Below are 113,556 nucleotides of genomic sequence, written 5' to 3' on the forward strand. Positions count from 1 at the left end.
GCGTGCAACAAGCGAAATTCCCCGAATCATGTGGCGTCTCCCCAACCTTTTGAGACATTTTGATCTTCTACGGCTTTTTCCCCGCCCACCAGATGGACGAACACTTCATGCAGGCTGGGCTCGATCATCGAGAAATGCGCAATTTCGATGCGATGTTCCATACAGCGCCCCACCAGTTCTTCTGTGCTCACCCTGCCTTGGGTGACGATTTCCCACTCCATCACTCCATTTTCTTCGGAAATCGGGGTTACATCGCGCACCGCTTCCAGCTCGTGCAAGGCCATAATGTCATCTTTGGTGCGCAGCAAAATGCGCGGGGTCAACAAGCGCTTTGCCTCCCCTACGGTGCCATTGAACACATCGCGACCATGGGCAATCAGCCCGATTCGGTCGCATAAGCGTTCCGCATGTTGCATCACATGGGTAGAGAATATGATCGTTTTCCCAGCCTGCTTCATATCCATCAACAGGTCTTCCAACACCTGCTGGTTGACCGGATCAAGGCCCGAAAATGGCTCATCCAACACCACAAGATCGGGATCATGAACCATGGTGGACAAAACCTGCACCTTTTGCGCCATACCTTTGGACAATTGCTTGACGCGCTTTTTTGCCGCATCCGCCAGCCCATAACGCTCTAGAAGCTCTCCGGCGCGCCGCTTTGCACTGGCACCATCCATGCCCTTCAATTGCCCCAGATAGGCAATCACATTTTGCGCCGACATATTCTTGTAAAGGCCACGCTCTTCCGGCAAATATCCAACGCGGTGCGATACAGAGAGCGCAGATTGCGCACCCAAGATTTGTCTGGTGCCGCGATCAGGGTCGATAATGCCCAGCATGATTCGAATGCTGGTGGTTTTTCCGGCCCCATTGGGCCCGAGAAAACCATAGACCTGTCCCGGTTCCACCTGCATCGAGACATCTTCAACTGCAATATGATCGCCAAAACGCTTGTGGATATTGGATAATTCAACAATGGGGGCCATAGTGTCTCCGGAAAATAGAACGCACAAGATCGTGAGCGTCTGACGTTACAATAAGATGGGGCTGATGCAATCCTTGATGTTTATGTCTGTAAAGCATGAGACGGACCGATGATGCGGGTGTTGTATCATAGCTGGCTTGAAGCCGGATCGCTTTTAACGCGAATTGTTTTGGCAGAAAAAATGCTGGAAACCCATTTAAGGCTGGAAAAGCCATGGGAGCGGCGGGCCGAATTTCTGCGTCTCAATCCAGCGGGCACGGTTCCGGTTCTGGTGGAAGACAAAACTGTCTTTTGCGATGCCATGGCCATTTGCGAATATCTTGATGAATCCAATCCCAGCCCCCCCCTGATCGGTGAAGATCCCAAGGCGCGGGCCGAAGTGCGCCGACTGACAAGCTGGTTCATGGGCAAATATCAGGTGGAGGTGACAGCCCATCTGATAACGGAAAAGCTGATGAAGCGCTTTTTACGTATGGGAGAGCCGGACAGTGGGGCCATCCGTTCGGCGCATCATAATTTGAAAATCCATATGGATTATCTGGACTTCCTGACCGAACGCCGCAATTATCTGGCCGGGCCGCAGTTCAGCCTTGCCGATGCCGCCTGCGCCGCCCAGATTTCCATTGCCGATTATTTTGCCGATGTGCCATGGGACCGCCATCAAAGCGCGCGAGAATGGTATATGCGAGTGAAATCAAGGCGCTCTGTGCGGCTGTTGCTGAAAGATCGTATTCCCGGCCTTATCCCGCCCAAACACTATGAAAGGCCCGACTTTTGAGCGCCTCTCCCCCCCCTCTACCTTTGGAGGATAACCTGCGCGAATACGCCCTTGGGCTTGGCTTTGATGCGGTGGGCATCGCTGATCCCGACGCTGTGGCAGGGGCAGGGCTGCGGCTGGATCGCTATCTGGAATTGGGCCGCCATGGAGAGATGGGCTGGATGGCCGACAAGGCCGACCGCCGCCGTCATCCCAAGGCTTTATGGCCCGATGTGCGGTCGGTGATGATGCTGGGCCTGAATTACGGACCCGCCCAAAATCCGTTGCAACAACTCGACTGGCGCCAAAAAGGCACGTTATCGGTTTATGCCCGCAACAAGGATTATCACGATCTGATCAAGGGTCGCCTGCGCCAATTGGCACGGTGGGTGGTGGACAAACACAAAGCACAAGTAAAGCTGTTTGTGGATACCGCCCCGGTAATGGAAAAACCCTTGGCCGAAGCGGCAGGCCTTGGCTGGCAAGGCAAGCACACCAATCTGGTTTCGCCCGATTATGGTAGCTGGTTGTTTTTGGGAGCGCTGTTCACCTCACTCGATCTAAGCCCCGATCACAGCCCCGGCGATCATTGCGGGTCGTGCCGCCGTTGCCTTGATATTTGCCCCACCAAGGCATTCCCCGCGCCCTATCAACTGGATGCGCGGCGGTGCATTTCCTATCTCACCATTGAATATAAAGGCCATATTGCCCGCGAATTTCGCAAAGCCATGGGCAACCGCATCTATGGCTGTGACGATTGTCTCGCCGTTTGTCCGTGGAATAAATTTGCACAGAAAACCAAGGATGTGGCGTTTTTCCCGCGTACCGAATTGGCGGCCCCCGATCTGGCCGATCTGGCTGATCTGGATGATGCGGACTTTCGCGCGGTGTTTGCCGGATCGCCCATCAAACGCACCGGACGCGACCGCTTTGTACGCAATGTGATGATTGCCTTGGGCAACAGTGCCGATCCCACGCTCTTGCCCGTGATAGAGGCCCGGCTTCACGACGAATCCCCACTGGTGCGGGCCATGGCTGTCTGGGCGGTGCATCAACTGGCCACACCCGACCGGTTGGCCTCCCTACGCGCACAGCATCTTCCCACCGAAACCGATCCGGCGGTAATCGCCGAATGGGCCGGAGAGGCCGACAAGGCAGGCCAGAATCAAATCCTGGCCAAAGCCCTAGAGACTCGGTCTTAAAGCCATTCCCCCAACACCCGATCAGGCGGCGCATGACCATCGGCAAAGGTTTTGATATTAATCAGCACCTTTTCGCCCATATCAACCCGCGCTTCATGCGTTGCCGATCCCATATGCGGTAAGGCCACCACGGTATTAAGCGCCAACAATTTTGGATTGACCGCCGGTTCGTGTTCATAGACATCCAAACCTGCTCCGGCCAATTCGCCCGCTTCCAGCATCCGCAACAGGGCATTTTCATCCACCACTTCGCCGCGCGCCGTATTCACCACATAGGCATGGGGCCGAAGCTGCTTCAATCGCCGCGCCGACAATAGATGAAATGTCGCCGGTGTGTGGGGGCAATGGATGGAAATCACATCGGCGCGGGCCAACATCTGATCAAGGCTTTCCCACCATGTGGCTTCCAGATCCTGTTCCACCTGCTGTGGCAGGCGGCGGCGATTGTGATAATGGATCTGCATGCCAAAAGCCCGGGCGCGGCGTGCCACCGCCTGACCGATCCGGCCCATGCCGATAATCCCCAGCCGCTTGCCCCACAGCCTGCGGCCCAGCAACCCGGTGGGCGACCAGCCCTCCCATTCACCACTTTCCAGCAAGCGCACGCCTTCCACCAGACGACGCGGCACCGCCAGGATCAGCGCCATGGTCATATCGGCGGTATCTTCCGTTAGCACCCCCGGTGTATTGGTGACGGTGATGCCGCGCTGACGGGCGCTGGCCAGATCGATATGATCCACCCCATTGCCAAAATTGGCGATAAGCTTCAGCTGCGGGCCTGCATGGGCAAGAATAGCTGCATCGATTTTATCTGTCACCGTGGGAACAAGCACATCCGCCTCGCCCACCGCTTCGATCAATTGCGCCGCGCTCATGGGCTGATCATCGGTATTGAGCCGTACATCGAACAACTCGGCCATGCGCGTTTCAATGGGTTCAGGCAAGCGCCTGCTCACAATAACGCGGGGTTTGGATGTCTTTTGAGCCTCGCTCATCAGCGGTCGATCCTTCAGTTGCCATGCCGGGTGCGGATAGAAGAAGTACAGAGATCAAAAAAGACGTGCGGAAAGCTCTCCAAATTTCCTCTGTGGTTTTCCCTAGCAGATCGCGCGCCTGCTTTCAAAGTATCAACAAGACTATCATGCTATGAACAGGCTCTTGACCCTCCAAGCCGGACGGTTAAATTCGCCCCGTCCATTTATGTTGCCAAAAGGGAACCAAACGGTGATCCGCAGATTTTTCTTCTCCTGCTTTTTGATATTGGCAACCACCGTCCCCATAAGCCAGGGGCGGGCACAAATGATCGATGCCGGGGAAAGACTGCCCGGTGCCTCTGGCTTGCCTTTGCCGCGCTTTGTCTCATTGGCTTCAGGCGAAGCGAATATGCGCACCGGACCGGGCGAGCAATATCCCATTCTATGGACCTATGTCCGCCGCACCTTACCGCTTGAAATTACCGCGGAATATGGCAATTGGCGGCGGGTGCGCGATAAAGACGGCACCCAAGGCTGGATGCATTCGGCTCTGCTATCTGGCGCCCGCACCGCTTTGGTAACCGGCGGCACCCGCAGTCTTTATGGAAAACCCCGGCCCGCCAGCACAGAAATCATGCGAGCAGAGTCGGGGGTGATTGTATCATTGGATCGCTGTCTGCCCCAATGGTGCCGGGTATCTTTGGCTGGCCGCACGGCATGGATAAACCGCACGGCCATTTGGGGTACTTACCGCGATGAAGTGATTGAATAGCTGCCCAAACCGCGATTCCGGCCTATTCGTCGATATACATCACCACATGCACCCCGGCCATACGCGCCCCTTTCGGGGGTTGCGGCAGGTGCGATACCACCACATCTTCTTTGGGCACATCATAAAGCGCACCCGTGGCACAATTATAGAAATGATGATGCGAATCGGTGTTGGTATCGAAATAAATGCGTGACGAATCGATCACCAATTCATTCAAAAGCCCCGCTTCGGTAAACTGATGCAGGGTATTGTAAACTGTTGCCAAAGAGACTTTGACACCATCGGCCAAAGCTTCTTCATGGAGTTTTTCCGCCGTCACATGGCGTGCCTCACCGGAGTTGAACAGCAGTTTGGCCAAAGACAGCCTTTGGCGCGTTGGCCGTAGTCCGGCATCACGCAACAAGTTCAAGCTCGCAGCATAGGGTCTGACAGCCTGACTTTGTGTCAGTCCTTCTGGAAATATCATCTCTACGTCTCCCTTGCCTGCAGGGGGTATAGAAACAGAATGACCTGTTAACCATCTATTTACAAGATGATACTGTGTAATTCTTTAAAATACAATTTTGCTCCCGATCAGTCCCCCGTCAGAATCCGGTCCACAAGCTGTTTCACCGTTGGCACAAAGCCATTTGAATAAAAGGGATCTTCGGCAAAGCGATAGGCATTATGTCCGGCAAAGACCAGATTGTCCTCAAGGCTTTTCCCATGGGCAACATCTTGCAAGGTTTTCTGGATACAGAAACTTCTGGGGTCGGTTTTCCGGCCCGTCGAGTTTTTCTCGTTATCGGCCCAGTTGGAAAATTGGCATTGCGACAGACACCCCATGCAATCCGCCTGATCCTTACGGATCTCATCGCGGCACTCGGTGGTCACAAACACCAAGGTATTGTCCGGGGTTTTCATCGCTTCGGTAAACCCCTGGGCAATCCATGCCTTTGCCCGTTGCTCATCAGACTTTGTCACGTAAAATTTGCGCCGTGAGCCATCGGTCAATAGCGTGTCATGTTCGCCCACATTCTGCGTGGAATACGCAATCTGGCGGTCGCTGCGCCCCACAAGCGCATTCAAGAAGCGATTTTTAATGGCCGAAGAATAAAAGCCGGTGGGCGAAAATTTGTGAAGCAGCACATCGCCGTCTTTCAGCGTCATCAGCATCCGCTTCCATTTTTCGGGAATCGGGCTTTCACGCGTCACCAAAGGTCGGGTGCCAAACTGGAAGGCGATAGGGCCAAGTTCGGGATTGTCCACCCAATCTTGCCATTCGCGCAAGAACCACACGCCGCCCGCCATGATGATCGGCACTTCTGGGCAGCCCGCATCACGCATTGTCTGGCGCAATTGAACCACACGCGGATAGGGATCTTCCGGGATGTTCGGATCTTCGGAATTGGACAGGCCATTATGACCGCCCGCCCGCCACGGATCTTCATAAACCACTGCGCCCAGATAGCTGGAAAACTTGTTATAGGCGCGCTTCCATAAGGCGCGAAATGCCCGCCCCGAAGAAACGATGGGATAATAATGCACCCCATAGCCCGCACAAATTTCCGCCAGCTTATAAGGCATCCCGGCGCCGCATGTCACACCGTGCACAAGCTCGCGCGTTTTTTCCAAAACGCCTTGCAACACCCTTTGTGCGCCGCCCATTTCCCATAGGACATTGATATTGATCGCCCCAAGGCCCCGCGATGTTTCATAGGCACGGCGCACCTGTTCAACGCCGCCATCAATGGCATAGCGCACCAGCTCTTCATGGCGTTCGCGGCGGGTACGGCCATAATATATCTGCGGGATAATTTGCCCGTTTTCATCATAGGAATCCGCATTGACAGCCGACACCGTACCAACGCCACCCGCAGCCGCCCACGGGCCGGACGAGGCTCCGCTGGTGACAGCAATGCCTTTCCCTCCTTCGATCAAGGGAAGAAGCTCTTTGCCGCCAAGGCGGATTGCATTCAGTGCCTTCACAATACATCTCCAAGCAGACAAACACGCAGATTTGACTAAAACAAAATCTGATGGAAAATACAAACGCCGAGATGGTCAATAACCATCCCGGCGCCTTTTTTGTCGCTATCGGGAAAGATGGTCAGTCCCGATTTTTGCCGCCCTTTGCGGGCCGTGTGTCTTCCAGCTCTTCGCCGGTTTCTTGATTAACAAGGCGCATGGACAACCGCACTTTACCACGATCATCAATATCAAGCACCTTCACCTTCACCTGATCGCCTTCTTTGACGATGTCGGTGACTTTATCAACCCGATGATCGGCCAGTTCTGAAATATGCACCAGACCATCACGGGTTCCGATGAAGTTCACGAACGCGCCGAAATCCATGATGCGGACAACCTTGCCATCGTAAATACGGCCCAGTTCCGGCTCGGCCACAATGCCTTCGATCCAGGCAAGGGCTTTCTTGATCGCTTCGGGGTCCGAGCTGGACACCTTGATCGAACCATCGTCTTCGATATCCACCTTCGCGCCGGTGGTTTCGACGATTTCACGAATCACCTTACCGCCCGTGCCGATCACTTCGCGGATTTTTTCCTTGTTGATCTGCATGGTTTCAATGCGCGGCGCATTGGAGGAAAGCTCGGTGCGGGCACCGGTCAATGCCTTGTTCATTTCACCCAGAATATGGGCGCGGCCACCGCTGGCCTGAGCAAGCGCTTTTTCCATGATCTCTTCGGTGATCCCGGCGATCTTGATGTCCATCTGCAAAGAGGTAATCCCCTTTTCGGTTCCGGCCACCTTGAAATCCATATCGCCCAAATGATCTTCATCACCCAGAATGTCCGAGAGAACGGCGAACTTATCGCCTTCCTTGATCAGACCCATGGCAATGCCGGACACGGGACGCACCAACGGCACGCCGGCATCCATCATCGACAGGGACGAACCGCACACCGTCGCCATGGAAGACGAGCCGTTCGATTCGGTCACTTCCGAAACGATGCGGATGGTGTAGGGGAAAGACTCTTTCGACGGCAGAACCGCCTTCAAGGCCCGCCATGCCAGCTTGCCATGACCCACTTCCCGACGACCGGTGAAGCCCACACGGCCGGTTTCGCCAACGCTATAGGGCGGGAAGTTGTAATGCAGCATGAAATGCTCACGATAAGAGCCTTCCAGCGCATCGATCAGCTGCTCATCATCGCCCGTTCCAAGGGTGGTCACCGCCAAAGCCTGCGTTTCACCGCGGGTGAACAGGGCAGAGCCATGGGCACGGGGCAGAACGCCCACTTCGGAAACGATGGGGCGCACCTGATCAAGGGCACGGCCATCAATGCGGGGCTTTCCTGCAATGATATTGCCGCGCACGATGGTTTTTTCCATCGATTTGAGGATATCCCCCACCTTATCAAGGGCTTCGGCATCATCGGCCAAAGCCTCTTTCACAGCCGCCTTCACCGCATCGATCTTGGCGCGGCGTTCTTGCTTTTCGGTGATGGCATAAGCCGCTTCCAGACCGGCGCGGGCCAGTTCGCCCACTTTGGCTTCCAAAGCCGAATTGTCGGGCTTTTCGGGCAGATCCCACGGCTCTTTCGCCGCTTCTTCCGCCAAGGCAATGATGGCATCAATCACCGGCTGCATCTGCTGATGGCCGAACATCACGGCCCCCAACATCACCGCTTCGTCCAGTTCCTTGGCTTCCGATTCCACCATCAAAACCGCATCCTGCGTTCCGGCAACAACCAGATCGAGGCTGCTGTCTGCCAGATCATCGGGAACCGGATTAAGCAGATAAGCACCATCCTTATAGCCGACGCGTGCGCCGCCAATGGGGCCAAAGAACGGAATACCCGACAGGGTCAGCGCCGCAGACGCCCCAACCATGGCAACCACATCGGGGTCGTTTTCCATGTCGTGGCTCAAAACGGTGCAGATCACCTGTGTGTCATTGCGGAATTCCGCAGGGAACAACGGGCGGATGGGGCGGTCGATCAAGCGCGAGGTCAGCGTCTCTTTTTCAGAAGGACGGCCTTCGCGCTTGAAGAAGCCGCCGGGGATCTTGCCGGCAGCATATGTTTTTTCCTGATAATTCACGGTCAGCGGAAAGAAATCCCGCCCCGGATCGGCTTGCTTCGCTGCCACAACGGTACATAATACCGTCGTTTCGCCATAGGTGGCGACAACTGCGCCATCGGCCTGACGGGCAATGCGGCCCGTCTCAAGGGTAAGGGGACGTCCGCCCCAATCGATGGTCTTGCGATAGATTTCGAACATTCTTGCTTCCATACGGTCCTGGGGCCGATGGCCTTCCATCACGCCCCGGCGGGCACCCGGCCCACCCATTCCATTGTGTTTTACGCGCACACCCGCCGACGGATTTCGGCAAGCCCCGCGCCGACGGACAAGGTCCATCGGATCTTAAAAAAAGAGCCGGGCAATCGTAAACCCGGCTCCAAAACGTTCTTATTTGCGCAGTCCCAAACGTTTGATCAGGGCCGTATACCGGTTCTGATCCTTACGTTTGAGATAATCGAGCAAACGACGACGCTGATTGACCATTTTCAGCAAACCACGGCGGGAATGATTGTCCTTGGCGTGGGTTTTGAAATGGCCGGTCAGGTTAGAAATGCGTTCGGTCAGAATAGCGACCTGAACTTCAGGTGACCCTGTGTCGCTTTCGGCCTGTGCGTAGTCTTTGATCAGCTCTTGCTTGCGCTCGGCAGTGATCGACATCGATATACTCCATCATTAGAGATTAAAAACCCGCAAGGATTTCAACACACCGTTCGTACAGTCAGCGATTGCCACAGGGCGCTCGCCGCACATAAGAACCTGTATGCCTTCCTTAGCGGAGGGATGCCGGAGACTTTGACCCTGTTTAATACGGTCGGCCTCCTGATCCGTGACGGCCAGCGCCGGGATGTCGTCCAGCGCGGTCGTTACGGGAAGCACATTCGCTTCGACGGGCGTACTCTGCCCGACTTTTGCGAGATTTTCCAGCGAAATTGCAGCCTCTTCATTGAATGGCCCCACCCGGGTCCGCCGCAAGGCCGTCACATGGCCTACTGTCCCCAAATTATGGGCCAAATCCCGCGCCAAAGAGCGTACATAGGTACCCTTGCCGCAGGTCATGACAAAGCGGCCTTTTTGGCCATCTTCTTCCGCCCCCAAATAGCGCAGGGCATGAATGGTCACCGATCGGGCCGCCAAAGTCACATCCGCACCGGATCGGGCCAGATCATAAGCCCGCTTCCCTGCAATCTTGATGGCGGAATAGGCGGGCGGCACCTGATCGATGCTGCCGATAAAAGCGGGAAGAGCGGCTTCAATGGCGTCCGCTGTGGGGATCACATCGCTGCGGGACACCACCTCTCCTTCACAATCATCGGTGCTGCGGGCCTCGCCCCAGCCGATGGTGAAGGCATAATCCTTTGTGGAATCGACGATATAAGGCATGGCCTTGGTGGCCTCGCCCAATCCGATGGGTAAAATACCGCTGGCCAACGGGTCCAGCGTGCCCGCATGGCCCGCTTTTTTGGCATCCAGCAGCCAGCGTATTTTTCCCACCGCCTGTGACGAGGTCATTTGCAGAGGTTTATCGAGAATGATCCAGCCATGAATATCACGCCCCCGCCGTTTCCGGCCTGTTCGGGCGGTCATGCAGGTGCGTCCTCGTCATTCCCGTCCTCAAGGGTATCCGCCTGATCAATGTCCCGACGGACCTTATCGGAGCGCAGAATCGTTTCGATGCGGTCCCCTTCGCCAAAGCTTTCATCCAGTTTGAAATGAAGCTGTGGCAAATATTTCAGGGTCAGTTGTCGTGCCAAAAGCCCGCGAAAATGCGGAGCCGCACGGCTTAGGCCTTTCAGAACCGTTTCCGCATCGGCGCCCATCAACGGCACCACGAACACATCCGCATGACGCAGATCGGGGCTACATTCCACCGCCGATACGGTGACCAAATGACCCGCCACATCGGGATCAGCAATATCACCCCGGATCAGGGTTGCCGAAAGCGCATGGCGGATGGTTTCCGCCACACGCAAGAGACGCACATTGCGCCCGCCTTCACGCGCACCCATGCTTGCTCTCCTGGTCAGAGCTTGCGCTCAACTTCACGGGTTTCAAAGGCTTCGACCTGATCGCCGGGCCGCATGTCTTGATAATTCTCGAACGCCATACCGCATTCCACGCCGGACTGCACCTCGTCCACATCGTCTTTGAAACGACGCAGAGAAGACAAGCGCCCGGTGTAAATCACCACATTGTCCCGCAGCAAACGCGCCTTGGCATTGCGGCGGATCACCCCTTCGGTGACCAAGCAACCTGCAGCCTTGCCAGACTTGCCGGCAGAGAACACATCGCGCACTTCCGCCATACCCAAGGCCGTTTCTTCGATCGCGGGACCAAGCTGACCGGCCATGGCCGCTTTCACTTCATCCACCAGATCATAGATCACGGAATAATATTTGATCGGCACGCCATCGCGTTCGGCAGCCTCGCGAGCCTGCTTGTTGGCCCGCACATTAAAGCCGATGATCAAGGCATTGGACGCATTGGCCAAAGTGACATCGGTTTCGGTGATGCCACCGGCCGCTGCATGCAAAATCCGCGCTTTGATATCGTCGCCGCCGATTTTCGCCAAAGACTGCACAATCGCTTCCACCGTGCCTTGCACATCGCCGCGAATCACCACCGGAAATTCTTCGGCCTTTTTCTCTTTCAACTGGGAGAACATGCCTTCGATGCTGGTGGGAGTCGTGAACTGACGCCGTTTGCGCTGCTGTTGCTGGCGATATTGCGACACATCCCGAGCCCGGCCTTCGCTATCCACCACCGAGAAATCATCACCGGCAGAGGGCGCCCCGTTCAGACCAAGGATTTCCACAGGGCGAGCCGGCGCGGCTTCGTCCAACTGGCGGCCACGTTCGTCCACCATGGCCCGCACTTTCCCCCATTCGGCCCCGGCAACCACAATGTCGCCAACCCGCAGGGTTCCGCGCGCCACAAGAAGGGTCGCCACCGGACCACGGCCTTTTTCCAGCTTGGCTTCCACCACCACACCTTCTGCGGCGCGGTTGGGATTGGCCTTCAGCTCCAGCACTTCCGATTGCAACAGGATGGCTTCTTCCAGCTTGTCGAGATTCTGCCGCTTCAGCGCCGAAACCTCCACATCCAGAACGTCGCCGCCCATGGCTTCGACCTGCACATCATGCTGCAACAATTCCTGACGCACACGATCGGCACTGGCCCCCGGCGCATCCATTTTGTTGATGGCAATGATCATCGGCACATTGGCCGCCTTGGCATGATTGATGGCCTCGATGGTCTGCGGCATGATGCCGTCATCCGCCGCCACCACGATCACCACCAGATCCGTTACACGCGCCCCACGGGCCCGCATTTGGGTAAAGGCTTCATGGCCCGGCGTATCAAGGAAGGTGATTCGCGCCCCCGAAGACAGGGTCACCTGATAAGCGCCGATATGCTGGGTAATACCCCCGGCTTCGCCCGACGCCACATCGGTTTCGCGCAAGGCATCCAGCAAGGATGTTTTCCCATGGTCCACATGGCCCATGATCGTCACAACCGGCGGACGAACCTGCATATCTTCCAAATTATCTTCCTCGCCTACAAGGCCGATTTCCACATCCGCTTCCGACACACGCTTCGGCAGATGGCCCAATTCTCTCACCACCAGTTCGGCGGTATCCTGATCGAGATTTTCATTGATGGTGACCATCATTCCCATTTTCATCAGCACACGAATGGCATCGGTGGCTTTTTCGGCCATACGATTTGCCAATTCCTGAACTGTGATAACCTCCGGGATCACCACTTCACGGACCTTCTTATCCTGATCCTTGATGGATTGACCACCGCGGCGCTTGGCCTGTGCCCGACGGAAAGCCGCCATCGACCGGCGGCGCTCTTGCTCGCCATCGCTATCAAAGGCGCGATTGACGGTCAGCTTGCCAGAACGGCGACTGTCGCCACCGCCACGGGTGCGCCGACCCCGGCTGCGCTTGCTGTCTTCCTCTTCCGGCTTGGTTTCGCGGCGCTTGCTGGCAGGCTTTTTCGCATCTGCCTTCTTGGTGGATTCCTCGCGGGCCTGTGCTTCTTCTTCCGCTTTTTTGCGGGCTTCCGCTTCGGCTTTTTTACGAATTTTGTCTTCAGCGGCGCGTTTGGCGGCCTGTTCAGCCAACCGTTTGGCTTGTTCTTCCGCCTTGGTCAGCTCGCCCGCAGGAGCAGCAGCCGCACTATCGGCAGCGGCAACACCGGCTTTTTCGGCTTCGGCGCGGCGAGCAGCTTCAGCCGCTTCGCGCAAGGCTTCTTCTTCCGCTTTACGGCGCCGTTCTTCTTCCGCGCGCTTCTTTGCTTCTTCTTCCACCCGCAGCCGTTCAGCTTCGGCGCGTTTGCGCTCTTCATCAAGGCTGGCCAGCGCGCGCTTGCGTACTTCCAATTCCTGATTGGTCAAAGCCCCGGAATCCTGCCCGGAAGACCGTTTGGGCTTGGATGCCGTGGAGCGCGTTTGACGTTGTTGCTGCTTTTGCGGCGGCGACGCCGGTTTTTGAGCGGGCTTTTCCGTCGTAGGCTGCGCCGTCGTCGATGCGGCTTCGGTACCGCCCGCTTTCTTCAGCACACGCTTGCGGCGCCGCTCTACGACAACGGGCTTGGAACGGCCATGGGAAAAGTTTTGCCGCACTTGACCTGAATCAGGTCCCTTGCCGACACCGAGCGTGCCACGTCCAGAAAGGCTCAATTTGTTGTCGTCGCTCATATTCTCTCTTCGATCTATACACGAGGACTGCCCCCGTGATCCGTCATTCCGGCGCTCGAACACCCTCGGCCCGCATATCGGGCAAGGCTCCGAACAATGACTGACCACGCCACAAAGCCAGTCTGTTCATCTCACACAAGAGGCGATCCGCCCCTCCGCCAGCCATAATGGCAGCGTGTACCACATTCTCGCCCCCTAGCGCCAAACCCAATTGGTCCCGGCTTAAAAGAGCAACAATCGCAATAGCTTCACCGGCTGCTGCACGCAATTTGCGTCGACCATCCGGCGCTCCGTCAGTCGCCTCGATCAAAATGCGCGCCCGACCCGATGTCACTTTGGCACGCACCTTTTCAAAGCCCGTCACCAACCGTCCGGCACGTTTTTCAAGGCCAAGCCGACCCGTAACACGATTCACCAGCAAGCGATCGATCCGGTCCGGCAGATCGGCATCCACCATATCCGGCGTTACCGATTGCTTCAAAGACCGCGCCACTCCGCCGATAAACCGCCGCTTCAAAAGCCCTTCTTCAAAAGCGGCACGATCAGCTTTGATCCAGACCCCACGACCGGGCAGCGACTCCGCCAGATCCGGAACCAAATGACCATCGGGGGCCATAACAAAACGGATCATTGTTTCTTTGGACCCGGTGTCACCGCTTAAAACACAGCGACGCTCCGGCTCCGATCGCCGTTTGCCCGACCTCTCCGACTTGTCCAAAGTCACGCCTGTTCCGCGCTCCCTTCAGCCTCGCCACTCGCTTCACCGTCTGCTTCAATCTCGGCGTCCGTTTCCGGCTCATCCTCGATCCAGCCCGCAAGACGGCGTGCGCGCATGATCAAGCCTTGGGCCTCTAACGGGTCCAGACCAGATGTTTTCAAAGGCGCATCCCGATCCGAAACCAGCTCTTCCGGAGTGAAACCTGCAAAATCCTCAAGGGATTTCACATCCGCCTCACCCAAGGCAACCAGCATCAAGGATGTCAGACCATCAAGGGCCGCCAGCTCATCCGACACACCCAGAGCTTTGCGCTTTTCATCGGCTTCCGCCAATTTTGCATCCAAAGCATCTTGTGCGCGTTTTTGCAGCTCGCCCACCAAATCTTCATCGAACCCTTCAATGGCCGCCAATTCATCCGGCTCCACATAGGCCACTTCGTCAAGATCGCTAAACCCTTCCGCCACCAACAATTGGGCAAGGGTTTCATCAACATCAAGGGCTTCAACAAAAAAGCGGGTCTGTTGCGCAAACTCTTCCTGGCGCCGCTCGCTTTCTTCCTGCTCGGTCATGATATCGATGGTCCAGCCGGTCAATTGTGACGCCAGACGCACATTCTGGCCACGGCGACCAATGGCAAGGCTCAGTTGATCGTCCGGAACCACCACTTCGATGCGGCGGCTATCTTCATCCATCACCACCTTCGCCACTTCAGCAGGGGCCAAGGCATTGACGATAAAGCTGGCCTGATCATCCTGCCACGGAATGATATCGATCTTTTCGCCTTGCAGTTCATTCACTACCGCCTGAACGCGGCTGCCGCGCATCCCCACACAGGCGCCCACCGGATCGATGGAATTGTCGTTCGACAAAACAGCGATTTTCGCACGACTTCCCGGATCGCGGGCAACCGCTTTGATCTCGATGATATTGTCGTAGATTTCCGGCACTTCCTGCGCAAACAGCGATGCCATGAATTCCGGCTTGGTGCGCGACATGAAAATTTGCGGCCCGCGGGTTTCCCGGCGCACATCATAGATAATGCCGCGAATACGCTCGTTTTGCCGCAAATGTTCGCGGGGGATCACCTGATCGCGGCGCATTATGGCTTCCGCACGACCCAGATCCACAATGGCATTGCCATATTCGACGCGCTTGATCACACCGGTCACAACCTCACCAATGCGATCCTTATATTCTTCATATTGGCGATCACGTTCGGCATCGCGCACTTTTTGCACGATCACCTGTTTGGCGGTTTGCGCCCCGATGCGGCTATAATCGATGGGCGGCAAGCTATCGGCCAGAAAGTCGCCAATGGCGGCGTCTTCCTTATCATGCCGGGCATCCACGAGAGAAACCTGGGTGGCCGGGTTTTCCACCTCTTCCACCACCTCCATCACGCGAAAGAGCCGGATCTCGCCGCTTTTGCGGTCAATCTGGGCTCTGATCTCGTTTTCCGCGCCATAGCGCGAGCGGGCGGCTTTCTGGATCGCCTCTTCCATCGCCTCAAGGACGATTTCCCGATCGATCATTTTTTCCCGTGCAGCCGCATCCGCGATCTGCAACAGTTCAAGCCGATTGGCACTGACGGCCGCTGCCATGCTCTTCTCGCTCCTCACAAAGGGCCGCTAAGCCCACTTTCCTCAGTCGAACGACGCTTGCTGGCGCGCCGCCTCCAATAAATCGTCCGTCAAGACGAGTTTCGCCTTTTGGACCTGATCCACCGGCAAGAGACAATCTTTGCCATCGACCCGGACCTTAATCTTATCCGCTTCAAGCCCCAATAGCCGCCCGCGAAAACGGCGCTGACCATCAACGGCTTCTCCCAGTTCGATCTTTGCCTCGAATCCAGCCCACCGTTCAAAATCCTTACGGCGGGTCAGGGGCCGATCGACACCTGGCGAGCTCACCTCAAGCACATATTCACCGGAAATCGGATCTTCAACATCAAGAAGCGCAGAAATCTCATGGCTAAGATCCGCACAATCATCAACCGACATGGTGCCATCAGGCCGTTCTGCCATCACCTGCAATTTCGGTCGTTGATCGCCGCCAAAGCTGACGCGCACCAATTCGAAGCCCATTGCTTCGGCGGTGGGCTCAATGATTGCCCTGACTTTCTCTGCCGCATCCATCATCCGGCTCGCTGTCTTTCTGGTGAAAACCCGTTACATAAACAAAAAAAGTGGGCCGCGGCCCACTCCTCAACATCGATCCCGTATGTCTGGGAGAGCAGGACTATATATACACAGTGCATAGCAACACACAAGCCCGGAAGCTATGTCTATCGCCGCCCCCCTTTTACCACAAATCACGCCCGATTCAGAGCCTGCGATAACGAAAATAACAATCCCAGCGGCCTTCGCGGTCCGCCTTCAAGGCATAGCGGGTAAAAAGCCAATCACCCGGTGCCGTTCGCCAATCCTTCGGGCTTTCGGCCAGCCAGTCGAAATCGGACCGCTGGCTCATGCGCATGGCCGTCCATTGGCGATATACCGGATCATCGGTAACTATGCGCAATTCTCCGCCTTGCCGAAGAATACGGGCCAAAGCATCCAGATTGTGGGGATTGACGAATCGGCGCTTTGCATGACGGCGCTTATGCCAAGGATCGGGATGTAACAAATACACCATGTCCAAAGATCCATCGGGCAAGGCGTCGATCAAATCGCGGGCATCATCATCATAGACCCGCACATTGCTCAAATCTTCCCGCACCACCGTATCAAGAAAGCCCACCAGCCCGTTGATATAAGGCTCGCACCCCAAAAAACCGGTATCGGGCTGACGGATCGCCTGATGCGCCAGATGCTCCCCCTTGCCAAAGCCAATCTCGAGAGCGAAGCGAGAGAATTGGGGGCCAAACAGCGCTTTCGGGTCCAGTGCTCCGGGGCGCTTTTCCGGCTTTGAAAGGCCAATCTTTGGATAAAGATCGTCGATCAACCCCTGCTGCCGGGGGCTAAGGCCGGGGCCTTTGCGCCGCCCGAAGAACTGCCGTTCATTCAGGCGCGCGCGCTTTTCATCGGAAATCATGGATCGCAAGCCGCACCCTTATTGCCTTTTACGCGCCAAAGGCACCCTTGAGCGCATCTACCAGATCGGTCTTTTCCCAGGAAAAACCACCATCTTCGGTGGGGGCGCGACCAAAATGACCATAAGCAGCGGTACGCTTGTAAATTGGGCGGCTCAGCTGCAAATGCTCACGGATGCCGCGCGGCGACAGGCTCACCAATTCCCGCAGAATTTTTGAGACCTGATCTTCCGCCACTTCGCCAGTGCCATGAAAATCTGTATAAACAGCAAGTGGATAAGACACCCCAATGGCATAAGCCAATTGAATGGTACATTTTTCTGCCAGCCCTGCGGCCACCACATTTTTGGCCAGATAACGGGCCGCATAAGCCGCCGAGCGATCCACCTTCGAAGGGTCTTTGCCCGAAAAGGCCCCGCCACCATGGGGGGCCGCGCCGCCATAGGTATCGACAATGATCTTGCGGCCAGTCAGACCCGCATCGCCATCGGGGCCGCCAATCACAAATTTTCCGGTCGGATTTACATAGAACGCATCATCGGGGCACATCCAGCCTTCGGGCAGAACACGCTCCACATAACCGCGCACCAATTCACGCAAATCATCCTGGCTGATATTTTCTTTGTGCTGGGTCGATACCACGATGGATTTTGTCGCTACCGGCCGGCCGTTTTCATAAGCCAATGTGACCTGACTTTTGGAATCCGGCTCTAGGGCCACCGCTTCACCGGAATGACGCGCCTGCGCCAATTCCTTCAGGATCTGGTGGGCATATTGAATAGGGGCCGGCATCAAGGCTTCGGTTTCGCGGCAGGCATATCCGAACATAATGCCCTGATCGCCCGCGCCTTCATCCTTGTTGGACCCCGAAGCCGCATCCACGCCCATGGCAATATCGACGGACTGTGGATGAATATAGCAATCAAACAAAGCGTTTTCCCAATGGAAACCCTCTTGCTCATAACCGATCTCACGCACGGCATCCCGCGCCACAGCTTCCAGCATATCGGTGGTAATGTGGCTTGGACCGCGCACTTCGCCCGCCAAAACGATGCGGTTGGTGGTGACCAGCGTTTCTGCCGCAACACGCGAATGGGGGTCAGCGGAAAGATAAAGATCCAGAACCGCATCGGAAATTCGGTCAGAAACTTTATCCGGGTGCCCTTCGGACACGGATTCGCTGGTAAACAGATAATTGCGAAGCGCCACGCTATCCTCCAATCCTCAACCCGACCCAAGAGCTGGATCCACAGGCTCTATACCGAAGGTGTCGCATTTCGACAAGCATAAAGAAATCTTTATGTGCTTATACGAGGTGACAAATCCGTGTGCAAAAAGATCATGAAACGCAAAGCCCCGACGCCCAAAGCGCCGGGGCAAATGTTCCCGTCAATCTCGCCTTATGAAGAGAGCCGATGACGCTCAATCTTCATTTTGTGCAATGGATTTCACAAGCTCAAACATGCGCTTACGCACCTTTGGCTGCTCAATGCGGTAATAGGCCCGAACCAGTTCCAGCGTTTCCCGTTTGGACAACTGATCCGCTTCAAAAGGTTCCGCAGGCGAATCCGACATGCCCCGATTGGCAAACTCAACGCTTTCCGGCATGTCGTCAAAAAAGAAGGACACGGGGACGTCAAGAATCTGTGAAAGTTTGAACAATCGGCTGGACCCAATACGATTGGCCCCCCGTTCATATTTCTGGATTTGCTGAAATGTCAGCCCCAGTGCATCACCCAACTTTTCCTGGCTCATACCAAGCAAGGTTCGGCGCAAACGCACGCGCGAGCCAACATGTACATCAATCGGATCAGGATTTGCTGCCACCAAATTAGTCCTTATTCGTATTATAAGCGTGAGCGTTAGAAGCAAATTGCGTCATAAAAACGATCATAATGGTAGAATACAACCACTATATCGTAAAGCCACATCGAACACACAACGCCCGCTTATCTTTAACGTGCCGACCAAACTGTGGTCAAGGCGCAATAAACAGGCATTTTCAACCCGCATCACCCGCATTACGTGTTTTTCGCCGCCTAATGATAAGGGCCGCTCCAATTCCGACAAAGACCACCAGCAAACCATCGCCGATCCGGGCATAAAGGGGAGGATTGGGAAGCGCCACCGGCACCCCGCTATCGACAACACCCCGCCTGCCCAACGCAATTTGCGTTACAACCCGCCCCACCGGATCGACAACAGCACTGATCCCTGTCCCCGCAGAACGGATCAGGGGGACCCCTTCTTCAACGGCCCGCATCCGGCTTTGCGCAAAATGTTGATAGGGGCCAATGCTCAACCCGAACCAGGCATCATTGGTCAGATTGACCAACATCTCGGGCCGTTCCATAGGCGCGACAACGGCACCGGGAAAGATGGCCTCGTAGCACACCAGCGGGCTGAAGCTCGGCAATCCCGCAAGCGTCAACGTGAAGGGGCCGCTTCCCGACCCCAGATCATATAATCCGCCGGCAAGTTTCTCGAGTCCAAGCGCTGAAAGCACCGAGCGGGCTGGCAAATATTCCCCGAAAGGCACCAAATGATGTTTGTCATATTGGCCAAGAGTTTGCCCAAAGGAATCAAAGGCCATCACGCTGTTCATGGCTTTTGGGCGCCCATCGGCCCCCGTTTCCGCACGCAAAAGACCGGTAATCAGAACTCCGTCGGGAGGCAACATCCGGGAAATAATCGCCCGACCGCCGGGCTTTTGATCGAAAAACGGGTCGGTGATTGCCGTTTCCGGCCATAAAACAATGAGCCGGCCATCAGGATCTGGCAGGCTGTCGCTCAAATATAGATGATCGGAGAAATGATCGCGGCGAAGCGATCTGTCCCATTTCAATTTCTGCGGAATATTCGCCTGCACCAGCCGAACGGTCACATCAGGCACCCGCTCAAAGGGGGTCTGATTCATCCGCATCAGGCCATAACTTCCCCAAATCACAAGCCCTAAAACCGCAAAGCCCGGCCATATCCATCCCCGCGCGCCACCGCCCCCATAGGCGGGATGAAGCGCCAAAGGACTGATGGCGATCAACAAAGTGAAAAAGCCAAGGCCGTAAGTTCCCACCAGTGACAAAGGCTGCATCATGGGCGTCCAGACAGCCCAAATCGCCGCCACCGGGTTCCATGGAAAGCCAGTGAACAAATGCCCCCGCAGCCATTCCGCCACTGCCCATGCCAAAGCAAACACCATCATAGCCGTAAGGGACGGCACGCTCACACGGCGCGTAAAAGCCGCCACCAAGGCCGGATAAAGCCCCATAGCCAAAGCCAATAACAACACCGCTGGCGGCCCCATGGCATCCGGCACAGAGGGTTGATTGGCAAAACTTTGAACGATCCAGCGCAGCCCCAATGAAAAAAAGCCGAAGCCAAAAGCCCAGCCATCCCAAAAGGCCGCCCCGGGACCGGCGGTGCGCATGAACATCCACACAAAAACCGGCATGGTGATCAATAGAACCGGCAAATAGAATGTGGGCGCAAAAGCAAAGCTGGAAATCGCCCCCAAAGAAAACAGCAGCGCCCAGCGCAGGGGACGGCGCTGCAGCCAAGCCAGCCCGCGCCATTGTCGGCCGGGTTGCAATTCTACGAGATTTTCAGGCATTGCGGAGAGCAGCCGGCTTGGGAGTGAAAATTCTCAACCGCAAAATGCGTCTTGGCTCTGCGTCCACCACCTCAAAGCGCACACCGGATTCGTGCTTGATGCGCTCGCCGATCTGCGGCACCCGCCCGGCAAGGGAAAACACAAGCCCGCCCACCGTATCCACATCCTCCCAGCGCTCATCGGTCAAATCGATATCGATGGTTTCTTCCAGATCTTCCAAAGAAAGGCGGGCATCAGCATCGAATTTCCCTTCCCCCAAAGACCGGATCAGAACGGGCTCTTCGGTATCATGTTCATCTTCGATATCGCCAACGATTTGCTCTACCAGGTCTTCAATGGTGACAAGCCCGTCGGTGCCGCCATACTCATCGACGATAATGGCCATATGAATACGGTTCGCCCGCATTTTGGTCAAAAGATCCATGGCCCGCATGGACGGCGCCACAAATAAAACCGGCCGCTGAATATCCGCGACCCGCGATTGGCCCGGCCCTTCATCCGAACCATTGCCGTGCAGCAAGGTCAGCGCATCTTTCACATGCACCATACCCACCACCTCATCCAAAGAGCCGCGAAAAAGCGGCAGCCGCGAATGGGCCGCCTGGGCAAAAACTTTCAGGATTGCATCAAAGGATTCTTCGACATCCACCGCGACCACATCCACACGGGGCACCATGATGTCACAGATGCGCAAATCGCCGTTCTTCAAGATATTGAACAGCATCTTGATTTCATCGGGGCCAAGCGACAAGGTCCCCAATTCATCCCGATGTCTTTCGATGATCCCTTCAAAGGCTTCCCGCAGGCCCGTTTCATTCCCCCGCGACAAGCCCAATTTACGGGCGATGGTGCGCCAAGCGCTCATGGGGTTCGTCCCTTTATTGCCGCACTATTTTTCTGATCCCTATGGTCTTGATAGGGATCGCTGATGCCAAATCCGCCAAGAATACGCCGCTCCAGCGCTTCCATTTCTTCGGCTTCGTCCTCGTTTATATGATCATAGCCAAGGCAATGCAGCACCCCGTGTACCACAAGATGGCTCACATGATCGGCAAGTGTTTTCCCCTGCGCTTGCGCTTCGCGCCCGACCACGCCACATGCCAAAATCAGATCGCCCAACCCCACGGGCATCTCTGCCGGAAGCGTTTGCAAGGTCGGCTCCAGATCATCCCCTTCAAAAGCAGGGAAAGACAAAACATTGGTAGAGCCGGCCTTGCCGCGAAACGCCATATTCAACGCCGCCACCCGCGCATCATCGGCCAGTTCCACCGACAATTCGGTCGGGCGCGCCAATAAACCGGCCATGCCAATATCGCTGTGCAGCAGGGCCGCCTTGGCCATCGTTGCAATAAGGGTATCGCTTTGGGGGATCAAAGACAGCCATGTGCTGTCCGATATATGGATCTGGATATCGAAAGGGTCATCATCTGTGGCAACGGCCGAACCGTCACCGAAGGGACTTATAGGGTCTTCTGGCATCTCGAATTTCACAGTTCGGCTTCAGGAGAAGAAACGCCCATTTTATCATAGGCCGCAACGATACGAGCCACCAAAGGATGGCGCACCACATCTTTATCGGTAAATCGGATCACCTCGATCCCTGACACACCGGACAAGGTTCCAAGAGCATCCACAAGGCCGCTTTTGCTGGTCGGGGGCAAATCCACCTGGCTGGGATCACCGCAAACGGTCATCCACGAATTTTCCCCAAATCGTGTCAGAAACATCTTCATCTGCATGGGCGTGGTGTTTTGCGCTTCATCCAAAATCACATAGGCGTTTGAAAGTGTCCGCCCGCGCATATAAGCAAGGGGAGCCACTTCAATCTGGCCGGACAACAGCCGTTTTTCAACCTGATCGGCGGGCATCATGTCATAAAGCGCATCATAAAGGGGCCGCAGATAGGGATCGACCTTTTCCTTCAGATCACCGGGCAAGAAACCCAGATTTTCTCCGGCTTCCACCGCAGGGCGCGATAAAATGATACGGTCCACCTCGCCAGCCAGCATCCGGGCCACCGCCATGGCCACCGCCAGATAGGTTTTCCCCGTTCCCGCAGGGCCAATACCGAAGGTCAGCAACGACGATTGCATGGCCGAAATATAGCGGGTTTGCATGGGAGAACGCGGCTGGATAACCCGATTGCGCGTTACAATCCGCACAGAGGCATGATCGCCAGCCTTCACGGCCGCACCAGAAGAGCCCGCTGGTTTAGCGGCTTCCTTTTTAGGCAATCCGGGAGGGGTGCCCATCATACGCAAGGTTCCATCCACATCTCCCTGATCAAGGCTTTCGCCCTGTTCCAAACGCGCATAAAGCGACATCAGCACCCGGCGCGCCACGTCGCACGCATCCATCGGCCCATCAATTGAAAGCTGGTTCCCGCGATTGACGATGGTCACACCCAGCGTCTGTTCGATTCTGGCCAGATTGCGATCATGTGCCCCGTAAAGAGATGCAAGCAGCCGGTTATTCTCGAAATCGAGAAGGGGTTTGGATGTCGCGTTTTGCTGTGGCTGTGCCAGATCGTTCAAGCGCTGTTTGATCCCGTAATCGCTGCCAAGGGCGGCAAATCTAAAAAGATGTGCCGGTTAATACAGACCGACCGCGCAGGCTGTTCGGCCCTGCAGAAACAATTTCAACGTCCAGTAACCGGCCCATATGACGAGTGTATGGCTGCGCCTCCGATTCGTCCAGAGTCTCTGCACCGGAAAGCGACGCAAAATCCACATGAACCGCCTGATTATAGGGGCTGCGACCCAATAATTGCGCCGAAGACTTCCCTTCCCGTTCCATCAGAACCCGCATGGTGCGGCCCACGACGCTTTGATTGAAGGCATATTGCTGTTCATTCAACAAAGCCTGCAACGCAGCCAGACGCTCAGTTTTCACCGCTTCATCCACCTGTTCTTCGATCACACTGGCCGGTGTGCCGGGGCGCGGGCTATATTTGAAACTATAAGCCTGCGCATATTTAACGGACCGTACCAGCTCCAGCGTCTGTTCAAAATCCGCATCCGTTTCGCCGGGGAAGCCCACGATAAAATCCCCCGACAAGGCAATATCGGGCCTTTTGGTGCGCAAACGATCAATGATGCGGCGATAATCCTCGGCCGTATGGCGACGGTTCATGGCCTTCAGAATACGATCCGACCCGGATTGCACCGGCAAATGCAGATAGGGCATCAAGGTATCCAGCGCCCCATGGGCTTCGAACAGATCATCGCTCATATCGCGTGGATGGCTGGTGGTATAACGCAAGCGTTCCAGCCCTTCGATCTCGCTCAGGCGATAAAGCAGCCCTGCCAGGGATTGCGTGCCACCGGCCTGTGCCGCGCCGTGATAGGCGTTCACATTCTGGCCCAGCAAAGTGATTTCCCGCACGCCGCCATCCACAAGCCGCTGCGCTTCTTGCACAATATCGGCCTCAGGGCGCGACACTTCCGACCCACGGGTATAAGGCACCACACAAAATGTGCAGAATTTGTCGCAGCCTTCCTGAACGGTCAAAAAGGCTGTGGCTCCCTTATGTCCGGTCTTGCCCGGCAAATGGTCGAACTTATCTTCGGCGGGAAAATCCGTATCCAGCACCCGCACCGTTTGGCCCCGCGCCTGTTGCGCATCCGCCCGGTCGATCATATCGGGCAGCCGGTGATAGGTCTGCGGCCCGAAGACCATATCCACCGCAGGGGCGCGGCGCACGATTTCCGCACCTTCGGCCTGGGCCACACAGCCTGCCACGGCGATATACATGCTTTTGCCGTCTTTGGCGCGGCTGTCTTTCAGCTGACGCAAACGGCCCACTTCCGAGAACACCTTCTCGGCGGCCTTTTCACGAATATGGCAGGTATTGAGAATCACCAGATCTGCAGTATCCGGGCTATCCACCGGCGTGAAATCCCGACCCGCCAAGGCATCGGCCATACGCTGGCTGTCATAGACATTCATCTGGCAGCCATAGGTTTTGACGAAAACCGTCCGCTTGGCAGTGCTGGAGACAGCGGGGCTGTCCGCGCTGTCGGCTCTTTTATCAATGTGCTTGCTCATATGCGCGCCTATGGCCGAAAATCACCCTAAAATGCAAGCAAAACCGCGTTTAACCGCAAATAACATCCCAAGCAGGCCAACGCCGTCACTCTGCAATCCGCCCCATATTTGCCGCCGCCAGACCTTCGGAAACACGCGCATGGCATTGCGCCGCAAGCGTTTTACGGTCGATTCCCTGTGTCACCTCGATGGGGTCATGATACTGGATCACCGCCTTGATCCGGCCCAGCCGCAACATTTGCCAAATATGGCTGGTCAGTTCCATATCCCCATACCAGCCAATCAGCGGTCTTTGCGCCCGCGCTATCGGAATCCCGTTGATATGGGTATAGGCAATGGTGAAGGGCTGGATTTTCAGGCCGTCCATTCCCTGCGCCACGGAAAAAAGCGACGATTTAAAAGGCTTCACCATGGTCCCGTCGGTCGATGTTCCTTCAGCAAACAAGATCAGGCTGTCCCCCTCGGCCAGACGGGCACTGATCTCGTTGCGTTGATGGATGCTGGAACGGGGCCGACCGCGATCCACGAACACCGAACGATAAAGACGCGCCATCAGGCTAATGCCACCCCAGCCCGCCACTTCTTTCTTGGCAATGAAGGCCGCCTTCACATGACCGCCGATAATGGGAATATCCAGCCAGGAGATATGGTTGGAAACAAACAGCACCGGACCATCGGCCTGTTGCCCGCGTATCTCGGTTTCCACACCCACCAGCCGGGTGATGAAACGCGACAAGCCCATGGGAAAGCCCAACCAGTGCCGGGGCATGAAACGCAGCACGAAAAGCTGGAACGGCACCACAAACGCACAGCTTAAGACGATCAGGCCCAAAGCGCTGGCCGCCCCTAAATGGAATCCCAATGTGCCGCGCAATTCACGCAGGCTTCTGACCTCCGAAGGTGGCGCATCCGATGCCTCCAGACTTGACGGAGCGCGGTGGGGCGAGGCGGAGGACAGCGGACTTACTCTGGCTTGTTTTTACGGGACAAGGGAACGCCGTACAGTTCCATCCGGTGGTCCACCAGCCGGAACCCCAGCTTACGGGCCACATCCTTTTGCAAACGTTCTATTTCTTCATTGTGGAATTCAACCACCGTGCCGGTATCCAGATCGATCAGATGATCGTGATGTTCATCACTTACCGGCTCATAGCGCGACCGGCCATCACGAAAATCATGACGCTCCAGAATGCCTGCCTCTTCAAACAAGCGCACCGTCCGATAAACCGTGGCGATGGAAATGCGATCATCCACATGGGTGGCGCGCCGATACACCTCTTCCACATCCGGGTGATCGGTAGCATCGCTTAAAACACGGGCAATCACACGCCGTTGGTCGGTCATGCGCATCCCTTTATCGATGCACATCTGCTCGATATCGAGCGGCTGATCGTCCATTGTTCTCTCCGCAGTTTTATGAACAGCGCACACTATACCGCATTCGCAGCATTGCTCCAGCCAATCAAAAAAGGCCAGAGCAACTTTCCTTATTCAGGCATATTCACCGCATCAAAAGGCGGTATCGCGCCTAGCTTTTGCGGCGGCGGGTTCCCAAGCCAATTTTCTTGGCCAGCTCTTGGCGTTGCTTGGCATAATTCGGGGCAACCATTGGATAATCCGCTGGCAGACCCCAGCGCTCGCGATAATCTTCGGGAGTCATGTCATAGCGGGTCTTGAGATACCGTTTGAGCATTTTCAGCTTTTTGCCGTCTTCAAGACAGATCACGAAATCCGGGGTTACCGATTTCTTGATAGGAACGGCAGGTTCTGGCCGTTCTGCCTCAACAACAGCATCTTCCGACCCGATTGCCCGCAAGGCACCATAGACATCTGCGATCAATTTAGGCAGTTCGGATACGGGCACAGAATTGTTGGAAAGATGAGAAACGACAATATCTGTCGTCAAAGCAAGCAATTCATCATTTTGCAAAATGCTATCTCCTGAAGCTGCCCTTCAAGTCCACTCCTGTTTCAGGGGGACAAAAAGTCAAAATTGATAGTAATCCATGCCTGATATACAGTAACTCATGTATACTTCAAGAGATCAATTCAACAATGATGTTTATTTTTATTTTTAAATTAATCAGGGGCACAGGCCATGGTCACCGCATCTCTAAATCCACCATCGGCCAATTGATAATAACGGGGCCGCCGCCCGATCTGCTTAAAGCCATGATCTTTATAAAAAGCGCGGGCGGCTTCATTATCTTCACGGACCTCTAAAAACAGTTGTCGGGCGGCCCGGTTTTTACACAAACCCAAAAGATACGCCAACAAAGACCGTGCCACGCCGGTTCGGCGGGCCTGCACCAAAACACCCAAAGACAACAGCTCACATTCATCAGCGGCAAAGCGCACCATGGCATAGCCCAATGGTTCATCCAGCCGGCAGGCCACCAAACCCAATACACCGGGCATCCGCAGCACCTCGGACAGCTCGCTCCCTCCCCAGCGTTCACCCGTATCGGGGGGGAAACTGCCATGATGCAAAGCGGTCAGCACGTCTGCCCCCTCGATCCCGATTTGATGCAAAGACAAAGGCGCAGCGGTCATGACGGGTCCAGCCGTGTCAAGCCGGGGCGGGTGGACTGCTTGGCATCGGGGGGGCGCAGATAAAAAGGAGAGGGCAATGCATCATGTTCCCGGCGCCCGTACTTTACGGTCACTGTTTGTGCGGCCAGATGCACCAAAGCCGCCGCCAATCCTTCGGGGGCCACCATCATCCGGGCATGGGGCATCCGCATGGCCAATTTTTCTGCCCCGCTGCCAATGATCCCGCCGCGCCAATCGGCATAAAGCGCCGCTATATCCTCAAGCTCCGATAAAGCCGGAGCGCTGATCGATTGTCCTTTTTTATCAAAACTTTGACAATAAAGCTGATCCCCGCGCGCCGCCAAAGCCACCAGAACCAGCTGATCTGTTGTCTCTTGCTCCACCAAAGTCCGGGCCGCAAAAGCCAGGGCTTCAAAGGTGGTGAACCCGATGGCGGGAACAGACAAAGCCAAAGCCAATCCCCGGGCCGCGGCGATGCCCACCCGCACACCGGCAAAGCTGCCCGGCCCTGTGGTAACGGCAATATGGCTAATATGGGCCATCTCAAGCCCTTGCTGCCGCACCAGATCATCGATCATCGGCAACAAAGCCTCTGCCTGCCCACGCCGCATGGCTTTGGTCAATATGTGCGGCACGCCGCCCTCTTTCAAAAGGGCGACGGAGCAACTTTGCGCACCTGTATCAAAGGCCAGATACACGGGGGTCATCATTCAGAGCACTTGGCAAGCATCATCAAAGGCCAATCTGGGGCTGCGCGGGAAGAGCTCATCGGTCGAGCCATAGCCAATGGCGCACAGGAAATTGGATTTGATCTGGCTATCGGGGAAAAATTCCGCATCCACAGCTTTATTGTCAAAGCCGCTCATCGGGCCGCAATCAAGGCCAAGCGCCCGGGCCGCCAGCATCAGATAGGCGCCTTGCAAAGTGGAATTGCGAAAGGCTGTTTGATGGGCCACATCCGCATCATGGGCAAACCAGTCCCGTGCCTCGGGATTATGGGGGAACAATTGCGGGATTTTATCGTAAAACTCCGCATCCCATGCCACAATGGCAACCACCGGCGCTGTCATGACCTTGATCGCATTGCTGCCCATCACAAGGGGTTTCAACCGTGCTTTCGCTGCTTCGCTTTGCAGGAAAACAAACCGCGCCGGAGAACAATTGGCGCTGGTCGGTCCCCACTTGAGCAAATCATATAAGGCCTGTAGCGTTTCACCACTGACCAGCTTGTCCTGCCAACGATTATAGGACCGGGCCTTTCGAAACAGGGTATCAAGAGCGGTAGGATTCAACGGGCTGCTCATAAAGACCTCTTTTGATCATGAGGATGGGTTGAGGAATGGACCAGCAATGACGCCAGAACAGACCAGACAAACAAGGTTCCCCGCTTTTAACCGATCCTGCGCTTTGGTCAAATGGGCGCGGCCTTTTGCCCTTGCTCTTTTGGGACTGGTCCCCATGCTTCTTGGTGCGCCGGCCACTCAGGCACAAGCACAGCCCGGCCCGGCCATGCCGGAAAGTCTGGCGCAAAGCGATCAGCATGATGCGGTCATCCTGATCTATCACCGCTTTGGCGAGAACACCATTCCATCAACCAATATTCGCATTGAGCAATTCAAAGAGCAGCTTGAAAGCCTGAAAAACGGTGGCCATCACGTTTTGCCCTTGTCCGAAATCATTGCCGCCTTCAAAAGCGGCAAGGCCTTACCGGAAAAAGCCGTCGCCATCACCATTGATGATGCTTATGCCTCGTTCAAAACACAGGGATGGCCCTTATTGAAAGACTATGGCTTTCCCGCCACCTTGTTTGTTGCCACCGACCCTGTGGATCAAAAACTGCCCGGATATCTAAGCTGGAACGATCTGCGCACCCTTCAGGCGGAAGGGGTCACCATTGGCCATCATGGGGCCGCCCATCTGCATATGGTCGATGAAGGGGTGAAGGCCGCCCGTGCCGATATAGACCGTGCCAGCGCCCGCTTTCGTGCCGAGCTGGGGGCCATTCCCTCTCTGTTTGCATGGCCTTATGGGGAATATAGCCCTGCCCTTATCCGCATGGCCCAAGAGAGGGGATTCGAGGCCGCCTTGGCGCAATATTCCGGTGTTGCCGCCATGTGGGACGACCCTTTCGCGCTGCCGCGTTTCCCTTTTAATGAACGTTATGCAACGCCAGAGCGTTTCCATCTGATTTCCAATGCGCGGGCCTTGCCGGTGATCGATATGATCCCCAAAGGCCCTCTCTTGATAGAGGGCGACACCAACCCGCCCGCTTATGGGTTCAGCCTGCCATATCCGGTCCCCGGTCTTTCGGCGCTGGCCTGCTATCCCAGCCACGCAAAGCAGGCCCAGATCCAGCAGCTTGGCAGCCGCCGGGTTGAAGTGCGCATCGACCGGCCCTTTCCCGCAGGCCGCAACCGGATCAATTGTACTTTACCCGGCCCGGATCGCCGCTGGTATTGGCTGGGGAAATTCATCTATGTGCCCGGCAATCCGGTGGATTAGGTGCTCCAGCAGATCAGGCGATGGGGCGCACTTCGGTAATTTCCGGGATATAATAGCGCAACAGATTCTCGATTCCCTGCTTCAAGGTCATGGTGGAGCTGGGACAACCCGCACAAGCGCCTTGCATATGCAGATACACAACGCCTTCCTGAAATCCGTGGAAGGTGATGTCACCCCCATCCCGGGCCACGGCGGGGCGTACTTTTTCATCCAGAAGCACTTTGATTTGATTGACAATCTCCGCGTCTGCCGGGTCGCCTTCCATTTCCGAAGGCCCTGCCGGCATCACCTGCGCCCCTTCCAACAAGGTTGGCGCACCAGAGGTGAAATGCTGCATCACTGCACCCAGAATGTCCGGCTTGAGCTGCTCCCAGCCTTGGGAGTCGGATTTGGTCACGGTGATGAAGTCGCCCCCCATGAACACCGCCTCGACGCCAGAGACACGGAAAATCGCATCCGCCAATGGTGAGACTTTGGCCTGCTCGGCATCGGTAAAATCAGCGGTTCCGCTGTCCAGGACCGTGCGGCCGGGCAAAAATTTCAGGGTCGCCGGATTGGGCGTTTGTTCTGTCTGGATAAACATGGGGCACCTCTTCAAATTGCTCCGCTTATGTGGAGACAAGCAAGGCATAGGTCAAGGAAAGCAGATGAATTTCATCCGATTTTCTTCAGCCTCAACAGAAAGGATCTCATGCATTTACAAACGGGGGCTTCGGCCACCGCCATCATTATGCGGTTAAACCAGCCGATCGATGGTTTCTGGCTCCAGCGTACCGGGTACGATCACAACGGGACAGGGCAAATTGGCCGCCATGGGGCCAGAGAAATAATCCACCAACGGCCCCGGTTCACCGCCCGCACTGGCCGCCAAAACAAGGGCGAACAGATCCTGACGTTCTTTGATAAATTTATGCAGCTCTTCTTTGGGCGGGCCTTCACGCACAACGATTTCCGGTTTCACCCCGGAATAGGCATAAATGCGCGCCGCCACATCTTCCAGCATGGCTTGTGCCTGCGACAGCCCCTCGTCCCGCATCCGGTCTGCCACCGCTTTCCAGTGCTGAAAGTCACCGGGGGCCACCGCATGGAACAAGATGATGCCGCCCCCAACAATATGGCCCGCACGCCCCGAAGCAAAGCGAATGGCCAGTTGCGCTTCTTCGCTTTCATCCACCACAACCACGAAATTGCGGGGATGATCCGAGATCGGGCCTAAAGAGCGATGGTCAGCAATATCCGTTGTCATGGTGCGATGGTGGCAAGCCGCACGGGCTTGCGCAAGTCAAGAAACGCCGCAACAGGAAAAAATTATCATCCGGCCATCACGCTCAATAACCGGTTGAAGAAGATTTCGAGCCTTTGGGCAATTTCAGCTCAACCGTCTGGGTTTGGCCGCTTTGGCCGGGGAAACCGGTAAACATGGCCTGCACCAGAAAGGGCATCACCGACGGCACATCATTATTGCTGATGGTGGTATCCGCGCGGCCTTCAAAGACCACTTCATCATTTGAACGAACCATGGCAACGGTCATGCGCACCGAATGTACGGTAACGGAATAGACCTGATTGCCACCATAGCCGTACCCGCCATAGCCACCATAATATCCGCCATAATAGGATGAACGGAACCCATAGGGATGGAAGAAGCCATGTCCGTAATAAGGATAACCGCCATAATAATTGGGGCGCGAAAAGACCTTTTCACGGCCCTCTGACACCAGCCAGTCAAATTCGACGGTGATATCCGCATCCCCTTCTGTGGGGCGGTAGCCGGCATCGATCAATTGCGCCCGCACCAAACCGGCATATTGCTCGAATTCAAGGCTGCCTTGCTTATCAGGGTCAATAGCAACGATTTTCACCGTTTGCTGTTGCGGGGCAGAAAGCCGGTGAAACCGGGCCACATCGGCTTCAAAAGTGCGCGCACAGCCCGCAAGCACAAAAGCGGATAACAGCAAAATCGCCGTAATTAATCGATATGGCATGGCAGTTCCGTCCTTTTTATGATCCTGTTTGCGCGACCAAGATGCATCCCACACTTGCGCAGATAACAATCATTTTAATCTGCACAGGCTAACATACAAGGCTGAACCGACGATGAATTCCGGCAAGGCCATCCTTAAAACGCTCTGTTCATAAGCCTCTATAGAACATATGGCCGCAATTTTGCGCAGCGCAAGCCAACGGCCTCATCAAATTTTAGCGCGCCCGACGCCCTAAAAAGCCAACGGTTTCGCGCACCTCTTCCATTACCGGCAAAGCCAAAGCCGCCGCCCGATCCGCCCCTTCACTCAAAATAGCATCGATCTCGGCGGGATCGTTCATCAAACGGCTCATTTCCTGCGTGATCGGCGACAGCTTTGCCACAGCCAGATCCACCAATGCCTTTTTAAACGGCGCAAAATCTGTCCCACCGAACTCCGCCAGCGTTTTCTCAAGGCTTTGGTCGGACAAAGCCGCATAAATGCCCAGCAGATTATTGGCTTCTGGCCGCTCCGCCAAATCCGCAACACTGTCGGGTAATGGATGGGGATCGGTTTTGGCCTTGCGAATTTTACGGGCAATGCTATCGGCATCATCGGTAAGATTAAGCCGCGACGCATCCGACGGATCGGATTTGCTCATTTTCTTGGAGCCGTCCCGCAGACTCATGATCCGCGCCCCTTCTTTCTGGATTACCGGCTCCACCAGCGGGAACACCTCACGGCCATAATCATTATTGAATTTCATGGCGATATCGCGGGTCAGCTCCAGATGCTGTTTTTGATCTTCGCCCACCGGCACATGGCTGGCTTTATAGGCCAGAATATCCGCCGCCATCAGATTGGGATAAACAAACAGCCCGGCGCTGGCTTTCTCGCGGTTTTTGCCCGCCTTGTCCTTGAATTGTGTCATGCGGTTCAGCCAGCCGATGCGGGCCACGCAATTAAACACCCAAGCCAATTCGCCATGGGCGGCCACCTGGCTTTGATTGAACAAAACCGAACGCTTGGGATCGACCCCCGACGCAATATAAGCCGCCGCCGCCTCACGGGTTTGACGGATCAGCTCTTGCGGATCTTGCCAAACGGTGATGGCGTGCAAATCCACCACGCAATAAATACATTCATAATCGTCTTGCAGCTTGGCCCAATTACGAAACGCCCCCAGATAATTTCCCAAATGCATGGAGCCGGATGGCTGGGCACCAGAAAAAATGCGGTTTTTGGGCAAGGATACCGGACGATCTTCGGTCATAGGGGCGCTCACTGCAAAAGGATGTGATAGCAAAACACAGGCTCAAACGAGACATAGGCTCAAAAGTGCCGAACCTTATGGCAATGGCCGCCCCCAAGGTCAACTGTCCGGCTATCGCCAATTTTTTATTTCGGACAGGCGAAAGGCTCCCAATATCAGGCTCGCCACACCATAAACACCAAGGCCGCTGACCACCAAGAGCGCCGCCTGCCCCACCTGCATCGCCTTGGATGCCCCACGCCCGGCCCCAAAGAAATGATCCAGACCAAACAACACCGCCGCCATAAAGCCACAGCTCGCAATCACCCGAAGCAAGCGGCTTTTAAGGCGGGCATCAAGGGCAAACTGGCCACGACGATGCAAATTGAGATAAAGCAGCGCCGCATTCAGCCAAGCGGCAATGCTGGTGGCCAATGCCAGCCCCACATGGCGCAACGGCCCCATCAGCAAAAGATTGAGCACCAGATTGGTGACAAGCGCCAATAGGGCAATTTTCACCGGCGTTTTCATATCTTCACGGGCATAAAAGCCCGGCACCAGAACCTTGATCAGAACAAAAGCGGGCAAGCCAGCGGCAAAAGCGGCCAAAGCCCATGCGGTGGCCTGACTATCATCTGCGGTAAACGCCCCATGCTGGAACAGCGCCGAAATCAAGGGCTGGGGAACAATTGCCAAGGCAAAGGCCGCGGGCAGGGTGAGAAACAGAGCAAATTCAATGGCCCGATTATGATGATGGATAGCCTCCACAGCCGAGCCCCCCGCCAAAGTGCGTGAAAGATGCGGCAACAGCACCGTGCCTACGGCAATGCCGATCACTCCCAAGGGCAATTGATTAAGCCGGTCTGCATAAAACAAGAATGACAAAGACCCTTCGGGCAGCATCGATGCCAAAATCACATCAATCATCAGGTTGATCTGTGTCATGCCCGCCCCTAATGCCACCGGCAGCATCACGGTAAGCAGTCTCTTGACCGCCGGTGTCAGTTTTGGGCGCGGCAAAGAGAGGGAAAACCCCATCCGGTGGGCGCCATAAAGCAGCAACAGCAATTGCACAACACCGGCAAGGCTGACCGCAATGGCCAACGCTTTGGCGGTCATGATGGCAGTGTCATGGAACAAAAGCAGCGAGGAAATCAGCACCAAATTAAGCAAGATAGGTGCCGCCGCCGCTTCAGAAAACCGCCCCAAGCCATTCAAAATACCGGAAAAAAGCGATACCAGGGAAATCAACAGCAAATAGGGAAACGTAAGCCGTGTCAGATCTACCGCCAGCGCAAATTTCTCTGGCTGGTCGGCAAATCCGGGGGCCAGAACAAGCATTGCCCATGGCATGACCGCTTGCATCAATCCCGTGAAAACCAACAGGATTGGCAGCAAAACAGCCAAGGCCTCCTGGGCAAAAATCCGGGCATTATGGCGGCTCGTCGGGGTGGGGTCGCGCCCCAGAATTCTGGAAAACAAGGGCACAAAGGCCGAAGAAAACGCCCCTTCCGCAAACAGACGGCGGAAGAAATTGGGTAATTTGAACGCCACGAAAAAGCAATCTGCCGCCAGCCCTGCACCCAGAAACTGCGCCATCAAAACATCGCGCATAAAGCCCAGAATACGGCTCATCAGCGTAAAAGAGCCTACGGTGGAGAATGCCCGCATCATGCTCATAAGGCAGAAAACCCGGCCACAGCCTGCCAAAACACCATCTTAGCCCCCATGGGCTTTGGCACCCATCCGGCGGCGATGCTCGTGACTGAAAGGCAGGTCGCCCAAAGACGCCGCCAGCAATTTCTTTTCAATATTGGCAATGCGTTGCGCCCCGGTAATTTTCTGCCCTTCCAGATCCTGCACATAAAACACATCCACCGCCCGCTCGCCATAGGTTGCCACATGCGCAGAAAAAATCGACAAACGCATCCGCGAAAGGGCGCGGGTCAGATCATAAAGCAGTCCGATACGATCGCGGGCATTCACCTCGATCACCGTAGCCCGGTTGGACGCCCGGTTATCGATCAGGATCAGCGGCTCCACCGTGAATACCGCCATGCGTTTTTTAAGCGCATTGGTTTTGCGTTTCAGATTTTCATCTGCAGGCAATTTGTTCACCACAGCACGGCGCACCGAGCGTTCCATCTGCGCCAGCTTGTGCGGATCGGAAAAAGCCGAGCCATCCATGGACTGGATGCGGAAATTATCCAGAGCCTTTCCATCATTTGTGGTGTGGATCTTGGCATCCACCACCGATGCTCCAGCCACGGCAAATGCCCCTGAAAGCCGTGCAAACAAGCCGGGCCGGTCACGGGTAAACACCCCCACTTCGGTCATATCCTGAAAGGCATTCACCGACAGCATCACCCCCACTTCCTCACCTGTACTTTCGGTTTCGCGAATAAGACGGGCATTATGTTCGTGGGTGTTGCTGTCTTCGGCAATCCAATAGCTGTCATGCAGGCGGCTCATATGGATTTCGCGGCTGCGTTTGGGCCAATCGCCCAGCCGAGACGCCAATTCCGCTTTTTTGCTATCTACCCGTTCCTTGCGGCCGGTTGTGGCATGGCCGGCGATCAACACCTCTTCCGCCTGATCATAAAGATCGCGCAAAAGCTGGCCTTTCCAGCCATTCCACACACCGGGACCAACGGCCCGGATATCCACCACCGTCAAGATGATCAGCAGTTTTAGCCGCTCCGGGCTTTTCACCGCCTTGCAAAAATCAAGGATGGTCTTGCGATCCGCCAAATCGCGTTTGAAGGCCGTGTGGCTCATCAGCAAATGCCACCGCACCAGCCACGCCACCAGATCCGTTTCCGCCGCCGTCAAACCCAAGCGCGGACACAAGGTACGGGCGATACGCTCTCCGGTTTTGGAATGATCCTCCTGCCTGCCCTTGGCGATATCATGCAAAAGCACCGCCACATAAAGCACCCGGCGCGACACCAGTTTATGGATCAATGCCGTGGACATGGGGTGTTCGTCAGCCAACTCCCCCCGTTCGATCTTTGCCAGCAAACCGATGGCATGGATGGTATGCTCGTCCACCGTATAATGGTGATACATATCATATTGCATTTGCGCCACCACCCGCCCGAAATCCGGCACGAAACGGCCAAACACACCGGCTTCATTCATGCGGCGCAAATTCAGTTCGGGATGGTCCTTCGAGGTCAGCACCTCCATAAATGCCTTATTGGCCGCCGGGTCTTCCCGCACGGTTTTATCGATCAATGCCAAATGGCGCCCGATATGGCGTAACGCATTGGGGTGGATATCAAAGCCCGATTGATGCGCCGCCGCAAAAATTTCGATCATCTTGCGCGGATCTTTTACAAACAGCGCATCCCCCGACACATTGAGCCGGTTACCATCCACCCGAAAGCCGCGGATACGGCGCTTGGGGCGTAAGGCTTTCAAAGAAAACATCGATGTTTTCTCTTGCCGGTCTTCCAGAACCGCGCAAACCACACGGGTCAGATCCCCCACCTGCTTGGCCACCAGAAAATAATGCTTCATGAAGCGTTCAACGCCAGACAAGCCGGGGCGATCGCGGTAATTGAGCCGCCGCGCCAATTCCGGCTGGACATCGAAGGTCAACCGCTCTTGCGCGCGCCCCACCAGAAAGTGCAGTGACACCCGCACCGTCCATAAAAATGATTCCGCCTTGCGGAACGACTGCAGTTCTTCAGGCGCCAAAATGCCTTCCAACACCAGATCGCGGGGCCGGTGCACATCATAAAGAAATTTGGTCATCCAGAACAAAGTGTGCAAATCCCGCAGGCCGCCCTTACCATCCTTCAGATTGGGTTCCACCACATAGCGGCTATCCCCCATACGGCTATGGCGGGCATCCCGTTCCGCCAGTTTTTGCTCCACAAACAGCCGCCCCTGCCCTTCTAGCACCTCTTTTCGGTAGCGGCTGTCCAGCGCGTCAAACAGCGCACGATCCCCCACCAGCATCCGCCGTTCCAGCAGCGCCGTTTTCACCGAAAGATCTTTTTGCGCCATCCGCACGCAATCACCGGGCGAGCGCACCGCCTGCCCCACCTTCAGCCCCATATCCCACAGGGTATACAGCATGAACTCCACCACCTGTTCATGCCAGACCGTTGATTTATAAGGATAAAGAAACAACAGATCGAGATCCGAGAACGGGGCCAGCTCGCTGCGGCCATAGCCGCCCGTCGCCACCACCGCCAAACGCTCGCTATCGGTGGGATTGTGGCACGGATAAAGATGGTGCACTGCCACATCATACAAGCCTTCCACCAGCTTGTCCGCCAGATAGCTGAAAGACGCGGCCAAGGTGCGGCCATTGGTGCCATCTTGTTCATGGCGTTGCTTTAATTCTGCAAAGCCGTCCTTCCACGCCGTTTTGGCAACATCCAGAATCCGGGCGCGGCGGTCACGGGATTCAGGCTGGGTTGCCGCTTTGGCCAGCGCCTCCACAAAGGCTCCATAATCAATGATCTGACGCTTCTTCAAGATCTTGACCATGGCCGCCCTTCCTGTTGAATGCCCAAAATCCGGGGCCGGTATATCCCTTTATCCGTGCCTATTGTCACCCATCCGACAAAGTCTTCAAGTGATAGATCAGATCATGGGCCTGTTTGGGGCTAAGTTCATCGGGATTGATGTCTAAAAGCGCCTCTCTTACGGGATCGGCCGGAACCGCAGATCCGGCCTCGTCAGACAGCCTGTCGGCCATTTGGAACAATGGCAGATCGCCCAGGACACCGCGCACCGGAGCACCATGGCCCTGCGCTTCCAATTCCGCCAGAACCTGCCGCGCCCGCGCCACCACAGAGGCCGGCAGGCCCGCCAGCTTTGCCACCTGAATACCGTAAGACCGGTCCGCCGCGCCATGGGCCACTTCATGCAAGAACACCACATCTCCCTGCCATTCCTTCACCCGCATAGAGCGTAAGGCCATTTTCGGAAGCCGCTCCTTGAGCGTCGAAAGTTCGTGATAATGGGTTGCAAACAAAGCGCGGGCGCGGTTTTTTTCATAAAGATGCTCCACCGCAGCCCAGGCAATGGACAAACCATCAAATGTCGCGGTGCCACGGCCAATCTCGTCCAGGATCACCAAGGACCGTTCGGTGGCCTGATTCAGAATTGCTGCGGTTTCCACCATTTCCACCATGAAGGTAGAGCGCCCCTGCGCAAGATCGTCAGAGGCACCGACCCGGCTGAACAAGCGGTCCACAATGCCGATACGCGCCGCTTGGGCCGGCACATAGCTGCCACTTTGGGCCAAGATGGCAATCAACGCATTCTGGCGCAAAAATGTGGATTTCCCCGCCATATTGGGACCGGTAATCAACCATAGCCGGGTTTCGGGGCCAAGGTCGCAATCATTGGCCACGAAGGGGCCCTCATCGGCCTTGCGCAGCGCCGCTTCCACCACCGGATGCCGCCCGCCCACAATATCGAATGCACAATCGGCGGTGATCTCGGGCCGTGTCCAGCGTTCGGTGACGGCCACCTCTGCCAAGGCGGCCGATACATCAAAAACCGCCAAGGCCTGGGCCGTTTGCGACAAAGCCGCCCACGCATCCGATATATAGGCCAATAAGCGATCGAACAAATCCTGTTCCATCGCCAGCGCCCGATCGCCCGCCTGGGTGATCTTGCTTGCAAGCTCCGCCAGTTCCGGGGTGGAAAAACGCACCGAATTGGCAAGGGTCTGGCGATGGATGAAGCGCTCGGCCAAGGGCGGTTTCATCAACGCATCGGCCGCCTTCGCCGATAGATCGATATGATAGCCCAGAACATTATTATGCTTGATTTTCAGGCCCGAAATACCGGTTTCCTGCCGATAGCGCGTCTCCAAAGCGGCAATCAACCGGCGGCTTTCATCACGCAAGGTGCGACATTCATCCAAAGCCGCATCATAACCCTTGGCGATAAAGCCTCCATCGCGCAACAAAGCGGGCGGTTCGGCCACCAAAGCCCGCGACAATTCCTCGATCAGCGCTTGATGTCCGCCCAGTGCAGCATGATCCAAGGCCAGCGCATCGGGAAGACCGGAAAAGCCGTCTTTTTGGGCTAAAAGATCGCGCACATCAGCCGCCACATTCAAAGCATCCCGCACCATGGCCAGATCACGGGGCGTTCCCCGCCCGATGGTCAAACGCGACAAGGCCCGTTCCAGATCCGGAGCGTGGCGCAAGGCTTGGCGCAGATCGGCCCGCACCGCACCATCTTCAACAAAATAATCGATCGCCGACAAACGCCCATTGATCGCCGCTTCATCCGTCAAAGGGGCGCTCAAGCGCGCCGCCAAGGCCCGGGCACCGGGGCCTGTGACCGTGCGGTCAATGGTGGCGATCAAACTGCCTTTTGCCTCACCCGCCATGGTCCGGGTCAATTCCAGACTGCGTCTGGTGGCCCCGTCGATCAACATGCTTGCCCCGCGCGGCAGTTGCGAAGGGGCCAACAAGCGCGGCAAACGGCCTTTTTGCGTCTCTTCCAAATAGCCGATCAGGGCATCATAGGCGGCCAGTTCGGCACGGCTGAAATCCCCGAAAGCATCCAACACCGCCACATCGAACAAGCTGCATAAGCGCCGTTCGCCGCGCGCACTATCGGATTGGTTTTTTTCCAGCGGTGTCAACACATCGGAAAAAGCGGCCAAAGCCACATCCAGCACCGGATCGTCCATCAAGCCGGACGCCACCAGCAATTCCCCCGGGGCAATCTGCGCCAGATCCGCTGACACAAGATCCTCTGTAGTGGGCATCGAGGTCAGCGCTCCTGTGGACATATCGGCCCAGGCCAAGGCCAATGTCCCGCCCGCTTTGACCAGCACCGTCAGATAATTATGGCGACGGGCATCCAGCAAAGTGTCTTCCGTCAGGGTGCCCGGTGTCACCAGCCGGACCACTTCGCGCTTCACCACCGATTTTGCCCCGCGCTTTTTCGCCTCCGCCGGGTCTTCGGTCTGTTCACACACAGCAACGCGGAAACCGGCGCGGATCAAGCGGGCCAGATAGCTATCCGCCGCATGGACAGGCACTCCGGCCATGGGGATATCATCCCCTTCATGCTTGCCGCGTTTGGTAAGGGTGATGTCCAGCGCCCCGGATGCTTGAACCGCATCATCGAAGAACAATTCATAGAAATCGCCCATGCGGTAAAACAACAGGCAATCGGGATATTCTGCCTTGATAGACAAATATTGCGCCATCATCGGTGTAGGAGCCACCGAAGCCTTGGATGCGGCTTTGGACGGTCCTGCAGCTTTGGCTTTGGGCTGGGCGGTTTTGACAGTGATGGCAGATTTTTTCATAAAAGAAGTGTCTCGGGGCCTTGCTATGCTGTTGGAAACACGGTCATCTAGGGCGCTGAATTGGATATTTGAAGGTTTTAGCATGCGTTGCGCCTCCATCGCCAGTTTACCATCGCGTTCAAGCTTTTGTTCGCCGTCCTGATCTTAGCCTGATTTTGCCTCCGGGAGCGCACCATGTCCGACAATGATTCGAAATTTTCCGACCGGGAAGCCCTGCGGTTTCATTCCTTCCCGAAGCCCGGAAAGATCGAAATCACGGCCACCAAGCCCATGGCCACCCAGCGCGATTTGTCTTTGGCTTATTCACCCGGCGTAGCGGTGCCGGTGAAGGCCATTGCCGAAAATCCCGATTGTATTTTTGATTATACGGCGCGCGGCAATCTTGTGGCGGTGATTTCCAACGGAACGGCAATTCTCGGGCTGGGCAATCTGGGGGCTGCCGCCTCGAAACCGGTGATGGAAGGCAAGGCGGTGCTGTTCAAGCGCTTTGCCGATATCGACGCCATCGATATCGAGCTCAATTCCGAAGATGTGGATGCCATCGTCAATGCCGTGTCCTTGATGGAGCCGAGCTTTGGCGGCATCAATTTAGAAGATATTGGTGCACCGGCATGTTTCATCATTGAACAACGCCTGCGTGAGCTTATGGATATTCCGGTTTTCCATGACGATCAGCACGGCACCGCCATCATCACCGCCGCAGGCTTTTTGAATGCTATTTATCTCACCGGCCGCGACACCAAAAAGGTGCGGGTGGTGATGAATGGCGCGGGGGCGGCGGCCATCGCCTGTGCGGAATTGCTGAAAGCGCTGGGCGTGCTCCATGAGAATCTCATCATGTGCGACAGCAAGGGTGTCATCCACACGGCCCGCGAAGACACACTGAACCAGTGGAAATCCGCCCATGCCATCGATACGGAACACAGAACGCTGGCCGATGCCATCGCCGGTGCCGATGTGTTCATCGGCCTGTCGGTAAAAGGGGCCGTTAACCGCGAAATGGTGAAAAGCATGGCCGCAAAGCCGATCATTTTCGCCATGGCCAATCCCGACCCCGAAATTTCCCCCGAAGATGTGGCCGAAGTGCGCGACGATGCCATCATGGCCACGGGCCGGTCCGATTATCCCAATCAGGTCAATAATGTTCTGGGCTTTCCTTATATTTTTCGCGGCGCTCTGGATGTGCGGGCGCGCACCATCAATGAAGAAATGAAAGTCGCCGCCGCCCATGCCTTGGCCGAACTGGCCCGTTCCGATGTACCCGATGAGGTGGCCGCCGCTTATTCCGGACGCAAATATAAATTCGGCCCGCACTATATCATCCCGGCCCCCTTCGATCCGCGGCTGATGGAATTTGTGCCGCCCCGCGTGGCACAAGCGGCCATGGACAGTGGCGTGGCCCGCAAACCCATCGAGGATATGGCCGCCTATCGTCGTCAGGTTTCAAATCGGCTCAACCCCACGGTGGGCCTTTTGGGCGAGATGTATGACATGCTCACCAGCCACGACAAGCGGGTGATTTTCGCAGAAGCCGAAGAGGACCGCATGTTGCGCGCCGCAGTGGGCTTCAAATCCGGCGGTTATGGCACCCCCATCCTGATCGGCTATGAAGATGTGGTGGCAAAAAAGCTGCGTGATCTGGGGGCCGATCCCGATGAATTTGAAATCCATTCCGCCCGCACATCAACCAAGAACGAAGCCTATACCGACTGGCTGTATAAGCGCCTGCAACGCATCGGCTATTTAAAGCGCGATGCGCAAAGGCTGGTGAACCGCGACCGCAATGTGTTTTCCGCCTGCATGCTGGCCAATGGCGATGCCGACGCCATGGTGACGGGGCTGACACGCAATTATTATCAGGCTGTCGAAAATATCCAGCTTGTGATCGACCCCAAAGCGCATATGCAGCCCTTTGGCCTGACCATCGTCATGTCACGCGAACGCACCGTCTTCATTGCCGATACGGTGATGAACGAGCGGCCCACCGGGGAGGAACTTGCCGATATTGCCCAAAATGCCGCCGCCGCCGTGCGCCATTTGGGGCATAAGCCGAGCGTTGCCCTGCTGTCTTTCTCGAACTTTGGCCAGCCAATGCGCGAAAAAGCCGATCATGTGCGCGAAGCCGTGGGTATATTGGAACAGCGCGATGTGGATTTTGAATTCGAAGGCGATATGGCCCCCGATACGGCGCTGAACCCCGACCTGTTGAAACTTTATCCCTTTGCGCGGCTATCGGGCCCGGCCAATGTTTTGGTGATGCCCGCCCTTCATTCCGCCAATATTTCCACCAAACTGGTGGGGGCTTTGGGCGGCGCAAAGGTTATCGGGCCAATCCTGTGGGGCTTTGAACGGTCCGTCCAGATCGTGCGCATGGGGTCCCATACCAGCGATGTGCTCAATATGGCGGCTTTGGCAGCCGTTGGCTCTATCGACAGGACATAAAGGGGGAAAGGATATCTGGCCTTATTCCCCAATGGCGGCGACATCTGAATCGCCGTCACCATCATTCACCGCACCCGGTGTGCCAAAGCGCACGGAATACCGCTTGGTCACCCGCTCTACCGGCAACAGGATAAACACATCGGTGGTGCCGAACTGATAGTCCACCACCGCGCCATCGCCGATAAAACAACCCAGCCGCAAATACCCCTTGATCAAGGGCGGCAAGGCACGGCGCGCCATGCGGATATCCATGCCATCGCGGGATTGCATGTTCATATCCACGAAACGATCCGGCACCGCACGCACCATGAAATCCGCGGGGCACAGATGCTCATGATAAAGATAAGACAAGGGAAGTCTCAGGCTTTCCGGATCGGTACCGTGCAAAGAGGCGCAACCGAACATATAAGCGATATTATGCTCTGCCAGATAGCCCGCAATGCCCTTCCACAAGAGGGTGATGGTGGTGTTTGTGCGGTAATCGCGGTGCACGCAAGAGCGCCCAAGCTCCAAAAGCTGGCCACCCTTGCCCATATGGGTCTGGAAGCGCTCGCCCATCAGGGGGCCAAGGTCATATTCCTGCGCTGAATAAAAGCCATCATGCTGTTCCGCCACACGCTGGCGCAACAACCGGTAGGTGCCCACCACCTGTTCGCCGCGCAGCTTGGAATGGTCGATCACCAGCAAATGATCACAGAGCGGATCATAGGCATCCATATCGCGACGCTGTCTTTGCATGTCCAATGTCGGTTGCGCCGACATTTCCTCATAGAAAATATGGTAGCGCAGCCTTTGTGCTTCCAGAATTTCCTCTTCACTGCGCGAGCACCGCACCTCCAAAGGGCCGGAGCGAGCGTAATAATCGGCATTCGCCAATGTTTGAGCGGCGACGACGGTCTCTTTTCCGGAATAATCCATAACGCGCTTTTAAGCCCTTATAGAGACAGTTTCATTACGAAGTGCCATGAAGACGTGGACCCACATTCTGCGATTCCCCAAAGTTCCCAGAACCGCGCTATTGGCCAGCAGTGTGGCCTTTTCAAGACAGTATCTCAACCCAAACCTATGTTGCGCCGCGAAGATTTGTCCGCTTAAGGCTTGATCCACGTGACAAAATCCACAGCAACAACAGCCCCGGCACGCCCACTATTCCGGACAGAATGAAAAAATAAAACCAGCCAATGCCGTCAGCCACAAAGCCCGCAGGGGCCGCCAAAAAGGTCCGCGCCACCAAAGCCACTGCCGATAACAAAGCATATTGGGTGGCGGTATAAGCATCGCTGACCAGTCTGGAAAGGAAAACAATGAAAAGGGCATTGCCCATGCCAGAGGCAAAATTCTCGAAACCGATCACCAAAGCCAGCCAGCCCCATTGCGCATCGATGATCCTGGCCGAAGATTCAGCCGCCAATGCAGGTCCCACGGTCTTCATCATCACCCAATGCTGACCGGTGCTCAAAAGCTCGCTCATACAGTAAAGCCATGAAAATCCGAAATTGGAGACGATTTGCAAGGCGGCGGCAATCCACAAAGCACGCACAAGGCCCAAGCCGCTCATCATCAGGCCACCAACGAACATGCCGATAAAAACGGCCCCCAACCCAAAGCCCTTATACACAAAGGCGATGGTGGTTTTTTCATAGCCCAGATCCCGCACAAACGGTCCCGACAAGGCCCCTGCAAAGGCATCTTGGAATTTAAACAACACCACAAAGGCCAGCACCGGCAGCAAGGTCCAGGAATAACGGCGCACCAGATCAATGAACGGACCGGCCACCAGCACATAAAGCCGCGCCAAAGCCTGTTCCAACGGCCCGCTTAGATGCGCTTTTTTCTCTAAAAACCGGTCGATTTCCGCCTGACGTTCGGCCAGCGCCTCATCGGCCTTGCGCTCTGGCTCGCCATTCATCAAAACCGCCAACAAGCCAAGCAACAATGTCAGGCTGGCCACCAGATAGGCCATCTCCCAGCCTGCCCAGTCGGCCATCCACAAAACCAGCACCCCCGCCGCCAGTCGCGCCCCCAGATACCAAGCGGTGGCATGAACAGCGGACCCACCGGCCAATTGCCGGTCGCTGAGATATTCAATGCGGTAGGCATCCACCACAATATCGAAATTGGCCGAGGCAAAAGCGACACCAACCGCCAACAAGAGACTGACCATCAAAGCATCGCCGGGGTCCACCAATGACAAAGGCACCATCAATGCCAGCAAAACAACAAGGCTGGCCGCCATCCAGCCACGCCTTTGCCCAAGGCGGCGGGTCAGCGGGCCAAGGGGGATCTGATCCACAAATGGTGCCCATAAAAACTTGATGGCATAGGCGGTGCCGATCAGGCTGGTAAGGCCAATGGTGCCGAAATCCACCCCGGCATCGGTCAGGCGAATACGAAAGGTTTCCCCCACAAGGCCAAGGGGCAGGCCGCTGGCAAAGCCGAAAAACAAAAAGGCCAGAACCCGGCGTTCCAGATACACCGACCCTGCGCCAAAGGCTTCTGCGATCCGGGCGGGCAGCACATAGCGTGCCTTCATTGGGGCCGTGTTTTGTGACATATGCGGGTCCGGTGCGATCATGAGCCTGCACAGTAGAAGGCCGCACCAAAGTTGAGAAGGTTAAAAATAACCTCCGCCCTACTGATCGTCTCTAAGCGGCATCCTGTGCATGCCACTTCCGGCCCTTGCTGCATCACATCAGGTGCGTCATAGTGCTTGAAACATGGGCCTTTGGGGGAATGAATTCATGGACAATCCAGTCGCCTTCACACTGCCTTTATCCGCAGAGCTCTATTGGCTTTTGCTGACCTGCCTTTTAACAGCTTTCCTGTGGCTGCCTTATATTTTACAGCTCTTGATGGAACAAGGCACGGCCAAAGCCTTGATGGATGGTCAGCATGCCACACCGGCAACCGCTCCATGGGCGCAACGGGCCAAACGCGCTCACCTCAATGCAGTAGAAAATCTGGCAATATTCGCGCCGCTGGTTTTTCTCGTCGCTCTGACAGGCAATAGCAGTGGTGTCACCATCCTTGCCGCACAGATCTATTTTTTCGCGCGACTGGGGCATTATCTGGTTTATCTGATAGGCTTACCGATCGTCCGCACCATATTTTTCGCCATAGGATTTGTTTGCCAGCTCGTATTGGCTTTCGCTCTCCTCTAGACGGCATTGAAGGCCGGGGCGATACGGCGGAAACTAAGGGCTTCGGCAATATGGGCATGGCGAATATCCGCCGCGCCGTCCATATCCGCCAAGGTGCGCGCCACCCGCAAAATCCGGTGATATCCCCGCGCCGACAAGCGCATCTGACCGATGGCTTTTTCCAAAAGCGCCCGACCCGCCTCATCGGGGCGAGCAATCCGGGCCAGAATATCGCCATCCGCTTGCGCATTGGTCAACAGATCCGGCTCTCCCATGGCTATAAAGCGGTCCCGTTGAAGGGTGCGGGCCGCCGCCACACGCTTTGCCACATCCGCCGACCCTTCCGCAGGGGGCGGTAATGTTAAATCCAAAGCCGATACGGCAGGCACATCGATATGCAGATCAATGCGATCGAACAATGGACCGGAGATTTTCGCCTGATAATCGGCGGCACAGCGCGGCGCACGGGCACAGGCCAGCGCCGCATCGTCCAGATGCCCGCACCGGCAAGGATTCATCGCCGCCACAAGCTGGAACCGCGCCGGATAGGTCACATGGGCCATGGCCCGCGACACCACCGCCTTGCCGGTTTCAATGGGTTGGCGCAGGCTTTCCAAGGTAGCGCGGGGAAATTCCGGCAACTCATCCAAAAACAGCACCCCCATATGCGCCAAACTGACTTCGCCGGGTTTGGCCCGTGCGCCGCCGCCCACCAAAGCAGGCATGGATGCCGAATGATGCGGGCTGCGGAAGGGACGTCGGCGGCTGATGGCCCCACCATCCAGCATCCCGGCAACGGAGGCCACCATCGACACCTCCAGTGCCTCTTTGGCCGACAAGGGCGGCAAGATTGAAGGAAGCCTTGCTGCCAGCATGGATTTCCCCGATCCGGGTGGCCCCATCATCAGCAAATTATGGCCGCCCGCTGCCGCAATTTCCAAGGCGCGTTTGGCCAGCTCCTGACCCTTGATATCGCGCAAATCGGGCAAACTGCCGTCCATATCCGCCAAGGCCGCTTCTGGGCGCGATAAAATCTGGCTGCCTTTCAAATGGTTGACCAAGCTCAGCAAATCAGGGGCCGCTAAAATATCCAGATCCCCCGCCCACGCCGCTTCGCCCCCTTGGGCTGCCGGACAGACCAAGGCCAAATCAAGGCCGGATGCGGCAATGGCGGCGGGCAGCACGCCGGGCACGGCACTAATCTTGCCATCCAAAGACAATTCCCCCAGTGCCAAAAGCCCCGCCATATCTTCGCGGTCCAGCACCTCCATGGCCGCCATCAGGCCAAGGGCGATGGGCAAATCATAATGGCTGCCTTCCTTTGGCAAATCGGCGGGCGACAGATTGACGGTGATGCGCTTGGGCGGCAAGGCCAAGCCCACAGCCGCCAAGGCAGACCGCACCCGTTCGCGCGATTCGCCCACCGCTTTATCGGGCAACCCCACAATGGTAAATCCGGCCATGCCATTGCTGACTTGCACCTGAACATCCACCGGCTTTGCCTCGATCCCGGCAAAGGCCACCGTATTTATATGTGCGACCACGCACCGCCCCCCTTTTGTCGTCTGGCTTTTGCGATACTCTGTAAGGATTGGCCTTCAAAGGTCAATCATCGCCGGTTTTTTCTTGCTGCCATAGCCCATTGGGGGGATGGTTTACGCCAAGACTAGAAGGAGGGTTTCATGGCCTATGACGACACCAATATCTTTGCCCGCATCCTGCGCGGCGAGATCCCGGCAAACACCATCTATGAAGATGACTATGCCCTTGCCTTTCACGACATCAACCCACAAGCGCCGGTACATGTTCTGGTGATTCCAAAAGGGCCATATCAATCCATGGAGGATTTCACCCAAAGCGCACCCGCCGATCTGATTGCCGGATTTTTCCGGGCCGTGGGCCATGTGGCCCGATCCCTTGATCTGGCCGAGAGCGGTTACCGTATTCTGGCCAATCACGGGCCCAACAGCCATCAGGAAGTGCCGCATTTGCACATTCATATTTTCGGTGGCCGCCCCCTCGGCCCGATGCTGGTGCAAACAGAGACGAAGGCATGACCCTTGCCGCATGGTGTTTGCTGGCGGCTTTCCTTTTGATCTACGCACCGCGCGGGCCGCTGCTGAAAAGTACGCTGACGCAAGAAGGGCGTTATGACATTTTAGAACCGCGCGCCCAGCAAGCGCGGCTAAAGGGCAAAGCGATGCGGGCTTATGGCGCGCATCTCAATATGGTCGAAGCCTTTGGGCCCTTTGCCGCTGCCGTGATCATGGCACATATCCTTGAGGCCGACCCCCTGTGGCGCGACGGGCTGGCGGTGACGTTCATCGCCGCCCGTCTGCTTTATATCCCCGCCTATCTACGCGATTGGGGCTATGGCCGCACGGCTGTATGGGCCGTGGGGCTTTTGGCTGTGATCGGGCTGTTTATACTGCCCGCTTTTCACTGATTATCCGTCTAAGACGCCATCACATCGGCCACAACGGCCTTGAGATCGGTTTCCGGCCGCGCCCCATAATGGGAAATAATCTCCGATGCGCAATGCGATGCCACCCGCCCCATCTGATGGACATCGCCGCCGCGCGCCCATGCATAAAGAAAACCGGCGGAATAAAGATCGCCCGCACCGGTGGCATCCACCACTTTGGCCACCGGAACCGGATCGATCACATGCACCTCCTGGCCTTTCACCACCACCGAGCCTTTTTCCGAACGGGTAAGGGCCGCCAGGTCCACCTTATTGCCCAGGGTTTGCAAGGCCTGATCGAAATCTTTTGTTTGATAAAGCGATTTGATTTCATCTTCATTGGCGAACAAAATATCCACATGATTGTCCACCAGATCGAGAAATTCGCTGCGATACCGATCAACGCAAAAGGAATCCGACAAACTCAGCGCCACCTTGGTTCCGGCTTCATGGGCAACGCGCATGGCTTTCAAAAAAGCCTTTTTGGCTTCGACCGGGTCCCATAAATAACCCTCCAGATAGACCACTTCGGCGCTGGCGATATAAGCGGGGTCGATATCCGCTTCCCTAAGTCCTTGTGTCGCTCCAAGATAGGTGTTCATGCTGCGCTGGCCATCGGGCGTGACCATGATCAGGCACCGCGCCGTGGGATCGCCGTCTTTCGCCATGGATGTTTTGAACTCGACCCCTGTGGCGCGGATATCATGGGCAAAAACCTGCCCCAATTGATCATCCTTTACCTTGCCGATAAAGCCCGACCGACCGCCCAAAGCGGCAAATCCCGCCGTTGAATTGGCAACCGAGCCGCCCGAAACCTCGATACCGGGGCCCATGGCATCATAAAGCAGGCCAGCGCGATCGGCATCTATCAGCGTCATTCCGCCCTTTTGAATGGCATGTGTCTCTAGAAAGCCATCATCGGCACGGGCCAACACATCCACAATGGCATTGCCGATCCCGATCATATCAAGCTGTTTGTCCGTCACCTGTTCGCTCCCAATGGGGGCCATAACATCGTCCGCATGATCATGGCCTCAAGACTGAAATTTGACGGCGGAGTATAACGATCCGGCGCTTGAAGCCAAGCGGCTGACATTTTCGTGTAATCCGCTATGCTGGGCTATCGACAGCGTGAACAAAAAACGAGCATGAAAATGATGATGATAAGGGCCATGGGCCTTGCCTTGAATCAATTGGGCGACCCGGCATTCCGGCGGGTGATTATACTGGGATTGGGGCTTTCCGCTTTGGTGTTCGCCGCCATATTGGCCGGCATGATTGCGTTGCTGCCATTGATCCCTGAAAGCGGCATTGGCTGGCTGGATAGCGCGGTGGATTGGCTGGCCGGCCTTGGGCTGCCGATTTTGTTTTTATTGGTTTTGTGGCTGCTTTTCCCCGCCGTCATGACCACCATTACCAGCTTTTTCCTTGATGATGTAGTGGATGCGGTAGAAGCAAAGCATTATCCGCAGGCTGCCGGCTGGCGGCGATCGCCGCTGATAGAGGCCATCTGGCTGGCGGTGCGTTTGTCTGTGCTGATCATTGTGGTGAATATAGTGGCCCTGCCTTTTTATCTGGCCTTGCTGTTCACCGGCTTTGGCACGCTGATCTTATATTTGGCGTTGAACAGCTATCTTCTGGGCCGCGAATATTTTGAAATGGTGGCGGTGCGCCATGCCAGCTTGCGCGATGCGGGCCGCCTGCGCAAATCACGGCGCGACCGGGCCCTGATGGGCGGGCTTGGCATTTCTTTGTTGTTCATGATCCCACTGGTCAATCTGATCGCACCGGTCTTGGGCATAGCCATGATGGTGCATCTGTTCCATGCCTCCCGTGCACAACAGGAGCCGGCTTTATGAAACGGTCTCTTGCTTTTTTGCGCCCCAAACGCCCCGCCACCTTGCGGCTTTGTCTTTTGGCCGGTTTGTCGGTGGCCTTGTCGGGCTGCGCTGCCCTTGGGCTGGAAAAAGACACCCCGCCTCTTGCGAAAACCGAAACCGACTCACCGCCAAAGATCATGGCGGCTTTGCCTCCCGCAGATGCACCGTCCATGGCGGCCCTCCCCAGCCTTCCCGATGCGGGCCGCCTTTTGGGGCTGAGTGCCTTCGAAATTCAGGAATTGATGGGCGAACCGACCCTTGTACGCCGCGAAGACCGCACGCAAATAATGCAATATCTCGATGAAGACGCGGATTGTGTTCTGGATGTGTTTTTATATGAACCGCAGCCCGGCACGCATTTTCGCACCCAATATATCGAAGCGCGCAATCGTGCGGGCGAGACATTGAACCCGCAAGGCTGCATGGCCCAATTGATCCCGCAGGCACAGTGGTAACGAACGAAAGGGATCAGCCGGTTTTATCGGGATACCGACACAGATCCCGCACCAGACAACGGGCACAGTCGGGCTTGCGGGCCTTGCAAATATAGCGGCCATGCAAGATCAGCCAATGATGAGCGTGGCGCATATAGCGGGCGGGGATACGCTTTAACAGCCCATCTTCCACCGCCCGCGGCGTTTTCCCCGGTGCCAGCCCCAACCGGTTGGCCAATCGGAATATATGGGTGTCCACGGCCATTGTCGGCTCGCCAAAAGCCACATTCAGCACCACATTGGCGGTTTTGCGCCCAACACCGGGCAGGGCTTCCAGGGCGGCGCGATCTTTTGGCACAGTGCCGCCATAATCATTTGCCAGTATTTTCGACAGGGCAAAGACGTTTTTCGCCTTGGTGTTGAACAAGCCGATGGTTTTGATGTGCTCCCGAATCCCCTCTTCACCCAGCGCACACATGGCCTGTGGCGTAGGGGCGGCGGCAAACAATCCTTTGGTGGCCTTGTTCACCCCGGCATCGGTGGCTTGGGCTGATAAAACCACCGCCACCAAAAGGGTAAAAGGGCTGGTATAGTTCAGCTCGGTTTGAGGGTGCGGATTGGCGGCTTCGAAACGCGCAAACAGCGCTTCGATATCGGCCTTGGGCATCAAACGGCTGGGCATGGCTTTGCTGGCTTCCTTGATGGGAGAATGACAAACAGCCCGACCCTAAGCGCCTTGAGAAGGATTTGTCTATGAACAGTCATAATCCCACGGCAAGCAAACTGGTCCAGGCCCTTCCCCTAAGCCGTAAAGAACGGCGCATGGCAGGGCTGGAAACAAACACCCCCTTGTGGTTCGACGCGGTGATCCGCCCGCACCGGTCTTTGGCCCCGCATAATTACCGGCTGATCCTTATTCTGGTGGCCGTCTTTTCTGCTTTGGCTGTGCTGCGGTTTCTAACCCTGAACGCCTGGCCGGTGGCGATCTTCTTTGTGCTGGATGCGGGAATGCTATGGGGGGCGCTGAAGCTGTCTTATGTTACAGCACGGGCGTTTGAAACCATCCAATTGACAGACAATATGCTGGTGGTCACCCGCGTCAGCTGGCGCGGCCATGTGCAAAACTGGGCCTTTCAGCCCGCATGGGTCGCTGTCGCTTTATTGGAAGATGAAAAGCCCGCCAAATCCGTGCGCGTAAAGCTGAGCGAACGGGACCGCCGGGTTTTTGTGGGAGAGGCGTTAAGCCCCATGGAGCGGCGGAGCTTGGCACAGGCCCTTATGGCCGCCCTTGAGCGCAAAAAAGCAGGCCGCCCGCCACTTATGTGACCTGGCAATAAACCTGCATCACCGCCCGGTTTTTTCGCAAGCGATTGCCGGTGGCGACGAAATCGCGTTCGGTCAGGCCTTTTGTGCTGGCGGGCTGCCCCTGATTGCCCCAGCGTTTCCCGGCATAATCCAGCATATCCAGCAAGGATGCGATGGGGGTTGTATAAATGCGCCCGCGCCGCACGGTAGACGCCACCGTTGAGCCCACCACCTGCCCCTGTGCATTGAACACCGGACCGCCACTGATTCCACCCAATGTGGCAAGGCTATCGGGGATGCGGGCACGCTCCGCCCAAATATCGACGGGCTCCAGACGTTGAACATAGCCCCGCGTCCGCATCTGCCCCCCGCTCATTTTACGGGACATCACATCACCGGGTTTGCCGCCGGGAAATCCCATATGAAAGCCCAGATCCCCCCGCGCCGGAAGAGTATCAGCCCCTTGCAAAGAGATCTTGCCGAAAGGCCGGGTCTGCAGAACCGCAAGATCATAGTGCGGATGCACCCAAAAATTTTGGACCCCGATGCCCTTATCGGGGCCGGTGAGCAGCGCCATGCGCTCACAATCGCGGGCCACATGGGCCGCTGTCAGCCACAGGCCCTGCCGCGAAATGGCATAGGCCGTGCCAACACTATTACCGGTTTTACGCGCCGCATTGATGGTTATGATGGTGCCGCGCAGCGAAGAGGGCGGCGGGGTAGGAGCTTCATAGCCCGGTGCCGGGCGTGGCCGCCGCTCCTGCGGTTCCCGATCTTCTATTTGCCAGACCACGATCAGGATCACGACCAAGGCATAACCGAGCAGTTCAAACCGGCGCAGCATATCCGTCAAACACTGATTGCGGCGGCATTGACCATGGCCGTGGCAAGTTTTGCACTGACAAGAAGAATGGCGGCGGCCATTTCGCCCCGTTCAATGCGCGCAGACAGATCCTTCAAAACCAGATCCATCACCCGAAATGCCAAAAGCTGGAGAACCAATGTCACCACGCCCCAAACCGCCATATCAACAACACTGACCGATCCGGCAAGCGTAAAGGCCAAGGGCAGGGAAAGGCCAAGAATTGCGCCACCAAGGCTGAGGCTGGCCGCAATATTTCCATCCCGAATCAGGGCCATTTCCTTATGGGGTGTCATCCACATATAAATGACCAGCCCAAGAACCAGAACGGCAAAACAGGTGGCGGACTGGGCAAGAAAATCCGGCAGCCCCGCAATAAGGCTATCGATAACCATCGGCATGAAATCCCCCCGTTTTCGCTGTCAGGCTGTCAGGCCTTCAGCCCCAACACATCCATCATGTCATACTGTCCGGCCTTTTTGCCAACCAGCCATAACGCCGCTTTTACCGCTCCGCGTGCAAAGATCATACGGTCAAAGGCCTGATGCGAAAGCGTGATGCGCTCCCCCGTGCCTGCAAAGAGAACCGCATGCTCACCCGCCACATCCCCGCCGCGCAGGGTGGCAAAGCCGATATGGCCTTCGGTACGCGGGCCGGTGATCCCGTCACGCACCCGATCCGAATGGCTGGCAAGATCAATGCCCCGGCCTGATGCTGCCGCTTCCCCCAAAGCCAAAGCCGTGCCAGAGGGCGCATCCGCCTTATGACGGTGGTGCATTTCCAGAATTTCAATATCGAATTCCGGCCCAAGCGCCTGCGCCGCCTGCCGCACCAGAGCGTGCAAAAGATTGACACCCAAAGAGAAATTGGCCGCCTGCAACAGCGCGATATGCGCCGTTTCCTGATCCATCGCCGCTTGTTGGTCGGGATTAAAGCCAGTGCTACCCACAACAAGCGGTGTTTTATGCGTGGCCGCCAAACGGGCATGGGTCAGGCTGGCCTTGGGGGTGGTGAAATCAATCACCACATCGGATTGCGCGAATAAAGCAGAGGCATCATCGCTGATGCGAAAATCAAGAGGCGTGCCATCAAGGGCCATCAACGCCCGCCCCACATCAGGAGAGCCGGGCCGCGCAACACCGCCGGACAGCACCGCTTCGGGACATTCCAGAACCGCTTTCAAAAGCGCCTGGCCCATGCGCCCACCGATCCCCAAAAGTCCAATTCTGATCACCGGCGCCCCCTTCTTGTCACGCTTTGGCTCTCTGTCGGTCAATCGGTCAGATCATCCCACAGACCCTTGACCTTACTGAAAAAGCCAGTGGATTGCGGCATATGTTTGTCGCCCAGCTCATCGGCCAAACCGCGCAGGGTATCTTTTTGCGCCTTGGTAAGATTCACCGGCGTTTCCACCGTGATCTCTATGATCATATCGCCATAGATCGGCGTGTTGATCTGCGGCATGCCTTTATTGCGCAAACGGAACTGACGCCCGGTTTGGGTGCCTTCGGGAATACGCACTTTGGCGCGGCCGCCGCCAAGAGTCGGCACTTCGATTTCACCGCCCAAGGTGGCTGTCAGCATGGAAATGGGAACGCCGCAATAAACCGTGGTGCCTTCACGCTCGAACACTTTGTGCGGGCGGATGGACAGGAAAATATAAAGATCGCCTGCAGGGCCGCCACGGAATCCGGCTTCCCCTTCGCCCGCAAGGCGGATACGGGTGCCTTCTTCCACACCGGCGGGAATTTTTACCGACAATTGCCGCGTTTTTTCCACCCGACCCATGCCGTGGCAGCTTTTGCACGGGCTGGAAATCACCCGCCCCGCGCCCTTACAGCCCGGACAGGTACGCTCTACCGTGAAAAAGCCCTGCGCCGTGCGTATTTTCCCTGCACCCTGACAGGCGGGGCACATTTCCGGGCTGGAGCCTTCTTCGGCTCCGGTGCCGGAACAATCGTCGCAAGAAACGCTGGTGGGCACTTCGATATTTTCGGTCACACCGTGAAAGGCGCTTTCAAGAGAAATTTCCAGATTGAAGCGCAGATCGGCACCGCGCCGTGCCGAGGATTGCCCCCGTCCGCGGCCACCGCCGCCGCCCATCATGTCGCCAAAGAATTGATCGAAAATATCTGAAAAGCTGTCCGTATCGAAGCCGCGCGCCTGTGCGCCACCGCCATGCCCATTTGCAAAGGCCGCATGGCCATAACGATCATAGGCCGCGCGCTTCTGATCATCCTTCAAGACGTCATAAGCCTCGCTGATTTCCTTGAAACGCTGCTCTGCGGCTTCATCATTGGGATTCCGATCGGGATGATATTGCATGGCAAGTTTGCGGTAGGCCCGCTTGATCGTCGCCCCATCCGAGCCACGCTCAACACCCAGTGTTTCGTAAAAACATTCAGTCATGCAACGATCCGTTCTGTTCTTTTCCAAAAGCCTGAAACAACGCCGCCGGCATACCGTCTGGGACGGACACCGACGGCGCCTTTAAAGCTTTGGCTGTGCTTTGCTAACAAAGCGCACGCTTATTTCTTGTCGTCGTCAACTTCTTCGAAGTCGGCGTCTACCACCTCTTCATCAGACGCCTTGGCGGCTGCATCGGCTTGCTGGGCATCACTGGCCGGCGCACCCTCGGCTTCGCCTTGCTGCGCCTTGTAAATGGCTTCACCCAACTTCAAAGAGGCCTGTGTCAGGCTTTCGGTCTTTTGCTTGATGGCATCGGCATCATTGCCTTCAAGCGCCGATTTCAGCTCTGTGACCGCCGTTTCAATGGCACCCTTTTCATCGGAAGACAGCTTGTCGCCATGTTCGGACAGGTTTTTCTCTGTCTGGTGAACAAGGGCTTCCGCCTGATTCTTGGCTTCCACCATTTCCCGGCGCTGCTTGTCTTCCGCCGCATGGGCTTCGGCGTCCTTGACCATCTGCTCGATATCCGCATCCGACAAACCACCCGAGGCTTGAATACGGATCTGCTGTTCCTTGCCTGTGCCTTTGTCTTTTGCCGACACATTGACAATGCCATTGGCATCGATATCGAAGGTCACTTCAATCTGCGGCACACCGCGCGGTGCAGGGGGCAAGCCCACCAGATCAAACTGGCCAAGCAGTTTATTATCGGCAGCCATTTCACGCTCGCCCTGGAACACCCGGATGGTCACCGCACCCTGATTGTCTTCCGCCGTGGAGAACACCTGGGATTTCTTGGTGGGAATGGTGGTGTTGCGTTCGATCAAGCGTGTGAACACACCGCCCAGCGTTTCGATGCCCAAAGACAAAGGCGTCACATCGAGAAGCAGAACATCCTTCACATCGCCTTGCAAGACACCGGCCTGAATGGCAGCGCCAAGAGCCACCACTTCATCGGGATTCACACCCTTATGAGGATCGCGGCCAAAGAAGGATTTCACCGTTTCATGTACTTTGGGCATACGGGTCATGCCGCCCACAAGCACCACATCATCGATTTCACCAGCGGCAACACCGGCATCCTTCAATGCTTTTTTGCAAGGGTCCAACGTGCGCTTGACCAGGTCTTCCACCAGCGATTCCAGCTTGGCGCGGCTCAGCTTCATGGTCAAATGCTTCGGGCCGGACTGATCGGCTGTGATAAACGGCAGGTTCACTTCCGTTTGCGTGGCCGAGCTCAGTTCGATCTTGGCTTTTTCCGCCGCTTCTTTCAGCCGCTGCAAAGCCAGTTTGTCGCCGCGCAGATCGATGCCGTTTTCTTTTTTGAATTCGTCGGCAAGATAATCAACGATACGCAGATCGAAATCTTCACCGCCAAGGAAGGTATCCCCATTGGTCGCTTTCACCTCGAACACGCCGTCGCCGATTTCCAGAATAGACACATCGAAGGTACCACCGCCAAGGTCATAAACGGCAATGGTTTTGCCTTCAGCCTTTTCAAGGCCATAGGAAAGAGCCGCAGCCGTCGGTTCGTTGATGATACGCAGAACTTCAAGACCGGCGATTTTCCCGGCATCCTTGGTGGCCTGACGCTGGGCATCATTGAAATAAGCGGGGACGGTAATCACCGCCTGATCCACCGTTTCACCCAAATAGCTTTCGGCGGTTTCTTTCATTTTTTGCAAAATGAAGGCGGAAATCTGTGACGGCGAATATTTCTCGCCGCGCGCTTCCACCCAGGCATCGCCATTGCCGGAATTGATGATGGAATAAGGCACCATCTCTTTGTCTTTGGTGGTGGTCGGGTCCGCAAAGGTGCGGCCAATCAAACGTTTGATGGCAAACAGCGTATCCTTGGGATTGGTCACGGCCTGACGCTTGGCGGACTGGCCCACCAGCCGCTCGCCATCTTCCGTGAAGGCCACCATGGAAGGCGTGGTGCGCACACCTTCGGCATTTTCAATGACTTTGGGGTTCTTCCCCTCCATGACAGCCACGCAGCTATTGGTGGTGCCAAGATCGATTCCGATTACTTTACCCATAAGTTTAACCTTTTCCTTCAGCCGGTCCGGTGGGCCACATCAATGCACCCGCACAGACCCCCAATCAGGTTGATTTTGTTCATAAGACCGGACTGCGTCCTTTAACGCCCCGAGGTTAAAACACCCAAGAGTTAAAGAAGCAACATCCCGGCCCGCGCCCCTGCATATAGGGGCACTGTTTAAGCCCCGCAAGTCAGTCTTGTTCCGCTTTTCGCAAACTTATTCGCTCAAGCGGTGGTATCCACACCTTGCGCCGCCTTCGGCGTACCGGCTTTTGCCACAGTCACCATGGCGGGGCGCAACAGACGATCCCGGATCACATAACCGGCCTGATACACATCCACCACCGTCCCCGGCGCCTGGGCGTCGGTTTCCACTTCGGCCATGGCCTGATGGAAATTGTGATCGAATTTTTCGCCCTTGGGGTCGATGCGCTTGATGCCGTGCCGCTCAAAAGACGAAAGCAATTCCCGCTCGGTCAACTCCACGCCATCCACAAACACCTTCAAGGTGCCGTCCTCACGCGCCGACGCGGGCAAGGCATCAAGGGTGCGGCGCAAATTGTCGGAAACCGCCAACAAATCACGGGCAAAGCCGGAAATGGCATAGGCGCTGGCATCCTGCTTTTCCTTTGCAGTGCGCCGCAAGACATTTTCCACCTCGGCGCGGGCCCGCATGGTGGAATCGCGCAATGTCTCTATTTCGGCCTCAAGGGCTTCGATACGGGCTTTTTCGTCCGTCCCGCCCTGTTGCGGGTGGTCCTGCGCCGCATCCGCTTTCCCATCCGTTTCATGGGCGTCAGCTTTTCCGGTCGGCGCCGGGTTTGGCGCGTCCGTCATATTTTCAAAAGCAGTGTCCTGCCTGTTTTTCTCGTCCGATCCGCTCATAGCGTTCGACCGCCTCCAATTTTTTACACCAATGGCTACGTTAAAATCACAGCCGGGCCTTGGGTTTCATCTTATAAAAGCCGCCCGATAACCTTGGCTGTGTAATCCACCATCGGAATGATCCGTGCATAATTGATCCGGGTTGGACCAATCACACCGATCACGCCAACGATCTTGTTGTCGCCCTTCATATAGGGAGAGACAACGAGGGAGGAACCCGAAAGTGAAAAAAGGTTGTTTTCAGAGCCAATAAAAATCTTCACACCTTCGGCATCGCGGGCCGATTCCAGCAGCCGCGTCAGTTCCTGCTTGGTTTCCAGTTCATCAAACAGCTTGCGAATACGCTCCAGATCCTCCAGCGCCCGCACATTTTCCAAAAGATTGCCGCGCCCCCGCACGATCAACGAAGAATTGCCATCCCCCGTCCATGTGGCCAGCCCCTCTTCCACCACCTTGCTGGTCAGCGCATCCAGTTCCGCCTGTTGCTGCGCCAATTCCCGTTCAATCACCAAACGCGCCTCTTCAAAGGTGCGGCCTTTGAAGCGGTTGCTCAGATAATTTCCCGCCTGCACCAAAGCAATGGGCGGCAAGCCCTTGGGGAGGGTGATGACCCTGTTTTCCACCGCGCCATCTTCCGACACCACCACCACCAAGGCCCGATCCGGCGGAAGCGGCACAAATTCCACATGCCGCACTGGTGATTCGGTTTTGGGGGCCATCACAAGGCTGGCACAATGGCTCAGTCCCGACAAAAGATTGCTGGCATCTGCCAACACATCTTCACGCCGCCGCCCTTGCCCTGCACATTGCACATCGATATTGGCGCGCTCTTCATCCGTGAGATTGCCGATTTCCAGCAAGCCATCCACAAACAGGCGCAGACCCAGTTCCGTGGGCACGCGACCCGCCGAAGTGTGGGGAGAATAAATCAGACCGGTTTCTTCCAGATCGGCCATCACATTGCGGATAGAGGCCGCCGAAAGATCGATACCGGGCTGGCGCGAAATGGTGCGAGACCCCACAGGATCTCCGGTATCGAGATAGGATTCGACAATGGTACGAAAGATCGCGCGCGAACGATCGTTCAGTCTTCCGATCTGCATGATGTCGGTCCCGTCCTTTCTCCCTCGTCTAAATCATGTAAGGGCCCCGACGCGCCTCGTCAATCAAGGGGGTGGACGCCGCATGGCCGCACCGGCTAGACAACGGCTGGAAATCTTGGAAAACCACCGAGCATCCGCCGAACTGTCACCTCTGTCCCCTTGTCCCTTTTGCCGACAGTCCGGCCAATATTTTGGAGATGTCTTATGCGCCCGTCCGGCCGTGCCCCCGATGAAATGCGTTCCTTGAGCCTTGAGCGCGGTTTTTCCAAACATGCCGAAGGGTCTTGCCTTGTGAAATTCGGCGACACCCATGTGTTATGCACCGCCAGTCTGGAAACCCGCGCCCCCCATTGGTTGCGCGATACGGGCAAGGGCTGGGTAACGGCTGAATATGGCATGTTGCCACGCTCCACCCACAGCCGCATGGACCGCGAAGCCGCACGCGGCAAACAATCGGGCCGCACCCAGGAAATCCAGCGCCTTATTGGCCGGTCCTTGCGCGCCATCATGGAACTTGAAGGCTTGGGCGAGCGCCAGATCCGCATCGATTGCGATGTCTTGCAAGCCGATGGTGGCACCCGCACCGCCGCCATCAGCGGCGGTTTTGTGGCTTTGGTGGATTGCCTGCGCTATATGCGTGATGCCGGTTTGATCGAAACCCTGCCGATCCGCGAGCCGGTGGCCGCCGTCTCTTGCGGGCTTTATAAGGGCAATCCGGTGCTTGATCTGGATTATGATGAAGACAGCGCCGCAGAAACCGACGCCAATTTCGTGCTCACCGCTTCGGGCGGCATTGTGGAAATTCAAGGCACCGCTGAAGAAGCTCCTTTTTCCGAAGAACAGTTTTTGCGGTTGATGCGGTTGGCCCGCATTGGATGCGACCGCATCATTGCCGAACAAAAGCGCGTTTTGGGCCTGAAATAAGGGAATAGAACAAATGCCCCGCGCCTTCACCGAACATCGCATCATCGTGGCCAGCCACAATCCCGGAAAGGTACGGGAAATCCGCAATTTGCTCAGCCCCTTGGGCATCAAGGTGCAAGCAGCAGATGAACTGGGGCTCATAGAACCTGAAGAAACGGGGAAAACCTTCCTTGAAAATGCCGCCTTGAAGGCGCGTGCGGCGGCAACCGCTTCCGGGATTGCGGCTTTGGCCGATGATTCCGGGCTTTGTGTTGATGCGCTTCAAGGGGCGCCGGGGATCTATTCCGCCCGCTGGGCCGGGCCGGACAAGGATTTCGCCTTGGCCATGGCAGAAATAGAGCGCAAACTTGACGGCGCACCAAGCGCCGCCCATTTCACCTGTGCGCTCAGCCTTGCATGGCCGGACGGGCATGTGGAAAACGTGGAAGGGATCATTGAAGGCCGGTTGCGTTTTCCGCCCAAGGGCACGCGCGGTTTCGGCTATGATCCCATCTTTGTCCCCCATGGCTATGATATCAGCTTTGGCGAGATGAACCCGGAGAACAAACTTGCCATCAACCACCGCGCCATCGCCTTTAAAAAAATGCTCAAAGCCTGCTTTGACCACGCAAACTAAGGCAACCAACGCCCCCCCTCTTGCGCTTTATGTGCATTGGCCCTTTTGCGAGCGCAAATGCCCCTATTGTGATTTCAACAGCCATGTGCGCGAGCAGGTGGATCATGATCGCTGGAGGCGGGCGCTTTTGGCGGATATGCGCCATTTCGCCCGACAAACGCCGAACCACATCCTGCACAGCATTTTCTTCGGGGGCGGCACACCATCCTTGATGCATCCCCGAACCGTTGCGGCGCTTATCGAGGAAGCCGCAAAGCTCTGGCCAACCGTAAATGGTCTGGAAATCACGCTAGAAGCCAATCCGTCCAGCGTAGAAGCGGCACGGCTTGCCGCCTATCGCTCCGCCGGTGTGAACCGCGTGTCTTTGGGGGTGCAGGCCCTTGATGATGCGTCTTTGCGGTTTTTGGGGCGGTTACATACTGCGGATGAAGCCTTACGCGCCCTTGAAATTGCCCGTACCACCTTTGACCGGCTGTCTTTCGACCTGATTTATGCCCGCCCTGAACAAAGCCTTGCCCAATGGCGAGAAGAATTGACCCGCGCCTTATCATTCCATGCGGGGCATCTTTCGGCCTATCAACTGACCATCGAGCAAGACACAGCCTTTTTCCGCCGCCATGCGCGAGGGGAATTTCACCTGCCCGATGAAGATCTGGCCGCCGACTTGTTCGCCCTGACGGAAGATTTGGCAGGAGCGCAGGGCCTATTGCCCTATGAAATTTCCAACTATGCCAAGCCGGGGGCCGAATCGCGGCACAATCTGGCCTATTGGCAAGCCGGCCATTATGTGGGCATTGGCCCCGGCGCCCATGGACGGTTGCCTTTGCCCGAAGGCGCAGCCCTTGCCACCCAACAATCAAAGCGCCCGGAAACCTGGCTTGATCAGGTGGAAAACAAGGGCCATGGATCAGAAAACACCGAAACCGTTACCGCCGACCAGCGCTGCGAAGAAGCGGTGATGATGGGCCTGCGCCTGACCAATGGCATCGACAAGGCGCTGTTCGCCGCCCGTTTGGGCCGCCCCTTGGAGCAAGCCATAAATCCACAAGCCATGGCCGATCTGATCGACCTTGGCATGCTTTGCGACAGCCCGACACATTTGGCAACGACCCCCGACGGGCGCTTGTTACTCAACAGCCTTACGAGTCGTCTTTTAAGTTGAAGTCCACACGGCCCAGCCTTTGGCGCTGAAAGCCTGAAGGCGCAGGATCAATGACCTGAAAGCCGGTGCGGCGAATTTCCAGCACCGCCAACCGCCTTTGCGCCACGCCGTTGCCACCAAACCGAAACGCCCCGTCAAGGCCGGTGAACCCCGCCGGATTTTCCAGAACAACCGCAGAAAAGCGCTCTTCTTTCAAAGGATTGCGTGCCAAAGTGGCGATCAGCGCCATGCCGTCATAAGCCAAAGTGGCAATGCGCGGGCCGGATTTGCCATAAGCCGCTTCATAACGCTTCAAAAAATCACGGGGGGCTTTGGGATCGGGGGCCGGAAACCATGCGCCGCGCAAAGGCGGTTCGCGGGTCAGCGCGGGTTCATCCCATAAGCCGGTGCCCAAAAACTGCACGCTTTGTGGATCAATTTCATAATAAGGCAGAAGCGGCCCCAAAGAGCGCAACAAGGGATCGCCCTCCGCCAGCAACAGTGCATCAAATCCCGGTTCGCCCAATGTTTCCTGATTTTCCAAGCGCTTTAGAATCTCGTTCGACAGATCATCGCCCAAGGCTTCCAGCGCCCGTATTTCCGCCAGATATGCGGCACGGCGGCTATCATAGCGGGCCAATTGCTTCACTGGTTCTGCCATCAGATCGGGATCAGGATCATAACGAACCAAAGACACCAAATCACCGCCCATATCCAACACGGCAGGCCCAAAGCTTTCCAACACCCGGTCACCATAAGCCGAATGCGGCACCAACCCTGCCATGCGCTGATGGCCTTGGCTTCGCGCATAAGCAATGATGCGTCTTACATCCTGATCGGGCATGAACCCCATCAGATACACACCATCGCCCGCCACTTGGCTGTCATTGGAAAAGCCGATCAAAGGAATGTCTTGCGTGCGTAAAACACTGGCCGCCGCATCCACCGACTGCGCCAAAAGCGGCCCCAAAACAATGCTAACGCCGGCATCCAGCGCCTGTTGCGCGGCCCGTTGTGCGCCTTGTGCCGTTCCCAATGTATCGAAGGGCAACAATTCCAGCCGGGGATCATAGGCATCAAAAAGCGCCAAAGCCGCCGCATCGCGCATGGCCGTCCCCACATCGGCAGCCGGGCCGGAAAATGGCAAAAGCAAGCCAATGCGGATCGGCTCGAACGCGGGCGCATCGATCGGGGTTTGCCCTTGCTTTACATCCGGCCCATCATAGAGCGCTTTCGGCGCATCCGTTGGCGGCACAGAAGACGGCGGGCTTTGCGGGCCGCTGGCACAGGCAGACAGTAAAAGACTGGCACAAAAGGCGGCGGTTCCAATCAGATAGCGCATCCGGTTCTTTTCCAAAAATCCAAAAAAATCACCCTTGCAGGCTTTATCAGGCATAAGCTAGCTCTGATACAAAATAGGCGCAAACAACAAGGCAAAAGCGTGGCACGTTTCATCGAAGACAGCACAGATGCACCAGCGTCCCCCGGCCTTTATATCGTGGCCACACCCATCGGCAATCTGGGGGATATCAGCCACCGCGCCCTTGAAATTTTATCCAGCGTGGATCTGATCGCTTGCGAAGATACGCGGGTCAGTTTGAAGCTTCTCACCCATTATGGCATCAAAAAGCCGTTGCTATCCTATCACGATCATAATGCCCGGTCTGCAGGTCCGAAAATTTTAAGCGCATTGGCGAAAGGACAAGCGGTCGCGCTGATATCGGATGCGGGAACACCGCTGATTTCCGACCCCGGCTATCGTTTGGTGGCCGATGCCCGCGCCGAAGGCCATCGGGTGATCCCCATTCCCGGAGCCTGTGCCTTTGTGGCGGCCGTATCGGCCAGCGGCCTGCCCACAGACAAAGTGATGTTTTTGGGATTTTCCCCAGCCAAAAGCGTGGCGCGCAAACAGTTTGTCACGCCCTATCAACGGCTGGAGGCCACTTTGGTTTTATATGAAAGCCCCAATCGGCTGGTGGCGGCGCTCACCGATTTCGCAGATATTTTAGGCGACCGGCAAGCGGCCATCTGCCGTGAACTGACCAAACGCTATGAAGATATTCGCCGGGGCCGTCTTTTGGAATTGGCACAGGATTATGCAGGCCAGGAAGGCCGCATCAAAGGCGAGATTGCCATCATTATCGCACCCGCCGAAACAACAAAGATCGAAACGGGCGATCTGGACCCCTTATTGCGAAAGGCTTTAAAAGACCTGTCGGTACGGGAAGCCGCAGCAGCGGTTTCATGGATGACCGGAGAAAAGCGCCGCACGGTTTATCAAAAAGCACTGGCGATCAAAGCGGAAATGGAGGACGGAACATCATAACCGGCAAACGCTCTTCAAGGCTTTCGCGCAAACAGTCGGAAAAGCGCGGGCGCGCCGCCGAATCCTGGGCGGCACTTTATTTACAAATAAAAGGCTACCGCATCCTTGCCCGGCGCTATCGCACTCCTGTGGGGGAGCTTGATCTGGTTGCAAGGCGCGGCGATAGCCTTGTTTTTATCGAAGTAAAAGCACGGCAGGATCTGGCCTTGGGCATGGGGGCCATTTCGCATAACCAGCGCCAGCGCCTTCATAGGGCCGCTTTGGCCTTTATTACGCGGCATCCACAATTTCACGCCTTTGCCCTGCGCTTTGATGCCATCATCATTCGGCCTTTTTCTCTGCCACACCATATTGTTGATGCGTGGCACAGCGCTTCTGTCGGGGATCTCTAAGCGCTGAAGGGAAAAGCACCGCCGTTTCCCTTTCCCAAGGCTGAAAGCACGCTTATATAGATGTGTTTGCAACATTTTCCGGAGCATCATCCCATGGGGTTAAACGTCGCCATTCAAATGGACCCGATCGAAACGGTCGACATCAATGGAGACAGCAGTTTTGCGCTGGGGCTTGAGGCTCAAAGGCGCGGCCATGCGCTTTATCATTATCTGCCCGATGATCTCAGCTGGCGGCAAAAGCGCGTTACCGCCAAAGGACGCGCCATCCATTTGCGGCGCGAACCGGGCAATCATGTGAGCAAGGGAGCCGATGAAACCCTTGATCTGGCTGCCCTCGACGTGATTTTGATGCGGCAGGATCCTCCTTTTGATCTGGGCTATATCACCGCCACCCATATTCTGGAGCATATCCATCCTGAAACGCTGGTGGTGAATGATCCGGCGTCTGTGCGCGATGCCCCTGAAAAGCTGTTTGTCACCCATTTCGACGATCTGATGCCCCCCACCTTGATCACCCGCAGCAAAGACGAGGTGGTGGCCTTCCGCGAGGAATATAAAGACATCATCGTCAAGCCGCTTTACGGCAATGGCGGCGCTGGCGTGTTCCGGCTGCAGCCCGGCGATCAAAATCTGGCTTCATTGCTGGAATTGTTCGCCGATATCTACCGCGAACCCGTAATGGTGCAGCGCTATATTCCGCAAGTACGCCAAGGCGACAAGCGTATCATCTTGGTAGACGGAGAAGTGGCCGGGGCCATCAACCGCGTCCCCGCCGAAGGGGAAGCGCGATCCAATATGCATGTGGGCGGTCGGGCGGAAATTTCGACCCTGACCAAGCGCGATCAGGAAATCTGCGACCGTTTGGGGCCAGAACTGAAAAAACGCAGCCTGATCTTTGTCGGCATCGATGTGATCGGTGATTATCTCACCGAAATCAATGTGACATCCCCCACGGGTATTCAGGAAATCGACCGCTTCGACGGAGCCAATCTGGCAGGCCTCGTCTGGGATGCCATTGAAGGGCGGCTATAAAACGCCTCAAGAAGAGCGACGGGCCTTTTCCTCAAGGCCCGAAAGCCCTTCCCGGCGGGCAAGCTCGGCCAGAATATCCGAAGGGTGAAGCCCCGCATCGGCCCATAAAACCAGCAGGTGAAACAGCAGATCGGCGGATTCCTCAATCATATCCTGACGATCATCCAACACCGCAGCCAGCGCTGTTTCCACCGCTTCTTCCCCCAGCTTTTGGGCGATTTTCGTGCGGCCCTTGGCGTAAAGATGCGCCACATAGCTTTCATCGGCAGCCGCCGTTTTTCGGCTTTCGATGGTTTTGAAAAGCTGGTCCAAAGGCGTCCAATCGGTCTGTTTTGTTCCGGGCATTTATTCCTCCCGCACTGCAATGCCAGCCCGCGCCATATGCGCCTTGGCTTCAGCCACGCTATGCGTACCAAAATGAAAGATCGAGGCCGCCAGCACCGCCGACGCATGGCCCTTTATAACCCCGTCCACCAGATGATCGAGACCGCCCACGCCGCCTGAAGCGATAATCGGAACAGGAACCGCATCGGCAATACTGCGGGTAAGCGACAGATCGAAACCGGCGCGGGTGCCATCGCGGTCCATAGACGTGACCAGCAATTCCCCGGCCCCCAAACTTGCCGCCTGTTTGGCGAACTGGATGGCATCAATGCCGGTGGGCGTGCGCCCGCCATGGATGAAAATTTCCCAACGATCCGGCCCCACGGCCTTGGCATCCACCGCCACAGTGATACATTGGGAGCCAAATTTTTCCGCCAATTCGGCAATCAATTCCGGATTGGTGACCGCCGCCGTGTTGATGGCGATTTTATCCGCACCGGCCAAAAGCAGTTTCCGCACATCCGCAGCCGAGCGCACCCCGCCGCCCACCGTCAACGGCATGAAACACATTTCGGCGGTGCGAGCCACCACATCAAACAGCGTATCACGCTTTTCATGGCTGGCGGTGATATCGAGAAAACACAGTTCATCCGCGCCCGACGCATCATAAAACCGCGCCTGTTCAACCGGGTCGCCCGCATCCACAAGATCGACGAAATTGACGCCCTTGACGACCCGTCCGTCTTTCACATCTAAACAGGGAATGATGCGTGTTTTCAACATGGTACAGATAAAACCTCAAGCGCCGCTCGCAAATCGATGGCCCCATCATAAAGGGCGCGGCCAATAACCATACCATCAATGCGCCCCGTGGTTTTGTGGGCCATCAGGCGCAGGCTTTCCACATCCGCCATATCACGCACGCCACCAGATGCAATCACCGGAATTGTCACCGCATCGGCCAGATCCGCCACCGCCTGCCAATTCACCCCCATCAACATGCCATCGCGGTCGATATCGGTGAAAATGATCGCCTCGACACCCGCATCTTCAAACCGTTTTGCCAGATCGGCAGCATCCATTTGCGACGTTTGCGCCCAACCTTCTGTAGCCACCTTGCCGCCCCGCGCATCGATACCAACAACGATACGGCCCGGATGCGCCTTACACGCCGCCTTCACAAGATCGGGGTTTTTTACCGCCACAGTGCCCAAAATCACCCGGCGCACCCCCAATTCCAGCCAATGATCTATATTTTCCATGCTGCGCAATCCGCCGCCAAGCTGCACCGGCACATCCACCGATGCCAAAATCGACTGCACAGCTTGCGAATTTTCAGACCGTCCGGCAAAGGCCCCATCCAGATCCACCAGATGCAACCATTGGCAACCCGCGGCCACAAAGTCTCGCGCCTGCGCCGCCGGATCGTCATTGAAAACGGTGGCTTTGGCCATCTCGCCTTTCAACAGGCGCACGGCCTTGCCATCTTTCAAATCAATCGCCGGATAGATGTTCATGGTTGCCATTCCAAAAAATTATGCAGCAATTTGAGACCGGTTTTTTGGCTTTTTTCAGGATGAAATTGCACCCCGACAAGCGTATCGCGCCCGATGGCTGCCGTTAATGCCGCCCCATGATGTACCTGTGCCAAAAGATCACGGTCCGATGCCAAGGCCATATGATAGCTGTGCACAAAATAAGCATGATCTCCCGCCTTGATGCCGGCAAATAGCGGATGACCCTGCCCTTGGCCGGTCAGTTCCAAAGCGTTCCAGCCCATATGCGGCACTTTCAAAGCCGGGTCCCTGGGCTTGATGGGCTCCACCTGGCCTTCAAACCAGCCAAAGCCCGTATGGCGGCCATGCTCCAGGCCAATCTCGGCCATCAATTGCATGCCCACGCAAATGCCCAAAAAGGGCCGCGCTTTGTTTATGGCCACCTCTGTGATGGCTTCAACCATGCCGTCAATGGCGGATAAGCCGGCATAACAATCACCAAAAGCCCCAACGCCGGGCAGCACCACATGATCGGCGGCCAAAACGTCTTTGGTCTGGCCCGAAACCACAATGCGGCCCCCAAGGTCCGCTTCCGCGGCCACCCGCTCCAAAGATTTGGCCACCGAGCGCAAATTGCCGGAGCCATAATCAATCACACAAACCGTTTGAGCCATATCAACCGCCAATGGTTCCCTTGGTGGAGGCAACCTGATCGCCCCGACGGGGATCAAGCTCCACCGCCATCCGCAAGGCCATGGCCAGTCCCTTGAAGCAGGATTCGATTTTATGGTGATTGTTCAGCCCATAGAGATTTTCCACATGCAGCGTTATGCCTGCGGCAAAAGCAAAGGCGCGGGCGAATTCTTCGAACAATTCCGTATCCATTTCCCCCAAGCGGTCCTGCGTGAAGGCCAGTTTCCACACCAGAAAGGGCCGCCCGGAAATATCCACCGCCACCCGGCTCAGGGTTTCATCCATGGGCACATAAGCATGGCCATAGCGGCGGATACCGCGCCGCTCGCCCAACGCTTTCTTGAGCGCCAGACCAAGGGTAATGCCCACATCTTCCACCGTATGATGGGCGTCGATATGCAGATCACCTTCGGCCTTGATGGTGATATCCATCAGGGAATGGCGGGCAAGCTGTTCCAACATATGATCGTAAAAGCCGATACCGGTGGCAATCTCCGCCCGGCCTTCGCCATCAAGGCAAAGGGTAACGGCGATATCTGTTTCCTTGGTTTTACGCTCGACACTGGCACGGCGCATGGGCCAAATCCTTCCAACGGCATCTTTGGGACTGTGCTGGCTATAGCAGCCACAAAGGCCAAGGCCAAGCGGCACGACCATGCACCTGTGGAACCAATCATTCCGGCTCCCTCGTCTTGCGATTAGCGGGGGGGCTGTCTATATGCCTTTGGTCATTGAAGGGAGAGCCATGACAGATCAAGAGAGCAAATTTCCCGGCTGGCACGGCACCACCATTTTATGCGTGCGCAAAGGTGGCACGGTGGTGATGGCCGGTGATGGACAAGTGTCCATGGGCCAGACCGTTGTGAAGAACAATGCCCGCAAAGTGCGGCGCATTGGCAATGGGCAGGTGATTACTGGCTTTGCCGGAGCCACGGCCGATGCCTTTACCTTGCTGGAGCGGCTGGAAGCCAAGCTGGAACGCCATCCCGGCCAATTGATGCGCGCCTGTGTGGAATTGGCAAAAGACTGGCGTACCGACCGGTATTTGCGGCGGCTGGAAGCCCTGATGGCGGTGGCCGACAAGGATGTAAGCCTGTTGCTGACCGGCACCGGCGACGTTTTGGAGCCGCAAGATGGCCTGATCGGCATCGGTTCGGGCGGCAATTTTGCCTTATCGGCGGCCCGCGCCTTGCAGGACCTTGATCTTGACGCCGAAGACATTGCCCGCCGCGCCATGAAAGTCGCCGCCGATATCTGTGTCTATACCAATGAAAATGTCCTGATTGAAAAGCTAGAGATCAAATGACATCTTTTTCCCCTCGTGAAATCGTTTCCGAACTGGACCGCTTTATTGTCGGCCAGAAAGATGCCAAACGCGCGGTGGCCATTGCCCTGCGCAATCGTTGGCGACGTCAGCAGCTTGACGACACGCTGCGCGATGAAGTGCTGCCGAAAAATATCCTGATGATCGGCCCTACAGGGGTGGGCAAGACCGAGATTTCCCGCCGCCTTGCCAAGCTGGCCCATGCCCCTTTCATCAAGGTGGAGGCCACAAAGTTCACCGAAGTGGGCTATGTGGGCCGCGATGTGGAACAGATCGTCCGCGATTTGGTGGAACAGGCCCGCTCCATGGTCCGAGAGGAAAAGCGCCGCGATGTAAAATCTCAGGCGGAACTGGCGGCGGAAGAACGGGTGCTGGATGCGCTGGTTGGCAAAACGGCCTCCCCCGATACGCGCCAAAGCTTCCGCGTGAAATTACGCGAAGGCCAGCTCAATGATAAGGAAATCGAGCTGGAGTTGGCCGATACCGGCCCCACCGGCATGCCCACCATGGATATTCCCGGCATGCCCGGCGCTCAAATGGGCATGATCAATTTGCAAGATATGCTGGGAAAAGCCTTTGGTGGCCAAAAAACCAGCCGCAAAAAAATGACGGTCGGTGAGTCCTATCAATTGCTGATCAATGAAGAAAGCGACCGCCTGCTGGACGATGATGCCATCACCCGTGACGCCATCACCGCAACAGAACAAAACGGCATCGTGTTTCTGGACGAGATCGACAAGGTTTGCGCCCGCGAAGATATGCGCGGCGGCGATGTCAGCCGCGAAGGCGTACAACGCGATTTGCTGCCACTGATCGAAGGCACAAGCGTTTCTACCCGCTATGGAGCGGTGAAAACCGATCATATTCTGTTCATTGCCTCTGGTGCGTTTCATCTGGCCAAGCCGTCTGACTTGTTACCGGAATTGCAAGGGCGTCTCCCCATTCGGGTGGAGCTGACGGCCTTAAACAAGCATGATTTCGAACGCATCCTGACAGAACCGGAAACCTCGCTGATCCGCCAATATAAAGCGCTTTTGGCCACCGAAGGGGTGATGCTGGAGTTCACAGAAGACGGGATTGCCGAAATTGCCGGAATTTCTGCCGATATAAACAGCAAGGTGGAAAATATCGGCGCACGGCGGCTGCATACGGTCTTGGAACGGGTGCTGGATGATATCAGCTTTACCGCCTCGGACCGGGCGGAAGAAACCGTTACCATCACCGCCGACTATGTGCGCGAACATCTGGGCAATCTGGCCGATCAATCCGACCTGTCGCGCTTTATTCTCTAAAAGCAGCCCTTATAATTCTAGCGACGGCGGCGCAACAACACATAAAGCGCCCCGTCGCCACCATGATTGTCATGGGCCGGGCCATAGCTGTGCACAAGGGCCGATAGCTGCGGCGATTCCAGCCAGATCGGCACCATCCGCTTTAAAACGCCAGAGCCAAGGTCAAAACTGTCGCGGCGGCGAAAAGCCACCGGATCGTCACCCAATTGCGCCCGATGCCGTCCGCCTTTCCCGGTAATAACCAAAACGGCCCGCTCACCGCGCGAAACGGCCGATGCGATATGGCCGCAAAGCCGCGTAAAAGCCTTTTGCTGCGTCAGGCCATGCAAATCGATACGGCTATCGATCGGTTTGTGTCCCCGGGCCAATTTGCGTTGTTGCCGCCGATCCAATGTCGGAGAAACAAGCGCGGCGGGCGGGCCCATCTCTTGAGGCTTCACATCATAGCCAAATGCCGACATACGTTGCGAAATCACATCCCCGGCTGCCCGCGCCGCCCCTTTGCCCGGATGGCTGTTTTTGGGCAAGGGCGGGGTCGCCGGACGGTCTTTCAAGGGGCGTACATCGCGAATGATGCTGTCCCATAATTTCTGATCATCAGAGCTGATATAATTCTTGCGGCGGCGGGTCATGCGGAAGGCTCCGCAGCATGAAGCAGCCTGTCCGCCAAAGCATTTGGCAAAAGCAGCCAGAACCGGCCTTTATTGGCCATATGCCCGGCGATATATGCAGCCTCTTCGCCAAATCCCCAAAAGACATCACCGCGCACCCCGCCGCGAATGGCCCCACCGGTATCCTGAGCGATCATCAGGCGCTGCAGGGGCAGCGGCGGATTGCCCGGCGTTTCAGGATCGGGATAGGTGGTATCCAGCCACAAGGGCGCGCCAAGAGGCAGATAGGCGCGATCCACCGCCAAGCTGCGTCCCTCTGTCAAGGCAACACCTTCTGCACCCAATGGGCCATCGCCTTCAATCTGGCGGAAAAACACATAAGAGGCGTTTTCCGCCATCAGATCAGCCCCGGCCACCGGATTGTCCCGCAACCAATCAGCGATGGCGGGCGCGGAAATCTGCTCGCGCGGTAAAATCTTGCGCGCCACCATCAAGCGGCCAAGGGACGTATAGGCATGGCCATTGGGCCCATCATAGCCCAATGCAATCACCGAACCATCGGGCAAGCGTGCCCGGCCAGACCCCTGAATTTGCAAGAAAAACACATCCACCGGATCATCGGCCCACAGCAATTCCAAACCACGGTTTGCCAATGCACCGGCCTCGATCTCGGCACGGCTGGCAAAGGGGCGCAGGCGCCCATCCACCACTTCACCGGCGATGCGGCGACCGGCCAAATCCTTGCGGAAATGCCCCAAATCTACCGTAACAAGCTCTGGCGGGCGGCGATAAAGTGGAATATTATGGGCGGCATCAGGGGTTCGACTGGCATGTATCAAAGGCTCGTAATAGCCGGTGAACAGCCCTTGATAAGAGCCATCAAACATCACCGCCACCGGCGTAAAGCCCTCCTCGAAATACGCCCTGATCTGCTCTCTTTCCCCGTTATCCAATGCCAAGGCCGCCTGGCAAAGCTCTGCCCAGTCACCCGCAACACCCCCCACAGAAGACGGGGTAATCGGACGGTCTTCGGGAAGGTCAAGCCGGCGGGCGCAACTTTTATGGAATGCGGCAAGGGCGGAGGACAGATCATCGGTGCCCCAACCGGGAAGATCGCTCCACCGGGCCTGTGACCAGCTTATGCCTGCTTGTGGCTTGGGGCCTTTTTCATAGGGCCAGCCAAAGACAAGCCACAAAAATGCACCCAGACCGGCCAAAACAAGAAACAAACCGATAAGGGTGCGTTTTTGAAGCATCACAAAGCCTAATGGAACGGGATCACTCGGAACGGGTGGCCACCAAAAGCCAAGCGGGGTCCGATGATTTCAAATCGCGTTCAAAGGTCCAGACATCATTCACCATCACGGTGTCCGAACTATTGCCCTCGATCACCTCATCGCGGTCATTCATCGTTACCAGAACGATTTCCGCCTTATAGGCCACGGTAATTTCCGCCACCGATCCGACTAATTTGGCATCCTCGATGCGGACATCCACAAGATCAAGCACCCGGCCCTGCGCCGTTTGGGAAGCCTCTTCCCGTGCGGTGATGGCGGCGTTGAAATCTTCATAAACATCATCATTCAACAGCCCGCGCAGTTCTTCGCGGTCACCCCGCCAAAAGGCTTCCAAAACCATGGGATAAACCGACCGCGCCCCATCGATGAAGGCATCCACATCAAAATAGCTGTCCACCTTTTGCATGGCGCGAAAGGCTTTGCGCAGGGCGGGGTTTGCTTCCAGCCGCACAACGGATTCCCGATCCATCCGGGCTGCCACGGGGTCATCGCCAACATCGGGCTGACCCACATGAGGTGCGCTGCCATCTGGGCGATGTTCAGGCTCTTCGCCGGTCCGCCGCCCTAGAAGGCTGCGTAAACGCAATGCGATAAAGCCCGCCACCATGGCCAGCAAAATGATATCGATAAATTGAAAACCTTCGCCCATTCCAAAATCCTGAATGTGGTACTGCTTTTGATCGGTCCGTCTTATGATATCATGAGACGGCTTTACCCCAAGGACAGATTGCCATTGCCGTTTCTATGCCTACATCTATAGACGAATACGCACGATAGATAAGCCTCTCGCCCCGAAAGGACAAGCATGGCGCTGCTCTTCCTTCTTTCTCTTATTCTCACACCGCTGGTGGAAATCAGTATTTTTATCTCTGTCGGTGAAGACATTGGCGCGTTTCCCGTGCTGGTTCTTATCCTTGCCACGGCCGCTATCGGTGTGGCCATTGTCCGCGCCCAAGGCGTGGAGACCATACGCCGCGCCCGTGCCGAACTGGGCGCCAATCGGGCTCCGGTCATGGAATTGATGCATGGAGCAATGTTGGCTCTGGCTGGCTTGTTGCTGTTGATCCCCGGCTTTCTCACCGATTTTTTGGGCGCTTTGTTACTTATTCCACCTTTGCGCACATGGATCGCCTTGCGTATTTTTCGCCATAGCCGCCCCGGAAGTGCCCATGTGGTTATTGAAGGCGAATTTTGGGAACAGTCCGACACGCATAAGCCCGAAGACAGCGGCCCTAATGACCGGCTCCGATAAAGAGAGGCGGTCCTCCGGTGGCCTGAAGGTTGTCTGGCCCGCCGGTTCGTGCTAGCGAAATCGCGATCCTGAAAGGGCAGCACCATGACTGTTGCTCAATCAGACAGAATATATTTTGAAAACGCAGATCAGTTGAAGGAACGTCAGATCATGGCGGAAAACGAAACAAACGGTGGCGCACAGGGCGCGGCACAAAATCAGCAGACAGCACAGGCAGGGCCGGCAGCCGCCGTGCTGGCGCAATATGTGAAGGATCTCTCGTTCGAGAATCCCAATGCTGCCAAGGTCTTCCAGGCCCTGTCGAACCCCGAAAGCCCCAAACCCGCCATTGAAGTGAATGTCAATGTGGGGGCGCGGCGTATGGGTGACGAAGCCTATGAAGTGGATTTGAAAGTGACCGCCACATCAAAAGTTGGCGAAGACACCGCCTTTGCCGTGGAACTGCTTTATGCGGGCCTGTTCGGGGCGCGCAACCTGCCTGAAAACATGATTGAGCCGTTCTTGCTGGTACAGGCCCCGCATATCCTGTTCCCCTTTGCCCGCCGGATCGTTGCCGATACGGTGCGCGATGGTGGCTTTTCGCCTCTGATGCTGGACCCCATCGATTTTGCAGCGCTGTATCAGCAACAGCGTGCCGCGGCAGCACAACAGCAGCCCCAGCAAAGCGGAGCCACAAGCCTTGGCGAGATTGATCTGGGCGAGCCGCAAGGCAACGCCTGATCTTAGGGTCGGTTATAAAAGAAAGGGCCGGGGGCAGTGTCTCCGGCCTTTTTATATGGAGCCAGCCCCCAAATTCTGCATCAAGCGCATAGGGGATATGTTTGGCCCCTAATGTTCCCAAATGGGAGATTTCAAACGCTTGATAAAAGCCTGATGAGCCGCCAATTCCGCCTCACTGGGGGCATGGGGGCGGGGATCGCGACGGATCGGTTTATCGAAAGCGGGGCCGTTTGTGGCCAGATTTTTCTTGGTACGCCCACCCGCCTGAAAGCCAAGGCCATGTTGCCGTCCGCCGCGTAATTCCAGATAAACTTCTGCCAATATCTGGCAATCGAGCAGAGCATCATGGTGTTCTCGCATGGAATTATCCACGCCCAGCCGCTTGCACAGCGCATCCAAAGACAATTTTTGCCCCGGAAAGCGCCGTCGGGCGATTTCCAGCGTATCGACAAAGCGCGTTTTCGGAAGCACGGGACGCTGGATTTTTTTCAATTCGAAATTGAGAAATTTCATATCGAAATCGGCATTATGTGCCACCAGATTGGCCCCATCCACAAAGGCCAGAAAATCATCGATCACCGCATCAAAGATGGGCTGGCCTTCCAGCATGGCATCGGTAATGCCATGCACCGCCGCGGCACCGGGGTCCATTGGGCGCATGGGATTGATAAGCGTCATATATTCACGCCCGGTGGGCAGAAAGTCGATCAGTTCCACCGCGCCGATCTGCACCAGACGATGCCCTTGTGACGGGTCCAGACCGGTGGTTTCCGTATCAAACACAATTTCACGCATGGGGCGGTTTCCTGTCGGCAGGCAAAGCAAGAGTGGGCCAATGATCATCCGTAACAGGCCAGGGCCAAACACCGGCCTTCACGTCCTGAAGATCACGTAGCATAGCGGTAATATCGCGCAGCATGAGCCGTTTTCCATCCCCTGAATTCAAAATATAATCGGCGCGGCGGCGTTTTTCCGCATCGGGCAGTTGTTGCGCAAGCACAGCGTTCAATCGCTGTTCTGTCATCCCTGGCCTTGCCAATGCCCGCGCCTTTTGCACAGGCGCCGGGGCGGAAACCACTGCAACCCGATCGACTTTCGCTTCGCCCCCGGTTTCAAATAATAACGGAATATCCAGCGCTGCCAAAAAAGATGCCTTTTGATCCGCATCGGCTAAAAACCGCCTTTGCGCATCAAACACTTTGGGATGCAAAATCTGCTCTAATTGCGCCAGTTTATCCGGCTTGCCAAAAACCTGCGCCCCCAAGGCCTTACGGTCCACCGCCCCGTTTTGCTTAACACCGGGAAAAGCCGCCGCCACCGCATCCACCGCCCCGCCACCTTTTGCCAGCAGGCTATGAACGGCCGCATCGGAGTCAAAAACCGGAATATCAAAGCGGCGCAACATGCGCGCCGCCTCGCTTTTGCCCATGGCAATGGACCCTGTCAGCCCCAAAACAATCACGGATTCAATCTCCGTCCAAAGCTTTCAATAAAAGATCCTGAACCTGCGCATCCACAGACGGTTTTTGTCCGAAAAAGGCATCAAAGGCCGGAACGGCTTGATGGATCAACATCCCCAGCCCATCCACAGCAACCAGATCACGCGCTTTCGCTTTTTTCAAAAGCTCTGTTTGCAAGGGGCGATAGACAAGATCATAAACCACCGATCCGGAAGGCATCAAAGACAGGGAAATATCCAAAGGCGCTTGCCCCACCATGCCCAAGCTGGTGCTGTTGACCAACAAATCCACATCTTTCAACAAGGCCGTGCGATCTTGCCAGCCTGCGGCAACCACGCGCTTGTCATCCAGTGCCGCCACCAATGATTGAGCCCGTTCCTGAGTGCGGTTGGCGATATAGATCTGCGCCGCTCCTGCATCCAAAAGCGCCACTACCACCGCTTTTGCGGCACCGCCCGCGCCCAGCACAAGACTATGCGCATTTTTGGCACGCCATTGGGGCGCACTTTGCTGCAAATGGGCAAGAAAACCACCGGCATCGGTATTCCGGCCAAACAATCGCCCATTATGATCCACGATGACCGTATTCACGGCCCCGATACGCCGCGCCAAAGGATCAAGACGGTCCACCAGTTTTGCCGTCATTTCCTTATGGGGAACCGTTACATTGACCCCGGAAAACCCCATAGGCACAAGCGACCGAAGCGCCGCTTCCAGATGTTGCGGCCGGATCATCAAGGGAATATAATCCCCTTTTATATTCAATTGATTAAGCCAATATCTGTGCAAAAGCGGTGACAAGGAATGTCCGATAGGCCAGCCCATCACGCCAGCCAGTTTCCCCGCTGCGGCGGCATTTTGTGATCCAATGCTCATTGCGCCATGATCCCATGATCTCGTAAGGCACCCAATAAGGGCAAAAGCGGCAAGCCGAGAACGGAAAAATAATCCCCGTCGATGCGTTCAAACAATGTCGCGCCCTCGGCCTCAAGCCGGTAGCCGCCCACACATTGCAACAGCTCCTCATCAGCCTGATCCACATAGTGACCCAGAAAGTCATCACTAAAATTCCGCATGGACAGGCTGACAAAACAATCCGTACACCACACACAAACCCCGCCCTGTATCAGGGCCACCGCGCTGTGCAAATGGTGGCTCTGGCCGCGCAAATCCTGCAATTGGGCACGCAATTCTTGCCGATTGGCCGCTTTGGAAATCAGGTTTTCCTTATAAAGCAGCGTCTGATCCGCACCGATAATCCAATCATCGGGATGGAGTTTGGACACCGCTTTTGCTTTGGCAGCCGCAAGCGCCGGAGCAATCTGGTCCACCGCCCCGCCTTGATCCCTTATCTGTGCTTTGATCCGGCTTTCATCCACAGCACTTACGATTTGACGAAAAGCCACACCGGCACTTTTTAGCAAATGGGCACGGGCAGGGGACCGGGACGCCAAAATAAGCGCCGGATTATTTTCCCCCATCAGACAGACCCGCTTCACGTGCAGAATGGAGACGCAACACCGCCGCTGCCGTTTCTTCAATAGAGCGGCGGGTCACATCAATCACCGGCCATTGATGGGCGCTACATAACCGCCTGCAGGCCAACACTTCCTCTTTGATCGCCTGCATATCCACATAGCTGGTGGACGGCGCCTCTTTAATGGTGCGCAAGCGATTTGTACGAACCTGAACCAGACGATCCGGGCTGGCGGTCAGACCAACCACAAGGGCATCCAGGGGACCTTCTAATTCGGGCGGCAGGGGCGCATTGGGAACAAAAGGCACATTTGCGGTCTTAAAGCCTTTATTGGCCAGATAGATGCTGGTGGGGGTTTTCGATGTGCGCGACACCCCCACAAGAATGATATCCGCCGACATCAACCCCGTTGCCAATTGCCCGTCATCATGGGCCATGGTGAAATGCAACGCATCGATGCGGTCAAAATAATGGCGATCCATTTCATGCTGGCGGCCGGGGAGCCCGCGTGACCGCGCCCCTAAAAACTGCCCCAGGGATTCAATGACCGGATCCAGAACCGACACATGGGGAATATTCAAAGCCGCACAACGGCGGGTCAGTTCACGCCGGATATCTTCATTCACCAAAGTATACATCACCAGACCGGGGCGATCTTCGACAAACTCCATGATACGTTCCATCTGGCGCGGTGTGCGCACCATCGGCCACATATGCTTTTCGGCCCGCACATTTTCAAACTGTACCAAAGCCGCCTTGGCCATGGCTTCCAGTGTTTCCCCGGTGGAATCGGAAACCAAATGAAGATGAAACCGCTGTAAATCGGACATGGCTGTTCCCAATGTCATAACCCTGTGGATAACTTTTGAATGCTTTTGTCGTTTTCGAGAGTGCGGGACATTTGGGCAAAGTTGAAGGATTTTCTCCCATATTCGTTATCAGTTATCACCAGCCCAAAATTTTGTGGATAATTTTTCGCCTCTGTTTTTTCAAAGCCTCCCTGTTTGGCTGGCTTTTCAAAACAGAATTCATTGAAATATCACTCTCTTCCGTCCCGTTTTTCAAAAAGAATCCTCGAAATCCAAACGCTTTTCCAATCGGTTTTCCTACTGGAAATAACGATCCACAAACTGTAGATCATTCTGTGGATAACATTTCATCCCCGTTACCCACAGGGATTCACTACCATCACTACCTCTTTATTTTAAAAGATAGTAAGTGGTGGATAGCCAAATCGGAGCGGCAATGAGCCCAAAACCCCTTCTCAATGTTCTTCAAGGTCAGCGCGAAACCCGCCCTCCTTTCTGGTTTATGCGTCAGGCTGGACGTTATCTGGCGGAATATCGGGCTGTCCGTGAAAAAGCCGGATCTTTCCTCGATCTGGTTTATGCACCGGATTTGGCCACCGAGGTTACGTTGCAGCCGGTCGAACGGTTGAACACCGATGCAGCGATCCTGTTTTCCGATATTCTGATCGTTCCCCATGCTTTAGGGCAGGATTTGGATTTCCGTCAGGGCGAAGGGCCGGTTCTCGATCCCATCCGGTCCGTGAAAGATCTCCACCGTTTGTCGCACCAGCGCTTGGATGACCGGGCGGCCCCGGTTTATCAAACGGTGCGCCAAGTTGCTGGTGCCTTGCCCGACCATGTGGCTTTGATCGGCTTTTGCGGCGGGCTTTGGACCGTTGCCAGCTATATGGTGGCCGGACGCGGCGGGGATGATCAGGCCGCAGCCAAAGCCTGGGCTTTTTCTGATCCCGAAGGCTTTGATGCGCTTTTGAAAATTCTGGAAGATGCCAGCTTCACCTATCTGATGGGCCAGATCAAAGCCGGGGCAGAGGTGATCCAGATTTTTGAAAGCTGGGCCAGCAATCTGCCCGAACCAGCCTTTGAACGCTTTGTCATCGAGCCCACAAGGCGTCTGGTGGCGCGTTTGAAGGATGCGGCTGGGGATGTTCCCATTATCGGCTTTCCACGCGGTGCGGGGCCTCTCCTGGGGCGTTTTGCCGAACGCAGCGGCGTGGATGCGGTCTCTTTGGACAGTGGTATGGTTTTGTCTTTTGCTGATGAAACCTTGCCAAAAGGATTGGCTGTGCAGGGCAATCTGGACCCGCAATATGTGGTGGCAGGTGGGGCTTTGATGGAAAAGGAAGCAACGCGTATTTTGAACGCCCTTTCAAACCGTCCGCATATTTTCAATCTGGGCCACGGCTTTGTGCCCTATACTCCGGTTGATCATGTGGAGCGTTTGGCGGCATTTTTACACGGTTGGCCGGATCAAGCGGCCTAAAAGGACTTTTCCATTATGGACGGGACGCTTTATTTATGGGTGAAAGCCCTGCATCTGATTTCGGTGATTTTCTGGATGGCCGGCATGTTTATGCTACCGCGCTATTTTGCTTATCATGCCGAGGCTGACATTGGCTCGGACGAAGACCGGAAATGGCAAGAACGAGAGCGTAAACTTCTGAGAATCATCATTAACCCGGCGATGATCGCCACATGGGTTTTTGGTATTTCTTTGGCAATGTCCTATGGCTTTTCCGAAATCTGGCTGCATGTAAAATTGCTGTTCGTGGTGGGATTAACCCTGTTGCATCATGGTTTGTCCCGTTGGCGGAAAGCCTTTGCCCGCGGCGAAAACAGCCACAGTTCAAAATTTTATCGTCTGGTGAATGAAATTCCGACGCTTTCAACCATTGTGATTGTCATTCTTGTGATTGTAAAACCCTTTTGATGATAAGGGATTATCCATAGTTCTTGATAAGATGAGGCGCGTTTTCCGAACGGCAATGGAATTATTTTTCTTGACTTGCCAAATCCAGATGATAGCGTTCTGGGAAAGTGGCATAGCTGTATGAAGGATTTTATCTTCATAAAATTGGATGTGCCGCACCGTCTCTGAAATTAGCCTCATATAATCTTGATCCTGATTTATAAGGCTGATTGAAGTTCCCGCCTTATCCAATGTCTCCTCATCCTAAAGCGTTTGGTTTTTTAACCTCGCTCAGAGTCACAACTTCATGAATCTGCAAGACCTAAAGAACAAGACCCCCAGTGAGCTGTTGTCTCTCGCTGAGGAACATGGCGTTGAAAATGCCAGCACCATGCGCAAACAGGATATGATGTTTGCCATTTTGAAAAACCTGGCCGAACGGGGCGAAGATATTTCCGGCGGCGGGGTTATCGAAATTTTGCAAGACGGATTTGGGTTCTTGCGGTCGCCCGAAGCCAATTATCTGGCAGGACCGGACGATATTTATGTCAGTCCCAGCCAGATTCGCCGCTTTGGTTTGCGTACCGGTGATACGGTTGAAGGGCAAATTCGTGCGCCAAAGGATGGCGAGCGCTATTTTGCGCTTTTGAAGGTGAATACCATCAATTTTGACGAGCCGGAAAAAGCCCGTCATAAGGTGAATTTCGACAATCTGACGCCGCTTTATCCCGATGAACGGCTGTCTTTGGACCCGCAAGATCCCACCGTCAAGGATTTGACACCGCGCATCATTGATCTGGTGGCGCCGATCGGAAAAGGTCAGCGTGCCTTGATCGTGGCGCCGCCGCGCACCGGGAAAACCATGGTTTTGCAAAATATCGCCAAAGCCATCACCCGCAATCATCCGGAAGTGTATCTTTTGGTGCTGTTGATCGATGAACGGCCTGAAGAAGTGACGGATATGCAACGTTCTGTGAAGGGCGAAGTGGTGTCTTCCACCTTTGATGAACCGGCAACCCGCCATGTTCAGGTGGCGGAAATGGTGATCGAAAAAGCCAAGCGCCTGGTGGAACACAAAAAAGATGTGGTGATCTTGCTTGATTCTATCACCCGTTTGGCCCGCGCTTATAACACCGTGGTTCCCAGCTCTGGCAAGGTGTTGACCGGTGGTGTAGATGCCAATGCCCTGCAGCGCCCCAAACGGTTCTTTGGTGCGGCGCGTAATATCGAAGAAGGTGGATCACTGTCGATCATTGCCACGGCCCTTATTGAAACCGGATCGCGCATGGATGAAGTGATCTTTGAAGAATTCAAGGGAACCGGTAATTCCGAGCTGGTTCTGGATCGTAAAGTTGCTGATAAGCGAGTCTTCCCGGCTATCGACATCCTGAAGTCCGGAACCCGGAAAGAAGAATTGCTGATCCCCAAAGCGGAATTGGCCAAAACATGGGTTTTGCGGCGTATATTGCAGCCTATGGGCACCACCGATGCCATCGAATTCCTGGTTGGAAAGCTTAAAGAAACCAAAACCAACGAGGATTTCTTTACCTCGATGAACCAATAAGCCGAAATTTCTCGGCCAATTATTTAAAAGCCCTGCCAATATGGCGGGGCTTTTTATTGCCCAGCCGCCAAGATTTTGGTTCTAAATATGGTTGTGGCCTATCCCATAAGGAAAGGGCGGCATATGTTCCACGTGAAACAAACACCGCCCTCTTGGAAAGCTATTGCTAAAATTTATCCCAGCCGGGTTTTTAAAAATTCCAGCGTTCTGTCATTGGCTTTTTTAGCGGCTTTTTCATCATAATGCGTGCCACCCGGGCGGGCGAAAGCATGGTTCATGCCTTCATAGTCATGGAGTGTGATGTGGGGATGGTTATCCAGAGCATTGTGCATGGCTTGTTGTGCCGCTTTGTCGACAAATTCATCTTCTGTGGCCACATGCAAAAGAAGATGTCCTTTGATATTGTCGGCTTCATCCAATTTGCTATCGATGCTGACGCCATAATAGCCGACAGCAGCATCGGCATCGGTCCGGCATGCGGACAAATAAGCGAGAAACCCGCCAAGGCAATAGCCGATAACACCCGCTTTTCCATTGGAGCCATCGGCTTTGCGTAACCAGGACAAGGCTGTTTGAATATCGTCTATGCCTTTATCCACATCAAAGCCTTGATAGAGTTCAAAGGCGCGATCCCAGTCCTTTTGTATTTTGTCGTTCAGTTGAATACCCGGCTCTTGTCGCCAGAAGAAATCCGGGCACAGGGCCATATAGCCTTGATTGGCCAACTGATCGCAAATTTCGCGCATGGGTGTGTTGATGCCGAAAATTTCCTGAATCACCACGACCCCCGGCCCGGTTCCAGAGTCGGGAAGGGCGAGATACCCTGTATAGGACCCAGACCCGTCTTTTGCGTTCAGGGTGATATATTTGGCCGGCATTTCAGATCTCCACTTGGCAAAATTGAAAAGGGAAGCGTGTTAAAGGTCTAGTTGATGGGGGATGTTTATCCCTTCAAGGCGCAAAAGCGCCTGTTTCGTTTCCACACCGCCTTCGCCGGAATATCCAGTGAGCTTGCCATCGGCGGCGAGAATACGGTGGCACGGAATAAGGATGGGCAAAGGATTGGCCCCGCAAGCTCCCCCAACAGCGCGGGCGACCGATCCGGTTTTTTCCGCCAGTTCTTTATAGCTGATGGTGGTGCCATAAGGGACGGTGGAAATAGCTGCCCAAATGGCTTTTTGATGATCGGTCCCTTGTGGGGAAAAGGGCAAATCAAAATGGGTGCGTGTGCCATCGAAATAGGCGTGTAACTGGGAGCAGGCTTCTTCCAAAAGGGCACTGGGGGCTTGATCCGCACCCCAGCCCCAATCCAGTGCCACAAGCGCACCATCTTCTTCAAACAGGGTCAGGTCCCCAAGAGGACTGTGCAAAGAGAGTAACGGCATGTGCCTATCCTTTTTGGGTTTGCCGGGCCTTTATAAGGGCGGCCCGTAAATCATCCGATGGCCCAAGAGGCGGTGAGCAGCTTTGATGGGCGCAAATGGTCAAATTATCCGGCGGCAGGGCTTTTGAAAGATCGTCATGGATCACTGCATTGGGCAGGGAAAGATTATAGACGGCGTTCATGAATGTAGTTTGGCGTGCTGTGCCATCTTTATGTCCAAGGGTAATGTCCACGCCATTGATCAGCGTGTCATAGCCATTCAAAAAACCCAGAAGAGGGAAAAACTGCCCCACGGCCTCACCGGAAAAGGCGGCGACAAGGCGTTCAGCCCGGTCTTTCCAAACCGGATCGCCGGTAATCATGAAGAGTTGGGAAAAGCATTCCAAAAGTGTCCCATTGCCAGAAGGCTGTGCGCTATCCCGAACAGTTTTCGGGCGCAAGATCAAATTGGCATCGTCTTTGGCACTGGTAAAATATCCGCCTTCTTGTGGATCGGCAAAGAGCATTTCCACCACAGCACACCAACCGAGAGCGGCATCCAGATAGTCCGGTTTTCCCGTGGCTTGATAAAGCGCAAGGGCAGCAAGGATCATATGCGCATGATCGTCCAATAAGGATATCTCCTGACGGCGGGATTTTCGTGCAGAATGATAAAGACGGCCATCAGATCCGCTCATATCAAGCTGGATCGCCTTGAATGCGATTTGTGCCATATCCAGCCAATCGGAGCGATCGAAGGCACTTCCCGCATGACAGGCGGCGCGGATCATCATGCCGTTCCAGTCGGTCAAGGTTTTATCATCCCATCCCGGACGGGGACGAAAGTCGCGTTCACGGAATAAAATGGTCCGGCAATCGGCCAAACGGCGTTCGGTTTCCGCATCCAAGGGCCAGGCTCCGGTCAGGCGGTTGGGAATGGAGACACCCTCCCAATTGCCCTGCGGAGAAATATCATAGACATGTTTGAACAAGGCTGCGTCATCGGCATTTAAATGCTGGTCGATTTCTTGCGCTGTCCAGACATAGAATTTACCTTCTTCGCCTTCGCTATCGGCATCCAGGGACGAGGCAAAAGCTCCGGACTCTACGGTCATTTCCCGCCGCACCCATTCCATGGTTTCAGCGACCCGCTGTTTATATAGATCCGAGCGTGTTTCGCGCCATATTTGCGTGTAAAGATCGATCAATAACGCATTGTCATAAAGCATTTTTTCAAAATGCGGGACCAGCCAGCGTTCGTCCACGCTATAGCGTGCAAAGCCGCCGCCCAGATGATCGTAAAGACCGCCTAAAGCCATTTGGTCAAGGCTGCGGATCACCGCATCGGACCAGTGGGCATTTTGGGTCCGGATGGCTCCACGCCATAAAAACTCCAGCAAGAAAGGTTGCGGGAATTTCGGAGCGCCGGCCATACCGCCATGGCGCGGGTCCATATGATGGACCAGCTTTTCCGCTATCTGATCCAGCATATCGGGGGCAAGATCTTGTCCCGGCCTGGTTTTGTTTTGCTGTACCAGATGGGTCATAAGCGATTGGCAGTTCTTTTTTACGGCATCCGGATTGGCATGATAAATTCCCGAAACGCGTTCTAGAACATCGGCAAAGCCCGGACGGCCATGGCTGGCGGCTGCGGGGAAATATGTGCCACCCCAAAAAGGAGTTCCATCGGGCGTCAAAAACATGGTGAGCGGCCAGCCGCCTTGTTGTCCCATAATGGTAAGGGCCGACATATAGATAGTATCCAGATCGGGTCTTTCTTCACGATCAACCTTAATATTAACAAATAAATCGTTCATAAGATTGGAAATATCTTCGTTTTCGAAACTCTCATGGGCCATCACATGGCACCAATGACAGGCGGCATAACCCACAGATAAAAGAATTGGAACATTGCGCTCTTTGGCTTCGGCTAGCGCTTTTTCTCCCCAAGGACGCCAGTGGACCGGATTGTCTGCATGCTGTAGAAGATAAGGGCTTGATTCAAAGCGTAAACGGTTGTCTGTCATGGAATCTGGTCTCACATTGAAGATCGTTCGGGGGGCCGTGGACGCAAAGGCTACGCCCCATGATCGCACATCGCAAGGAGACGTTGGAATGAAGATTTCTATGGATGTTGACTGTACCCCAAAGGAACTGCGCACATTCTTTGGCTTGCCGGATGTGGAACCCTTGCAAGAAGAAATTTTGGCCCAGATGAAACGCCGTGCCAGTGAAGGATTAAGCCCTGAAGACATGCAAAACCTTATGTCGGCGTGGATGACAGGGGCGACGACAGGCATGGAAAAACTTCAGAAAATGATGTTTTCAGCAATGAAGCCCAGCGATAAGCCGCGCGGATGACTCTTCTCCGAAACAGAGAGTGCGATTTTGAAAGCATCTTTGCCCTGGCAAGCGCCCGCGGCCGGGCCGGTGTGTCTGTGATCCGTATTTCAGGCCCGCAAGCGGCCCTGGCTTTGCAAGTGTTGACCGAAAAACCGTTGCCAACGCCGCGTATGGCGCAGGTGCGGGCTTTGTACGATCCCGCGAATGATGCCCATCTGGATGATGCGCTGGTCTTATATTTCAAAGCCCCTGCCAGCTTCACCGGTGAAGATGTGGTGGAACTGCATGTGCATGGGGGCCGTGCCGTTCTGGACGGGGTGCTGGATGCGTTGTCGCGGATCGAAGGGTTGCGTCCGGCTCTGGCGGGGGAGTTTTCCCGTCGGGCCTTTGAAAATGGCCGGATGGATTTAACCGAGGCCGAAGGGATCAATGATCTGGTGATGGCCGAAACGGCTTTGCAGCGTATGCAGGCTTTGCGGCAGATGGGCGGGGCCTTGGGCGCACTTTATGAACGCTGGCGGATGGCGTTGCTGGAAGCGTTGGCGCGGATCGAGGCGGATATTGATTTCCCAGATGAAGATTTGCCCGAAGATATGACCCTGTCGGTGAAGCCATCTTTGGAAGCCCTCTGTTCCGAGATGAAAACCCATCTGGCCGATGGACGGCGCGGCGAGCGGTTGCGGAACGGGGTATCTATCGTGCTGTTGGGGGAACCCAATGTTGGAAAATCCAGCCTGTTGAACACCATTGCCAAGCGGGATGCGGCGATTGTGTCTGATATTGCCGGAACGACCCGCGATGTGATCGAGGTGGCTTTGGATCTGGATGGCTATCCGGCTACTCTAATCGACACGGCAGGCTTGCGCGAAACTGCCCATAGCATTGAAAGTGAAGGTGTGCGCCGGGCTTTGGAGAGGGCGGAGCATGCAGATATTCGCCTGGTTCTGGTAGAAGCGAAAGACTGGCCCGCCTTGCCAGAACCCATCACGGATTTGCTGGATGAACAGGCAATTTTGGTGGTGAATAAAGGCGATTGCCTGGAAACACCTTCTTATGGCCAGCAAAAGGATGCACTACCGACATTTGTTACTTCGGTGACCGAGCAGCAAGGTCTTGATGCCTTGATGGCCTGTCTTACGCAAAAGGTTACAAGCCTGTGCGATATTGGCGAAGCACCCGCCATTACGCGCATTCGTCACCGTATGGCCTTACAGGAAGCGGTCGATTGTTTGGAGCGATTTTTCCAATCCGCACAACAAGATGCAGTATTGGCGGCGGAGGATGTGCGCTTGGCCACACGGGCTTTGGGGCGGATAACCGGTCGAGTGGATGTGGAGTCTTTGTTGGATATCGTGTTTTCTTCCTTCTGCATCGGGAAGTGATGTTTCACGTGGAACATCGCTAAGTTCTACGGAAATCCGCCAGATATCGTCCTTCTTGTTTGACCTTTCACAACAGGCAAAATACAGTGCGCCCCTTGGTGCGCGGGCGCAAATGCAGGATTTCAAGTGGTGAATACGGACTTTGATGTAATTGTCATAGGCGGCGGACATGCCGGCTGCGAGGCAGCTGCGGCGTCGGCTCGTATTGGTGCCCGTACATTATTGATCACCCATCGGCGCGACACCATTGGCGCTATGTCGTGCAATCCAGCCATTGGCGGGCTTGGCAAAGGCCATCTGGTTCGGGAAATTGACGCGATGGATGGGTTGATGGGCCGGGTTGCTGATGCATCCGGGATTCAGTTTCGCCTGCTGAACCGGCGTAAAGGCCCGGCTGTGCAAGGCCCCCGGTGCCAATCGGATCGTGCTTTATATGCCAAAGCCATGCAGAATATGCTGGCGGACATAGAAAATCTGCATATCCGCGAAGGTGCAGTTGAAGATCTCGTCATCAAGAAAGATGGTCCCGCGCAATCGGTAGAAGCCGTTGTCTTGGCGGATGGGACAATCCTGCGCAGTGCGCGGATTATTCTGACAACAGGTACGTTTTTGCGTGGATTGATCCATTTGGGCGAGAAGAAAATCCCTGCCGGTCGGGTAGGGGAAGCGCCTTCTATGGGCTTGTCCAAAACATTGGAATCCGTTGGCTTTCAAATGAATCGCCTGAAAACCGGCACACCACCGCGTCTAGACGGGCGTAGCATTGATTGGTCGGTGTGCGAAGCCCAGCCGGGCGATACGCCGCCGGTTCCATTTTCCACATTGACAAAGACCATCACCGTTCCGCAAATCGATTGCTATATCACCCGAACGACGGTGCGCACCCACGATATTATCCGCGGCAATCTTCATCGGTCCCCCCTTTATTCCGGTCAGATTGAAAGCCGGGGGCCGCGCTATTGCCCGTCGATCGAAGATAAAATTGTGCGGTTTGCGGATAAAGAGAGCCACCAGATTTTCCTTGAGCCGGAAGGGCTTGATGACCCGGTGGTTTACCCCAATGGCATTTCCACCAGCCTGCCAGAAGATGTTCAGCTGGATTTGGTGCGCTCGATACCCGGATTGGAAAAGGCCGAAATCATTCGTCCTGGTTATGCCATTGAATATGATTTTATCGATCCCCGTGAATTGCGGCCTACATTGGAAACGCGGCGGCTGTCAGGGCTTTATTTGGCTGGCCAGATCAATGGGACCACCGGCTATGAAGAGGCGGCGGCGCAAGGTTTGATGGCCGGAGCCAATGCAGCCAGAGCGGCAGGCAATAATGGTGATTTTTGTTTGGATCGGGCCGATGCTTATATTGGCGTGATGATCGACGATCTTATTACGAAGGGGACGCGCGAACCCTATCGCATGTTCACCAGCCGGGCGGAATATCGTCTGCATTTACGGGCTGATAACGCCGATCAACGGCTGACAGACAAGGCCAAAGATGCTGGTTTGGTGGGGAGCGTTCGGGCATCCCGTTGGGCAGAAAAATCCCAAAAACTGCAAAAGGCGCGGGCGGCTTTGGAAAGCTTGAATCTGACACCGGATGAAGCCACTCAGCATGGCTTGTCCATTCGCAAGGATGGGCGCCGCCGGACAGCCATGGAATTGCTGAGCTATCCGGACATGTCGATAGAAAAATTAACGCCAATCTGGCCCTATGATCTGGCGTCCATATCGCCTGAAATCGGTGAACAAGTGGCTATCGAGGCGCGTTATGCAACCTATTTGGGCCGCCAGACAAAAGACATCGAAGCCTTTAGGAAAGATGAAAAATTGATCATTCCGGCGGATTTCGACTTTACCGACTTGCCCGGCCTTTCGCGGGAACTTCAGGAAAAATTCGCAACGGTGCGCCCGGCAACCCTGGGGGCGGCTGCGCGGATTTCCGGTGTCACACCAGCGGCTTTGACGCTTTTGCTCGCGCATTTGAAACGCCGGTCGAAAGCCGCATGATGGGGCGTGATGAAAGTCTGTGGCGTGACCGGCTTGGTGTTTCACGTGAAACAATGGATGCGCTGGCGGTTTATGAACGCCTTTTGAAAAAGTGGCAGGCCCGTATCAATTTGATCGGGCCGGCAACGGTGGATCATATCTGGACGCGGCATTTTCTCGATTCTGCCCAATTGATCGCCCATATTCGGGATCATAGCGACCATCAACTGCCCACCCATTGGCTTGATTTCGGGGTGGGGGCCGGATTTCCGGGGCTGGTTCTGGCCTTATGCGGGGCCGGTCGGGTTGATTTGGTTGAAAGTGACCGGCGGAAATGCAGCTTTTTGCGACAGGTAATTTTGGAAACAGGCGCTCCGGCCCATGTTCATACGGCCCGGATCGAGGCCTTGCCGCCATTTCCTGTGGACATGATCACCGCGCGGGCTCTTGCGCCTTTGGATCGTTTGTTGGACTATGCTTATGCCTTTGCCACACCCCAAACGGAAATGTGGTTTCTAAAGGGGAAAGAGGTGCAGTTGGAACTGGAAAACTGCCGAAAATCATGGGTTTTTGACGCGGAAACCTTTGAAAGCTGGACGGACCCTCAGGCGATGATCGTGAGATTAAGGACGGTAAGCCGTGCATAATAATTCTCTCCAAGACAATGGATCTTCGCAAAACCGGGATGGGCACCAGCCCAATATCATTGCCGTTGCCAATCAAAAGGGCGGTGTGGGGAAAACCACCACAGCCATCAATTTGGCCACGGCGCTTGCCGCCATCGGGAAAAAAGTTCTGATCATCGATCTGGACCCGCAAGGCAACGCCTCTACCGGCTTTGGCATCGATCGGTCCAAGCGTAAATTATCTTCTTATGAATTGATCACCGGCGAGGCGGATATTGCTGCAGTGCTGGCACCTACAGCGGTGCCGGGGCTTTATATTATCCCGTCCACCATTGATTTGTCGGGCGCCGATACGGAATTGGTGACCATGTCGCGGCGTGCGTATCGTCTGCGCGATACCTTGGAATTTGATCCCTCTTTGGGGAATTTCGATTATGTGCTGATTGATTGCCCGCCCTCTTTGTCTTTATTAACATTGAATGCTCTGACATTGGCGCAATCGGTTCTGGTTCCTTTGCAATGCGAATTTTTTGCTCTTGAAGGTCTATCGCTTTTGTTGCGGACCATTGAGCGGGTAAAATCCACCTATAATGGGTCTTTGGCCATTTCCGGGGTGGTGCTGACCATGTTTGATAAGCGCAACCGGCTTAGTGATCAGGTCGCAAAAGATGTGCGCGGTTATTTGGGCGATGTGGTGTTCAAAACGGTGATTCCGCGCAATGTGCGGGTTTCGGAAGCACCAAGCCACGGAAAGCCGGCTCTTTTATACGATCATCGCTGTTCAGGCAGCCAAGCCTATATGCGTTTGGCCAGTGAGATTTTGAAGCGGGAAAGAAAGGCAAAAGCGGCATGAGCGATCAGGCACCGGAAAAACCCGGCCGCTCTCGGGGCCAACAACGGGGATTAGGACGCGGATTATCGGCTTTGATGGACGATTATCCCGTTGAGAATATTAGTGAATCACAAGCGCCATCCAATCGTGATACGCGCCTTGTGCCGATCCATTTTTTAAAAGCGAACCCGTTTCAGCCGCGTCGCAATTTTGTCACTGAAGATCTTGAGACATTGTCTGCTTCAATTGCTGAAAAAGGTGTGTTGCAGCCTATTCTTGTGCGTCCGGTCTCTCAACCTTCCAATGGCGAACAACGTTATGAGATCATAGCCGGGGAGCGGCGCTGGAGAGCTTCGCAAAAAGCCGGATTGCATGAGGTTCCGGTTCTTATACGGGATTTGGATGATCGTGCCGCTTTGGAAGTGGCCATCATAGAAAATGTGCAGCGACAGGATCTGTCGCCCATTGAAGAAGCAGACGGTTATCAGCGTTTGATTGCAGAATTCGGGCACCGGCAAGAGGATGTGGCGAAAGCGGTTGGCAAATCGCGGAGCCATATTGCCAATCTTTTGCGGCTTTTAAGCCTGCCGGATACGGTGCGGGCCATGGTTGATGATGGCCGGTTGAGCATGGGGCATGCCCGTGCTTTGATTGGCAGCCCCGATCCGGACATATTGGCGCAGCGAGTTTTGGATGCCGGACTAAGCGTTCGCCAGACAGAAGCGCTGGTGGCCAAAGAACGGGGAACAGGGGCAGGGCAAGGCACCGAGACAGAAAAATCCAAGGCTAAAAAACGCCGGAAAGACCCCGATACAAAGGCATTGGAAGCCGATCTTGGACAGGCGCTTGGCTTGGCCGTGGATATCAATGATCGGGGCGCTGAAGGGGGCGTGGTGTCCATCCGGTATCTGACATTGGAACAGCTTGATGATCTTTGTCAGAAATTGATGGAGGGTTAAGGCCTGTTATTTTGGGTCCGGTCCGGTTGATAAAAAAAGCGCTCATCCTCTATCACAAGGATGGGCGCTTTTTCTTAACAAACTAATTTTTAGTTTTAAATCCCAACAGCGCGTGACAGAATCGAGCGCAGATGGCGGGCGGCAAAACTAAGCTTTGCCACCGAAAGCGGGCCGCTGGATTTAAGATCGGACAGCAAGCGGTCTGCCCGCGCCCGTGTCAATTCCTGATCGTCAAACCATTTGATCACGGCTTCCGGACCGTCTGCCTTCCGGTTTTCTTCCAGAATATGTTGGGTCAATTCGCGCTGTTGATCGGCCAGATCATCCAGAACGGCGCGGGCGGCCAACCGGTCCCAATGATCTTCGGTGGAAAGGGTGTCGCTGGCCTGGCGCAACCAGTCGAAACCGATGCGCTCCCCGACTTCGGAATAAGCACGGCCCACATCCACAACTTTTCTGTCCAAGGCGATGGCGATTTTTTGCACATCGCATGAGAACATAAGCATCTGAAGAGCCACAATTTTTCGGGACAGGCCAACAGGTGCGCCCTGTTCTTCATACATGCCGACGCGGGTTTTGAAGGCTTCCAGAGACAAGGGTGATAAAACCGCTTCGGGATTGGCGAGCAAAGCCACGACCCCGTCATCATAGATGTCGATCAGGCCCGGAAGGTCAAAAGGCCATTCTTCATTGCGCAAAAACCAGATGGTTTGTTGCTTGATTAGTTCTGAAAGCTCCAGATACATCAGGGTTTGAATGGCGGCGGGCATTTGATGATCGAGACTGTCGATTTCCGGCCACAGATCATTGAGATTGAAGATATCGCGCACCACAAGAAAGGCGCCGATAATTTGATCCACCCCAAGGCCGGTTTCTTCACGCACTTCATAGATGAAGGTCAGCCCCGCGCGGTTGACCACCTGATTGACAAGGGTTGTGGCTATCAATTCGCGCCGCAATCTGTGGGTTTCCAGCGACGAGGAAAAGCGATCGCGCAAGACACTGGGGAAGCTCGCCCCGAGTTCCACTGTCAGGAACGGATCATCCAGAAGTTCGCTGTTCATCAAAATGGCCTTCAGGCTGAGCTTGGCATAGGCCATCAGCACGGAAAGCTCGGGACGCGTAAGGCCGCTTTGCGATAGGGCCAGTTCCGAGAATTGTTCTTCGCTGGGAAGATATTCGATATCGCGGTTCAGCGTTCCTTCGCGTTCCAAGGTGCGAATAAGGCCTGCATGGCTTTCCCGTGCATTGGCAGCGCGGGCTTGTGCATGGCTGATGGCCTGTGTTTGCAAATAATTGTTTTGCAACACAATGTCGGACACCGCGTCTGTCATTTCGGCCAAAAGATTGTCGCGAGATTCCTGATCCAAAAGGTCGCGGCGCATGGCGTCGGCCAGCAGGATCTTGATATTCACCTCTTTGTCCGAACAATCGACGCCGGCGGAATTGTCGATGAAATCGGTGTTCAAGCGGCCGCCTTTTTGGGCAAACTCGATGCGGGCCCGTTGGGTCATGCCCAAATTCGCCCCTTCGCCCAATACGTTCACCTTTAAATCGCGGCCATTGATGCGGATGGCATCATTGGCGCGGTCGCCCACTTCGGAATGGCTTTCTTCCGATGATTTGACATAGGTTCCAATGCCGCCAAACCATAACAGATCCGCTTCGGCCTTCAGGATATGGTGGATAAGCTGCGCCGGGGTCAGGGCATTTTTTTCAATACCGAGAAAGGCTTGAACCTCTTTTGTCAGCGGGATGGATTTTGCCGTCCGCGGCCAGACTCCGCCGCCTTTGGAGATCAAGGACGTATCATAATCTTCCCAGCTCGAGCGCTTCAGGGCGAACAGCCGTGTGCGTTCTTTAAAGCTGCTTTCCGCATCGGGATCGGGGTCGATAAAAATATGGCGGTGGTCGAACGCCGCTTGCAGGCGAATGGCGCGGGACAACAACATGGCGTTGCCGAACACATCGCCGGACATATCCCCCACACCGATCACGGTGAACGGGTCTGTGGCAATGTTTTTGCCCATTTCTCTGAAATGCCGTTCAACAGAAACCCAGGCACCGCGCGCAGTGATGCCCATGGCCTTATGATCATAGCCATGGCTGCCGCCCGAGGCGAAGGCATCACCCATCCAGAAATTCCGGCCGATTGCCAACCCGTTTGCCGTATCGGAAAAGGTTGCTGTGCCTTTATCGGCGGCGACCACCAGATAAGGATCGTCTTCATCGTGACGCACCATATTGGCGGGGGGCACCACCTTGCCGTCCACCAGATTGTCGGTGACTGAAAGCAGGCTGCAGATAAAGCGTTTATAACAGGTAATGCCTTCTTGAAGAACGGCCTCTCTGTCGCCGCCCGAAGGCAGGGCTTTGGGGACAAAGCCCCCTTTGGCCCCTACCGGAACGATCACGGCATTCTTCACCTGTTGGGCTTTTACCAATCCCAACACTTCCGTGCGGAAATCCTGCCGCCTGTCTGACCAGCGCAAGCCGCCGCGCGCCACCGGTCCCCAGCGTAGATGCACGCCTTCCACACGGGGGGAATAGACAAAGATTTCCCGCCATGGCCGGGGAAGTGGGGCTTCTTCCACATCCCGCGAGCGGATCTTGATGGCAAGGCCGGTGCTGTCGTCGCTATCGGCATCGCAATCGAGCGTCTGATAGAAATTGGTGCGCACTGTGGATTGGATCAGGTTGAAATAGGTGCGCAAGATTCGGTCTTCATCCAGACCGTTTACTGTGTCCAGCTGTTCGGTAAAGCGGTCGGCAATGGCTTTGATGGCGGCATTGCGCTCCTCTTTGGTGCCTTTGAAGGCAGGGTCGAAGCGGGCGGTGAACAAATCGAACAGGACGTGGGTGATTTCTGGATAATCGCGCAGACTGCGGGCCAGATATACTTGGCCAAAAGGCAGGCCCAATTGGCGGATAAAGCGCCCATAGGCCCGCAAAACCACCACATCCCGTCCGGTTAGTCCGCAATCGATGACCAAGCTGTTATAGCTGTCGTCTTCCACTTGCCGGGTCCAGACCTGGACCAGAAGGGCCTCTACCAAGGGCTTGATGGTTTTGATTTCGAGCGTCTGGTTTTGGGCGCGCAGCAGATAAAAATCATGGATACAACCGCCTGTTTCGCGCTCCAGCTCATAGGCATGTTCGCTGATTACTTTCAGCCCCAGATGTTCCAGCATGGGCAGGCATTGGCTCAGCGGAACGATTTCGGTGCCGTGATACATTTTCAGGCGCAAGCCATCGGGGCGGTCGCTATCGCGGCGATATAGATCAAAGCCGATGCCGCCATTGGCAGACAGCGCATCAAGCTTGGCGATGTCCAAAATACCGTGGCGCGGCTCGAAATCCTCTTGATAGCTCAAAGAGAAAATATGGCCATATTGATTATATAGCTGGATGCCGTGGGCTTCACCATGCTGCTCGATCAGCTGTTCACGCAGCAGATCCGGCCAGCCCTTGACGGCACGGGCCAGTTGTTCATCGATTTTCGTTTGGTCGACGGGCGGAACATGGCCGGGCTTGGTGCGAATGATGAAATGCCACCGGGCCATCACATCTTCAGAAAGCTGGGCGTAATAAACCGAGACTTCGCCATTGAAGGCATTGCACAGGATTTTCTCGATCTCTTGGCGCAGGCCCGAATGATACACATCGCGCGGCACATAAATCAAAGCCGATACAAAGCGTTCAAACTGGTCGCGCCGGATAAAGGCGCGGGGACGGGGCCGTTCGTTTAGATGAAGAATCCCAAGGCTGGTGCGCAACAACTGGTCTTCGCTGATCTGGAACAATTCGTCGCGCGGGAAGGATTCCAGAATATGGCGCAGGGCCTTTCCTGCATGGCTGCGCTTGTCAAACAGCGCCCGGCGTTGTGCATTTTCTACCTTGCGCCGTAAAAGCGGCGTTTCATAAGGGCTTTCCGCATAGGCCTGAGAGGTGAACAAGCCGGTAAAGCGGCGTTCGCCAACGACTTTTCCATTTTCATTATAAATTTTCACGCCCACATAATCCATATGGATGGGGCGGTGAACCGTGGCCTTTACATTGGCCTTGGTGATGATCAAGGGGGTGTCGGGCTGGGTTAAAAAGTGGCGAATTTCCGCCGATATTGCCGTTAACCCTTTGGTGCCGCGCAGGATATAGCGCTTGGGGTCCCGCAAAATTCCAAGGCCGGAACTGTCGATGGGCTTGAAGCTGCCATCTTCAGCATCGCCTTCATAACGATATTCCCGATATCCCAAAAAGGTGAAGCGATCCATTCCCAGCCAGCGCAAAAAGCGGATGGTTTCTTCTTGTGCACCGATGCTGATGGGGGGCGGGTTGACGGTAAGGGACGCCACGGTTTCGTCGATTTTGGCAACCATGGCCCGCCAATCTTGTACGCTGATGCGTACATCGGCAAGAATGGTTTCAATCAGCGCTTTTACCGATGCCAGAACCTTGGGATCGGATTCGGCGTCGATCTCGACATAAATATAGGATTCGCGGCCTTTGCCATGTTCGTGGCCTCGTTCAAAATCCACAGCGCCGAGAACATGGCGCCGGGTGCCGTCCTCATCCCGGTCAATCAACAAAATGGGATGGTGGACAGCATGGAGATGATAATGATGGGTAACGGCCAATCCACCGGTGATGGAATCCACAAGGAAGGGCATATCGTCATTAACGATGGCGATGGCGGTGTGCGGCGTCGCCCATCCTTCATCCATGGAGCGCGGATTGAGCACTTCTATCTTTGGGGTGCCGGGCTTCCGGTTGGCCCCCATGCGCCATAAATGCAGGGCAATGGCATAAAGGGTTTGCGGTGTTTGGGCGATGACATCGTCGGGCGATGCATGGGCGTAAAACACCTCCAAAAAGCGCAAGATATCGTCGCGCTCGTCCTTTGGCGCCTGCTCTTTGGCAATCTCCAGAACACTGGAAACAACGGCATCCTTATGCTCGAATGGATTTGCGCCGGACCCTTGCATCGAACCTTCCATGCTTATTCTCACCGGTTAGGAAGCAATCACCACTTCCGATTATCAGGCCCGGTCGTTCATGGGGGGTGTCTGTTGCCGATGTCTTCATCATCAAACGAAGGTGTGGGCAAAAGAGTAAAGGCACCGACCGGACTCTTGCCTCTTACCCCATGTCTCGCTCTTCCCATATTGTACAGACAGGTGCAACACCCGTTGGTGCCGCACATGGCTGAAGGCACCGGATTGTGATTTTATCGGTCTTTTCGGTTATATCCGGCGCCGCGTCCCACACGGCTTTCCAAATGGCTGACAATGGCTCCCGCGACATCCAGACCGCTGGTGCCTTCAAATAATTCAAATGCTCCGGCAGGGTCCACATTGACAACCAAAGGCCCGTTTTCCGAGCGCACCAGATCCACAATGGCCGCTTGCAGATTGAGGGCAGCCATAGCTTTTGCAGCAATGCGACGTTCCTCAATGGTGGGGCGGGCTTTTTTCATCACGCGTTTGGCCAAAGAGTCGCTTGTGCCTGCATTTGTGGATTTGGGGGGCTGTACACTTACGGAGCCGACCAGCTTGCGCCCTACCATCAGGCAGCGCAGGGCGGCTCCACCCGCTTCCGTCACATATTCCTGCACCAGAACATGGGCGCGTAAGCCATGCATGGCGTTCAGGACGGAATCGGCGGCTTTCCGTGTATCGGCCACCACAGATCCACGGTCTTCATTGCCTTCCAGAATTTTCAGCATCAAAGGAGCGCCGCCCAGCAGCTTGATCAAATGGGTATTGCTGTCGGGTGCATTGGCAACGCCAGTGGAAGGCTGCGGCACACCGCGTCGGGCCAGACGTTGGCTGGTATGCAGCCGATCCCATGCGGCCGCCAAAGCCACGCTGGAATTCAGGCTGCGCACACCCATGGTTTCAAGATGGCGCAACAGGGCAAGGCCATAGGTCAAGTCTTTCACAGCCAAATAGGGCAGGGCTGCATCAAAGCGCGGCAGGGCTTTTCCGTTCAGAAAAAGATCAAGCAGCCCCCCGTCAATGGACATATAACAGCGGTTCACATCCAGAATATGGGCGGCATGGCTGCGGGCTTCCAGGGCTTCGACCAGGCGTTCCACGGTGGGGCTTTTGGGGGTTCCGGTAAGCAGGGCGATGTTCAAAGGACGTTCGGCGGCGTGCACATGGGGAAGGCTATCATAGGCAGAAAGATCCGGCGTGCCTTGGATGCAGGACCGGGTCACATTCACCAGAAGGCCGCCTTCCAGGGCGCGGCGACCCAATAACATGCGGTACGACATGGTTTCACGGTTGGTCAGCGACATCTCTATAGGCCATTCATGGTCGCCAATGCGCGCCAGCGTGCGGATGATAAAGCGCAATTCGGTTTCACCATTGGATGATGTAATCTCGCGCTGGCCCACCAGATCGGCTTCGCAATAAAGCTCGATTTCCGGACGCTCTGGTAAGGGATGCAGGCCGAAACGCACCCGGTTTTTGCCGTTTTTCTCATAGGGATGAACGGAAAAAGCGTGCAGGGATGAGGTTTGTGCGCCGGTATCCACCTTGGCGCGAATGGCGGGAATACCAAGGGCGGGGAGTGCCACCCATTCTTCCCAGCCGACACTGAACACCGATTCGTTTTCCATCAGGCTATATGGCCCCTATTTCCGCGCCCTGTCTATGCTATGTGCCGCAAGCGCGCTGCAGTCAATGCACCCTGTTTCTTGTTATGCAGGGGCATCATGTGGAAAGAGGCCGGGGAGTTTATCGGGCATACCAAAAAGGCCGATCACAATGGATCGGCCTTTGGTGCCTGGGATCAGGCAAAAACTGGAGCGGGCGATGAGATTCGAACTCACGACCCCAACCTTGGCAAGGTTGTGCTCTACCCCTGAGCTACGCCCGCATATTGGGTATGACCCGAAGGCCTGTCATCATCTGGTCGGCGGGACTATACTTAAAGCGTTGCAAGATGCAACAGGCTTTTTTTGTCCGTTCGCCCAAACAGCGTGGAGGGCGATATAGGCGCACTGGCCCTGTATGTCCAGAAAAATATTATCCGGAAGGGATATGGCCACCTTTTTGCCACGCTGTGCTGGCCCGATCATGGCTTTGGCGGCTGGCTTGGCGGGAAAAACATGTTAAGACCGCCTTTCAAAGTTGATCGCGTGCCGCAGGCTGAAAAAGGACAGATACGGATGGAACATATCATTTCCGCAAAAGGGGCCGATACCGGGGATGACAAGGCCCTGATCAAGGATGCCGATAGCAGGTCTTTTGTTCAGGATGTTCTGGAAGGCTCGAAAACACGGCCGGTTCTGGTGGATTTCTGGGCCACATGGTGCGAGCCATGCAAGCAACTGACGCCTGTTCTGGAAAAGCTGGTACGCGAGTCCAAGGGCAAGATTGCCCTGATCAAAGTGGATATCGATAAAAACCAGCAGATTGCCGCCCAGCTTCAGATTCAATCGGTGCCCACGGTCTATGCCTTTTATCAAGGCCAGCCGGTGGATGCCTTTCAGGGGGCCTTGCCGGAAAGCCAGATCCGCAGCTTCATCGACCAATTGATCACCTTGTCCGGTGGCGCGGACGAGGAAGGCAAGGACATGAATGCCATTCTCGATCAGGGCTTTGCGGCTCTTGCTGCGGGTGACACCAATCTGGCCTTGCGTATTTTTGGTGGTGCCAGCCATGCAGAGCCAGATAATGTGCGTATTTTGGCCGGTCTGGCGCAAACCTATCTGGCCGTTGGCAAAATCGAAGAAGCCCGCGCCCTTCTTGAGTCGGCCCCCAAAGAGGCGGCGTCGGACCCTGATATCATCAAGGCGCGAGCCGCTCTGGATCTGATGGACCTTGGCCGCGATGCTGGCGATGTGGCAGAATTGCAAGACTGTTTGGCCAAAGAACCGGAGAACCATGCGTTGCGCTATGATCTGTCTTTGGCGCTGGCAGGCCGCGCGCAACTGGAAGAGGCCGCCGAACATTTGATTGCCATTATCAGCGCCGATCGTGAGTGGAATGACAATGCGGCGCGCACGCAACTTTTGAAGTTGTTTGATGTGGCGGGGGCTGCCGATCCCTTCACTTTGCGTTGGCGTCGTCGTTTGTCGTCTATCTTGTTTTCCTGAAGGAGGACCGCGTGGCACTTTCCGGCCGCTCAAAGGACGAGAGTTTACCCGGCGTTTTGCCGGTCTTTCCCCTTATGGGCGCCTTGCTGTTGCCACGTGGTGAGATGCCGCTGAATATTTTCGAGCCGCGCTATTTGCGTATGGTGCGCGATGTGATGGGCGGCGACCGGATGATCGGCATGGTTCAGCCGGTGGATGACGGGCAAGAGGGTGATCCGGCGCTCTACGGCATTGGATGTGCGGGCCGTATCTGTTCTTTCGCAGAAACCGAAGACGGCCGTTTCTTGATTACCTTGAAAGGGGTCACGCGCTTTAAAATCGTGGAAGAACTTTCCAGCACGACCCCATATCGTCAGGTGCAGGCGGATTATGCTCCCTATGAAGGGGATCGCCTGACGCCAATGCCCGATGCCGGGATCGCACGGGCTGATCTGATCGACCGCCTGACCAAATTCCTGGATCGCCGTGGTCTAAGTGCGGAATGGTCGGCTATTGAAAAAGCGCCGGATGAATTGTTGATCAATTCACTGGCCATGATCTGTCCGTTCTCCCCGGCGGAAAAACAGGCGCTGCTGGAAGCGAAAAGTCTGCGCGCACGGACCAGAACCATGATCAGTTTGATGGAATTTGCGTTGGCTGACCCATTATTGGACGAAGACGACCAACAACCGCCGGTGCCAAATTGAAACCATTGCATCTTTTTTTGATGCGAGAGAATGAGCCGAACCATGACCCTGGAAAAAGACGATATTGATCCGAAATTGCTGGAAATTCTGGTATGTCCCCTCACCAAATCCACCTTGCGCTATGATCGCGCCAACCAAGAGCTGATCAGCGATGATGCGGGATTGGCCTTTCCCATTCGGGATGGTGTTCCCATCATGCTGGTGGATGAGGCGCGTCGTCTGGATGCGCAGGAATAGGACATGATGCCATGCCACGTCCTGTGGATATTGTGCTGAAAACCGCCGAACGTCGTTTGGATCTGCGCTTTGATGATGGGGTGACGGCCCATCTGCCCGCGCACTATTTGCGGGTCTTTTCCCCCAGTGCAGAGGTACGCGGCCATGGTGGCGCCAAGCCGCTTGCGGTTCTTGGCAAAGCCTCGGTGGCCATCACCCGCATCGAGCCGGTGGGGCATTATGCCGTGCGGCTGGTGTTTGACGATGGCCATGATAGCGGCCTTTATCGTTGGGATTATCTTTATGAACTGAGCGTAAATCAGGCGTCGAACTGGGCGGCTTATCTGGCGGATGTGGAAAATACCGGCCGATAGGCGGGCAGGGTTTGTTCAGCCTGTGCTCATTCCTCTGCATTATGGTGAGACGGATGGTTCAGCGTTGTCTTTGTGGAGGCGGGATGGTGAGGGCAAAATCCTTTTTGGCGCTTTTGGCGGTGGTGCTTGCCTCTTGGGGTGCCTCCCGGGCTTTTGCGGACCCCATTTTAGATGCGGTGCGCGCCGAAGCTGCGGTGGTGTCTCCTTTGCACCATAAGGTGACGAGAGAGGTTTTTGATAATTCCGGGAAAACCCGCCAGCGTAAAGCGGTGTTTGATCCCCGTTTGCCCGAAGGCGAGCGCTGGACATTGCTGGAACGCAACCATGAACCGCCAAGCAAGAAATATCAGCGCAAATATGAGGATGATGAAGATCGTGATCCGCCGGAAAGCTATGGACGCGTGCTGCATTATCTGGATGGCCCGGTGACGCGTTTGGCACAAACGGAAACCGATGTGACATACCGGATCGACCGTTTGGGAAAAGGCTCGATCATTCTACATGGCGAAGATATTTCCGATAAGATTTCCGGTGAAGTGGTGGTGGATCTGACCAGCGGCGTTCCTTTTGTGCGCGAGGTGCGGCTTATGGTGGCGGAAACCTTTAAACCCATGTGGCTGGTCCGCATTGAAAGCGGTGAAGGCTTGATCCGTTTCAAACGCACCAAGGATGGCTATCCCGTGATGCATCGCCAAACCCTGCATGTGAGGGGAAAGCGGCCTTTTGGCCATATCGATTATGAAAGCGATGCCTTGTATCAGGATTACCACCCCATAGCGGCGCTACAAGAGGTGTCGGGCGATCTTTCGGCGCATTATCCTTAAACACACGCTTAAAAGCGCTTGCCGCTTTATTCTCCGGTGCTGGCGTTTATGGCGCGATAGTCTTCCCGGTTCAGGGCAAAGTAGGCAAGGCCATCAATCCCATAAGCCGAGACATGCCCCGCCGGGCGCAGGCCGCATTTTTGGAGCACCTTTTGCGAGGCGGCATTGTCTGTCATGGCAACGCCCACAATGGTGCCAAGTTTCAGATCGTCAAAGCCATAAGAAACAATGCGCCGCGCCGCCTCGGTGGCCAGACCGGCCCCCCAATGATCGGGGTGCAGCCGGTAGCCCACTTCAATTTCGGGGCCGCCGTCCAAAGGCTTGAGCATCACCAGACCAAGAAAGGTTCCATCGCCGTCGCGCCATGTGATGGACCACGCCCCCATACCCGGCGGAATTTCTGTGTTTATGTAGTTTTTATAGATATTTGCGATGGTTTCTTCGCGTGATCTGGGGCGGCCTGTGATGTGTTTCATCACCGCCCGGTTCGCATCCAGTTTCACCAATGCTTCGAAATCTTTGTGAACGAGCGGCGCCAAAACAAGCCGCTCTGTCTCAAAAATTTGGTCCGCATTGCTCATAGGGGATGGCCCTCCAAAAGACGGGGCAATTTGCCCACCGTCCCGCGGGCATGGCTCATGAAAAAGCGTTTTAGCACCGGCAGGCGGTTTACAACGGACAGGCCCAGATCGCGGGCATGGCGAATGGGCGCAATGTCATTGGAAAACAGCCGGTTCAAAGTATCGGTGACCAAAGCCAGCACCACATTGTCTGTGCGCCGCCAGCGTTGATAGCGCTCCAGAACAAAGGGGCTGCCAATATCTTCGCCGCGCCGCGCTGCTTCCACAAGCACTTCGATCAGGGCGGCAATGTCGCGCAGGCCCATATTCAGGCCCTGTCCGGCAATGGGATGAATACCGTGGGCTGCATCGCCGATCAGCGCCAGCCGGGTGTCTATATAGCGTTCGGCCATATGCAGGCCCAAAGGATAGCTCCACCGCGGACCACAGATGGTGGCCTTGCCTAAAAAGTCGCCCATGCGCCGTTGTACTTCTGCTTCAAAGGCGCGGGGGGATAGCCCCATGATTGCCTTTTCGGAGGAGGCTCTCGCCGTCCATACCAGCGACGACCGGTTGCCGGTCAGTGGCAGAATGGCAAAGGGTCCGTCGGGTAAAAAGCGCTCATGGGCGATGGCGCAATGGGGCAGTTCATGGGCAACGGTGGCAACGATTCCCACCTGATTATACCGCCAGCGCGGCGTCTGGATCGCCGCCTGTTGCCGCATCCGGCTGTTGCGCCCATCGGCCCCGATCGCCAAAGCGGCGGAAACTGTGCGTCCATCTTTTAACACCAGATGGGCGCGCGCCTGATCGCGTGTCACGGTTTCAACCCGCGCCGGGGCCAGAAGATGCAGATTGCTTAATTGGCTGGCCCGAAAAAACAGGGCCTGACGCAAATGCCGGTTTTCCACCATTTCCCCAAGGGGTTGATCGCCAATTTGGGCAAAATCGAAATGCAGGAAATGCCGGGACTCGCCATCCGATACCCTTATCTCTTTGATGGGTTGGGCGGTATCCTCAAGCGGTGGCCAGATTTTCAGGCTTTTGAGCATCTGCACCGAGGCATAGGCAATGGCAGAACAGCGTCCATCAAAGGTTTGTGCTGTCAGATCTTGCGGGGCTTCGGTATCGATCACCGCAATTTCAAGGCCATATTGCGCCAAACCGCATGCCGCCGTAAGGCCCGCCATGCCACCACCGACAATGGCCACATCAACCCTTAGATCGGGTGCTGTTTCGCTGGAGGATCCATCCATCGCCATAATCAATCGTCCGTTTAAACTTGCCAAGGGGTCAATCTAGCGCTGCTCTATAGAGCCTGTCACGCTTTCTCAACAGGGTCCGTGTTTGATGCTTTGGGGGTGCATGGGGATTTCTTGCCAAAGCGGTTGGCAAGTCGGATAGGCTGTTTTACTTTTGTTCCAGATATCCGGGCCGCAAGAGCAAAGATTTTATGGGATGCGGGTTAAAATAGCACGGAGGACGGGACGCGTGGCACGAAGACAAACAAAGACCAAACGGCCCCCTTTGCTGCCGGCAGGGGCGATGGCCATGATCCGGCGGGTGGGGTCTTATGTGTCTGGATTTGCTATTGCTTTTTTGGGTCTGGGTATTCTTGTGGCTTTGGCCAGCTTTGATGCCAATGATCCCACCTTGAACCGATCCGCGAATATGGCGGTGAACAATCTGCTGGGCTTTCCCGGTGCGGCGGTGGCGGATCTGTTGCTGCAAACGCTGGGGCTTGCCAGCATCGTGATCGCGTTTCCCCTGTTTGGCTGGGCGTGGCGCATCGGGTCGCGGCGCGGATTGCCCTGGTTCTGGACGCATCTTCTGGTCCTGCCCGTTGCGGCCATGGGTTTTGCGCTGGCGGTGTCGCAAATTCCTGCGGGGGCTGGCTGGCCGTTTGACGGTCTTGGCTATGGGGGCCTTTTGGGTGACCGGTTGTCGAGCGGTATGGACAGCATACGCGAGGCGATCGACCTGGCGATTCCGGGATGGGCGATCAGCATGATCGGATTGCTGGCGGGTGTGCCGGCGCTGTTGGCGGCGGTTGGCATTGCACGCGAGGAATGGATGGCGATCATCCGCGCCATTGGCCGGTTTGTGCGGATGCTGGGGCGTGGGCTTTGGGCTGTTGCGAGGCGCGTGCGCCCCGATGGCGCGGCGGATGATCTCGCTCCAAAGCCCCGGAAGCCGGTGAAAAAGCGCAAAACGAAAGAAGACCATGCCGAACGTATGCGTATCGCCAAAAACCGTATCGAGCCGGGCAGTGTTTCAACAAAGGAAGGCCGTCGCGCCAAAAAAGAACGCCAAGGCTCGTTGTTTCCCGAACAGAACGGTTTTCGCCTGCCGCCATTGGATTTGCTGAACAAGCCAAAGGCTATGGATCCATCGTCGCGGCTGAGCGAAGATGCGTTGGAGCAAAATGCCCGGCTTTTGGTGACGGTTCTGGAAGATTTCGGCATCGAGGGCAAAATCGTCCATGTGCGTCCCGGCCCTGTGGTTACCCTTTATGAACTGGAGCCCGCCCCCGGTGTGAAATCGGCGCGGGTGATCGGCCTGGCCGATGATATTGCCCGCTCCATGAGCGCCATTTCCGCCCGTGTTGCGGTGATCCCCGGGCGCAATGCCATCGGCATCGAATTGCCCAACAGCCTGCGCGAAACCGTGCCTTTACGCGAAATTCTGGCCTCGCAAAACTTTGACACGTCCACGGCCAAATTGCCGTTGACCCTGGGCAAGGATATTGGCGGGGCGCCGGTGATTGCCGATCTGGCCAGCATGCCGCATTTATTGGTGGCGGGCACCACGGGGTCAGGGAAGTCGGTTGGCTTGAATGCCATGATCCTCTCTTTGCTGTATCGCCTGCCTCCAGAGCGCTGCAAGCTGATCATGATCGATCCAAAAATGCTAGAGCTGAGTATCTATGACGATATTCCCCATTTGCTGACCCCCGTTGTGACCGAGCCGAAAAAGGCGGTGGTGGCTCTGAAATGGGCGGTGCGTGAAATGGAAGAGCGTTACCGCGCCATGTCGAAAATCGGTGTGCGTAATTTGGCGGCCTATAACAAGCAGGTGGCCGAGGCGGAGGCCAATGGCGAGCCTTTGAAACGTCAGGTCCAGACCGGATTCGATAAAGAAACCGGCCAGCCGGTTTATGAAGAACAGGCGTTCGATTTCAAACCCTTGCCAATGATCGTGATCGTGATCGACGAAATGGCCGATCTGATGTTGGTGGCGGGGAAGGATGTGGAAGCGGTGGTGCAAAGGCTGGCGCAAATGGCGCGGGCCGCGGGTTTGCATTTGATCATGGCCACACAACGTCCGTCTGTGGATGTGATCACCGGCACCATCAAGGCCAATTTCCCCACCCGCATTTCCTTTCAGGTGACCTCGAAAATCGACAGCCGCACCATTTTGGGCGAACAGGGGGCCGAACAGCTTCTGGGCCAAGGGGATATGTTGTTCATGGCCGGTGGCGGGCGGATCACTCGCGTCCATGGGGCCTTTGTTTCTGATGGCGAGGTGGAAAAGGTTGTCACATATTTGAAGAAACAAGCTGCCCCCTCCTATGTGGGGGAAGTAACGGAAGAGCCCGAAGAAGGGTTTGATAGCCCGTTCATTCCCGGGCCATCCCGTGAAGACGGTAATGCGGATGCGTCGCTTTATGATAAGGCGGTGGATGTGGTGCTGCGCGACCGGCGGGTGTCCACCAGCTATATCCAGAGGCGTTTGCGCATCGGGTATAACCGGGCGGCATCGCTGATCGAGGAAATGGAGGATCAGGCGGTGATCAGTGCCCCCAATCATGCGGGAAAGCGCGAGATTTTGGTGCCGCAACGGGAAGAAGATGCCTGATAGAACCAAAGATGATGCACATATGTCGCACGGTACTTTGTGCTTTTTTCATCCCAATTCCCTTTAAATCCGCCATGGTTCAGCCCACATTCAACCAGATCATGGCAGGGATATTTTTTCAGAATCAGGAATGATCAATGGCACGGGATCTTTTAAAAGCGCTTTTCTTTTCTCTGGGGTCGTTTGCCGCCATTGGTGTTTCAGCTCAGGACGTAGAGCAAGAAGCGGATTCGGATGCTCCTCCTGCTTTGGAAGAGCGCCATGTGGGCTCCGTCGGGCTGACGGCGCGCATCAACAAAATTGAAACATTCTTGAACGGCATTGATACGCTGAAGTCCACTTTTGTGCAGATTGCCGATGACGGCACCATCAGCCGGGGTGTTCTCAGCCTTGATCGGCCGGGCCGTATGCGCTTTGAATATTCCGACGGCACCCCTTTGTTGCTGGTGAGCGACGGCGATGTTTTGAGCTTTATCGACTATGATGTGGGGCAAGTGACCCGCTGGCCGATCAATGACACGCCTTTGGCACTATTGGTGGCGAAAACCGTTGATCTTCAGTCCGTTAATGCCATGGTCAACCGCCTGGATGTGGGTGGACAGGCGGTGTATCTGGTTTCCGTCGAGGATCAGGAGGCTGCCGAGCGCGGCAATCTGACGCTGTTGATAGAAGAACGTGCGGACGAATCTTTGTTTTTGCGGGGCTGGGAAGTGGTGGACGGTCAAGGGGCCGTGACACGGATCAGGCTTGAAAATCCGCAGCTTAATCCGGTATTGGCCGATTCCAGCCTGTGGCGTTTCAAAGACCCGCGCAAATTGCCCTCACAACGTCGCAAAAGGGTGCGATGAAGAAAGTATTTCGCCCTTGAAATGCCACACTGTTCGCCTATTTACGGAGTTACGGTAGCCTTCCCCTCCCGGAGTTGTGCCCCCCACTTTCCGGTCTGGCTACCGTAAAGCGCTGAAATATGCGCTGCGCCCGGTCGAAGCCCCCCTCGACCGGGCGCCATTTTTAAGTGAGATTTCTGGGCCCGGCCGAAGCCGCCCCTCGACCACGCGCCATTTTTAAAGCGGGATTTTTGGCTCGGCTGAAGCTCTTCTCGACCTCGTACCCCGTTATGCGATAGAAGCTGTGTGATTTTTGGTTTCCCCGTCACAGGACGATCCCCCGTGTCTGCAGATGATCTGAACGATATATTCGAACAGTATCCCACCCTTGCGCCTTTAAGCCGGTTCTGCCGGTTGATCGGGCAAACCCCGTGGTTTCGTCATGTGGGGGACCCCATAAGCGATGATTTGCGCCTTGATGGGCAGCTTTATGCCGCTGCTTTGGGCTTTCCTGAAGCCGAGCCAGCGGTGTTGGCCCTGTGGGAAGATGCTGCTGGTGCTGCGGAAAGTGCCGATTTCAATAGCCCGGCATGGGAAGCGGAAGAACAATTGCGCATGGCTTTGGTGCATGAGGCCTTGCAGCAGGTGGATGACAATGCTTTGGACGTGGCCCTGACCCATGTGGCGGCGGTGGCTGCCGATGCCGCCAATCGCGGTGCCGAAGATGTACGCGGCTTTTTGCTGATCGATGATGAAGCCTTTGTGCGGGCCGCCACCGGCGCTGCGGTGCAAATGTGCCATCAGGCGGCTTTGGTGATCGCCTCCGGCGGGGAGGGCGAGCATGTATTTTCCCACAAATTCCAGATTTTCGAGCAAGGGCGCTGGCCCATCGGTATCATTGGCAGCACGCTCAATATTTTTTGAGGGCCGTGCGGTGCTTTTGTCCGGCTATGCTTTAGCAGACCCTCTTTTCAACCATATGTAACACCGGAGAATGTGCTTTATGTCATCGCGTCCATCTGATCGTGCCCGAATCGTCACATGGAATGTCAATTCCGTGCGGGCCCGCCTTGATCTGGTGGACCGGTTTCTTTTGGAGCACCGTCCGGATGTTTTGTGCCTGCAAGAAATAAAGGTGCAAACGGATCTGTTTCCCCGATCCTGGTTTGAAGAGCGCGGATATCGTCATCAGGCGGTGCATGGGCAGCGCAATCATCATGGGGTGGCAACGGTATCACGCTTGCCCCTTACGGAGGTGACCTCCCGCGATTGGTGCGAAAAAGGCGATGCCCGGCATGTGGCGGCCCGTTTGCCCGGTGGGGTGATGGTGCACAATTTTTATGTGCCGGCGGGGGGGGACGAGCCGGATCGGGACAGCAATCCTCGTTTTGCCCATAAATTGGATTTTCTCGATGAAATGATCGCCTGGTCCCGAGAGCTATCGGAACCCAGCATCATGGTGGGCGATCTGAATGTGGCCCCTTTGGAGCGCGATGTATGGTCGCACCGGCAATTGTTGAAGGTGGTGAGCCATACCCCGCCGGAAACCGAGCGGATGGAGGCCATGCGTGCCGCCCATGACTGGGTGGATGTCATGCGTCATTTCGTATCCGCCGATGAACCGCTTTATTCCTGGTGGTCTTATCGGTCCAAAGATTGGCGGAAATCCAATCGCGGGCGCAGGCTGGACCATGTGTGGGTCAGCCCGGTTTTGCAAGGTGGCCTGAAAGCCATGCAGGTCTTTGATGATGCGCGAAGCTGGGAACGACCATCAGACCACGCGCCGGTGATTGTGGATTTGGACCTGCCTGTGGGCTGAGTGGCCGCGCCGGCCAGGAAAAAGGCCAGAAAAAAGGGGAGGCAATAAAGCCCGCCCCTTTTTCTTTGGCTGCGATTGAATGGCTTTGGCTTAATCGCTTTTTTTGGAAACCAGCCGATAGCCGCCGGGTTCTGTTACCAAAAGCCGGGCATCTGAAGGATCGTCTTCCATCTTTTGCCGCAAGCGATAGACATGGGTTTCCAATGTGTGGGTGGTCACCCCTGCATTATAGCCCCACACCTCGTTCAACAGCTCTTCGCGGCTGACAGATTTGCCGCTGGCACGATAGAGATATTTCAAGATCGAGGTTTCTTTTTCCGTCAGGCGCAGCTTGGCTCCGGTGGCTTCGCGCACCAACAGCTTGTTGGCGGGCTTGAACACATAGGGGCCGATCTGGAACACTGCATCTTCGCTTTGTTCATGCTGGCGCAGATGGGCGCGCATGCGGGCCAGAAGCACCCCAAAGCGGAAGGGTTTGGTCACATAGTCATTGGCACCGGATTCCAGCCCCAAAATGGTATCGGCATCGGTATCGGCGCCGGTGAGCATGATAATGGGCACCTTGATGCCCGCTTTGCGCATCATGCGGCAGGCCTCGCGGCCATCAATATCAGGCAATCCCACATCCAGAATAATCAGATCGGGGTTGACCTCGCGGGCTTTTTCAATGCCCTTTGATGCGGTTTCCGCTTCGGTCGGCTCAAACTCTTCGTGCAGGGAAAGTTGTTCCGCCAAACCGCCGCGTAAATCATCATCATCATCAACAAGCAGAATTCTTTTAACCGTCATAGCGATTGCATCTTTCCTTAAAGGCTTCGCAAAAACTCATATGATCGGGGTGCCAATCGGTACACGACCCGTTATCTATGGCATACAGTATCCATTGAAACCAGAGTGAGCCGGAGATGGCGACAAGTCCTGCCTATTTACAGACACATCTGCGTGACGACATTGTGATTTTAAGAGCCGCAGATGATTTGCGTCGCGGCTTGCCGGTTGTGATCGCCACCCATGACGGGCCGGGCGGGCGCTGCCTTATGGTTTTGCCTGCGGAATTGGCCGATGCCCGGCGGCTGGAACGCCTTTCCATGCTTGGAAAGCCGCAAGTGCTGATCAGTCGTGAACGGGCCGCTGTGTTGAAAATTCGTCATAAGGGCCGTGATGCGGTGCGCCTGTCCTGCCCCAAGGGCAGCTTCGGCATTCGCGCCCTTGCAGACCCTACGGCGGATTTATCGGCGCCAATGAAGGGGCCATTCCAAGTACAAGAAGCGACGACAGAGCAGGCGGCGCTTGATGAAGCGGCCTTGGCTCTTTTGAAAATCGCCCATTTATTGCCCGCAGCGGTGAGTGTCGATCTTTGCGCGGATGTGCCGCAAGATATGGCGCATCACCACGGGTTGTTGCTGGTGTCCGTGCCGCAGATCAAAGCCCATATGCAGGCGCAAACGGGCGGTCTGATGGTGGTGGCCGATGCAAAATTGCCCATGAAGGGCGCCCCCAATAGCCGCATTGTCGCCTTTCGTCCGGAAAGTGGCGGCACCGAACATTTCGCTATTCTGGTGGGCTCTCCTGCGCCATCGGATGCGGTTTTGGTGCGGCTCCATTCGGAATGTTTTACCGGTGATGCCCTTGGCTCGTTGAAATGCGATTGTGGCAATCAGTTCACCGGAGCGCTTGAAACCATCGAACAGGCGGGCGGCGGCATTGTGCTTTATCTGGCGCAGGAAGGTCGGGGCATCGGGCTTGTGGCCAAGCTCAAGGCCTATGCCTTGCAAGATCAAGGGCATGATACGGTGGATGCCAATCTGCGTCTTGGATTTGCCATTGATGAACGGGAATTTGGTCCGGCAGCGGCCATGCTCAAGGCTCTCGGGTTTCTCCGCATCCGGTTGTTGACCAACAATCCCGAAAAAGTTGCCGGATTGGAACGGGAAGGTATCAAGGTGGTGGAACGGGTGGAGCACCGCTTTCCTTCCAACGAGCATAATGCCCATTATCTGGCCACCAAGCGCGATAAAACCGGTCATTTTCTATGAGTGATGATGTGATTTTTGTGCGCGCCCCCGCCCATAAACCGCGCGGTGTGTTGCGCTATCGGGATATGGACTTTCCCTGCGCCCTTGGCTTGGCGGGGATTGTGGCGGCGTCCAAAGCGCAGGAAGGCGATCGGGCAACGCCTGCGGGCCGCTATCGGCTGGAGAGCGGGTTTTACCGTGCGGACCGGATGGCCCGGCCCCGCTGTGCCCTTGATCTTCATCCCATAAACGAGGCGATGGGCTGGTGCGATGCGCCCCATAGTCCGCAGTATAATCAGCTGGTGACGCGGCCCTTTTTTGAAAGCCATGAACGGCTGATGCGCGATGATAACCGATATGATTTATTGGTGGTGATCGGCTTTAACCGTTTGCCGGTGGTGCCGGGCCGGGGCAGTGCGATTTTTCTGCACATGACCGACGACCAGCTATCCCACACCATGGGATGCGTGGCGTTGCGCCCCGATGATCTGCTGGCTTTGGCGGCCAGACTGACCGCCGCATCGGTGATTGATATTGGTGTTGATAACGGTCGATGAGCCGGGATGTATCAGGCGGGGCGTGTGCCGAAAATGGCGGTGCCTACCCGCACATAAGTCGCCCCCATGACGGCGGCAATCTCATAATCGGCGCTCATACCCATAGACAATTTGGCCAGCCCGTGGCGGCGTGCCAATTTGTTGAGCAAGGCAAAGTGCAGGGCGGGGTCGTCATCGGCGGGGGGAATACACATCAATCCGGCGATATCGAGGGCCAGTTCATCGCGGCAATAGGCCAGAAGGTCCGCCAGATCATCAAGTGCGACGCCGCCTTTTTGTGGTTCGTTGCCGGTATTTACCTGAAGGAAAAAGGCCGGATGCCGATCCAGCTTGTCCATGGCATCTTTCAGTTTGCGCGCCAGTTTCGGGCGATCGACGGTTTGGATGACATCGAACAAGGCCACCGCTTCTTCGGCTTTGTTGCTTTGCAATTGGCCGATCAGATGCAGTTCGGTTTTGGGAAATTCCGTTTTCAGGGCCGGCCATTTTTCTTGGGCTTCTTGAACCCGGTTTTCCCCGAACACATGGTGGCCAGCCTCCAGCAAGGGGCGGATCTGGTTGGCATGAAACCGTTTGGAAACGGCAATCACCTGCGGGCGCGGCGTTTCAAGGCCATGCTCTATCATGGCGGCATCGATGCTTTTGGAAATATGGGCAAGATTGCCAGCCAGTGCCTCGGGGCGATAGGGTTCGGTCATCTGTTGCGGTCCTGTTTGTCTGTATGGAGTCTCAGGTGAAACACATCCGGCCTTTGGTCAAGAGGGCGCCACCGTGCTTTTTTCTCGCCGATCGGGGCGCGGGGCGTGATCCCTTGGCCATTTTACCGCATTTGCGTCGGGGCAGTGGCGTGGTTTTGCGAGATTATGATGCCGGGGACCGGGCGGCATTTGCCCAAAAGATGGCCCATATGACCCGCATGCACGGTCTGTTTTTGTTGGTGGCAGGGGATGCGGCCCTGGCCCAAAAAACAGGGGCGCAAGGGCTGCATCTGCCGCAATGGCAATTGTTGCGGATGGGGCGTACACAGGTTGGACGTTTGCGGGCGATCTGCGGGCCGGGTGCAATTCTGACCGCTGCGGCGCATGATCGCACCGCTTTACGGCATGCGGCCTATCTGGGGGTGGATGCGGCCTTTATCTCGCCGGTGTTTTCCACATCCAGCCATCCGCAGGCTGTGTCCCTTGGCCCGCACCGGCTGGCCCGTCTCATGGAGGCAACGAATATTCCGGTTTATGCTTTGGGCGGGCTCAATAGCCAGACCATGCGCCGATTGCCGCCCGGTCTTGCAGGATGTGCGGCGATCTCAGGCTTTGCTGATCCGCTGTCCCGTAGGGCGTTTCTTGGCAATTTTTAGAAATTGAGGCGGGTGCCCAGATAAAGCAGGCCAGAGCGGTCCGCCGAGTCGGGGTCCAGACTGAAGCGATTGCCATAATCGAACAGCCGCACTCCGCCAGACACGCGCAGCCGCTCTGAAACCGCATAAGCGGCCCCCAATTCCAGCTTGTGGAACTGGTTGTCCAGCCCGACAAGGCCGTTTTGTGTGTCAGTGCGGTTATATTCGCCAACGGAAATCTGGGTGGAAAAGGCCGACCATTCATAGCCAAAGCCAACATCGAAGCCTTCGATATCATCCAAAAGCCCGCCGGTTTCGCGGGTCATGGTGGCGCCCACCACAAAGCCCAGATAACCGACAGACAGCCCCACATTTACCGATTGGCGATCATAGGGGCTCAGCTGGTCATAAGACGTGAATGCCGAGGAGGTCGGGGATTGTTCCACCAAAAATTCCGACCGAAGGGCCAGATTGACACGATCCTGCACATCGCTGGTTTTTTGCGGTGCAAAGCTCAGGGTCATTTCTGATGTGGCATAACGGGGTGTGAAGCTGCTGAGGATTCGCGCCTGTCCGCCGGCATCAATGCCGCGATCAAGGCCACCAAGAGCGCTGATTCGCGGTGTGAAATTGGTGATGGGCCGCGAGACAGGGATCGTTGGCATATCGGCATCATCGTCTTCATCACGCAGATATAAAAAGCCGGGTTCTTCGCTGGCTTGTTCACTGCGGAAGGCGAAATCGATCTTCAGCCGGGCCGCGCGTTCTTCTTCGGCATTCAAATACGCGCTTTGATCGGTAAACAGGTCAAGGGATTGCAAAAATCCGCTGGATTTGAAACGAGGGGCATCGGCTGCGTTCACAGGGG

At 55.8% G+C, this 113,556-nt stretch carries 113 protein-coding genes and 1 tRNA gene (2 of these 114 only partly in view); 43 read left to right on the top strand and 71 right to left on the bottom strand.

Annotation, left to right across the window (positions count from 1 at the left end; all coding sequences use genetic code 11):
- Positions 1–30 carry the beginning of an ABC transporter permease gene (locus tag IEX96_RS03205; RefSeq protein ID WP_150004222.1) on the bottom strand. 1,563 nt of this gene lie to the left of the window's left edge, so the window shows 30 of its 1,593 coding nt (coding positions 1–30); it begins with the start codon at positions 28–30; its stop codon lies beyond the left edge, outside the window.
- Complete coding sequence (locus IEX96_RS03210; protein WP_150004223.1) at positions 27–989, bottom strand: ABC transporter ATP-binding protein; 963 nt, start codon at positions 987–989, stop codon at positions 27–29. The genes IEX96_RS03205 and IEX96_RS03210 overlap by 4 nt, the downstream gene beginning before the upstream one ends.
- 111 nt (positions 990–1,100) lie before the next feature.
- On the opposite strand from IEX96_RS03210, the gene IEX96_RS03215 reads away from it, so the two are divergent.
- Both IEX96_RS03215 and queG read left to right on the top strand, forming a co-directional pair.
- Positions 1,101–1,766: a glutathione S-transferase family protein gene (locus IEX96_RS03215; protein ID WP_150004502.1), complete on the top strand. Its 666-nt coding sequence runs from the start codon at positions 1,101–1,103 to the stop codon at positions 1,764–1,766.
- Positions 1,763–2,947, top strand: coding sequence for a tRNA epoxyqueuosine(34) reductase QueG (queG, locus tag IEX96_RS03220; protein ID WP_229773495.1), 1,185 nt, complete (start codon positions 1,763–1,765; stop codon positions 2,945–2,947). The genes IEX96_RS03215 and queG overlap by 4 nt, the downstream gene beginning before the upstream one ends.
- Here the strand turns inward: queG and IEX96_RS03225 are convergent.
- Complete coding sequence (locus IEX96_RS03225) at positions 2,944–3,942, bottom strand: 2-hydroxyacid dehydrogenase (RefSeq protein ID WP_149999911.1); 999 nt, start codon at positions 3,940–3,942, stop codon at positions 2,944–2,946. The two genes, queG and IEX96_RS03225, sit on opposite strands and share 4 nt — an antisense overlap.
- Before the next feature lie 229 nt (positions 3,943–4,171).
- On the opposite strand from IEX96_RS03225, the gene IEX96_RS03230 reads away from it, so the two are divergent.
- Entirely contained in the window at positions 4,172–4,693 is a 522-nt protein-coding gene (locus IEX96_RS03230; protein ID WP_229773496.1) for an SH3 domain-containing protein, read from the top strand.
- Positions 4,694–4,715: 22 nt separating this feature from the next.
- On the opposite strand, the gene irrA is transcribed toward IEX96_RS03230, so the two are convergent.
- The 24 genes from irrA to IEX96_RS03350 all read right to left on the bottom strand — a co-directional run bounded on the left by irrA (position 4,716) and on the right by IEX96_RS03350 (position 28,688).
- Complete coding sequence (gene irrA / locus IEX96_RS03235; RefSeq protein WP_150004224.1) at positions 4,716–5,159, bottom strand: iron response transcriptional regulator IrrA; 444 nt, start codon at positions 5,157–5,159, stop codon at positions 4,716–4,718.
- Positions 5,160–5,266: 107 nt separating this feature from the next.
- Positions 5,267–6,664 carry an NAD(P)H-dependent flavin oxidoreductase gene (locus IEX96_RS03240; protein ID WP_150004504.1) on the bottom strand — a complete coding sequence of 466 codons (1,398 nt, stop codon included), beginning with the start codon at positions 6,662–6,664 and terminating at the stop codon, positions 5,267–5,269.
- 118 nt (positions 6,665–6,782) lie between these two features.
- Positions 6,783–8,918 (bottom strand): polyribonucleotide nucleotidyltransferase, encoded by a 2,136-nt coding sequence (pnp, locus tag IEX96_RS03245; protein ID WP_150004225.1) that lies wholly within the window; start codon positions 8,916–8,918, stop codon positions 6,783–6,785.
- 189 nt (positions 8,919–9,107) lie between these two features.
- A complete protein-coding gene (gene rpsO / locus IEX96_RS03250) occupies positions 9,108–9,377 on the bottom strand; it encodes a 30S ribosomal protein S15 (protein ID WP_149999915.1) in 270 nt (89 codons plus the stop codon).
- A gap of 15 nt (positions 9,378–9,392) precedes the next feature.
- The gene (truB, locus tag IEX96_RS03255) at positions 9,393–10,304 is read right to left on the bottom strand and encodes a tRNA pseudouridine(55) synthase TruB (RefSeq protein ID WP_150004226.1); all 912 of its coding nucleotides are present in this window, start codon (positions 10,302–10,304) and stop codon (positions 9,393–9,395) included.
- Entirely contained in the window at positions 10,301–10,726 is a 426-nt protein-coding gene (gene rbfA / locus IEX96_RS03260) for a 30S ribosome-binding factor RbfA (RefSeq protein ID WP_150004227.1), read from the bottom strand. The genes truB and rbfA overlap by 4 nt, the downstream gene beginning before the upstream one ends.
- Before the next feature lie 14 nt (positions 10,727–10,740).
- On the bottom strand, positions 10,741–13,425 hold the full coding sequence (gene infB / locus IEX96_RS03265) for a translation initiation factor IF-2 (RefSeq protein WP_150004228.1): 2,685 nt from the start codon (positions 13,423–13,425) through the stop codon (positions 10,741–10,743).
- A 43-nt stretch (positions 13,426–13,468) separates the two neighbouring features.
- Positions 13,469–14,149, bottom strand: a complete 681-nt coding sequence (locus tag IEX96_RS03270) for an RNA-binding protein (protein WP_150004229.1) — start codon at positions 14,147–14,149, stop codon at positions 13,469–13,471.
- The gene (nusA, locus tag IEX96_RS03275; RefSeq protein ID WP_150004230.1) at positions 14,146–15,744 is read right to left on the bottom strand and encodes a transcription termination factor NusA; all 1,599 of its coding nucleotides are present in this window, start codon (positions 15,742–15,744) and stop codon (positions 14,146–14,148) included. The genes IEX96_RS03270 and nusA overlap by 4 nt, the downstream gene beginning before the upstream one ends.
- Positions 15,745–15,786: 42 nt before the next feature.
- Positions 15,787–16,281, bottom strand: a complete 495-nt coding sequence (gene rimP / locus IEX96_RS03280; RefSeq protein ID WP_210431387.1) for a ribosome maturation factor RimP — start codon at positions 16,279–16,281, stop codon at positions 15,787–15,789.
- A gap of 184 nt (positions 16,282–16,465) precedes the next feature.
- Positions 16,466–17,176, bottom strand: coding sequence for a tRNA (guanine(46)-N(7))-methyltransferase TrmB (gene trmB, locus IEX96_RS03285; RefSeq protein ID WP_150004505.1), 711 nt, complete (start codon positions 17,174–17,176; stop codon positions 16,466–16,468).
- Between the two features lie 28 nt (positions 17,177–17,204).
- Positions 17,205–18,383, bottom strand: coding sequence for a methionine adenosyltransferase (metK, locus tag IEX96_RS03290; RefSeq protein ID WP_150004231.1), 1,179 nt, complete (start codon positions 18,381–18,383; stop codon positions 17,205–17,207).
- A 213-nt stretch (positions 18,384–18,596) separates the two neighbouring features.
- Positions 18,597–19,001, bottom strand: a complete 405-nt coding sequence (locus IEX96_RS03295) for a helix-turn-helix domain-containing protein (RefSeq protein ID WP_210431389.1) — start codon at positions 18,999–19,001, stop codon at positions 18,597–18,599.
- A gap of 175 nt (positions 19,002–19,176) precedes the next feature.
- Positions 19,177–20,784 (bottom strand): apolipoprotein N-acyltransferase, encoded by a 1,608-nt coding sequence (gene lnt / locus IEX96_RS03300; protein WP_188873473.1) that lies wholly within the window; start codon positions 20,782–20,784, stop codon positions 19,177–19,179.
- Positions 20,777–21,649: a hemolysin family protein gene (locus IEX96_RS03305; RefSeq protein ID WP_188873474.1), complete on the bottom strand. Its 873-nt coding sequence runs from the start codon at positions 21,647–21,649 to the stop codon at positions 20,777–20,779. Before IEX96_RS03305 ends, lnt begins: the two co-directional genes overlap by 8 nt.
- Positions 21,646–22,263, bottom strand: a complete 618-nt coding sequence (ybeY, locus tag IEX96_RS03310) for an rRNA maturation RNase YbeY (protein WP_229773498.1) — start codon at positions 22,261–22,263, stop codon at positions 21,646–21,648. The genes IEX96_RS03305 and ybeY overlap by 4 nt, the downstream gene beginning before the upstream one ends.
- Positions 22,264–22,271: 8 nt before the next feature.
- Complete coding sequence (locus IEX96_RS03315) at positions 22,272–23,318, bottom strand: PhoH family protein (protein WP_229773499.1); 1,047 nt, start codon at positions 23,316–23,318, stop codon at positions 22,272–22,274.
- Between the two features lie 40 nt (positions 23,319–23,358).
- On the bottom strand, positions 23,359–24,831 hold the full coding sequence (gene miaB, locus IEX96_RS03320; protein WP_188873475.1) for a tRNA (N6-isopentenyl adenosine(37)-C2)-methylthiotransferase MiaB: 1,473 nt from the start codon (positions 24,829–24,831) through the stop codon (positions 23,359–23,361).
- A gap of 85 nt (positions 24,832–24,916) precedes the next feature.
- Positions 24,917–25,705, bottom strand: coding sequence for a lysophospholipid acyltransferase family protein (locus IEX96_RS03325; protein WP_150004236.1), 789 nt, complete (start codon positions 25,703–25,705; stop codon positions 24,917–24,919).
- A gap of 89 nt (positions 25,706–25,794) precedes the next feature.
- Positions 25,795–26,229, bottom strand: a complete 435-nt coding sequence (locus IEX96_RS03330; protein WP_149999925.1) for a Fur family transcriptional regulator — start codon at positions 26,227–26,229, stop codon at positions 25,795–25,797.
- 130 nt (positions 26,230–26,359) lie between these two features.
- The gene (locus IEX96_RS03335) at positions 26,360–26,761 is read right to left on the bottom strand and encodes a Ros/MucR family transcriptional regulator (protein WP_373293740.1); all 402 of its coding nucleotides are present in this window, start codon (positions 26,759–26,761) and stop codon (positions 26,360–26,362) included.
- Positions 26,762–26,910: 149 nt separating this feature from the next.
- Positions 26,911–27,384 (bottom strand): GNAT family N-acetyltransferase, encoded by a 474-nt coding sequence (locus tag IEX96_RS03340; protein WP_150004238.1) that lies wholly within the window; start codon positions 27,382–27,384, stop codon positions 26,911–26,913.
- Positions 27,381–28,094: a tRNA (adenosine(37)-N6)-threonylcarbamoyltransferase complex dimerization subunit type 1 TsaB gene (gene tsaB / locus IEX96_RS03345; RefSeq protein WP_150004239.1), complete on the bottom strand. Its 714-nt coding sequence runs from the start codon at positions 28,092–28,094 to the stop codon at positions 27,381–27,383. The genes IEX96_RS03340 and tsaB overlap by 4 nt, the downstream gene beginning before the upstream one ends.
- The gene (locus IEX96_RS03350) at positions 28,095–28,688 is read right to left on the bottom strand and encodes a malonic semialdehyde reductase (RefSeq protein ID WP_150004240.1); all 594 of its coding nucleotides are present in this window, start codon (positions 28,686–28,688) and stop codon (positions 28,095–28,097) included.
- 154 nt (positions 28,689–28,842) lie between these two features.
- Here IEX96_RS03350 and IEX96_RS03355 point away from each other — a divergent pair, with 154 nt between their 5' ends.
- Positions 28,843–29,886, top strand: coding sequence for a polysaccharide deacetylase family protein (locus tag IEX96_RS03355; RefSeq protein WP_188873476.1), 1,044 nt, complete (start codon positions 28,843–28,845; stop codon positions 29,884–29,886).
- Between the two features lie 13 nt (positions 29,887–29,899).
- Here the strand turns inward: IEX96_RS03355 and IEX96_RS03360 are convergent, their stop codons facing one another.
- From IEX96_RS03360 to mutS, 7 genes are all read right to left on the bottom strand, one after another.
- Positions 29,900–30,469: a NifU family protein gene (locus IEX96_RS03360; RefSeq protein ID WP_150004242.1), complete on the bottom strand. Its 570-nt coding sequence runs from the start codon at positions 30,467–30,469 to the stop codon at positions 29,900–29,902.
- A gap of 153 nt (positions 30,470–30,622) precedes the next feature.
- On the bottom strand, positions 30,623–31,132 hold the full coding sequence (locus IEX96_RS03365; protein WP_150004243.1) for a universal stress protein: 510 nt from the start codon (positions 31,130–31,132) through the stop codon (positions 30,623–30,625).
- 82 nt (positions 31,133–31,214) lie between these two features.
- Positions 31,215–31,871, bottom strand: a complete 657-nt coding sequence (locus tag IEX96_RS03370) for a DUF4136 domain-containing protein (protein WP_150004244.1) — start codon at positions 31,869–31,871, stop codon at positions 31,215–31,217.
- A 214-nt stretch (positions 31,872–32,085) separates the two neighbouring features.
- Positions 32,086–33,123 (bottom strand): tryptophan--tRNA ligase, encoded by a 1,038-nt coding sequence (gene trpS, locus IEX96_RS03375; protein ID WP_149999934.1) that lies wholly within the window; start codon positions 33,121–33,123, stop codon positions 32,086–32,088.
- Between the two features lie 111 nt (positions 33,124–33,234).
- On the bottom strand, positions 33,235–34,782 hold the full coding sequence (gene murJ / locus IEX96_RS03380) for a murein biosynthesis integral membrane protein MurJ (protein WP_150004245.1): 1,548 nt from the start codon (positions 34,780–34,782) through the stop codon (positions 33,235–33,237).
- Between the two features lie 39 nt (positions 34,783–34,821).
- Positions 34,822–37,605: a [protein-PII] uridylyltransferase gene (locus tag IEX96_RS03385; RefSeq protein ID WP_150004246.1), complete on the bottom strand. Its 2,784-nt coding sequence runs from the start codon at positions 37,603–37,605 to the stop codon at positions 34,822–34,824.
- A 64-nt stretch (positions 37,606–37,669) separates the two neighbouring features.
- Positions 37,670–40,402: a DNA mismatch repair protein MutS gene (gene mutS / locus IEX96_RS03390; protein WP_229773500.1), complete on the bottom strand. Its 2,733-nt coding sequence runs from the start codon at positions 40,400–40,402 to the stop codon at positions 37,670–37,672.
- A gap of 174 nt (positions 40,403–40,576) precedes the next feature.
- Here mutS and IEX96_RS03395 point away from each other — a divergent pair, with 174 nt between their 5' ends.
- Positions 40,577–42,844, top strand: coding sequence for an NADP-dependent malic enzyme (locus IEX96_RS03395; RefSeq protein ID WP_150004247.1), 2,268 nt, complete (start codon positions 40,577–40,579; stop codon positions 42,842–42,844).
- A 21-nt stretch (positions 42,845–42,865) separates the two neighbouring features.
- On the opposite strand, the gene IEX96_RS03400 is transcribed toward IEX96_RS03395, so the two are convergent.
- Together IEX96_RS03400 and IEX96_RS03405 are read right to left on the bottom strand one after the other, a co-directional pair.
- On the bottom strand, positions 42,866–43,762 hold the full coding sequence (locus IEX96_RS03400) for a GNAT family N-acetyltransferase (RefSeq protein WP_150004248.1): 897 nt from the start codon (positions 43,760–43,762) through the stop codon (positions 42,866–42,868).
- 145 nt (positions 43,763–43,907) lie between these two features.
- Positions 43,908–45,398 carry an AmpG family muropeptide MFS transporter gene (locus IEX96_RS03405; protein WP_188873477.1) on the bottom strand — a complete coding sequence of 497 codons (1,491 nt, stop codon included), beginning with the start codon at positions 45,396–45,398 and terminating at the stop codon, positions 43,908–43,910.
- Between the two features lie 187 nt (positions 45,399–45,585).
- Between IEX96_RS03405 and IEX96_RS03410 the strand changes: the two genes are divergently transcribed.
- Entirely contained in the window at positions 45,586–46,005 is a 420-nt protein-coding gene (locus tag IEX96_RS03410) for an MAPEG family protein (protein ID WP_188873478.1), read from the top strand.
- Here IEX96_RS03410 and IEX96_RS03415 read toward each other — a convergent pair.
- Positions 46,002–47,528 (bottom strand): YifB family Mg chelatase-like AAA ATPase, encoded by a 1,527-nt coding sequence (locus tag IEX96_RS03415; RefSeq protein WP_188873479.1) that lies wholly within the window; start codon positions 47,526–47,528, stop codon positions 46,002–46,004. The two genes, IEX96_RS03410 and IEX96_RS03415, sit on opposite strands and share 4 nt — an antisense overlap.
- Before the next feature lie 138 nt (positions 47,529–47,666).
- Here IEX96_RS03415 and IEX96_RS03420 point away from each other — a divergent pair, with 138 nt between their 5' ends.
- Together IEX96_RS03420 and IEX96_RS03425 are read left to right on the top strand one after the other, a co-directional pair.
- On the top strand, positions 47,667–48,041 hold the full coding sequence (locus IEX96_RS03420) for a histidine triad nucleotide-binding protein (RefSeq protein WP_150004251.1): 375 nt from the start codon (positions 47,667–47,669) through the stop codon (positions 48,039–48,041).
- Positions 48,038–48,430, top strand: a complete 393-nt coding sequence (locus tag IEX96_RS03425) for an MAPEG family protein (protein ID WP_150004252.1) — start codon at positions 48,038–48,040, stop codon at positions 48,428–48,430. The genes IEX96_RS03420 and IEX96_RS03425 overlap by 4 nt, the downstream gene beginning before the upstream one ends.
- Before the next feature lie 8 nt (positions 48,431–48,438).
- Here IEX96_RS03425 and IEX96_RS03430 read toward each other — a convergent pair whose 3' ends face one another.
- A complete protein-coding gene (locus IEX96_RS03430) occupies positions 48,439–49,458 on the bottom strand; it encodes an adenosine kinase (protein WP_229773501.1) in 1,020 nt (339 codons plus the stop codon).
- A 144-nt stretch (positions 49,459–49,602) separates the two neighbouring features.
- Between IEX96_RS03430 and IEX96_RS03435 the strand changes: the two genes are divergently transcribed.
- Positions 49,603–50,307, top strand: a complete 705-nt coding sequence (locus IEX96_RS03435; protein ID WP_188873480.1) for an EI24 domain-containing protein — start codon at positions 49,603–49,605, stop codon at positions 50,305–50,307.
- Complete coding sequence (locus IEX96_RS03440) at positions 50,304–50,783, top strand: hypothetical protein (protein ID WP_150004254.1); 480 nt, start codon at positions 50,304–50,306, stop codon at positions 50,781–50,783. The genes IEX96_RS03435 and IEX96_RS03440 overlap by 4 nt, the downstream gene beginning before the upstream one ends.
- Before the next feature lie 13 nt (positions 50,784–50,796).
- On the opposite strand, the gene nth is transcribed toward IEX96_RS03440, so the two are convergent.
- Positions 50,797–51,444 carry an endonuclease III gene (nth, locus tag IEX96_RS03445; RefSeq protein WP_229773502.1) on the bottom strand — a complete coding sequence of 216 codons (648 nt, stop codon included), beginning with the start codon at positions 51,442–51,444 and terminating at the stop codon, positions 50,797–50,799.
- Between the two features lie 71 nt (positions 51,445–51,515).
- Between nth and IEX96_RS03450 the strand changes: the two genes are divergently transcribed.
- On the top strand, positions 51,516–52,088 hold the full coding sequence (locus tag IEX96_RS03450; protein WP_188873481.1) for a DUF2244 domain-containing protein: 573 nt from the start codon (positions 51,516–51,518) through the stop codon (positions 52,086–52,088).
- Here IEX96_RS03450 and IEX96_RS03455 read toward each other — a convergent pair.
- The 7 genes from IEX96_RS03455 to hrcA form a co-directional block, all read right to left on the bottom strand.
- Positions 52,081–52,911: a S1 family peptidase gene (locus IEX96_RS03455; RefSeq protein WP_188873482.1), complete on the bottom strand. Its 831-nt coding sequence runs from the start codon at positions 52,909–52,911 to the stop codon at positions 52,081–52,083. The two genes, IEX96_RS03450 and IEX96_RS03455, sit on opposite strands and share 8 nt — an antisense overlap.
- 5 nt (positions 52,912–52,916) lie before the next feature.
- Positions 52,917–53,330, bottom strand: coding sequence for a DUF350 domain-containing protein (locus IEX96_RS03460; RefSeq protein ID WP_150004258.1), 414 nt, complete (start codon positions 53,328–53,330; stop codon positions 52,917–52,919).
- 29 nt (positions 53,331–53,359) lie between these two features.
- The gene (dapB, locus tag IEX96_RS03465) at positions 53,360–54,160 is read right to left on the bottom strand and encodes a 4-hydroxy-tetrahydrodipicolinate reductase (RefSeq protein ID WP_188873556.1); all 801 of its coding nucleotides are present in this window, start codon (positions 54,158–54,160) and stop codon (positions 53,360–53,362) included.
- A gap of 41 nt (positions 54,161–54,201) precedes the next feature.
- Positions 54,202–55,338 carry a molecular chaperone DnaJ gene (dnaJ, locus tag IEX96_RS03470; RefSeq protein ID WP_188873483.1) on the bottom strand — a complete coding sequence of 379 codons (1,137 nt, stop codon included), beginning with the start codon at positions 55,336–55,338 and terminating at the stop codon, positions 54,202–54,204.
- 119 nt (positions 55,339–55,457) lie between these two features.
- Positions 55,458–57,380 carry a molecular chaperone DnaK gene (gene dnaK, locus IEX96_RS03475; RefSeq protein ID WP_150004259.1) on the bottom strand — a complete coding sequence of 641 codons (1,923 nt, stop codon included), beginning with the start codon at positions 57,378–57,380 and terminating at the stop codon, positions 55,458–55,460.
- Between the two features lie 227 nt (positions 57,381–57,607).
- The gene (gene grpE, locus IEX96_RS03480) at positions 57,608–58,219 is read right to left on the bottom strand and encodes a nucleotide exchange factor GrpE (protein ID WP_150004509.1); all 612 of its coding nucleotides are present in this window, start codon (positions 58,217–58,219) and stop codon (positions 57,608–57,610) included.
- A gap of 119 nt (positions 58,220–58,338) precedes the next feature.
- Positions 58,339–59,370, bottom strand: coding sequence for a heat-inducible transcriptional repressor HrcA (hrcA, locus tag IEX96_RS03485; protein ID WP_150004260.1), 1,032 nt, complete (start codon positions 59,368–59,370; stop codon positions 58,339–58,341).
- A gap of 204 nt (positions 59,371–59,574) precedes the next feature.
- On the opposite strand from hrcA, the gene rph reads away from it, so the two are divergent.
- The 3 genes from rph to hemW are packed head-to-tail and all read left to right on the top strand — an operon-like array spanning position 59,575 to position 62,072.
- On the top strand, positions 59,575–60,294 hold the full coding sequence (gene rph / locus IEX96_RS03490) for a ribonuclease PH (RefSeq protein WP_150004261.1): 720 nt from the start codon (positions 59,575–59,577) through the stop codon (positions 60,292–60,294).
- Between the two features lie 13 nt (positions 60,295–60,307).
- Positions 60,308–60,910, top strand: a complete 603-nt coding sequence (gene rdgB, locus IEX96_RS03495) for an RdgB/HAM1 family non-canonical purine NTP pyrophosphatase (protein ID WP_150004262.1) — start codon at positions 60,308–60,310, stop codon at positions 60,908–60,910.
- Positions 60,894–62,072: a radical SAM family heme chaperone HemW gene (gene hemW / locus IEX96_RS03500; protein WP_188873484.1), complete on the top strand. Its 1,179-nt coding sequence runs from the start codon at positions 60,894–60,896 to the stop codon at positions 62,070–62,072. The genes rdgB and hemW overlap by 17 nt, the downstream gene beginning before the upstream one ends.
- Here the strand turns inward: hemW and IEX96_RS03505 are convergent.
- Entirely contained in the window at positions 62,050–63,447 is a 1,398-nt protein-coding gene (locus IEX96_RS03505; RefSeq protein ID WP_150004263.1) for a penicillin-binding protein activator, read from the bottom strand. The genes hemW and IEX96_RS03505 overlap by 23 nt on opposite strands.
- Before the next feature lie 45 nt (positions 63,448–63,492).
- On the opposite strand from IEX96_RS03505, the gene rsmI reads away from it, so the two are divergent.
- The 3 genes from rsmI to gshB all read left to right on the top strand — a co-directional run bounded on the left by rsmI (position 63,493) and on the right by gshB (position 65,801).
- Positions 63,493–64,377, top strand: coding sequence for a 16S rRNA (cytidine(1402)-2'-O)-methyltransferase (gene rsmI / locus IEX96_RS03510; protein WP_150004264.1), 885 nt, complete (start codon positions 63,493–63,495; stop codon positions 64,375–64,377).
- Positions 64,296–64,769, top strand: a complete 474-nt coding sequence (locus tag IEX96_RS03515) for a YraN family protein (protein ID WP_150004265.1) — start codon at positions 64,296–64,298, stop codon at positions 64,767–64,769. Before rsmI ends, IEX96_RS03515 begins: the two co-directional genes overlap by 82 nt.
- Positions 64,770–64,862: 93 nt before the next feature.
- Positions 64,863–65,801 carry a glutathione synthase gene (gene gshB, locus IEX96_RS03520; RefSeq protein WP_150004266.1) on the top strand — a complete coding sequence of 313 codons (939 nt, stop codon included), beginning with the start codon at positions 64,863–64,865 and terminating at the stop codon, positions 65,799–65,801.
- A gap of 6 nt (positions 65,802–65,807) precedes the next feature.
- Here gshB and IEX96_RS03525 read toward each other — a convergent pair whose 3' ends face one another.
- Genes IEX96_RS03525 through hisB form a run of 5 tightly spaced genes read right to left on the bottom strand, consistent with a single transcriptional unit; the run spans position 65,808 to position 68,890 of the window.
- Entirely contained in the window at positions 65,808–66,146 is a 339-nt protein-coding gene (locus IEX96_RS03525) for a phosphoribosyl-ATP diphosphatase (protein WP_150004267.1), read from the bottom strand.
- A complete protein-coding gene (hisF, locus tag IEX96_RS03530) occupies positions 66,147–66,908 on the bottom strand; it encodes an imidazole glycerol phosphate synthase subunit HisF (protein ID WP_188873485.1) in 762 nt (253 codons plus the stop codon).
- Positions 66,902–67,642: a 1-(5-phosphoribosyl)-5-[(5-phosphoribosylamino)methylideneamino]imidazole-4-carboxamide isomerase gene (gene hisA, locus IEX96_RS03535; RefSeq protein WP_150004268.1), complete on the bottom strand. Its 741-nt coding sequence runs from the start codon at positions 67,640–67,642 to the stop codon at positions 66,902–66,904. Before hisA ends, hisF begins: the two co-directional genes overlap by 7 nt.
- A complete protein-coding gene (gene hisH / locus IEX96_RS03540) occupies positions 67,639–68,295 on the bottom strand; it encodes an imidazole glycerol phosphate synthase subunit HisH (RefSeq protein ID WP_150004269.1) in 657 nt (218 codons plus the stop codon). Before hisH ends, hisA begins: the two co-directional genes overlap by 4 nt.
- 1 nt (position 68,296) lies before the next feature.
- Positions 68,297–68,890, bottom strand: coding sequence for an imidazoleglycerol-phosphate dehydratase HisB (gene hisB, locus IEX96_RS03545; protein WP_150004270.1), 594 nt, complete (start codon positions 68,888–68,890; stop codon positions 68,297–68,299).
- Positions 68,891–69,059: 169 nt separating this feature from the next.
- Between hisB and hslV the strand changes: the two genes are divergently transcribed.
- Together hslV and hslU are read left to right on the top strand one after the other, a co-directional pair.
- On the top strand, positions 69,060–69,620 hold the full coding sequence (gene hslV, locus IEX96_RS03550) for an ATP-dependent protease subunit HslV (RefSeq protein WP_150004271.1): 561 nt from the start codon (positions 69,060–69,062) through the stop codon (positions 69,618–69,620).
- Positions 69,617–70,930: an ATP-dependent protease ATPase subunit HslU gene (gene hslU, locus IEX96_RS03555; protein ID WP_188873486.1), complete on the top strand. Its 1,314-nt coding sequence runs from the start codon at positions 69,617–69,619 to the stop codon at positions 70,928–70,930. The genes hslV and hslU overlap by 4 nt, the downstream gene beginning before the upstream one ends.
- A 17-nt stretch (positions 70,931–70,947) precedes the next feature.
- On the opposite strand, the gene IEX96_RS03560 is transcribed toward hslU, so the two are convergent.
- The 3 genes from IEX96_RS03560 to IEX96_RS03570 are packed head-to-tail and all read right to left on the bottom strand — an operon-like array spanning position 70,948 to position 73,488.
- The gene (locus tag IEX96_RS03560; RefSeq protein WP_150004272.1) at positions 70,948–71,562 is read right to left on the bottom strand and encodes a Smr/MutS family protein; all 615 of its coding nucleotides are present in this window, start codon (positions 71,560–71,562) and stop codon (positions 70,948–70,950) included.
- The gene (gene mltA / locus IEX96_RS03565) at positions 71,559–72,797 is read right to left on the bottom strand and encodes a murein transglycosylase A (protein WP_188873487.1); all 1,239 of its coding nucleotides are present in this window, start codon (positions 72,795–72,797) and stop codon (positions 71,559–71,561) included. The genes IEX96_RS03560 and mltA overlap by 4 nt, the downstream gene beginning before the upstream one ends.
- A gap of 22 nt (positions 72,798–72,819) precedes the next feature.
- Positions 72,820–73,488, bottom strand: a complete 669-nt coding sequence (locus IEX96_RS03570) for a Tim44/TimA family putative adaptor protein (protein WP_188873488.1) — start codon at positions 73,486–73,488, stop codon at positions 72,820–72,822.
- A 156-nt stretch (positions 73,489–73,644) separates the two neighbouring features.
- Between IEX96_RS03570 and IEX96_RS03575 the strand changes: the two genes are divergently transcribed.
- Entirely contained in the window at positions 73,645–74,091 is a 447-nt protein-coding gene (locus tag IEX96_RS03575) for an FxsA family protein (protein WP_150004276.1), read from the top strand.
- A 150-nt stretch (positions 74,092–74,241) separates the two neighbouring features.
- Positions 74,242–74,811 carry a protein-export chaperone SecB gene (gene secB / locus IEX96_RS03580; protein ID WP_150004277.1) on the top strand — a complete coding sequence of 190 codons (570 nt, stop codon included), beginning with the start codon at positions 74,242–74,244 and terminating at the stop codon, positions 74,809–74,811.
- A gap of 108 nt (positions 74,812–74,919) precedes the next feature.
- Here the strand turns inward: secB and dnaQ are convergent, their stop codons facing one another.
- From dnaQ to IEX96_RS03605, 5 genes are read right to left on the bottom strand one after another with little or no spacing between them, the layout of a single operon-like run.
- Entirely contained in the window at positions 74,920–75,606 is a 687-nt protein-coding gene (gene dnaQ / locus IEX96_RS03585; protein ID WP_150004278.1) for a DNA polymerase III subunit epsilon, read from the bottom strand.
- Positions 75,599–76,273, bottom strand: a complete 675-nt coding sequence (coaE, locus tag IEX96_RS03590) for a dephospho-CoA kinase (protein WP_150004279.1) — start codon at positions 76,271–76,273, stop codon at positions 75,599–75,601. Before coaE ends, dnaQ begins: the two co-directional genes overlap by 8 nt.
- 4 nt (positions 76,274–76,277) lie before the next feature.
- Positions 76,278–77,147, bottom strand: a complete 870-nt coding sequence (locus IEX96_RS03595; RefSeq protein ID WP_150004280.1) for a shikimate dehydrogenase — start codon at positions 77,145–77,147, stop codon at positions 76,278–76,280.
- Complete coding sequence (locus IEX96_RS03600; RefSeq protein WP_150004281.1) at positions 77,144–77,752, bottom strand: Maf family protein; 609 nt, start codon at positions 77,750–77,752, stop codon at positions 77,144–77,146. The genes IEX96_RS03595 and IEX96_RS03600 overlap by 4 nt, the downstream gene beginning before the upstream one ends.
- A complete protein-coding gene (locus IEX96_RS03605; protein ID WP_150004282.1) occupies positions 77,739–78,578 on the bottom strand; it encodes a pyruvate, water dikinase regulatory protein in 840 nt (279 codons plus the stop codon). The genes IEX96_RS03600 and IEX96_RS03605 overlap by 14 nt, the downstream gene beginning before the upstream one ends.
- A 35-nt stretch (positions 78,579–78,613) precedes the next feature.
- On the opposite strand from IEX96_RS03605, the gene IEX96_RS03610 reads away from it, so the two are divergent.
- The 4 genes from IEX96_RS03610 to rho all read left to right on the top strand — a co-directional run bounded on the left by IEX96_RS03610 (position 78,614) and on the right by rho (position 82,027).
- Positions 78,614–78,997: a hypothetical protein gene (locus IEX96_RS03610; protein ID WP_150004283.1), complete on the top strand. Its 384-nt coding sequence runs from the start codon at positions 78,614–78,616 to the stop codon at positions 78,995–78,997.
- Positions 78,994–80,037 (top strand): uroporphyrinogen decarboxylase, encoded by a 1,044-nt coding sequence (hemE, locus tag IEX96_RS03615; protein WP_150004284.1) that lies wholly within the window; start codon positions 78,994–78,996, stop codon positions 80,035–80,037. Before IEX96_RS03610 ends, hemE begins: the two co-directional genes overlap by 4 nt.
- 15 nt (positions 80,038–80,052) lie before the next feature.
- Positions 80,053–80,484, top strand: a complete 432-nt coding sequence (hemJ, locus tag IEX96_RS03620; protein ID WP_150004285.1) for a protoporphyrinogen oxidase HemJ — start codon at positions 80,053–80,055, stop codon at positions 80,482–80,484.
- Positions 80,485–80,770: 286 nt separating this feature from the next.
- On the top strand, positions 80,771–82,027 hold the full coding sequence (rho, locus tag IEX96_RS03625; RefSeq protein ID WP_149999973.1) for a transcription termination factor Rho: 1,257 nt from the start codon (positions 80,771–80,773) through the stop codon (positions 82,025–82,027).
- Positions 82,028–82,200: 173 nt separating this feature from the next.
- Here the strand turns inward: rho and IEX96_RS03630 are convergent, their stop codons facing one another.
- Genes IEX96_RS03630 through IEX96_RS03640 form a run of 3 tightly spaced genes read right to left on the bottom strand, consistent with a single transcriptional unit; the run spans position 82,201 to position 85,417 of the window.
- A complete protein-coding gene (locus IEX96_RS03630; protein ID WP_150004286.1) occupies positions 82,201–82,905 on the bottom strand; it encodes a dienelactone hydrolase family protein in 705 nt (234 codons plus the stop codon).
- Between the two features lie 39 nt (positions 82,906–82,944).
- Positions 82,945–83,412 carry a methylated-DNA--[protein]-cysteine S-methyltransferase gene (locus tag IEX96_RS03635; protein ID WP_150004287.1) on the bottom strand — a complete coding sequence of 156 codons (468 nt, stop codon included), beginning with the start codon at positions 83,410–83,412 and terminating at the stop codon, positions 82,945–82,947.
- Positions 83,413–83,416: 4 nt separating this feature from the next.
- Positions 83,417–85,417, bottom strand: a complete 2,001-nt coding sequence (locus IEX96_RS03640; RefSeq protein ID WP_150004288.1) for a thioredoxin domain-containing protein — start codon at positions 85,415–85,417, stop codon at positions 83,417–83,419.
- Positions 85,418–85,505: 88 nt separating this feature from the next.
- Between IEX96_RS03640 and IEX96_RS03645 the strand changes: the two genes are divergently transcribed.
- The 6 genes from IEX96_RS03645 to IEX96_RS03670 all read left to right on the top strand — a co-directional run bounded on the left by IEX96_RS03645 (position 85,506) and on the right by IEX96_RS03670 (position 91,515).
- A complete protein-coding gene (locus IEX96_RS03645) occupies positions 85,506–85,751 on the top strand; it encodes a DUF6489 family protein (protein WP_150004289.1) in 246 nt (81 codons plus the stop codon).
- Positions 85,748–87,115: a tRNA uridine-5-carboxymethylaminomethyl(34) synthesis GTPase MnmE gene (gene mnmE / locus IEX96_RS03650; protein WP_150004290.1), complete on the top strand. Its 1,368-nt coding sequence runs from the start codon at positions 85,748–85,750 to the stop codon at positions 87,113–87,115. The genes IEX96_RS03645 and mnmE overlap by 4 nt, the downstream gene beginning before the upstream one ends.
- Before the next feature lie 129 nt (positions 87,116–87,244).
- Positions 87,245–89,119: a tRNA uridine-5-carboxymethylaminomethyl(34) synthesis enzyme MnmG gene (gene mnmG, locus IEX96_RS03655; protein ID WP_188873489.1), complete on the top strand. Its 1,875-nt coding sequence runs from the start codon at positions 87,245–87,247 to the stop codon at positions 89,117–89,119.
- Positions 89,116–89,745, top strand: a complete 630-nt coding sequence (gene rsmG, locus IEX96_RS03660) for a 16S rRNA (guanine(527)-N(7))-methyltransferase RsmG (RefSeq protein WP_229773505.1) — start codon at positions 89,116–89,118, stop codon at positions 89,743–89,745. Before mnmG ends, rsmG begins: the two co-directional genes overlap by 4 nt.
- Before the next feature lie 55 nt (positions 89,746–89,800).
- Positions 89,801–90,577, top strand: a complete 777-nt coding sequence (locus IEX96_RS03665; protein ID WP_150004510.1) for a ParA family protein — start codon at positions 89,801–89,803, stop codon at positions 90,575–90,577.
- A complete protein-coding gene (locus IEX96_RS03670; RefSeq protein ID WP_150004291.1) occupies positions 90,574–91,515 on the top strand; it encodes a ParB/RepB/Spo0J family partition protein in 942 nt (313 codons plus the stop codon). The genes IEX96_RS03665 and IEX96_RS03670 overlap by 4 nt, the downstream gene beginning before the upstream one ends.
- A 95-nt stretch (positions 91,516–91,610) precedes the next feature.
- Here the strand turns inward: IEX96_RS03670 and IEX96_RS03675 are convergent, their stop codons facing one another.
- The 3 genes from IEX96_RS03675 to IEX96_RS03685 form a co-directional block, all read right to left on the bottom strand.
- On the bottom strand, positions 91,611–96,497 hold the full coding sequence (locus IEX96_RS03675; RefSeq protein WP_188873490.1) for an NAD-glutamate dehydrogenase: 4,887 nt from the start codon (positions 96,495–96,497) through the stop codon (positions 91,611–91,613).
- A gap of 242 nt (positions 96,498–96,739) precedes the next feature.
- Positions 96,740–98,137, bottom strand: coding sequence for a RimK family alpha-L-glutamate ligase (locus tag IEX96_RS03680; RefSeq protein ID WP_150004295.1), 1,398 nt, complete (start codon positions 98,135–98,137; stop codon positions 96,740–96,742).
- 185 nt (positions 98,138–98,322) lie between these two features.
- Positions 98,323–98,397 (bottom strand) — tRNA-Gly (locus IEX96_RS03685).
- Positions 98,398–98,689: 292 nt separating this feature from the next.
- Between IEX96_RS03685 and trxA the strand changes: the two genes are divergently transcribed.
- The 5 genes from trxA (at position 98,690) to IEX96_RS03710 (ending at position 101,719) form a co-directional block, all read left to right on the top strand.
- Positions 98,690–99,619 carry a thioredoxin gene (gene trxA, locus IEX96_RS03690; RefSeq protein ID WP_188873491.1) on the top strand — a complete coding sequence of 310 codons (930 nt, stop codon included), beginning with the start codon at positions 98,690–98,692 and terminating at the stop codon, positions 99,617–99,619.
- An 11-nt stretch (positions 99,620–99,630) separates the two neighbouring features.
- Complete coding sequence (locus IEX96_RS03695) at positions 99,631–100,305, top strand: LON peptidase substrate-binding domain-containing protein (RefSeq protein WP_188873492.1); 675 nt, start codon at positions 99,631–99,633, stop codon at positions 100,303–100,305.
- A 42-nt stretch (positions 100,306–100,347) separates the two neighbouring features.
- Positions 100,348–100,542 (top strand): Trm112 family protein, encoded by a 195-nt coding sequence (locus tag IEX96_RS03700; protein WP_149999988.1) that lies wholly within the window; start codon positions 100,348–100,350, stop codon positions 100,540–100,542.
- A gap of 11 nt (positions 100,543–100,553) precedes the next feature.
- Positions 100,554–100,895, top strand: coding sequence for a gamma-butyrobetaine hydroxylase family protein (locus tag IEX96_RS03705; protein WP_150004298.1), 342 nt, complete (start codon positions 100,554–100,556; stop codon positions 100,893–100,895).
- A gap of 83 nt (positions 100,896–100,978) precedes the next feature.
- Positions 100,979–101,719 carry a hypothetical protein gene (locus IEX96_RS03710; RefSeq protein ID WP_150004299.1) on the top strand — a complete coding sequence of 247 codons (741 nt, stop codon included), beginning with the start codon at positions 100,979–100,981 and terminating at the stop codon, positions 101,717–101,719.
- A gap of 26 nt (positions 101,720–101,745) precedes the next feature.
- On the opposite strand, the gene IEX96_RS03715 is transcribed toward IEX96_RS03710, so the two are convergent.
- Both IEX96_RS03715 and ubiH read right to left on the bottom strand, forming a co-directional pair.
- Entirely contained in the window at positions 101,746–102,300 is a 555-nt protein-coding gene (locus IEX96_RS03715) for a GNAT family N-acetyltransferase (RefSeq protein WP_150004300.1), read from the bottom strand.
- Positions 102,297–103,541 carry a 2-octaprenyl-6-methoxyphenyl hydroxylase gene (gene ubiH, locus IEX96_RS03720; protein ID WP_229773506.1) on the bottom strand — a complete coding sequence of 415 codons (1,245 nt, stop codon included), beginning with the start codon at positions 103,539–103,541 and terminating at the stop codon, positions 102,297–102,299. Before ubiH ends, IEX96_RS03715 begins: the two co-directional genes overlap by 4 nt.
- A gap of 229 nt (positions 103,542–103,770) precedes the next feature.
- Here ubiH and IEX96_RS03725 point away from each other — a divergent pair, with 229 nt between their 5' ends.
- The 4 genes from IEX96_RS03725 (at position 103,771) to xth (ending at position 108,783) form a co-directional block, all read left to right on the top strand.
- Entirely contained in the window at positions 103,771–106,137 is a 2,367-nt protein-coding gene (locus IEX96_RS03725) for an FtsK/SpoIIIE family DNA translocase (RefSeq protein WP_229773507.1), read from the top strand.
- Between the two features lie 137 nt (positions 106,138–106,274).
- Positions 106,275–106,985, top strand: coding sequence for a LolA family protein (locus tag IEX96_RS03730; RefSeq protein WP_150004301.1), 711 nt, complete (start codon positions 106,275–106,277; stop codon positions 106,983–106,985).
- Between the two features lie 321 nt (positions 106,986–107,306).
- The gene (locus IEX96_RS03735) at positions 107,307–107,888 is read left to right on the top strand and encodes a hypothetical protein (protein ID WP_150004302.1); all 582 of its coding nucleotides are present in this window, start codon (positions 107,307–107,309) and stop codon (positions 107,886–107,888) included.
- A gap of 79 nt (positions 107,889–107,967) precedes the next feature.
- Positions 107,968–108,783, top strand: a complete 816-nt coding sequence (gene xth, locus IEX96_RS03740) for an exodeoxyribonuclease III (RefSeq protein ID WP_150004303.1) — start codon at positions 107,968–107,970, stop codon at positions 108,781–108,783.
- A gap of 90 nt (positions 108,784–108,873) precedes the next feature.
- Here xth and IEX96_RS03745 read toward each other — a convergent pair whose 3' ends face one another.
- A complete protein-coding gene (locus IEX96_RS03745) occupies positions 108,874–109,572 on the bottom strand; it encodes a response regulator transcription factor (protein WP_149999995.1) in 699 nt (232 codons plus the stop codon).
- Between the two features lie 116 nt (positions 109,573–109,688).
- On the opposite strand from IEX96_RS03745, the gene ribA reads away from it, so the two are divergent.
- On the top strand, positions 109,689–110,819 hold the full coding sequence (gene ribA / locus IEX96_RS03750; RefSeq protein ID WP_150004304.1) for a GTP cyclohydrolase II: 1,131 nt from the start codon (positions 109,689–109,691) through the stop codon (positions 110,817–110,819).
- The gene (locus tag IEX96_RS03755; protein WP_188873494.1) at positions 110,816–111,355 is read left to right on the top strand and encodes a L,D-transpeptidase family protein; all 540 of its coding nucleotides are present in this window, start codon (positions 110,816–110,818) and stop codon (positions 111,353–111,355) included. Before ribA ends, IEX96_RS03755 begins: the two co-directional genes overlap by 4 nt.
- Before the next feature lie 11 nt (positions 111,356–111,366).
- On the opposite strand, the gene IEX96_RS03760 is transcribed toward IEX96_RS03755, so the two are convergent.
- Positions 111,367–112,053: a YggS family pyridoxal phosphate-dependent enzyme gene (locus IEX96_RS03760; RefSeq protein ID WP_150004307.1), complete on the bottom strand. Its 687-nt coding sequence runs from the start codon at positions 112,051–112,053 to the stop codon at positions 111,367–111,369.
- Positions 112,054–112,088: 35 nt separating this feature from the next.
- Between IEX96_RS03760 and IEX96_RS03765 the strand changes: the two genes are divergently transcribed.
- Positions 112,089–112,709 (top strand): thiamine phosphate synthase, encoded by a 621-nt coding sequence (locus IEX96_RS03765; protein WP_229773508.1) that lies wholly within the window; start codon positions 112,089–112,091, stop codon positions 112,707–112,709.
- Here IEX96_RS03765 and IEX96_RS03770 read toward each other — a convergent pair.
- Positions 112,706–113,556, bottom strand: the 3' portion of a protein-coding gene (locus IEX96_RS03770; RefSeq protein WP_150004309.1) for a porin. Its footprint extends 58 nt past the window's final position; only the last 851 of its 909 coding nucleotides appear in the window; its start codon lies off the right edge, out of view — the gene reads right to left on this strand; the stop codon is at positions 112,706–112,708. The two genes, IEX96_RS03765 and IEX96_RS03770, sit on opposite strands and share 4 nt — an antisense overlap.

The organism is Iodidimonas muriae (genome assembly GCF_014647255.1).
Classification (GTDB): Bacteria; Pseudomonadota; Alphaproteobacteria; order Sphingomonadales; family Rhodothalassiaceae; genus Iodidimonas; species Iodidimonas muriae.

What these genes read in the sequence shown, in the direction of transcription:
- IEX96_RS03210 (WP_150004223.1), bottom strand. Translation starts at nt 989, where the DNA reads ATGGCCCCCATTGTTGAATTATCCAATATCCACAAGCGTTTTGGCGAT.
- IEX96_RS03215 (WP_150004502.1), top strand. Translation starts at nt 1,101, where the DNA reads ATGCGGGTGTTGTATCATAGCTGGCTTGAAGCCGGATCGCTTTTAACG.
- IEX96_RS03225 (WP_149999911.1), bottom strand. Translation starts at nt 3,942, where the DNA reads ATGAGCGAGGCTCAAAAGACATCCAAACCCCGCGTTATTGTGAGCAGG.
- irrA (WP_150004224.1), bottom strand. Translation starts at nt 5,159, where the DNA reads ATGATATTTCCAGAAGGACTGACACAAAGTCAGGCTGTCAGACCCTAT.
- pnp (WP_150004225.1), bottom strand. Translation starts at nt 8,918, where the DNA reads ATGTTCGAAATCTATCGCAAGACCATCGATTGGGGCGGACGTCCCCTT.
- rpsO (WP_149999915.1), bottom strand. Translation starts at nt 9,377, where the DNA reads ATGTCGATCACTGCCGAGCGCAAGCAAGAGCTGATCAAAGACTACGCA.
- truB (WP_150004226.1), bottom strand. Translation starts at nt 10,304, where the DNA reads ATGACCGCCCGAACAGGCCGGAAACGGCGGGGGCGTGATATTCATGGC.
- rbfA (WP_150004227.1), bottom strand. Translation starts at nt 10,726, where the DNA reads ATGGGTGCGCGTGAAGGCGGGCGCAATGTGCGTCTCTTGCGTGTGGCG.
- infB (WP_150004228.1), bottom strand. Translation starts at nt 13,425, where the DNA reads ATGAGCGACGACAACAAATTGAGCCTTTCTGGACGTGGCACGCTCGGT.
- nusA (WP_150004230.1), bottom strand. Translation starts at nt 15,744, where the DNA reads ATGGCAGCGGCCGTCAGTGCCAATCGGCTTGAACTGTTGCAGATCGCG.
- rimP (WP_210431387.1), bottom strand. Translation starts at nt 16,281, where the DNA reads ATGATGGATGCGGCAGAGAAAGTCAGGGCAATCATTGAGCCCACCGCC.
- trmB (WP_150004505.1), bottom strand. Translation starts at nt 17,176, where the DNA reads ATGATTTCCGATGAAAAGCGCGCGCGCCTGAATGAACGGCAGTTCTTC.
- lnt (WP_188873473.1), bottom strand. Translation starts at nt 20,784, where the DNA reads ATGCCTGAAAATCTCGTAGAATTGCAACCCGGCCGACAATGGCGCGGG.
- IEX96_RS03305 (WP_188873474.1), bottom strand. Translation starts at nt 21,649, where the DNA reads ATGAGCGCTTGGCGCACCATCGCCCGTAAATTGGGCTTGTCGCGGGGG.
- ybeY (WP_229773498.1), bottom strand. Translation starts at nt 22,263, where the DNA reads ATGCCAGAAGACCCTATAAGTCCCTTCGGTGACGGTTCGGCCGTTGCC.
- miaB (WP_188873475.1), bottom strand. Translation starts at nt 24,831, where the DNA reads ATGAGCAAGCACATTGATAAAAGAGCCGACAGCGCGGACAGCCCCGCT.
- IEX96_RS03330 (WP_149999925.1), bottom strand. Translation starts at nt 26,229, where the DNA reads ATGGACGATCAGCCGCTCGATATCGAGCAGATGTGCATCGATAAAGGG.
- IEX96_RS03340 (WP_150004238.1), bottom strand. Translation starts at nt 27,384, where the DNA reads ATGACCGCTGCGCCTTTGTCTTTGCATCAAATCGGGATCGAGGGGGCA.
- tsaB (WP_150004239.1), bottom strand. Translation starts at nt 28,094, where the DNA reads ATGATGACCCCCGTGTATCTGGCCTTTGATACAGGTGCGCAAAGTTGC.
- IEX96_RS03350 (WP_150004240.1), bottom strand. Translation starts at nt 28,688, where the DNA reads ATGAGCAGCCCGTTGAATCCTACCGCTCTTGATACCCTGTTTCGAAAG.
- IEX96_RS03355 (WP_188873476.1), top strand. Translation starts at nt 28,843, where the DNA reads ATGCTTCTTGGTGCGCCGGCCACTCAGGCACAAGCACAGCCCGGCCCG.
- IEX96_RS03360 (WP_150004242.1), bottom strand. Translation starts at nt 30,469, where the DNA reads ATGTTTATCCAGACAGAACAAACGCCCAATCCGGCGACCCTGAAATTT.
- IEX96_RS03365 (WP_150004243.1), bottom strand. Translation starts at nt 31,132, where the DNA reads ATGACAACGGATATTGCTGACCATCGCTCTTTAGGCCCGATCTCGGAT.
- IEX96_RS03370 (WP_150004244.1), bottom strand. Translation starts at nt 31,871, where the DNA reads ATGCCATATCGATTAATTACGGCGATTTTGCTGTTATCCGCTTTTGTG.
- trpS (WP_149999934.1), bottom strand. Translation starts at nt 33,123, where the DNA reads ATGACCGAAGATCGTCCGGTATCCTTGCCCAAAAACCGCATTTTTTCT.
- murJ (WP_150004245.1), bottom strand. Translation starts at nt 34,782, where the DNA reads ATGAGCATGATGCGGGCATTCTCCACCGTAGGCTCTTTTACGCTGATG.
- IEX96_RS03385 (WP_150004246.1), bottom strand. Translation starts at nt 37,605, where the DNA reads ATGGTCAAGATCTTGAAGAAGCGTCAGATCATTGATTATGGAGCCTTT.
- mutS (WP_229773500.1), bottom strand. Translation starts at nt 40,402, where the DNA reads ATGAAAAAATCTGCCATCACTGTCAAAACCGCCCAGCCCAAAGCCAAA.
- IEX96_RS03395 (WP_150004247.1), top strand. Translation starts at nt 40,577, where the DNA reads ATGTCCGACAATGATTCGAAATTTTCCGACCGGGAAGCCCTGCGGTTT.
- IEX96_RS03400 (WP_150004248.1), bottom strand. Translation starts at nt 43,762, where the DNA reads ATGGATTATTCCGGAAAAGAGACCGTCGTCGCCGCTCAAACATTGGCG.
- IEX96_RS03405 (WP_188873477.1), bottom strand. Translation starts at nt 45,398, where the DNA reads ATGTCACAAAACACGGCCCCAATGAAGGCACGCTATGTGCTGCCCGCC.
- IEX96_RS03410 (WP_188873478.1), top strand. Translation starts at nt 45,586, where the DNA reads ATGGACAATCCAGTCGCCTTCACACTGCCTTTATCCGCAGAGCTCTAT.
- IEX96_RS03420 (WP_150004251.1), top strand. Translation starts at nt 47,667, where the DNA reads ATGGCCTATGACGACACCAATATCTTTGCCCGCATCCTGCGCGGCGAG.
- IEX96_RS03425 (WP_150004252.1), top strand. Translation starts at nt 48,038, where the DNA reads ATGACCCTTGCCGCATGGTGTTTGCTGGCGGCTTTCCTTTTGATCTAC.
- IEX96_RS03430 (WP_229773501.1), bottom strand. Translation starts at nt 49,458, where the DNA reads ATGGCCCCCATTGGGAGCGAACAGGTGACGGACAAACAGCTTGATATG.
- IEX96_RS03435 (WP_188873480.1), top strand. Translation starts at nt 49,603, where the DNA reads ATGATGATGATAAGGGCCATGGGCCTTGCCTTGAATCAATTGGGCGAC.
- IEX96_RS03440 (WP_150004254.1), top strand. Translation starts at nt 50,304, where the DNA reads ATGAAACGGTCTCTTGCTTTTTTGCGCCCCAAACGCCCCGCCACCTTG.
- nth (WP_229773502.1), bottom strand. Translation starts at nt 51,444, where the DNA reads ATGCCCAGCCGTTTGATGCCCAAGGCCGATATCGAAGCGCTGTTTGCG.
- IEX96_RS03450 (WP_188873481.1), top strand. Translation starts at nt 51,516, where the DNA reads ATGAACAGTCATAATCCCACGGCAAGCAAACTGGTCCAGGCCCTTCCC.
- IEX96_RS03455 (WP_188873482.1), bottom strand. Translation starts at nt 52,911, where the DNA reads ATGCTGCGCCGGTTTGAACTGCTCGGTTATGCCTTGGTCGTGATCCTG.
- IEX96_RS03460 (WP_150004258.1), bottom strand. Translation starts at nt 53,330, where the DNA reads ATGCCGATGGTTATCGATAGCCTTATTGCGGGGCTGCCGGATTTTCTT.
- dnaJ (WP_188873483.1), bottom strand. Translation starts at nt 55,338, where the DNA reads ATGACTGAATGTTTTTACGAAACACTGGGTGTTGAGCGTGGCTCGGAT.
- dnaK (WP_150004259.1), bottom strand. Translation starts at nt 57,380, where the DNA reads ATGGGTAAAGTAATCGGAATCGATCTTGGCACCACCAATAGCTGCGTG.
- grpE (WP_150004509.1), bottom strand. Translation starts at nt 58,219, where the DNA reads ATGACGGACGCGCCAAACCCGGCGCCGACCGGAAAAGCTGACGCCCAT.
- hrcA (WP_150004260.1), bottom strand. Translation starts at nt 59,370, where the DNA reads ATGCAGATCGGAAGACTGAACGATCGTTCGCGCGCGATCTTTCGTACC.
- rph (WP_150004261.1), top strand. Translation starts at nt 59,575, where the DNA reads ATGCGCCCGTCCGGCCGTGCCCCCGATGAAATGCGTTCCTTGAGCCTT.
- rdgB (WP_150004262.1), top strand. Translation starts at nt 60,308, where the DNA reads ATGCCCCGCGCCTTCACCGAACATCGCATCATCGTGGCCAGCCACAAT.
- IEX96_RS03505 (WP_150004263.1), bottom strand. Translation starts at nt 63,447, where the DNA reads ATGCCTGATAAAGCCTGCAAGGGTGATTTTTTTGGATTTTTGGAAAAG.
- IEX96_RS03515 (WP_150004265.1), top strand. Translation starts at nt 64,296, where the DNA reads ATGGATGACCGGAGAAAAGCGCCGCACGGTTTATCAAAAAGCACTGGC.
- gshB (WP_150004266.1), top strand. Translation starts at nt 64,863, where the DNA reads ATGGGGTTAAACGTCGCCATTCAAATGGACCCGATCGAAACGGTCGAC.
- IEX96_RS03525 (WP_150004267.1), bottom strand. Translation starts at nt 66,146, where the DNA reads ATGCCCGGAACAAAACAGACCGATTGGACGCCTTTGGACCAGCTTTTC.
- hisF (WP_188873485.1), bottom strand. Translation starts at nt 66,908, where the DNA reads ATGTTGAAAACACGCATCATTCCCTGTTTAGATGTGAAAGACGGACGG.
- hisA (WP_150004268.1), bottom strand. Translation starts at nt 67,642, where the DNA reads ATGAACATCTATCCGGCGATTGATTTGAAAGATGGCAAGGCCGTGCGC.
- hisH (WP_150004269.1), bottom strand. Translation starts at nt 68,295, where the DNA reads ATGGCTCAAACGGTTTGTGTGATTGATTATGGCTCCGGCAATTTGCGC.
- hisB (WP_150004270.1), bottom strand. Translation starts at nt 68,890, where the DNA reads ATGCGCCGTGCCAGTGTCGAGCGTAAAACCAAGGAAACAGATATCGCC.
- hslV (WP_150004271.1), top strand. Translation starts at nt 69,060, where the DNA reads ATGACAGATCAAGAGAGCAAATTTCCCGGCTGGCACGGCACCACCATT.
- hslU (WP_188873486.1), top strand. Translation starts at nt 69,617, where the DNA reads ATGACATCTTTTTCCCCTCGTGAAATCGTTTCCGAACTGGACCGCTTT.
- IEX96_RS03560 (WP_150004272.1), bottom strand. Translation starts at nt 71,562, where the DNA reads ATGACCCGCCGCCGCAAGAATTATATCAGCTCTGATGATCAGAAATTA.
- mltA (WP_188873487.1), bottom strand. Translation starts at nt 72,797, where the DNA reads ATGCTTCAAAAACGCACCCTTATCGGTTTGTTTCTTGTTTTGGCCGGT.
- IEX96_RS03570 (WP_188873488.1), bottom strand. Translation starts at nt 73,488, where the DNA reads ATGGGCGAAGGTTTTCAATTTATCGATATCATTTTGCTGGCCATGGTG.
- IEX96_RS03575 (WP_150004276.1), top strand. Translation starts at nt 73,645, where the DNA reads ATGGCGCTGCTCTTCCTTCTTTCTCTTATTCTCACACCGCTGGTGGAA.
- secB (WP_150004277.1), top strand. Translation starts at nt 74,242, where the DNA reads ATGGCGGAAAACGAAACAAACGGTGGCGCACAGGGCGCGGCACAAAAT.
- dnaQ (WP_150004278.1), bottom strand. Translation starts at nt 75,606, where the DNA reads ATGCGTGAAATTGTGTTTGATACGGAAACCACCGGTCTGGACCCGTCA.
- IEX96_RS03595 (WP_150004280.1), bottom strand. Translation starts at nt 77,147, where the DNA reads ATGAGCATTGGATCACAAAATGCCGCCGCAGCGGGGAAACTGGCTGGC.
- IEX96_RS03600 (WP_150004281.1), bottom strand. Translation starts at nt 77,752, where the DNA reads ATGGGGGAAAATAATCCGGCGCTTATTTTGGCGTCCCGGTCCCCTGCC.
- IEX96_RS03605 (WP_150004282.1), bottom strand. Translation starts at nt 78,578, where the DNA reads ATGTCCGATTTACAGCGGTTTCATCTTCATTTGGTTTCCGATTCCACC.
- hemE (WP_150004284.1), top strand. Translation starts at nt 78,994, where the DNA reads ATGAGCCCAAAACCCCTTCTCAATGTTCTTCAAGGTCAGCGCGAAACC.
- hemJ (WP_150004285.1), top strand. Translation starts at nt 80,053, where the DNA reads ATGGACGGGACGCTTTATTTATGGGTGAAAGCCCTGCATCTGATTTCG.
- rho (WP_149999973.1), top strand. Translation starts at nt 80,771, where the DNA reads ATGAATCTGCAAGACCTAAAGAACAAGACCCCCAGTGAGCTGTTGTCT.
- IEX96_RS03630 (WP_150004286.1), bottom strand. Translation starts at nt 82,905, where the DNA reads ATGCCGGCCAAATATATCACCCTGAACGCAAAAGACGGGTCTGGGTCC.
- IEX96_RS03635 (WP_150004287.1), bottom strand. Translation starts at nt 83,412, where the DNA reads ATGCCGTTACTCTCTTTGCACAGTCCTCTTGGGGACCTGACCCTGTTT.
- IEX96_RS03640 (WP_150004288.1), bottom strand. Translation starts at nt 85,417, where the DNA reads ATGACAGACAACCGTTTACGCTTTGAATCAAGCCCTTATCTTCTACAG.
- IEX96_RS03645 (WP_150004289.1), top strand. Translation starts at nt 85,506, where the DNA reads ATGAAGATTTCTATGGATGTTGACTGTACCCCAAAGGAACTGCGCACA.
- mnmE (WP_150004290.1), top strand. Translation starts at nt 85,748, where the DNA reads ATGACTCTTCTCCGAAACAGAGAGTGCGATTTTGAAAGCATCTTTGCC.
- rsmG (WP_229773505.1), top strand. Translation starts at nt 89,116, where the DNA reads ATGATGGGGCGTGATGAAAGTCTGTGGCGTGACCGGCTTGGTGTTTCA.
- IEX96_RS03670 (WP_150004291.1), top strand. Translation starts at nt 90,574, where the DNA reads ATGAGCGATCAGGCACCGGAAAAACCCGGCCGCTCTCGGGGCCAACAA.
- IEX96_RS03675 (WP_188873490.1), bottom strand. Translation starts at nt 96,497, where the DNA reads ATGCAAGGGTCCGGCGCAAATCCATTCGAGCATAAGGATGCCGTTGTT.
- IEX96_RS03680 (WP_150004295.1), bottom strand. Translation starts at nt 98,137, where the DNA reads ATGGAAAACGAATCGGTGTTCAGTGTCGGCTGGGAAGAATGGGTGGCA.
- trxA (WP_188873491.1), top strand. Translation starts at nt 98,690, where the DNA reads ATGGAACATATCATTTCCGCAAAAGGGGCCGATACCGGGGATGACAAG.
- IEX96_RS03700 (WP_149999988.1), top strand. Translation starts at nt 100,348, where the DNA reads ATGACCCTGGAAAAAGACGATATTGATCCGAAATTGCTGGAAATTCTG.
- IEX96_RS03705 (WP_150004298.1), top strand. Translation starts at nt 100,554, where the DNA reads ATGCCACGTCCTGTGGATATTGTGCTGAAAACCGCCGAACGTCGTTTG.
- IEX96_RS03710 (WP_150004299.1), top strand. Translation starts at nt 100,979, where the DNA reads ATGGTGAGGGCAAAATCCTTTTTGGCGCTTTTGGCGGTGGTGCTTGCC.
- IEX96_RS03715 (WP_150004300.1), bottom strand. Translation starts at nt 102,300, where the DNA reads ATGAGCAATGCGGACCAAATTTTTGAGACAGAGCGGCTTGTTTTGGCG.
- ubiH (WP_229773506.1), bottom strand. Translation starts at nt 103,541, where the DNA reads ATGGCGATGGATGGATCCTCCAGCGAAACAGCACCCGATCTAAGGGTT.
- IEX96_RS03730 (WP_150004301.1), top strand. Translation starts at nt 106,275, where the DNA reads ATGGCACGGGATCTTTTAAAAGCGCTTTTCTTTTCTCTGGGGTCGTTT.
- xth (WP_150004303.1), top strand. Translation starts at nt 107,968, where the DNA reads ATGTCATCGCGTCCATCTGATCGTGCCCGAATCGTCACATGGAATGTC.
- IEX96_RS03745 (WP_149999995.1), bottom strand. Translation starts at nt 109,572, where the DNA reads ATGACGGTTAAAAGAATTCTGCTTGTTGATGATGATGATGATTTACGC.
- ribA (WP_150004304.1), top strand. Translation starts at nt 109,689, where the DNA reads ATGGCGACAAGTCCTGCCTATTTACAGACACATCTGCGTGACGACATT.
- IEX96_RS03755 (WP_188873494.1), top strand. Translation starts at nt 110,816, where the DNA reads ATGAGTGATGATGTGATTTTTGTGCGCGCCCCCGCCCATAAACCGCGC.
- IEX96_RS03760 (WP_150004307.1), bottom strand. Translation starts at nt 112,053, where the DNA reads ATGACCGAACCCTATCGCCCCGAGGCACTGGCTGGCAATCTTGCCCAT.